Source organism: Rapidithrix thailandica, assembly GCF_039710355.1.
GTDB classification, from domain to species: domain Bacteria; phylum Bacteroidota; class Bacteroidia; order Cytophagales; family Flammeovirgaceae; genus Rapidithrix; species Rapidithrix thailandica.
Window position 1 is genome coordinate 57,672 of the sequence record NZ_JBDKWZ010000005.1, and the last position, 115,343, is coordinate 173,014.

The following is a 115,343-nucleotide window of genomic DNA, read 5'->3' on the forward strand; positions in this document are numbered from 1 at the left end:
CGTGGGAAGGTCATAAATGCTCATACACATGCGACAGCCAATATCAACACCCACTCCATAGGGAATCACGGCATTTTGTGTGGCCAGTACACCGCCAATTGGCAAGCCATAGCCGGGATGAGCATCGGGCATTAAGGCGCCTTCCTGTGCAATGGGCAAGCACATCGCTGTTTCCATCTGATTGAGAGCAATGGGTTCAATATCTGCTCCTCCGTAGATAGCGAAGGCCGGATTGTTTTTTCGAAGTTCAAAACTTTTAGGGGTGCCTTGGGGAGGTAAGAGGGATTTTGCAATGCTTCCCAAATACTCGTGTTCCGTATATTCCGAAGGGTTTTCCAGGACTGTCTTTAGCAGGATATTGAGTTCTTCTTTTTTGAGTTTTTTATAATGCTGTTGTATAACACTTAAGGCTAACCCTATGACGGGGCCTTCCGGATATCCGAGCCGGATTAATTTTTTTCCTGAGAGAGCCATGATGTATTCAATATACTTTGAGTGAGTAGGGTTGAAGTTAACAACTGACTTCTCCACTTGAGAAGTCAGTTGTGTATTGCTTGCTGAATATTAAATTCCGGAAAGACTTGCCGGATCAAGGATGATTGTAAAGGAAAAATCAGTTTTCATGGCTGGGTGTATCTTTCTGAAAAACAGTGCACTTGTTTAATGCACTGTTCCGGAAAGTCGTTTTCATAGTTTTTAGAAATGGTTTTTATTTTAGGTACGGAATAAAAAAACCGGCCTTGTCAGCGGGCCGGTTTTATGATTTATCTTGAAATCTTTGCTTTTCAAAAGCTCATTCGGCCAGCCCTGTGTAACACAAAACACTTATCCTTCATCCGGTAATTTAGCTGAATGTGAGAAGTAGTCTTGGTATAGGTGGTACACTGTAAGAGCATGAATTTGCTTATTTAATTTATTTATAAAAAAATCCCGGAAGCTGATGATCCGGGATTTGATATTTTTGAAATATATGTATGTTAGTTTATTATCCCGGGTGTATAGGCAATATAGCTCTTTCCAGCCATCTTTATTCGGCTGTGCCTGGATTTACTATGGAAAGAGTATTGCTTCATGAGTATTCTTTTCTTTAGAGAGTACAAAATTATAGGAAAATAAGAGTATTCCAAGCTATTTGATCAAAAAGGCGAAAGGAGGAAAATTCTTTGGTATTAACGGTTTTCTTCTAGGGTGAAAGGTATTTATTAAAGCTTGTACAAACCGGTTTCGATGCAAAAACATATTCCTTTGAGGTGGCCTGATGATTCCTTATTATTTTTGAGTATCTCATTCAACCAACTACATACATGATGAATCGAATCAAATATGGCATGACACTTTTACTTTCCCTACTGTTGATTTTTGAATGCGTAGGGCAAATTCCGAAAGTAAAGCTAGGCATAGAAGTATTGAAAGAACGGAATTTTGATGTGTTAGAAGGTAAGCGGGTGGGCCTGGTAACCAATGCAACAGGAGTAGATAGTCAATTGAAATCTACGGTGGATATTCTTTTTGAAGCGAGCAATGTCAATTTAGTAGCTTTATATGGCCCTGAACATGGTGTGAGAGGAAATTATTCTGCAGGGGAATATGTGGCATTTTATACCGATGCCCAAACCCGGCTTCCCGTATATTCTCTCTATGGAAAAACCCGGAAGCCAACCCCGGAAATGCTACAAGGAATCGATGTATTGGTTTACGATATTCAAGACATTGGTTGTCGTTCGTATACCTATATCAGTACGATGGGCTTGGTGATGGAAGCTGCCGCAGAAAACAATATTGAAGTGGTAATTTTGGATCGGCCGAACCCCTTAGGTGGGAAGCGGATAGAAGGAAGTCTGGTTCAAGAGGGGTTTATCTCTTTTGTCAGTCAATTTAAAATACCTTACCTGTATGGCTTAACCAGTGGAGAGCTCGCATATTTGTTGAACTTGGAAAAATTTTTAGCGCACACTTGCAACTTAAAAGTAGTACAAATGCAGGGTTGGAAAAGAGAAATGTCCTTTGAAAATACAGGCTTGGAATGGGTGCCTACCTCTCCGCATATTCCTCATAAACATTCCGCAGATTATTATCCGGTGTCGGGCATCTTAGGAGAGTTGCAGGTTGTGTCCATCGGAGTGGGGTATACTTTGCCTTTCCAGGTGTTTGCCGCTCCCTGGATCAATGCCGGAGAGATGGCCAAGCAGATGAATGCCTTACAACTTCCGGGAGTAACTTTCCGGCCAATATCTTTTAAGCCCTATTACAATGTATATGCAGGCAAAGAAGTACATGGTGTACAAGTGCATATTACTGATTGGCAAAAGGCAGAACTCTCCAGTATTCAATTTTATTTTTTACAAGTGAACCACCGGTTGTATCCGGATAAAAATGTTTTTCAACTTTGCGATCCTTCCAGGCTGACAATGTTTGATAAAGTTGCAGGCAGTGGCAGAATTCGACAATTATTAGAGGCAAATCAGTTTCGTTATGCTTCTATCAAAGCACTTTGGGAAGCAGAAGCTGAATCCTTTAGGCAACTAGCCCTTAAATACTACTTGTATAATTGATCTCCAAAAACGAAAGTGGGAGCTAAGTGATGAAGCAGGGAAACGGTAGGGTGAGTTATCATCGGTAAATTCTTTAAAAAGTACCGAAATCACACTTGAAGTTAATTGAATAACAATGTTTGGTTTTTGTACGGAAAACCGAGTTTTGGGAATTTGATGGATAACCTTTCCGGTTGAGTGAATGTTTGTATATACATATGTTCTTTTTGCCTTCTCACTTACGATCTTATAAGTCGAGCTGCTCTTGTATAAGGCTCATGGGGCTGATATGGCCCCTTTTACTTTTTAAGTTGCTACAAAAAAATAAAAAAGCGCAGTAAAACCACACTTTTTTACAATTATTATCTTACAACTAACTATTTCCGAAATTAAAACTTGTAGAACCTAAAGGCAGATTGCTGCAAGTCAGAGCTTTACTTTGGCTTTCCCTTCTTGGCTAACTTAACTTTTCAATTTTCAATTGTTCTGTAAAGCTCATTTTAGTAATCAAGGGCTAATTAAAACATGTTTTTTCTTTTTCACAAAAAAATGGTAATTTTTTTGTGCTTTCCCTCGAAAATATCTGCTGTGATAAGCAGATGTGTAAATATATATAAAAATACTATTTTTATGGTATATTTCTGTTTTTTTTAATTCGATTCTTGAAAATAATTCTAAATAGAAAAAAGCAACCATGATTCATGGTTGCTTTTTTCTATTTTTAAGGCTCTTTTTGGGGATTCGACAGTATTTCACCTTATTCTTTGACAAAGCGCTTTGATATGGTACCGTCTGGTGTCACTATTTTATACATATAGACTCCTCGTTTGAGTGTACTGATATCGAAGTTTTCGGTATAAGATCCCGGGGCTTTGGGTTCATTCAGTAATGTTTTCACCAGGTCTCCATTTACCTTGTGCAGGGTGATTTTCACCAAGCCTTCTTTTTTTATGGAAAAATGCAGCCGGTTGGTTTCCGCGGAAGGGTTCGGGAATACGGACAGATCCATTTCCTTATTTATGGATGGAAGAGCATCCTCATTGGGGGCCCAAAGTAAAAAATGCACTTCGCTGTGCAATAGCCCTATTGCTCTATGCCCAGGGCCTTTGTGGTGTCTGGATCGGTGCCTTTTATGATTCTCTTCATCCTTTTGTTCCGGGTGCTTTTTTTTGAACTTACCCATTATGGCTTTGATTTCTTCCCTCCATTGCTGATGTTCCTGCTTTATATCTTCGAATAAATTGAGAATATCCGTTTCATGGTTGCCCGCAATTTCCCAAGCTTGGTTCATTAATTGCCGATGAGCTTTGCGTTGTAGATACCTTTCTTGCTTTTCTTCTTCACTCAACGTCCTGAAATCTGGGCGTTTTTGTCCCTTCTTTCGCAGGGCATTGTGTTCCTCGTGCATAGCTTTCAATGCGGCCCTGATTTCAACGATCTCTTCTTTTTCCTGTGCACTTAGATAAGTATCTAATTTGTTTCTTTGGGTTTGTAATACCGGTTGAATATTCGTTTTGAAATATTCATGCATTTCTTTCCGTGCTTGGGCAAATTGTATTTTTCTGTCCGGTTCGGTTTCCGTTTGTGAATAGGATGTTCCAAAAGGCATTGTGAGCAAACAGAAGACAAAACTTAAGGAAACAAAGTTGATTTTTAAGTTCGATTTCATAAAGCATTAAAATTATTTAGTGAATGGTAAGGTGTTGACTTACAAGGAGAATTGGTTGTTTGTTGATACAATGATACCCTTTGTAGTAAAATGCTTGTGAATAATTTCAACGAAAGCTCCTAAGAATTCAACAAGTGATTGCCAGGGGCCAGATGTTTAAATCAAAGGAAAGAAACCTCAGTCCGAAGGTTATTGATGGGAAAGTCCATGCTCTTTCTTTGAGTATGAGCACCAGTTGAAGGGGCAAACCGGGTCGTTGGTTGAAAAATATTGACGGCCCGTACAAAGATGAGTAATTTTGACAGATGAAGTCGTGGCTCTTGTTCTTAAAGCAAAACCGTCAACTCGTTCTCTACCACATTGCTTTGTGGTTGGGTCTGTTGGCCCTGTTTACTTATTTTTATTATCAACGGCTGCCCATACAGAAGGCGGCTGTTAAGACTGCCGTACAGTTATCCTTTCAAGTAGGTTTGGCCTATTTGAATATAGGTTTGCTTATTCCTCTTCTGTTTACCCGGAAGAAGTATTTCCTGTATTTTCTAACAATTCTGATGTTGTTATTCTCCGTAAGTTATCTGGGCTTAAAAGCTGATCCTTATGGAATCAATACGGGCAATCTTTACCTCTTCAAAGCACAAAAAGAGCGTTTGAAAAAAGAATTGGCTTTACGGGTGCCGCCCCCTCCTTCGGAAGGAAGCGAGAAACGGGCTCCCCGTTTTAATTGGCGCAGGAGCCGCCCTCATTTTTTATTATTTCATCCGGTCTTTCTCTTTAATGTCATGTTGTCATTAGGAGTGTTGTTTGGTAGTACGGCATATGCCACCTCCCGGATCAATTACCGAAAAGAACAAGAAGCGCGTGAGTTGAAAAATAAAAATTTGGAGGCTGAAATGAAGTTCCTCAAATCCCAAATCAATCCGCATTTTTTGTTTAATGCCCTGAACAACGCCTATACATTATCTTATATCAAGTCGGAGCTGGCTCCGGAGGTGATTTTGAAACTTTCGGATATTTTGCGTTACCTGATTTATGAATGCAATGCGGAAAAAGTGCCTTTGGAAAAAGAAATAAAGTATATTCAGAATTATATTGACTTGCAAAAAATCAAAGGGGAGCAAAATTTAAATATCCGGGCAAATTTTGATATCCGGGCCAAAGGCTTGCAGATAGAGCCGATGTTGTTTATCCCGTTTATTGAAAATAGTTTTAAACACAGTTTAATTGAGGATATCGATAAAGGCTGGGTAAAGATTGAGATGGTGGCAGATGCGGATCATCTGCAATTTGATGTAAAAAACAGTGTGCCTACGGAAAAATACATCAAAGACCGGGTAGGAGGAATCGGAATTGAAAATGTCAAGAGGCGTTTGAAATTACTATATCCCCACTCTCATTTGTTGAGTATTCAACAAATAGAAGGGCGCTTCGAAGTGCATCTGGAAATTTGGAAAGGGCAACCAAAAGATAAGGAATAAATTATTTTTTAGGACTGGTAACAAGTAGGAATATGATGAAAGTGAGATGTCTTGCAGTAGATGATGAGGCCTTGGCTTTAACATTGATTGAAAACTATATTCAGAAGATGCCTCAGTTAGAACTGGTAGCCAAATGTCAAAAACCGCTGGAGGTGGTGGAAATTTTGCAAAAAGACTCGGTAGACTTGGTTTTTCTGGATATTCAAATGCCTCAACTCACCGGGGTGGAGTTACTACAATCTCTTTCGCAACCTCCTTTGGTGATTTTTACGACTGCCTATGCCGATTTTGCTTTGGAAGGATATCAATTAGGAGTAATTGATTATTTGGTCAAACCCTTTTCGTTTGAGCGGTTTGCCAAGGCGGTGAATAAAGCCACCGAACAACTTCACTTGCGGCAACTGAGCCAACAAGTAACCGAAAACTCCTTGACAAGCCTGCCTAAATTTCTCACCGTAAAATCCGAACATAAGATTTATAAAATCGACCTCCGGGATATTTTATACATCGAAGGCTTGAAAGAATATGTTTCCATTTATACCCAAGACCAACGCATTATTACCTTGGAGTCTTTAAAAAAACTGGAAGAAATCCTTCCGGCAGATCAATTTATCCGGATTCACAAATCGTATATCATTGCCTTTAAGCAAGTGCGTTCTATCGAAGGCAATATGGTAGAGCTTGCCGGAAAGCAATTGCCCATAGGAAAAACCTACCGCCAGGTAGTGATCAAAAAGTTGTTGGAAGATAGTTAATAGGCTTCTCTTTGAAAATTCTTCCCCCTAATTTCCTTTTTCAGGATTTTATTATTCAATTTGCTGGATGTTTTACATCATGCCTGTATCTGAATGCATTAGGCCGGAAACTCACTTTCCGGGGAGGCAACGGTAAATAAAAGCCCGGAATATTCCCAGGTCTTGTGACAAAGGCTGACGTATTGGCAGGGTTTCGTGTCGGTTTACAACTTTGGTAAGAATCCCGTTTTTTTTGGTAAGATATTGTAAATCAAAAAGAAAAGCTTGTATCTATGCTATAGCTGTGTAATAACTCTGCTACAAAGTGTAAATTTGCATTTTAGTTGCAAAGACTTTTATTCGGTTGTTATAATATTTTTCTTTGCCTAATAGGGTTTTGCCGGCTTCAAAAATGAGGTAAATGATCTGCCCGGGGATTGAATTAAGGGTAGACTAGTTTAAATATATCATACATCCAGATAAGCATTTAAAAGAGAATAAATAATGAATTTCCTCACTAAAATTGTCACCAGGTTTTTTGGGACTAAGTCAGATAAAGACTTAAAAGAACTCTTCCCGTATGTAGGGGAAGTAAATGCCGCTTTCCAGAAATTGCAGTCTTTATCGGATGATGAACTGCGGGATCAAACTCAACAAATCAAGCAAAAGATTGATGAGTACCTGTCTGAAATAGATCAGAAGTTAAAGGATCTGCACCAAAAAGTAGAGGACAATCCTGACTTGGACATTCATCAAAAAGAAGAAATTTTTGATACCATAGATCAATACGAAAAAGACCGGAACGATCAACTGGAAGAAATTCTGATGGAGATGTTACCGGAAGCTTTTGCCGTAGTCAAAGAAACCGCCCGCAGGTTGACGGAAAATAAAAAGCTGGTCGTGAATGCTACTCCACATGACGAACAGTTGGCGGCTACCCGCTCGCATGTCCAAATCGAAAACGGAAAGGCTACCTGGCACAACAAATGGATTGCTGCCGGCAATGAGATGGAGTGGAACATGGTGCATTTTGATGTACAACTCATTGGTGGTTTGGTCTTGCACCAAGGAAAAATTGCCGAAATGGCTACCGGGGAAGGTAAAACGTTGGTGGCTACCTTGCCTGCATACTTAAATGCCTTGGCCAGACGGGGAGTACATATCGTAACGGTGAACGACTACCTGGCCAAACGGGATTCCGAATGGATGGCTCCTTTGTTTGAGTTCCACGGTTTGAAAGTGGATTGTATTGATAAACACGAACCGCACTCTCCCGAACGGATTGCCGCCTATAAAGCCGATATCACTTATGGAACCAATAATGAATTTGGTTTTGACTACCTCCGTGATAACATGGCCAGGAATCCGGAAGAACAAGTGCAACGCAAACATCATTTTGCAATGGTCGATGAGGTGGATTCGGTGTTGGTGGATGATGCCCGGACGCCTTTGATCATCTCCGGGCCTGTACCACAAGGAGATGAGCATGAGTTTTATGAAATGAAGCCGAGGGTGTCGAAAATTGTGATGGCACAAAGAAAATTGGCGGCTGACTTACTGAATCAAGCGAAGAAGTTGATTTCGGAAGGAAATCAGGAAGAAGGAGGATTGGCTTTGATGAGAGCTCACCGGGGCTTTCCCAAGTACAAACCGTTGATTAAATACTTGAGTGGGACAGGGATCAAACAGGTGTTGACAAAGACGGAAAACTACTACATGCAGGAAAATTCCAAGTTGATGCCGGAAGCCGATAAGGTCTTGTATTTTACCATTGATGAGAAAAATAACAGCATCGACCTGACCGAGAAAGGTTTGGAAATGATTACGCAAGAAGGGGAAGACATAGAATTTTTTGTCTTACCGGATATCGGAAGTAAAATTGCCGAAATTGAGAAAGATGAATCCCTTTCACCGGAAGAGCGCCTTTCTAAAAAAGAAGAAACCGTAGTAGAATATACCGCGAAAACCCAACGGATCCACACTGTAAACCAATTGCTTAGAGCTTACTCCATGTTTGAAAAAGATGTGGATTATATTGTGGTGGATTCGAAGGTGAAAATTGTTGATGAACAGACCGGCCGTGTCATGGAAGGCCGTAGGTACTCGGATGGTTTGCACCAGGCATTGGAAGCTAAAGAAAGTGTGAAAATTGAAGATGCCACCCAGACTTATGCCACGATTACCCTGCAAAACTACTTCCGTATGTACCACAAATTGGCTGGTATGACGGGTACGGCAGAAACAGAGGCCGGAGAGTTTTGGGAGATTTATAAATTGGATGTGGTCGTCATTCCTACTAACCGGCCGATTGTCCGGGACGATAGGGAAGACAAAGTATATAAAACAGTCCGGGAAAAATTCAATGCAGTCGTAGAGGAAATTCAGGAACTTGTCAATGAAGGACGCCCGGTATTGGTGGGTACTACTTCGGTTGAAAATTCGGAATTGCTCAGCCGCTTGTTGAAGTTACTTAAAATTGAGCATCAGGTATTGAATGCTAAACAACACGCCCGGGAGGCGGATGTGGTGGCTAAAGCCGGTATTCCGGGCACAGTGACTATTGCCACCAACATGGCGGGTCGCGGTACGGATATTAAGTTGACTCCCGAAGCCAAACAAGCCGGTGGATTGGCCATTATCGGTACGGAAAGACATGAATCAAGACGGGTAGACAGGCAGTTGAGAGGGCGTTCCGGTCGTCAAGGAGACCCGGGAGCATCTCAGTTCTTTGTTAGTTTGGAAGATAACTTGATGCGTTTGTTCGGCTCGGATAGAGTAGCCAAAATTATGGACCGTTTGGGCTTGGAGGAAGGAGAAATGATCCAACACTCTATGATCAGTAAGTCCATTGAAAGAGCGCAGAAAAAAGTAGAGGAAAACAACTTCGCCATTCGTAAGCGCTTGTTGGAGTACGATGATGTGATGAGCTCTCAAAGGGATGTCATTTATAGCCGGAGAAGAAATGCCTTGTACGGTGAACGCCTCCAGCTGGATATTATGACCATGTACTATGAGGTATCTCAAAATATCATTGAAGGATTCCAAGGCGATTATGACGGGTTTAAACTAGAAGGGCTTCGCCTGTTTGGTATAGACTCAGCGATTACAAAAGAAGAGTTTGATCAAGGAAATACGGAAGCTCTTACGGAAAAACTTTATCAGGAGGCTTATCAGCATTATCAGAATAAAAACAAAAACATTGCAGAGAAGACCTATCCGGTAATTGCCAAAATTTATGAGGAGAGAGGAGCTACAGTGAAAGACATCTCCGTGCCTTTTACGGATGGAACGAGATTTATCAATGTAGTGGTAAACCTGGAAAAGGCAAAAGAGACAGAATGCCGTGAATTGGTAAAAACGCTGGAACAGAATATTACGTTGGCCATCATTGACCACGCTTGGAAAGAGCATTTACGCGAGATGGATGAGCTGAAGCAGCAGGTACAAAATGCGGTACATGAGCAAAAAGACCCCTTGTTGATTTATAAATTTGAAGCATTTGAGCTGTTTAAAGAATTTCTGGGAACTATCAACGGAGATACTACTGCTTTCTTATCGAAATGCCAATTGGCCGTTCGGGATTCTGATGAAGTGAGAGAAGCCCGTGAACAACGCGCCCAAAAACAAGCGTATCAAGAACAGAAAGAGGAGTCCAGGTCGTTGATTGGTAATAGGGATTCACAACAAGCGAATGCCCCCCGGCAAGAGGTAGAAGTGACGCAACCCTTAGCTTCTCAGAAAGTACATGGTCGAAACGACCGGGTGACAGTACGTTACAGTGATGGATCTGTCAAGAAGGACGTGAAATTTAAAACGGTGGAACAAGATGTGCTAAATAACAAATGTGTGTTACTTGAAGAGTAACAATTACTTAGTAAAAGCACGATTCTAAATCGCACTAAACTTCTTTTGATGAAAAATAACTGTCTATATATCAGTCTTTTGTTGGGGTTTTTGATGGCTTGTAAAAGTCAACAAGTGCCTACGGCAACGAATTTCCGGGATGACTTGAGTCCTTATCAGGTAAAGTTTGATCCTCCTAAAGAAGCCGAACTGGAAAATGAACTGGAGGAATTGTCTTCGGAGCAGGCTTGGGTGGAGCCAAAACCGGAAATGGATATAACCCAGGAAGTAGATCATAAAATTGAACAGATGGCGATTCGCAACGGGGAAATTACCCGTTTGCCAGGCTACAGGGTGCTGATCTACTCCGGGCGTAACCGGGAACGGGCCAGGGCTTTGGAGGATGAGTTGTTGAGAAGCTTTGCCGTACGGGTAAAAACGGAATACGAACAGCCAAACTATAAGGTGAAAGTAGGCAACTATTTAACAAAAATTCAAGCACATAGTGCCTATATCCGTCTACGAGAAGCCTTTCCGTTGGCTACGGTTATTCAGGATTATATCAAAATGGAAAGCGAACAATTAGTAGAAGAGCCTGTTTCCTCTCAAGGAGAAAATGAAGATTACTAAATAAGTGAGGTTTTTCTTTTGCCAAATACTTAAGGGTGGGCCGTTATAAGCCTGCCCTTTTCTATGTAATAGAACAGAAATAGTTCTGCAATAAAAAAGGAATTCTTGAGAGAGAATTCCTTTTTTATTGAGCTGTAGGGGAAGGATTCGAACCTTCACGGAGCGGTTAGATAATGACAAGCAAATGAAACGACATAGATCAGATCATTTGCTTGCCATCAGTTTATCCCGGACTCTCCACCCCCGAGACCGGAGGGCATGGCTGCCAGTTTCATCACCCTACAGTGAAATAGTAATATTTTAAATAAAGCAAACCGTTTGTTTGCCTTGAAAAAGCTGTAGGGGAAGGATTCGAACCTTCACGGAGCGGTTAGTCAATAGCAGGCAGGTGAATTTTGCCAAATCATCTGCTTGCCATTAATTTATCCCAAATTCTCCACCCCCGAGACCGGAGGGCATGGCTGCCAGTTTCATCACCCTACAATGTTACAGAACTGATTAATTTTATGACAAATTAAAAGGGTTTAATCTTTTATTACAAATTTTTCAATAAAATAAATTAATATTTATAAAATTGATAAATTTTAATGTTATTTGTTGTGTAATTTGTAATTTGTAGCTCTGTAACAACGGAAATAATGAAGATTTTTTAAAGTCAAAAAAAACACCACCAATGGGATATATTGGTATTTAAAAGAAAGGACCGGGTACAGAGGTAAGGGTTTCCATAGATCATACAGGGAAATCTTAAAAAACTTCCAAATAAGAAGATAAGAGCGTTTCTTTTTGATAAAGGGCAGCTCCCTGTAAGTAGCAAAAGTTTAATTTGCCAGGCAAATTCTTACTTCTGATGGCCCAGGTTGGGTTAACTATACAGACGCTATGGAGTTTTTGCATAAAACTTTAGTGATATGCAAGAAGCGTTTTTACAATTCGTTTGGCAATTCCAATATTTTACACATCAAGACTTATACACTTTCTGCGGACAACCATTGACTATTTTGCATCCGGGCATTTTGAATACAAATGCCGGCCCGGACTTTTTACAAGCAAAAATCAAGATTGGCAATATTGAATGGGTAGGAAATGTAGAAATACATTATCAGTCTTCGGAATGGTTTCAACACCGTCATGAAAGCGACCCTGCTTATCAAAACGTAATTTTACATGTAGTTTGGAAGCATGACAAGGAAGTACATCGTACCGACCGAACATTGCTTCCCGTATTGGCTCTTGCAGGCAAAGTATCCGAAGGCTTGATTGAAAAGTACCGGGAATTAGCACAAACACTGCAAGTTCCGGCTTGTAAATCACAATTTACCCAAGTACCATCCCTTGCCATCACCAATATGTTGGATAAGTCCTTAATGGAGCGTTTGTACAGGAAAGCCGGGCAAGTCCTTGAGTTATTACAACGATGTAAGCAAGATTGGGAAGCCACTGCGTATTGCTTATTGGCGCAAAACTTTGGATTTAAGTTAAACAGGGAGCCGTTTGAGAAATTGGCTTTTTCACTTCCTTTGAAAATCTTGTTGAGACATTCTCCTTCACAAACCCAGATAGATGCGTTGGTATTTGGGCAAGCCAATATGTTAGGTGGCGATTTGCATACTGCTTATGCTAAAATGCTAAAGCGGGAATACCGGTTTTTAGCCCATAAGTATCAATTGTATACTCGAGTGGAACTGCACGAATGGAAGTTTTTAAGACTCCGGCCAGCTAATTTTCCCAGTGTGCGTCTGGCCCAGTTTGCCCGTTTGATTGCTTTTCAGAAGGGGTTGTTTTCAAAATTGCTTTTTACAAAAGAACTCTCCGAACTCCGGCGGTTGTTTGCCATAGAACCTGCAGCCTATTGGCAGAAGCACTATATGTTGGATAAACCCTCTAAAAAAGCCCTCCGGGGGATGGGCCAAGGAAGTATTGACAACCTGCTTATCAATACCATAGTTCCTCTATTGGCGGCTTATAGCTTGTACAAAGATTATCCCCAGATGATGGAACGGGCTATTGCAATTTTAGAGCAATTGCCTGCGGAAAAAAATAAAATTACCTCTTCTTGGCAAGATAGTGGAATGAACATAAAGACAGCTTTTGATTCGCAGGCTTCTCTGGAATTGTACAATAACTTTTGCCGGAGCAAGAAATGTTTGAACTGTATGATAGGGGTTGCGTTAATCAAATAACAGAGAGTTGCTTTGCGCTCATCATCTTACAACGATCTTATATCGTGGGCTACTTTTTCCCTTGGAGGTATTGAGAAGATCTTCCCAATAGAGATAACTCTTTCAAAATAAGGGGCCTTTCGATGCAATGAACTGACGGTAATCTTTAACCAGTTTAATGATGTAAATTAAGATGAAAATCCCTTTGTTATGTCTGTGGTTATTGTTGTATAGCAGTTCACTACAAGCCTTTCAACGTGACCTGCGCTTACTGGATTACCGCCTTGTCGATGAATATGTCCGTTCACTTCCTTCCGCAGATATACATACCCCGGAACAACTCAATGAATTGATCAGCCACCGTTTTTCCCGAGAATATGAACAAGTAAGAGCTTTTTTTATTTGGATCACGGAAAACGTGGGCTATGATACTCAAACCTTCTTTTCCAGTGGTTACGAAAAGAAATCTGCAGCCGAAGTGATGCGTCAGAAAAAAGCCGTATGCCAAGGGTATTCGGCCTTGTTTGAAGAATTGTGCCGGTTGGCAGGGATCGAAGCCGTAACGGTATATGGCTTTGCCCGGAAACATATCAGCCAGATAGGGGCGCTTTATCAAACCAATCATGCCTGGAGTGCTGTGAAAATCGAGGGCGATTGGTACTTATTGGACGTGACCTGGGCTAGCGGAACCGTAGAATATCATACACAGACCTTCAAAAAGGAACTGAATGATTATTACTATTTATGCCCTCCGGAATATTTTATTTTTGACCATATACCGGAAGAAAATCAATGGCAATTATTGAATCCTCAAAAGAAGAAAGAAGAACTTTGTAATCTTCCCCGGATAGCCAAAGGGTATTTTTATAATCAATTGACCCGGCTTTTTTCTAAACAGGGAATTATACAAACAACCAAAAGTGTCTCAATTTCTTTTGAGGCAAAAGCTCCGGTGGAGAAGGCGTTTATTTTTAAAAGTCCGGAAAACTTTTACGGAGTCGTCAAATCCGAGCGGGTCCCTTTAGGGAAAGAAGGGCGAGTTTATACCTTGCATTATGTGTTTGAAGAAGAGGGCGTTTATTGGTTTGAGATCTATTTGAATGGCATTGAAACGCTACAGTACAAGGTTATTGTAGGAAAAGAGCCGGAGTATGAATTGACACATATAGATCAATCGGATCGGAAAAATACCGTAAAGGCTATCCTTACGGCAATCAAGAACAATGACACACAGCTTTTTAATCGCTATATTCCCTCTAGTGAAGAGATGAATTCATTAAAAGCACTCATCGATTCCAAACCTCTGGAAGAGATTCGCCAATGGAAGGGGCGCTTGGGGATCGGCCGCTTGAACTATCTGAATGGCATATTTCATAGCTATTCCATGCCTTTCTCCCATGAACATGAGTTGCATATACGTTCTATTGGAAATAAGTGGTATTTTGACAGTGTGCAAAAGCGTGTATACTAAAGGGTTGGTAGGAAACTCCGGATACAATTACGCGGTACCGCTACTAAGTCTCATAGATGTTTTGAACACTTTTCACGATTTTCTCGTTTTATTTTTCTGGGACTTTTGAGTCCTGTTTTTAGGGTTTTGGTGGAAATAGTTTAAATTTTTACTTAAAAACCCGTATTGATTTATTATTTTTAATTACTCACGAAGTATCGAAAAATACTAGCCGTATTGAATGATTTTTCCCGTTTGAACCTGTAAAAATTCAATTTTTTCACTAACTCGTATTGCCTTATGAAAACTAATAATCATAATACTGCTACTCTTGACGAACAGGAAAGTAAAATCCTGAAAGCTTTTAAAACCAAAAATTGGAATGAAATCAAGAGTGAAGATTCTTGGGTCATTTTTAAAGTAATGGCCGAATTTGTCGAGGGCTTTGAAAAACTGGCCAAAATAGGGCCCTGTGTCTCGGTGTTTGGTTCTGCCCGAACCCCCCAAACCCACAAGTATTATAAACAAGCCGAAGAGATTGCCTCCATGTTAGTGAAGCATGGCTACGGGGTGATTACAGGAGGCGGCCCGGGAATTATGGAAGCGGGGAACAAAGGAGCCCGTGAACAGAATGGTAAATCGGTGGGTTTAAATATTGTTCTTCCTTTTGAGCAGGGAAGCAATGTGTATATCGATCCGGATAAATTGATTACCTTTGACTATTTCTTTGTCAGAAAAGTCATGTTTGTGAAGTATTCTCAAGGATTCATTGTGATGCCTGGCGGACTGGGTACCTTGGATGAATTATTTGAGGCGTATACGCTGATACAAACAAAGAAAATTGGACGTTTCCCAATTGTATTGGTCGGAAGAGACTACTGGCAAGGCCTGTTTGATTGGATCAAAGGGGTTGTCCTGGAAAAAGAACGGAACTTAAGCCCGGGCGACTTGGATCTCATTAACATTGTGGACTCTTCAGAAGAAGCTGTAAAAGTGATTGATGAGTTCTATTCTAAATATTTATTGTCACCAAATTTCTAATACACTTGAAAAACATTCAAAGTACGGCTATATTGATCATTTTGCTGGGATTGATTGGGTATCATTTTTATGAAAAATTTGAAAAAAAAGAACCGCCCATCAATGCAGAACTCCGCTATTCCATGGAGGCATTCAACATTGATTTGCCTGAATATGTGGAGTTCTGCGGAGAACCAGCCCCTTTAAAAGAACACGAAGTGCGGGAACGGTTTGACAGGGAAATGCATGCAAATGTGTTTTGGCACTCAAATACGTACTTGATGTTAAAGCGTGCCAACCGTTGGTTTCCCCGCATTGAAAAAATATTGGAAGCAAACGGTATTCCTGCCGATTTTAAATATTTGGCAGTCATCGAAAGTGCGTTGACCAATGTGATTTCTCCAGTGGGAGCGACCGGCTTTTGGCAATTTATGAAAGGAACCGGAAAGGAATTCGATTTGGAAATCAACAGTGAAGTAGATGAACGGTACGATCCTATTAAATCAACGGAAGCTGCTGCGAAGTACCTTAAACGAGCATATAAAAAATTCGGGAGTTGGACATTGGTTGCGGCCTCATACAATATGGGGATTACCGGTGTGGAACGGTCTTTAAATAGGCAAAAAGCCGATTCGTATTATGACTTGGCTTTGAATAACGAAACTGCCCGCTACGTTTTCAGAATATTGGCGATTAAGGAGATCTTTGAAAATACAGATAAATATCACTTCAAGTTGAAAAAACAAAATTTGTATTATCCTGAAGACTTGCGTTATGTGGAAGTGCAAGAATCCATTCCTGACTTGGTGGATTTTGCATTAAAAGAAGGGGTGAGTTATAAAACCTTGAAATTCTACAACCCTTGGTTGCGCGATAAGTCTCTTCATATTAAAAACAAGAAAAAAAGCTATCAAATAGCCATTCCGGTCAACTTGCCTGATGCCAGTGTTCCGGAAGAAACGCTGTTAACCACTAATAAGATAGATTCCCTCTCGCCTATGAAGAATATGACGGATACATTAGTGAATGCAAGGACGGAAGCTGTGGAAGAAGAAAAGAGCGAAGCGGCTTTGTAGAATTCTTTTCTTGTTATGAAGATTAAGAAACCAGACCTTTAAGATGTTCCTCCGGAAGGAATCTTAAAGGTCTGGTTGCATTGTAGACTCTCTTTTTCTCAGAATATGATTAATACTTTTGATCACCTCATCCAGCTCTTGTGCGGTAATTTGGATCTTTTCTAAAATGCCATCATTGTGTAGGTCTGCTATTCCGTAATTTAATAAATTGATAAGTCCGAGTAAGCGAGCCAAAGGTCCCCGTACATTATGGGCATTGAAGTAAGCATACTCTTCCAATTGTTTGTTTTTTACCCGCAAATCCAAGGTATGTTCCATGACTTTTTTTTCCAAATCGATATTCATTTGTGAAATATACTCATTCTGATTGGAGAGTTCTTCGGTCATTGCGGCCAATTGCTCTTTTTGTTCCAGGTACTTTATATTCAAAGCAACCAGCTCCCGGTTGAGTATCTTTTTTCTATGATAAAACCGGTAAATCAGTATAGCCAGTAGCACAGAGAAGAGTAAGACAATCCCAATGGCTGTTAAAATCAATAATTGTTGCTCGACCTGAGCTTTGAGGAGAGCGTTTTCTTTATTTTTTTGCTCTATGTTAAACTCTAATTGAAGAGCTTTAACATATTGATTGTTTTGATGGATGGCGAGAGAATCGGCCCATTTCTGGTTTTGAGTGAGCGCCTGATAGGCCGCTTGATAATCTCCTTTTTGGTGATATAATAGGCTTAAATTCTGGTAAGTTTGTACTAACTCTGCCAAAAATTCTCCTTGAGAAGTGAGGCCCAATGCTTTTAAGAAAATTTCTTCGGATTTATTGACCTTTCCCATTGCCAGGTACGTTTTGCCCAATACCTCCAAAGCTTCGTATTGTAATTTTACATTGTTATACTCTTCGGTAAAATAATGCAAACCCTTTTCTGCATGTGCGATGGCCAGAATGTAGTTTTTTTGAAGTAAGAAAAGTTTGGCAAAATGAATATCGCTGATAAAGTAATTCCGGTAAGTTTTGCTTTCTTCAAAGTATTGTTGCGCTTTTTGAAAATACCAATGAGCCGAATCCAATTGTCCGATTTTATAATAAGTCCGGCCTATGTTGTTATAGACAATCCCTGCACTACGGACATGTTTCAGTTGTTCAAAGGTTACAACCGATTGTCGCAAAAACGAAAGAGCATCCGGATAATTCTGCAAGTGTAAGCTGATCACTCCCAGGGCATTCTTATTGCCCGCGACCCCTTCCTTATAGTGAATCTCTTCCGCAAGTTTCAAAGCTTTTAAGTAATTTTTATAGGCCAAACTATACTGGGAAAATGCAGAAAAAACATTGCCAATTCCATAATAGGCATCTATGATTCCTCGAGTGTACTGGTGCTTTTGACTGTTTGCAAGACATTCGGAGTAGAGATAGAGGGAAGCTTCGTATTTCGATTGTTTATAAAGTAGATAAGCTCTGGAAATTTTGGAGCGGATTATTCCCTGATAGTAATCATGCTGCACGGATTGTTGATAGGCCGAATCGATCAAATCGTCCGCCCGGTCAATATCCAGGTACGTATAGGCCTTTGCAGAATCCAAAAGTTGTAGGATCTGCATGGCATCCAAAGTATCATCGAAAGCTTTCGAAGTGCTACTTAGAGGAAATAGTACGATCAATATCCACAAATACAACAAGGGGTTCATGTGGCGTATTCGTTGTAAGTTTATAAGTTTTACTTGTGCTTAAAGCAAGTGTTTAAACACAATATTGATGTTAGTATGATAGGATTTGTTTGTTTTCTGGTAAAAACAAATACGTTTAGCCAGGTTGGTTTAAATTCTTGTTAGCAAGTCTCTTGCAGAAGTTTCCAAAAAGGGTTGTAAGATAAAAAATTATGGTTTGACCCTGCAAAAAATAAAAAGTGTACTAAAATATAGTGAATTTACAGACAAAGTAAAACCCGCTGAATTGTGATAAATATTTACAAGTATACATTTTCCGGTGAATTTGAAAAAGTATAAACCTCAGAAAAATCAATTTATAAGGCATCAAAATAGCCTTTTAATAACTTTTTTATTTAAAAAAACGGTGATGCACTTTGATGAAAAGCCCTGTTGCGGCTTTTCTTATTGTTTGTTTTTTGAAGATTTTAATTTTGAAGTGGTTTAAACTTATGGTTTTTGAAACATTTTTTAGGAAAAAGAAAAAGTTTAATTCACTTCTTTATCAAAGAAAGAGGTACCGGTTAATCACCACTACCTCTTTCTTACTTTGCACAAGTGCCATATCTAATTTTTACCGTGTATTTCGTTTCCCCTTTTCCAAACTTTGACGGGTTTCATTTTGCCTTGATGATAACAAATCTCCCGGACATCCCCGCAAGGGAAAGCTACCATATCGGCCAGTTTATTAGCTTGTAGAATTCCTCTGTCTTGGAGTCCCAGGGCTTGTGCCGGACGGGCCGTAATGCCAGCCAAGGTTTCGGCCATACTGAGTTTTTCATATACTCCTAAGAGAGAGGCTTGTACCAATAAGTCACCCATAGGACCCGAGCCGGGGTTCCAGTCGGTAGAGATGGCCAACGGACCTCCCCAATCGAGAATTTTCCGGGCGGGGGCAAAGTGCATGCCCAAGCCTAAAGAAGCCCCGGGCAAGACCACAGGCATTACTCCGCTTTTTGCCAATATTTTTACTTCTTCTTCTCCACTGGCTTCCAGATGGTCGGCACTCAAGGCGCCTAACTCCGCGGCCAGACGGCTCCCACCGGTACTGAATTGGTCGGCATGGAGGGTAAGTTGAAATCCCATGGCTTTGGCTTGTCGCAAATATTCCCGGGAAATCTCGACATTAAAAGCTTCTTCTTCTACAAAAATATCCACCCGGTCTGACAGGCCTTCTTTTTGTATTTTGGGTAACAACTCCTGAACGATATGTTGTAAATAGGCTTGCTTATCGTCAAATTCTTTAGGGCATACATGAGCAGCCAAACAAGTGGATACCATGTCCAAAGTATGTTTTGAGTTTACCTCTTGAATGCTCCGTAGCATTTTTAATTCGGCATCGACACTTAAACCGTAGCCGCTTTTTACTTCACAGGTAGTGATTCCGTCTTGCAAATGACGGTTGGCGCGCTGATGGAGCATCACAGACAAAGCTTCCTGAGAGGCTTCCCTGGTTTTTTGAACGGTATCGTGGATCCCTCCTCCTTGTTGCAGAATTTCCTGGTAGGTGACCCCGGCTACCCGGAGGGAATAGTCCCGGTGGCGGGAGCCGCCAAAGCACATATGAGTATGACAATCAATCAGGCCGGGTAAAAGTACCGTCTCTTCCTCAACTTCTTCGATACTTGCTCCTTGCTGCACCGCATCCAGATAAAGGTCTTTGTAGGTGCCAACTTTCAGGATATGCTCTCCCTGAATAAGTACCCCTCCGTTTTCGATTAATTCTAAGGAATCGTCTTTGATAGGACCGCCTTCCGGTAAGTTGGCCATGGTGAGTATTTGCCGGAAAGGCCCGATGAGTTTTATGTTTTTCAAAATAAGTAGCGGTTTTGATAAAAAAGACCACCCCGGCATGGCAGGGTGGTTGAATTCTATTTTACTGCCTGGCAGTTTTTATTTGAGTTTTAAATCAAATTTTTCTGCATAATTCTGAGCAATGCCATAACCGGCATCGGCATGACGAAACACGCCCATGGCCGGGTCGTTGTGCAGTACACGTTGCAGGCAACGTTCGGCCCGGTCGGTACCATCAGCCAATACCACCATTCCGGCATGTTGAGAATATCCCATGCCTACCCCGCCTCCATGATGGAAGGATACCCAGGTAGCACCACCACTGGTATTGGACATTAAATTAAGCAAAGGCCAGTCGGACACGGCATCACTACCATCCAACATGCCTTCTGTTTCCCGGTTAGGAGAGGCCACCGAACCACAATCCAGGTGATCGCGGCCAATCACGATTGGGGCCGAAACTTTTCCTGTGCGTACCAATTCATTAAAAATCAACCCGGCTTTTTCCCGTTCGCCCATGCCCAGCCAGCAAATCCGGCAAGGCAAACCTTGGAAGGCAATTTTATCTTTGGCGTTTTCCAGCCAATTGATCAAGTGTTTGTTTTCCGGGAAGGCTTCGATCAAGGCGCGGTCGGTGGTATAAATATCTTCCGGGTCTCCGGAAAGGGCTGCCCAACGGAAAGGGCCTTTTCCTTCGCAGAACAAGGGGCGGATATATTCGGGAACAAATCCTTTGAAGTCAAAGGCATTGGGCTCGCCTCCTTCTTTGGCAAACTCCCGGATGTTGTTGCCATAATCAAAAGTCTTGCTTCCTCTTTTTTGCAGCTCCAACATAAAGCCTACATGGCGGGCCATACTTTTTTTAGAGCGTACTACATAGCCCTCGGGGTCTTTTTTGCGCAGCTCAGCAGCTTCTGCCAAGCTTAAGCCGTGAGGAATATAGCCATGTAACGGATCGTGTGCGGATGTTTGGTCGGTGAGTACTTCGGGTACAATGCCATCTTGAATGAGTTTTTCCAACATATCTCCCGCATCACTTACCAATCCGATGGAAATATTTTCTCCTTTTTCTTTGGCTTCCAAAGCCCATCGTTTGGCCTCTTCGTAGTCATAGGTCATTTTGTCGATGTAGCGGGTTTCCAGGCGTTTTTTAATTCGCTCCGGATCGATATCCGCACCTAAAAAAGTACCACCGGCAATGGTTGCGGCCAAAGGCTGAGCACCTCCCATTCCGCCTAACCCGGCAGAGACTACTAACTTATGCCGGAGACTTCCGCCAAAATGCTGCTTGCCGCATTCGGCAAAGGTTTCGTAAGTTCCTTGTAAAATTCCTTGAGACCCAATGTAAATCCAGCTACCGGCCGTCATCTGCCCGTACATCATCAGGCCGCGGCTCTTCAACGCTTCGAAGTGTTCCCAAGTAGCCCATTTGGGAACCAGGTTACTGTTGGCAATCAATACCCGGGGAGCTTCTGTATGTGTGCGCACGACTCCGACAGGTTTGCCGGACTGCACCAATAAACTTTGGTCTTCCTCCAGCTTGAGTAATGTTTTGATAATTTGCTCCAAGGACTGACGGTTCCGGGCGGCTTGTCCGGTGCCTCCGTACACTACCAGTTCGTCCGGATTTTCGGCCACCTCGGCATCCAGGTTGTTTAGTAGCATACGCAATGCGGCCTCTGTTTGCCAGGATTTGGCGTGTAGTCGGTTGCCGTGAGGCGCTTTATAATGGGGGTGATTAGCGTATTGGTTAATAAAGTCCGAATAATTCATGATGTTCTCCTTTTAAATTTATGTGGTTGTCAATGGCTAGTTGGTGGGCATGTTTGACCAATTGTTTGGAAACAATGATCTCATGTGTTTTTTCAATATCGTTGGCAAAAATGCGGTCTTCTTCGGCATGGTCGATGTGCTGGCGGATCAGCTGGTGACAACCGTCCAAAACCACGCTGGATTTGAGCGGCTTGCGGAAATCGAAGGCTTGTGCGGCACAGAGCAGTTCTACTGCCAAGATATATTCCAAGTTATCGATCACCTGGTTGGTCTTTCTTCCGGAAATGGAACCCATGCTTACATGGTCTTCCTGACCCAATGAAGTAGGGATGCTATCGGCACTGGCCGGGAAGCACAAGCTTTTGTTTTCACTGGCCAAGGCCGCAGACGTGTATTGCGGAATCATAAAACCGGAGTTGATACCTGTGTTTTTCATCAACAAAGTAGGCAAACCGACAATGCTCCCTTCCAATAATAAGTAAACTCTCCGGTCGGAGATATTGCCTAGCTCGGAAGCGCCTAGTGTGGCGTAATCCAGCGGAAGTGCCAGCAACTGTCCGTGGAAGTTTCCTCCACTGATGGTCTTTTCTTCACTGAAAATGATCGGGTTGTCGGTTACGGCATTCAGCTCATTTTCCAGCATTTCTTTTAAATGGAGCCAAGAGTTACGGGAAGCCCCGTGTACCTGAGGCATACAGCGCAAGGAGTAGGGGTCTTGTACACGACCGCAATCTTTGTGAGAGGCGATCATTTCCGAGTCACTGAGCAGGTTGCGCAATCGATGCGCTACATGTTGCGAACCATCGTAAGCCCGAAGTTGATGCAAGTGCTCGTCAAAAGGTTTTACGGAACCGAGCATTCCTTCGAGACTCATAGCTCCAATAATGTCAGCTGCATCCAGGCAATTGAGCAATCTTTCGGTAGCTTTGATGGCATAGGCAGTAATAAACTGTGTGCCGTTAATTAAGGCCAAACCTTCTTTTGCTCCCAGTTCGATAGGTTGTATGTTTTCAGCCTGCATCATTTCAACCGTTTCCACATACTGGCCCTTGTACCAAACTTTTCCAAGACCAATCAATGGTAAAAAGAGGTGGGCCAGGGGAGCTAAATCTCCAGAAGCGCCTACGGAACCTTGAATAGGCACCAGTGGGGTAATGTTGTGGTCAATATGCCAGATGATCCTTTCGAGAGTCGATAATGCCACGCCCGAATAGCCTTGGCAAAGTGAGTGAAGCTTTTGGATCATCATCAGCCGGGCGACTGACAGGGGCACCGGTTCGCCTACACCCACACTATGGCTGCGAAGGATGTTGTACTGTAATTTTTGAGTGTCTTCTTTGGAAATGATTGTGGTACAGAGCGAGCCAAAGCCCGTATTGATTCCATACACCACTTTTTCACTGTTGACAATATTTTGCACCGCTTCGTAGCTGCGGAGCACTTTTTCACGGGCAGCCGGGCCGATGATACCCTGCCGCTGACCTTGTTCGATTTCTAAAGCCAGACCTACAGTGAGTCGGGCTTCACCATAATGAAACTTCTCCAATGTCTTTTATTTTACGTTTGTTGGGTTAAGGATACTTTTTTGATCGTATCATGGACAAAGTTAACAGAAGAAGGGAGAAGGGAAAATAAAAAAAGGAGAGTTATACGAGAACCACTCAAGACCTTTGATGGGCGGTGATGATTGAAGTGAATAGCTGATATATATAAATGTGTTGCAAGGCTTAATGTAGCTTCGAATGGCTAGACGTAGCAGGAGTTTGTGTATTGGGTGCCTCGTCATTAGGTATGGTAAAATAAAACTGGCTGCCATGGCCCGGTTTGCTTTCTGCCCAAATCATCCCATGGTTTTTCTCAACAAAATCAATGCATAACAATATGCCTAATCCGGTGCCTTTTTCATTGCTGGTACCTCGTTGGGTAAAGGTTTCTATGCCAAATACCTTGCTTAAATCCTCCTTCGTCATACCGATTCCGGTATCGCTGACACATACGGTTGTATATTCCTGTCCGGCTTCCGCTGAAATTTTAATAATTCCGTCTTTTTTAGAGAATTTAATGGCATTGACCAATAAATTACGGACGACCAATTGAATCATGTTTACATCTGCATAAACGTGGAGGTCATCCGGAACGTCCTTTTCCAAACGTATACCCTTTTCAGTAGCATTTTTAGTAAACAGGTTGATTTTGTTGTCAATGATATCTTTGATTTTGAAATGTTCGGGGTTGATGGATTCTCCATGAAGTTGCGTTCTGGACCAGTACAATAAGTTTTCCACCAAGTTGGAGGTGTAGTCTATGTTTTTTGAAAGTTGTGGAAGGTATGTTTTGAATTCTTCTTCGGATAGTAAGCCTTCATCCGTCATACGGAGTACATGCATCAAGCTTAATAAAGGACTGCGCAAGTCATGAGAAATGATGGCAAATAAGCGGTCTTTTAATTGGTTGAGTTCCACCAATTCCTGTGTTTGATCCTGAAGCTTTTCCTCGGATAATTTCCGGGAAGTAATATTTCTGAAAAGTAACACAGAGCCACTGTATTTGCGGTCTTTTTCAAAAATAGGTGTGATAATCACCTCAAAGTAACGTACTAAAGGCCCTTCTTTGAGGGTAATTTCCAGTTTGTCATTGATTCGTTTATTCAGTTTTTGCAACAAGTTGGATTGTTGATCGAATAGTTTTTCGGATTCCATACCAATGATCACCGAAGTGTATGAGGATAGAATGGATTGCATTTCCGGATTCAAATCAATTATCCGTCCTTGGTTGTTGATAACCATAACGCCTTCCTCCATTACTTCAAATACTTTTTCGCGGGCAATGGGTACAATATCAAAAAGTTTGAAATGAAATAAACCGAAACTGATCACCAATGCGGTGAGAATAAAAGCATAAGGAGTAATGTCTATATGTTGTAAGGGACGGAAGTCCATTTGATACACCAAGTTTGCCAACCATGGAATGATGGCCCCGGTGAGTATAATGGCAATTTGTTTTTTGTAAATAGTTCCGGCTTTTTTGAATTGAACAAAGAGCAAACATGTACCCCAAATGAGTGAAAGGTAGAAATAAGCTGTATGGACCCAATACCAAGGCCCCGGTTTAATCACCAATAAAGTAAGTTCGCCCTGAATATCTTTGGCTATTTGCTCATAGTGTAAATGGTGCCAGGGGTTCGTCCATACCATGAGTAAAGTGATCAGAGGGATTGCAAACAGGAGTAACTTATTACGTGGGTTCAGCCATTCCTGTTTGTGAAAAAACTTAAGAATAGCCAACATCCAGATGGCCGGTAAGAACGCGATCCCGATATATTCCAGATTGATCCAAAAAAGCATTTGTGGGAGAGTCTTAGCAGTAAGCTCGAAGCCATATGCCACCGCCCAGTGGGCTATGGCCAACATCAGGCACCCGAACCAACGGACATTTCTTTCCAAACGGAGGAATATCAACAGCGCAATGAAGCCCGTTAAAGAACCGGCTATTAATAGTAGAAATGAATAAAGTGTAAGACCCAAAGTATACCCGGTTACTTTAGTGAAAAAATGGTTTGGTAATGTTATGTACAAGTTAAAATAATATAAACATGCCTACAAGCTATATTGTTTGTGAAAATGGGTTTCTGCCTTTGGGTAATGTAAATGCTCTTAAATTGAAAAGGAACTGGATGGAATAAATTAAGCCCGTAAAAATTTTTATCTCCCGGAATATCTTTTACCTTTACAAACCAATCGGTCTGAAAAATATGAGAAAAGGAGAAGCGACAAGAGAAGTCATTATCCAGAAGTCAGCAGAGTTGTTTAATAAATTCGGTTACGACGGTTGTAGCTTGAAGGATATTATGGATGCGACCAACTTGAAGAAAGGGGGGATTTACAATCACTTCAATAATAAAGATGAAATTGCCCTTGCTGCTTTTGACTACAGTTATAAAAAGGTGTTGAGCCGGTTTCGCCAACGCCTGGATAAAGACCGTACTGCCCGGCAAAAGCTGAATTCTATTATTGAAGTGTTCGAAAGTTTTTGTTACGACCCGGTGATTTCGGGAGGTTGTCCTATTTTCAATTCCGCTATTGATAGCATTGATTCACACCCGGTATTGCGCGCCAAGGCCGTTGAAGCAGTCAATACCTTGCATCAATATATTATTATTAAACTGGAGGAAGGTAAAAAAAGCGGGGAGTTCAAACCGGAAGTCAAAAGCGAAGAGTTGGCGACTTTGTTCATGTCTACTTTGGAAGGGGCATTAATCATGTCTCGCGCATGTCAACAAAATAAGCATATGACCTTTGCCGTGCGCTTTTTGAGAAATTATATGGAAAATGAAATTTTTTCATAGAGATAGATAACAGATAGGAATGAACAGTAGAGCTATTGACCATTCCCTTTTCAACCTTTGAAGGGATTGTCAGGCATCACTTACAACTAATTATCTGTCTTTTTTTAATTAAAAACAGACCATTTGGTCTTAAAAATGAAAAAGAAAAACAAGATTCCTTTTGTATTACGGTGTATACGTTGGGCAATGCCCAAACTGGAAGTTGTATCACCTGCCTTGGCGGGTAACTGGGGGGTGAAATTGTTTATGACTCCCTTCAGAACGTATCCCACAGCCTACGAAAAAGAGGTGCTGGAGCAAGCTTCGGTAACGATGATGGAGCATAAAGGGGAGCAGTTGCATTTATATCATTGGCAAAATGAGGGGCCTAATGTGTTGTTTTTACATGGGTGGGCCGGAAGAGGGTTGCAAGGGGCCTATTTTGCGGAAAGCTTGAGACATAAAGGCTATAATGTGTTTTCTTTGGATTTTCCTGCCCATGGTGCTTCTTCGGGGAAGCAAACCAACGTAGTTGAAATGACGGAAGTAGTACATCAATTAACCCGGAAGTGGGGCGGTTTTCATGCGGTGATTGGACATTCGTTAGGAGGCATTGTTACGTTAAATAGTATGTCTGAAGGTTTAATGGCAGAGCGGGTGGTTCTTATTGGGGTTCCGGCGGATTCGGCTTTTATCGTAGAACAGTTTCTAGAGAAAATCCGGGGTGGAAAAGTTATCGAGAAGGCTTTGTATACTTATATCCAAAAGAAATTTCAACGCGACTTTCATGAGTTTGATGCATTGAATATTGTGAAACGCTTACCTAAAAAATTTCCAACTTTGGTAATCCATGATGATAAAGACCGGGAAGTTCCGGTAGATTTGAGCAAACGGCTGAATTTTGTTTTGCCTGATTCCCGTATGGTGTTGACAAAAGGTTGGGGGCATTCGCGTATCCTGAGTAATCCGGAAGTGGTAATGAAAGTAGAAGAATTTATCTCACAAGGAGAAATTGCTCAAACGATACAAGAAGAAATGAATGAGGAAAAAACCAGTTGAAGGGACTGATGGTATTCGGAACTCTTAAAAGGAGAGGTTATCCATTCGGAACTTCTCCTTTTAAACCAAACAATTTTATTACTGGATGTAGTAACTCAAGTTGAATACCCAGCCTTGATTATAGAGGTCGGAACCGGAAGAACTGCTTTTGTTATCCACCTTCCAGTTTTTGACTAAGGGCATGAAACCGTAATTATATTTGACACTGACGCCATACCGGGTGAGCAAACGGTAACTGATACCGAGGTCTAAGCCCAGGTCTACCGTCTGCCGGAAAAAAGTAGACAGGTCGTTGTGTTGTCCATCGTAGCTCTCCCTGGAAGATAGCAAAAGGTCTAACTCAGGACCTACTAAAAAGGAAAAATTTTGAAAGGGGCTGACGGTGAATAACACAGGTAAGGAAAGGTAATTGAGATGAATATTGCGTTCCTGATTTAAAGACTGTATACCTGAGGCTTTAAATCCCTTTTGACTGAAGCCTGGTTCTATCTGTATGCCGATTTGGGAATTAAAATCATACTTAGCCAACAGGCCGATATCAATACCGAACTTTTTCCGGGTATCGTCATAAATGTCCAATTCGTTGATGTCGATTTTATACAAACCGGCTCCGGCCCTTACCCCCCAATGGAAGTCCTGTGCAAGGAGGAAATGAGTTGTGCTTACTAAGAGGAATGTGATGATAAATTTTTTCATTGGTTCTAAAAAACAGTAGCTAAAAAAGTTGCTAGTAATTAGTAAAGAGAATGTTTTTCTTTTCTGATTGTAGAAAATACCTTCTGAAACAATCATTGAGTCTCCTTTGTGAAAAATGCTTTATCTGTGTGTTTCCACTTGGAGATATTGACCTTTTTCATAAAAGGGAATTTTTTTAAGTCTTAAAAAGTAAAGTTTTTGGAAAATACCAGATCAATGAATGAAGCGGTTTACACATATAGTTTTTGACCGAAGACGGAATCAAAATCGGCTGATCAAGGCATTTTTTGAAAAGAACAGCCAAAGCTATTGTTGCAAAAAGTAACACAGAGGAGAGGCGTTTTTGAAGCATTTTTTTAGGAAAAAAAAAGTTTAATTCACTTCAATATATAAATTTCTCCGGGAAGTTGTTTAAAATTTTGTTCGTAAACAATAAATCAACTCATGTTTTGCATACGAAGCAGCTTTTAACAGATAAACGTACAAAAAAAGCTATATAAAATGCCGTTTCTACGAAAGGACATACTATCGCAAAATGCTTAGCTCTTTCCGGAATTATTTATTTAACCCGTAATGCTTCAACAAAATCTTTTCGAATAACCGGCCACTTACAAGTTTTTTTACCTGAGTCGAGAGCTTTTGTAAGGGTTTGCCTACCATATAGGTTAACTGAGGTTGGCGGCTTTGGATGATTTGATAAGCTTGTTTTGCTACTTGTTGAGGATCTCCGGCATGTTGTACCTCTTTGTGAATCTGTTGATGAATCTTTTCAAATTGTGTTTTGTAAGGAGAGTTTTCCGGGCTTTCGGCCACCACCCGGTTCTGATTGATATTGGTATTGAAATCCCCGGGCTGGATGGAGCAAATTTGAATGCCGAATGGCTTTACTTCCATGCTCAAGGTTTCGGTGAGAGCTTCCACAGCAGCCTTGCTGGCACTGTAAATCCCCCGGAAAGGCAGTCCCATCTGCGCGGCAATGGAGCTTATATTGATGATCAATCCGCTGTGTTGTTGGCGCATATAAGGCAATACGGTTTGGCAAGTGCGCAAAATTCCATAGACATTGGTGTCAAATACCTGCTCTACTTTCTCGATGGGAGTGTCTTCCAAAGCCCCGGCAATGCCTAATCCTGCATTGTTAATCAATACATCCAGACGGCCTTCTTTTTCAATGACTTTTTGAATGGCGGTGTGTACCGATGCCTCATTGTTAACGTCCATTTGTACCAAGGGAAATACTTCCTGTCCGGGCTGAGGTGTTTTACGAGTCGTGCCATAAACTTTCAAACCCTTTTGATGTAGGTACATCGCAATAGAGCGGCCAATACCGGAGGATGCCCCGGTGATAAAAACAACTTTATTATCTGACATGGTTTTTTTGATCTTGAATGCTGGAAAGAATGAAAAAGGTGGTCATGAGTCCCTGTTTCCATTACATTTTTTGCACAAAACTAATTGAATTTTACACATTCTCAGGAGGAATGCTTTGATTTCGAGGAATAATTTTTCAGTACGATGGGAAAATATATTTTTGTGGGAAGGGGGGAATAGGAGACTGGTATAACGTAAAAGTTACACTTAAGAAAATTACCTTTCACAAGATCCGGAAATCATAAGTCATCATAGGTATTGATTTTGCAGGTCTAAGAGTTTTATTGATTACTTTTAAAGTTGAAATCAACTCTTTGTAAAATCAAGAGTCGTGTAACGTTCCATGTCTTCCTCTTCTGATTTTTAAACCAAATTAATCAACAAACCTCAAACCGATATGTTTCAGGTGTTAATCAAAGAAATTAACAGTTTTTTTAATTCGCTGGTAGGCTATATTGTGCTTATAGTTTTCCTCGTAGGCATAGGTTTGTTTACGTGGGTATTTCCACAAACCAGTATTTTGAACTACGGTTTTGCCAACCTTGATCCACTGTTTACCTTGGCACCCTACGTATTTATGTTTCTTATTCCGGCAGTTACCATGCGAACATTTGCAGAGGAAAAGAAAGGAGGTACAATGGAGTTGCTTTTAACCCGTCCGCTTACCGATTGGGAAATCATCTTAGGCAAGTATTTTTCAAGTCTGTTATTAGTGCTATTTGCCCTGATACCTACTGTCATTTATTATTTTTCGGTACATGAGTTGGGTTCGCCTCAGGGCAATATCGATTCAGCCGGGGTGGCCGGTTCGTATATAGGCTTAATTTGTTTGGCCGGAGTGTTTACGGCAATTGGGGTTTTTGCTTCTTCCATCACCGATAACCAAATCGTAGCTTTTATATTTTCCGTATTCCTTTGTTTTTTGCTGTACGAAGGGATTACTTCCATTGCAGCGATTGATGTGTGGGCCAGTTATTCCTATTATCTGGCCAAGGTAGGGATCGACTACCATTATAATTCGGTAAGCCGGGGCTTGGTGGATTCCCGTAACCTGATATATTTTTTTAGCATGGCTACCGGGATGTTGGCTTTGACCAAGTTGGTATTGGGTAGCCGGAAATGGTAGTTAGGTTGGAAATTGATCAAGGGAAGATGTGGTAAGATGAAAAGAGGGGAAAGAAAAAACTGAAAAGGAATTTCTTGCTTCGCATATATTTTTGACTAACACTCCACTCCCTCAAACTTTAAAAAACACAAACCACTCATTACTATAAAAACAGAAATGAAGTTAAACAATCCGAAAAAGTGGGAAGATATACTGCAATATACAGCACTGGTATTGCTGTTGGTGTTGATTAATATTCACTCGGGGCAGTGGTTTTTCCGTTGGGACCTGACCGATGAAAAACGCTATACGATTTCCGGGGCCAGTAAAGAATTACTTTCCGGCTTGAATGATGTTGTCTATGTGGAAGTGTATTTGGATGGAGATTTGAATTCGGAATTCAGGCGATTGCAAAAAGCCATCCGTGAAACCCTGGAAGAGTTTAAAATATTCGGAGGGAAAAATCTGGAATTTAAATTTACGGATCCCAACGAAGCACCGACTGCCCAGGCTCGTAACCGGTTTTATCAACAACTGGTACAAAAAGGCTTGCCTTATACCAATGTGTTTGATGTGGTGGAAGGCGAACGCAAAGAGCAAATCCTTTTTCCCGGAGCTATTATCACATATAAAAACCGGGAAAAGCCCGTGTTGCTTTTAAAAGGAAACAAAGCGGCCAGCGAACAAGAACAACTGAACCAGTCGGTAGAAGGAATCGAATTTGAGTTGGCCTCCGCCATTGGGCAACTGGTGGCTACACAAAAGAAATCCATTGCTTTTATTGAAGGGCATGACGAGTTGAATCAGGTGCAAACGGCAGACATTACCACGTCTCTTTCCGAAGGATATATTGTGGACAGGGTCCGGTTGGAGCAAACCGACCTAAGCCGTTATGATGCTTTGATCATTGCTCAACCCAAAAAGAAATTTTCCGAATTGGACAAATTCAAACTTGACCAATATGTGATGCGTGGTGGGAATGTGCTGTTTTTCATGGACAAGGTACAGATGAACCTGGACAGTATAAGTCAAGGCGGAACCTATGCTTTCGGTTATGATTTGAATATCGAACCCTTACTTTTCCGCTATGGAGTACGGGTAAACATCGACTTATTGAAAGACCAACAAGCCGGAGCCGTAGAAGTGGTAACGGGCACCTTCGGAAACCGCCCGCGTACACAAACTTTGCCTTGGGTATATTATATCTATTTAAACAAATTCAGCGAGCATCCTATCGTCCGGAACATGGATGTGATTTATGGAAAGTTTCTCAGTACCATTGATACGGTAAAGGCTGAAGGGGTTACTAAAACTCCTTTGGTATACACTTCCAAATATACCCAGGTAAAAGGCATTCCGAGTATGATTGACTTGAACGAAATCCGGGAAGATGCCAACCGCGATTTATACAACCGGCAACATTTGCCGGTAGCCTACTTGCTGGAAGGAAAGTTTAAATCTCTGTATGCAAACCGCTTTCCGCCCAAAGGAGCGGAAGGGACTGAGATTGTAAAACAAGGAAACCAGGCGAAAATATTGGTTTTTTCCGATGGAGATATTCTCCGGAATGAAATTAATCCCCGCAACAATAATGTACAGCCCATTGACTTTGACCCATTCCGGCAACAGTCATTGTCTAACAAAGAGTTTATCCTGAATACCTTGTCGTATATGACGGACAAAGGCGGACTCATCGCATCCCGGAACAAGTCCATTACGCTGCGTCCCTTGGATATGCCGCGGGTCCGCGAAGAAAAAATATATTGGCAAATACTGAATGTAGCCCTTCCGGTAGCCTTGATTATTGTTTTTGGGATCGGACGGTATTATTTGCGCAAGCGGAAATACGAACGCAAAGCCTAATGGCAACAAAGAGGTATTTACAAGGATCGTCATTTCTTAAGAAATAATGTCAAACGGCAAAACATCATGACTTCAAAAATTAAGATTCTTATCATCATTAATATTCTTTTATTAGCGGGTGTTTTTCTTTCTCTGATTCAGACCGAAGAACAGTCGAGCGTACAGGTAGAAGGGCAACTGTTTGTGGTAAATGATACGGCTCACATCCAGCGAATAGAGGTGGGAACGCATGAATTAACCAGGCAAGGCGATCAAAACTGGAAACTGAATGGCCGCTATACCGTTGCTCCTCAAGCTATCCAGACGCTGTTAACGGTGATGCAAAATATGGAGGTGAAACGGCCCGTGACGGAAGAGAACATTTCCGGAGTCAACCAAGAGTTTAATAAGAAGGGAATAAATGTGAAGGTATTCGGTGCGGAAGGAGTGATGAAACGCTACAGCTTGTATGGAGACAGTGTGAACACTTACGCCAAAGTACCGGGGGAAGCACCTTACCTGGTGTATGTACCGGGGTATTTTATCAACTTGGATAAATTATACCGGATTAATGAAAGAGAGTGGAGAGACAAGCGAGTGTTGTATACCACCTTCCGTACGATGAAGAATTTGCAGGTAGACTATCCTGTCAGTCCGGATAAAAGCTTTCAAATTGCATTCGATTCTTCTTTTTACAAAGTCAGTGGGGTGCAAAAACTGGACTCGGCTGCCGTATATAATTATATCTCCATGTTTGGCAACTTAGCCGCAAATGATTATTTGGAAAATACGAGTTTGAGAGACAGTCTGGCAAAACAAGTCCCGTTTTGTGTCATTACCATGAAAGACCTTTATGAAAAACGGAACAACACGGTACGTTTTTATCCGGGCCCTCAAGTGGTTTATGGTTTATCGGAAAACACGAAGGAAGTAGTCTTGTTTGACCCCAGGCGCATTCAAACCGCATTTGTAAGCCGGGAGGCTTTTATGCGAAAAGAAAAAAGTAAGTGATATTCTTTTTGAAATATTTTTAGGAAAAAGAAAAAGTTTAATTCACTTCAATATAAAAAAGCCGCCCGGTAGTCAAGGCCTCGGGCGGTTTTGTCTTTTTATTGAGCTTGGTTTCCCAATGCCTGTAGTTCTTTTTCCGTAAAGGGTTTTTTTCTGTCCTTGTAACGGTTGCGAAGTTGGTTTACTCTCCCGGGCTCCACAAAGGAGGAATGGTTGCCCCATGTGTTGCGAATATAGGACAGGACCGCAGCTACTTTTTCATCCGTAAAATCCGTATTGTATTTCAAGCCGGGCATTTGGGGCTGTACCATGGGAGGTTGGTACACTTTACCATTTACCGTGACAGGTCCTTGCAGACCGTGTAATGTAATCAAAATTAATGGATCGTAATCGCCATTCACCCACTCTGAGCCAGCCAGGGGTGGAGCCAAAGGTTCAATTCCCGCTCCGTCTTCTCCATGGCATGTACTGCAATGTTGAGTGAATAGTTTTTTCCCGGTATCGTACTGTTTTAGCTCTGTTTCATCCAAGGCCAGAATCGCTTCGTTTTTTTTGTTTTTTTGAGTCGAAAGATATCCTTGTAGATAGGAGTAAAAGGGATGCTGTGTTTGGTTGTTCTTTTCTAATAAAGCCAATGCTTTAGCTTCTTTTGTTGCCAAACTGCTGGTAATAGCCCCCAACAGTAAAGTATCGGAAGAGTAGCTTGTTCCTAATTGTGTTAGTACCTGTACGGATTGAGGCGAAGCGAATTTACCCAGGGAGAGAATGGCTTGAAGCGTTACGGCTTTATTTTCAGTAGGTTTGGTTGCTTTTTGTAAGAGAGTAAGCAGTGTTGGTTCGGCGATTTGCCCTTTCAAAACTTCACTGACCCGCAAAGCCGTTGCTTTTACCGAAATATCCTCCTCGTTAAAGGCCGATTGAATAGTTTTCAACCGCACTTTTCCAATTCCCTCCAATACCCATAAGGCATGAACTTTACCAATAGGAGAAGTAGCTTGTTGAATAAGCGTTTCCATCTTTTCGGCGGTACCGGGTTGATTTTGTTCGATCAACATTTGTTGGGCTTTGTCCCGTATCCATCCGTTTTTAAATGATAAGTAGTTCACAAGTTGTTGGGTAGTGGCACCGCTCAGGTCGGGGATGAGAGAGGGTGATTTGTCTTGGTGAACCACCCGGTAAATCCTTCCCATGGTAATGGGGGTATCCAGTTTCCGCTCTTTTACCTGTTTGGACAAAAACTCGGTCATATAGGTTTTATGTTGGATAATTCCGCGGTACATGTCCAATACATACAAACAACCATCCGGGGCATTGTAAAGGTTGACCGGGCGAAACCGCTCGTCTGTTGAGGCAAAAAACTCCCGTTGTTGATAGGCTTGTTTTGCAATCAACCTACCCTCTTTTTCACAAACCAGGTTTCGTTTAATGAGATTGGCTGAAGGTTCGGCTACAAAGGCATTTCCATAATACGCTTCCGGAAAATTATCTCCCCGGTAGATGACCGGGCCACAGGCAGCCGTAAAATTGATAAGTTTCCATTCCTCGTCCAGAAAATCTTCCAAATAGCCCCGGTTTACCCCCGGGGTCATACGGACCGGATAAACATGCTGATTCCCTACGATGTCGATGTTTAAGGCTTGGTTTAACAAAGGTTTCCGGTCCCGTTGATCTCCGTCAGGCAAGATATAATCTGCGCGTAACTGGCTGGAATTAGTATTGTAAAACAAGTGACCAAAATCGTCTTGACTGATGCCCCATTGCCCTCTGAAAGTCGTTCTTTCCTTGATCCATTTGCCTTGAATCTTGCGGTATCGGGCATTGGACTTGGCACTGTAAATCCAATTGTCCCTGGCGAGCAACAGACCGTTCGGTTGATGTTCTACGTTGCCGTCTACGGCATAGGCAGAGTCCACCAACACCTTGTGGGCCGGTTGGTCATTTTGGATTTCTACAAACCAAAGGTTTGGCGGTTCGGCATAGAGAAGTCCTCCGTATACCAAACAGAGTGCCCGGGGAAGGACTAAGTTATCCAGGAAAGTTTTGCTATGTTCCCGGTGTCCGTTTTCGTCCTTATCTTCCAAAATCATAATCCGGCCGGTGGGAAGTTCTTCTCCGCTTCCTTCAATATTGGGCATATAGCCATTCATTTCTGCCACCCATATACGCCCTTTGGCATCGAAGGTCATCGCAACCGGGGTGGAAACCTCGGGTTCCGTGGCCACAATCTCAACCCGGAATCCATCTTCCAACCGAAAGGAAGCCAAGGCTTCTTGAGGTGAAAGTACCGGGGCCGGAGGAACCTTTAGGCTATCCGGTAAGTCAGGCATATCTTCCTTTTTTGCAGAGTTTGTTAGAGAATCTGCTTGTTCAATGTCGTCTGAAGTACTTGTGTTTTGCTTTGGTGTGCAGTATAGTAGTGCAGCCATCCACCCCACCATTGCTAGTTGTATCCAATTATTTCTCATATAGCTAGTTAATTTTTGTCTCCTGGGGAGTTATCCAATTTTTTCGTTTTTCTCAAAGGCTTGGGCTGAATATGTTGGGAATTGCCAAATTGCCTGAAATTCAAAAATATATCTTTCATTATAAAATCTAAGGCTAAGGGATGCACAAATTCGGGGTTGGTATGTAAGGCCGTACTTTGTGACCCACAAGTACCCATATTCTTGCAAACCTTTGCACCTTGGGAATTTGATTTCTTGCTTAACTTCATGCAAAAAGTCAACTAAATCGATGTAGTCAAATGAAAATGAAAGCATTATTTACACTTTATTCCCTTTTAATACTATTTTCCCATATGTCTTGGGGCCAGGAAACGAAAATATGGGAAGAAACTCCGGAAGCAAAAAAACAGCGTCTGGCCTGGTGGACGCACGATCGGTTCGGAATGTTTATTCACTGGGGGCTTTATGCTTTGCCTGGGCGGCATGAGTGGGTAAAAAAGAATGAACGCCTGACCAATGAGGCGTATCAAAAGTACTTCGACCTGTTTGACCCGGATTTGTACAATCCTAAAGAATGGGCAAAGAAGGCCAAAAAAGCAGGAATGAAGTATGCCGTTATCACTACTAAACACCACGATGGTTTCTGCTTGTTTGATTCGGAATATACCGATTATGATGCCCCTAATACCCCTTACGGAAAAGATTTGATAAAAGAATGGGTAGAGGCTTTCCGGGCTGAAGGCTTGCGTATTGGCTTCTATTATTCCCTGATTGACTGGCATCACCCCCACTTTACCATTGACGGGGTACACCCTCAAAGTGCATCCTCGGATAAAGAGTACAAAAAACTGAACAAGGGACGGGATATGGCGATTTACCGGGAATATCTAAAAAACCAAGTACGGGAAATTTTAAGCAATTACGGCCAAGTCGATATTCTTTGGCTGGATTTTTCTTACCCCGGAGAACATGGCAAAAGCCGGGATGATTGGGGTTCGGTGGAGTTGATGAAAATGGTGCGGAAGCTACAACCTGGGATTATTGTCAATGACCGGGCAGACTTGAAGGACTTCGAGGGAGGTTGGGATTTTACTACTCCTGAACAGTTTAAGGTGGCTGAATGGCCTACCTACAAGGGTGAGAAAATACCTTGGGAAACCTGTCAGACCTTTTCCGGCTCTTGGGGGTATTACCGTGATGAGCTTACTTGGAAAGACAATCGTCAATTGTTGGGTTTATTGATCGAATCAGTGAGCAAAGGAGGAAACTTGCTTTTAAATGTAGGGCCTACCGGTCGTGGTGCATTTGACTACCGGGCAGATAAAGCCTTGAAGAAAATGGGTAATTGGATGAAGTATCATAGTCGCGCTATCTACGGATGTGTACCTGCTCCGGAATCCTTTGACGTGCCTGAAAACTGCTTGTTAACGTATAACCCTACTACCCATCGTTTATACATACATTTGTTAGAGTATCCATTGCAAAATTTTACCCTGAAAGGGTTAAAAGACAAAATCCGGTATGCACAGTTTTTGCACGATGCTTCGGAAATTAAAATTACCAAACCTTATGGACATTGGGTCGAACAAAAAGTGGGAGAGGGGGATGTGAACCTTCGCCTTCCTGTGGTAAAACCGGAAGTGGAAATCCCTGTGATTGAGGTCTTTTTGAAAGAGGAATAGTATTCTCAGGTCTGTGAAAAACAATTGATATACCTTCCGGGTTTCTAAAACCCGGAAGGTTTTTTTATGCCTATATTTTTCTCTATCTGACACTGTTTGGTTTTTCACCTTTTATCCTCTCCTCTTTCCGGCAATAAAAAAAACACAAAAAGAAAACTGAGGAAACTTTGAAACTTATTGGAGTTTCCATAGTTTTGCTTTTAATAATTACCACTTTATATCCTTTTAGTAAAAACCTCAACATCTAACAAACACTTTAGATCAGTAAACTGACAACATCACCTGAGGGTGTATGGTCAATCGACTAATCAACTCATTTAATACATTAACTACTATCATCATAATTCAATGTTTGAATGGATACACGTGAGAGAATTTTAGAAGCGGCCACGGAGCTGTTTTTTCGCTATGGTATTAAGACGGTGACGATGGATGATATTTCCAGGGAAATTTATGTCTCTAAAAAAACCATCTATCAATACTTTAAAGACAAAAGCGAGATCGTATTAACCTGTACTTCCGGCCGCCTGGAACAGCAAAAGGAGGATTTAAAGAAGATTCATGAGGACGCCAAGGATGTGATAGAAGAGTTGGTGAAGCTAACAGGGTTCTTCCGGAAGCATTTGTTGAATATGAATCCGACTTTGTTGTACGACATGCAGAAGTATTACCCTAAGGCCTGGGAGTGTTTTGTGTCTTTCCGGGAGCATTGCGCACTGGACTTGTTGAGTGAAACTTTGAGGAAAGGCATTGATCAAGGGTATTTCAGATCCGGATTAAACATTGAGATCATTTCCCGCATGCGAATGGAGAATGTGGAAATGGCCTTTAATACCAAGGTTTTTCCACCGAAAGAATTTGAATTGGCTGAGGTACAACTGCAAATGTTTGATCATTTCATTCATGGAATTTGTACCAGAAAAGGCCTGGAATATTTAGAAAATTATCAAAAACAAGCTGAAGTTAAAGACTAAGATTTATGGTCCTTTTTCGCAACACTATACTTGTCCTATTGCTAACTGTTGCTTGGCAGAGTGCCAGTGCGCAGGATGTCCAGCAGATGTCATTGCAAGAGTGCATTGACTATGCTTTGTCGAACCATTCGGATGTACAGAATGCCGTATTGGATACGGAAGTTTCCAAAGCCCAGGTGGGGGAGGTGACTGCCCAAGGGTTGCCGCAAATCAATGCCAGCGCCAGTTTTACTTATAATTATAAGGTGCCTGTGGCCTTTTTACCTGCCTCATTTATGGATAGTACCGCAGCTGAAGGAGAAGTAGCCGGGGTGCCTATGGGTACCAAATACAATGGCGATGCAGGGGTTTCTCTTAATCAATTGATTTTTGACGGGGCTTTTTTCCTTGGCTTAAAAGCGGCAAAAACCGTAAGGGAGTTGAGTCAAAAAAGTTTGATACAGACCAAGATTGAACGGGTTTCCCAAGTGAGTAAAGCTTACTATACGGTGCTGGTAACCAGTGAAAGAATGCAATTGGCCAAGCAAAATTTACAGCGGATTGACTCTTTGCTACATCATACCAAGGCCATGTATGAGAACGGCTTCCGTGAAGCAATTGATGTTTCGAGGGTGAGAGTGTCTTACAACAATGCCAAGTCGGCATTGAATCAAGCCGAAAAGTTTTTAGTGCTTAATAAGCAAATTCTGAATTTTCAAATGGGGCGTGATGTCAATGAAGCACTTGTGCTGACGGATAAAATTGAAGACATCGAATTACCTGAACAGATCTTTCAGGATGAAAATTTCGACTACGCCAACCGTATCGAATACTCCATGTTGCAGACCCAACAAGAGGTAAACCGCTATAGCATGAAGCGCTATCAGGTACAGTATTACCCTTCCCTGTATTTGAGTGCCAGCTACAGCACATTTACCGGTGTCAATGACATGAGTAAATTTACCGATAAGTGGTACGGACAAGGAGCTATCGGGTTGAAGCTGAATATCCCGCTTTTTGACGGGTTGCAAAAGAAGTACTTGATTCAGCAGCAGAAGTTAGCCATGCACAAAACCGAGAATGAGCAACGCCATCTGCAAAATGCTATCCTGATGGAAAAAAGACAAGCGCGGGTTTCTATGGAAAATGCCTTGGAAGAGTTAGATAACCAGCAGCAGAATATGGATTTGGCTCAAGAAGTTTACCAGGTTACCAAAACCAAATACGAAGAAGGTTTGGGGGCTATTCTGGATGTGGTAGATGCTGAAACTGCTTATAAAGAAGCCGAAACAAATTATTACAATGCTTTATATGATGCGCTCATCTCCAAAGTAGATTATGAAAAGGCCATAGGGGCTTTATACGGAGAGTAAAGGAAATGGACCTTCAAGGTACTTTTCGGTGCTACCAAACATCACACAATACCAATGTCAAAATTAAATTTCTATCTCGATACAGATACAATTATGAAAGTCAACGCTATCACTTTTGTCGCGCTTATGGCCTGGATGTCGGCCTGTTCGCCCCAACAGGGAGAAGGCCTGGAAGAGAAAAAGCAACAACTGGCGGAGTACAAGAAAGAGTTCAACCTGTTGAAATCCAAGATTGATAAGTTGGAAGCTGAATTGGTGAGCTTGGAAGATAAAGACCCTACAGCCAACCTGAAACAAGTAGAGGTATTAAAATTGGCACCGGGTACCTTTAACCACTACATCGAGGTACAAGGTAATGTGAAGTCCAGTAAAAACGTATCCGTGAATCCTGAAGTCAGTGGGATCTTGATCAGGCGTCATGTGGAGGAAGGTACCTATGTAAAGAAGGGACAAGTATTGGCTTCAATTGATGCGGAAGTCGTACGCAACAATATAGCCGAAATGGAAACCGAATTGGAGTTGGCTACCAATCTTTACAATCGTCAGAAAAACCTTTGGGACCGGAAGATTGGTTCGGAAGTGCAATACCTGGAAGCCAAGAATAGGAAAGAAAGTTTGGAGAAAAAACTTGCTACCCTGAAAACCCAATTGAGTAAGACGTATGTGAAATCGCCGATTAGCGGCACTGTGGATGAGTTTTTTGTGAATTCCGGGGAGATGGTCAGCCCTAGTGCTCCGGTAGTAAGGGTGGTGAACTTGGCAAATGTAGAAGTGAACGCGGAAGTTTCCGAAGCATATACTACCAGTGTAAGACAAGGAGATTCTGTGGAGGTTTCCTTCCCCGTCTTAGGGCTTGAACGCAAAGAGAAGATCCGTTATATCGGTAAGTTTATCAATCCGCAAAACCGTACGTTCCGTATTGAGTTGATGCTCAATAACAAAGAAGGATTCTTGAAGCCCAACTCCATGGCAGTGGTAAAAATCAACGATTTTCAAAAGGAAGAAGCTATCACCGTTCCTTCACAATTGATTCAGAAATCAGTGAATAATAATCAAAAATTCCTGTATGCTGTACGGGCCGAAGGGGGTAAAAATCTTGTAAAAAAGTTGACTATCGAAACGGGTAAATCTTATAAGGGGATGACCTTGATCCAGTCGGGCTTGTTGTCCGGAGATATGGTGATTACCAAAGGATTTAACGAGGTGATAGACGGAGAAGAAGTGAAGATCGTGAATCAGCAAAAGCAGGATGTAAAGATTACTAAAAACTAAAAGTAAGCCAGAGAGGGGAATTCTATTTTTTCAATCATTTGTTGCATCCCCTCTTCTTTTTACTACCCACCCCGGTTTGACTGATATTATAAGTCCAAATCATCCATTTAAGAAAAGCTATATCAACAATGGCAAACCAAGACGATAAAAAAATAAAACGCGAGTTCGGGCTCAGTACACTTTCGGTCAACAACAGCACCAGTGTGTTTATCCTTACCGGAATCATCGTGTTGTTTGGCTTGTATTCGTACATCACCATGCCCAAGGAACAATTTCCGGAAGTGGTGATGCCCACAGTGTATGTCAATACTATTTACCCCGGTAACTCTCCGGTGGATATCGAAAACCTGATTACCCGGCCTATCGAGAAGGAACTGAAATCCATCAAAGGGGTGAAGAAAATTAATTCTACCTCGGCACAAGATGTATCGGTGATTTTGATTGAGTTCAACGAAGATATTGAAATTGCAAAAGCCATCCAGGACACAAAGGATGCCGTAGATAAATCCAAAAAAGAATTGCCTAACGACCTGGATGAAGATCCGCAAGTATTAGAAGTAGACTTGTCAGAATTGCCAATCATGATGGTGAACCTGTCAGGTGATTTTGAGTTGGATAAGTTGAAAGATTATGCGGAGTACCTGGAAGATGAGATGGAAGCCCTTTCAGAAGTTTCTAAAGTGGATATCATCGGAGCCTTGGATCGTGAAATACAAGTCAATGCCGACTTGTATAAGATGGAAGCGGTGAAAATAACCTTCGGGGATATTGAAAAAGCCATTGCTAATGAAAATATCACGATGTCCGGGGGGGATATTCTTACCAATGGATACAGACGCTCTTTACGGGTATTCGGTGAATTTCAGAATGTAGAAGAAATCAAGAATATTGTGGTCAAGTCGGAAGAGCAAAACACCATTTACCTGAAGGATGTCGCGGAAGTAGTGGACAGTTATGTAGAGCGGGAAAGCTTTGCCCGGATGGCAACCCGTGACTTTGCCACCGAAGGAAATTTTCCGGTAGTGACCTTGTCTGTAGTGAAGCGAAACGGGGAAAACCTGATCAATGCTACGGAAAAAATCGATGAGATTCTGGAAGAAGCCAAGGCGCATCATTTGCCAAGCACCTTGAATATTGAAATTACCAATAGCCAGGCGGACCATATGAAATTGCAACTGAGCAACCTGGAAAACAGTATTATTTCCGGGATGTTGTTGGTGGTTTTGGTACTCCTGTTCTTCTTAGGTTTCCGGAATGCACTATTTGTAGGATTGGCCATTCCCTTGTCCATGTTTATGTCTTTCATGATTTTGAGTGCCTTGGGGGTTTCGGTCAATATGGTAATGTTGTTTGGCTTGATCCTGGCGTTGGGGATGTTGGTGGACAATGCCATTGTGGTGATTGAAAATATCTACCGTTTGCGCGAGCAGGGGATGGGTACCTTACAAGCAGCAAAGGAAGGAGTAGGTGAGGTGGCCTCTGCCATCATCAGTTCTACCGCTACTACCTTGGCTGCTTTCGTACCCTTGGCGTTCTGGCCGGGTATCATGGGTGAGTTTATGAAATACCTGCCCATCACATTGATCATTGTATTGACGTCCTCTCTGTTTGTCGGATTGGTGATCAACCCGGTGGTGGCTGCAGGCTTTATGAAAGTAGACAATGGCAAAGAGCAAAAGAATAAGAAGAACCTGACGGTATTTGGAATCGGCTTGGCCGTCTTATCGGTTATTTGCTTTTTCGTTGCCGAGACCTACACTTGGGGGAACTTGTTTATGCTGTTTGCCTTGATTTCGTTTGCCAATGCATTTGTAGTGAAAAAAGCGGCTTATTGGTTTCAAAACACCCTTCTGGTCAGGTTGGAAAAAATTTACCTGAAAACGCTGCGATATGCACTTACCTCCTGGAGGCCGTATGTCTTTTTGATAGGAACGACTCTCTTTTTGTTCTTTTCTTTAGGCTTGTTTTCTGCAAATCAGCCACAAATCAGTTTGTTCTCAGATACGGATCCGAATTATGTCTACATCTACATGGAAGCAGCGCAAGGGACAGATGTCAAAACTACGAATGAGTTGACCAAACAAGTTGAAAAGAGAGTGTTTGAGGTATTGGAGCCCTATAGCGAAATTGTAGAATCCGTAGTAACCAATGTAGGGCAAAATACCGGGAATCCCATGGAGTCGGTGGGAAGGGATATTACGCCGAATAAAAGTAAAATTGCCATTGCCTTTGAAGACTTTGAGAACCGTAACGGCATCAGTACTTCCGAAATTATGAACAAAGTAGGGGAGGCCGCCAAAGGAGTTCCGGGCTTGAAAGTCACTACGGACAAGGAAAAGATGGGGCCTCCGGTAGGAAAGCCTGTGAACATTGAAGTGACAGGAGAGAATTATATTACCTTGATTGAAGAAGCCGAAAAGATTAAAAATATCATTGAGCACGGAGGGGTGGACGGTCTGGACGGATTGCAAATCGAAGTGGATTTGGGCAAGCCGGAACTATTGGTCAATATTGACCGGGCCAAAGCCGGACGGTACGGACTGTCTACCGGGATGCTGGCGGCTGATTTGCGGACGGCCATCTACGGAAAAGAAGTTTCCAAATTTAAAGACGGGGAAGACGACTATCCGATTCAATTGCGATTGGCTGATAAATACCGCTATGATGTGTCAAGTCTGTATGACAAGCGGTTAACCTTCAGAGATAATAAAGGGAAATTCCACCAAATCCCCGTATCGTCCATTGCGGATTTAGAATACAGTTCTACGTTCGGTTCGGTGAAGCGAAAAGATCTGGATCGGATGATTGAAGTGAGTTCCAATGTGTTGGAAGGATACAATGCGAATGAAATCGTACAGCAAATTCAAGCATTATTAGAAAATCATAAAATGCCGGAAGGATATTCCTTCAAGTTTACCGGTGAGCAAGAAGAGCAACAGAAAAACCAAGAGTTTTTGATGAGTGCATTGATTATTGCGGTGTCTGCAATCTTCTTGATCTTGGTCTCCCAGTTCAACTCAGGGATCAAGCCGTTTATCATCGTAGGATCGGTAATCTTCAGTTTGATTGGGGTGTTTTTAGGAATGGCCCTGTTTGGTGACGACTTTGTCATCATCATGACCGGTGTGGGGATTATCTCTCTTGCCGGGGTAGTGGTGAACAACGCCATTGTATTGATTGACTATGTAGACCTGACCCGGAACCGGAAGAGGCAAGAACTAGGGATGAGCGAGGACGAGCATTTACCATCCAGTCTCTTTATTGAATGTTTGGTAGAAGGGGGGTATACCCGTTTGCGTCCGGTACTGTTAACAGCCATTACCACGGTATTGGGATTGGTGCCATTGGCCACAGGGTTGAACATCGATTTCTTTGGTTTGTTTGCTCATTTTAAACCCAATATTTACATGGGAGGTCCGAATGCCGATACATGGGGACCTATGGCTTGGACGGTGATTTACGGGCTTGTGTTTGCTACGTTTCTTACCTTGGTGATTGTTCCGGTAATGTATTACATCTCGGATCTGATTGTTCAAATGTTTGCGAAAAAGGCCAAGCCTACTGAAGAGCAAGAGGTAACAGAGCCACAGACGCTAAATGATCAAGAAGCGCTTGAAACCAATCATCAATAGAGATCGAATTCAATAGATAAATCCAAATACAAACAAATTAAGTGCATAGTTTGTAATATTTCTGACAAAAAAGCCGGCCGTTTTGGTCGGCTTTTTTATTTCCATAAAATCTTTTGAAACTTAAAGTGTTTTTATCATTTCATATTGAGCAATGGGATTTTGAAAGCCCACCCGCTTTAAAAACTGGTGCAAAGGGCCGTAGGTTTGATCAATATTGATAAAAGAAAGCTTTTGAAGCGGATGCGCTATTTTTTGAGCGGTTTGTAACAATTGCCAACCGATATACATTCTACGGTAATCCGGGAGAACAGCTATTTGTGAGACTCTTCCGGTATCGGATAAAAACGAAAGGTAGCCCACAATTTGCTTGTTTGCTTTGGCGATGAGAATGGTTTCGTCTGCCGAGTTTTGTGAAATGGCTTGCCAGGAGTTCTGCCAGGAAGGGGTAGTGTCCCAAAAACTTTGCAACTCTTCCCAACGTTCCGCTTTTTCCAGGTGGATTTTGATTTTGAGCAAAGGAGCCGGAGCGTTGATTTCCCGGGTGTTAACATAGCATTCATAGGTCCGGTGGATCACAAAGCCTAATTTGTGATAAATGGCAATGGCTCGCTGATTGGTGGTGATGACTTCCAACAAGCATTGTTGGATATTATGTATTGGGAATTTTTCCCAGAGATACGTGTACAGTTGTTCCGTTAAGTGATTGCCCCGGAAACCGGGAAGCACTCCGGTGCCGGCATTGTAGGCGGTAGGCTTTCCCTGGTAAATACCCGTGCCAGTAAGAATAAATCCCACTAATTGTTCTTTATAAAAAGCCCCGGCACTGAGACTCAAGTCCCCTCCAATCCGGACCAGTCGCTGAAACAATTCCTCTTTACTAGGCTTCATTTGTGTTTGATAATCAGCAAAAGCACTAAGGAAAGCCTTATGTAGTTGGGAGAAATTTACCTGTTCCAGTGATCTAATTTGAAATTTTGTTGTTTTCAAAGTAAAAATTGTAAATAGTTGATATCTGTCAATAGGCAAAGACCTGTTTTCATTGAATGAAACAATGCCTTTGAATACGGTAAGTGAGAGGAGTAAGGGGAAAGTATAAAAGAAAGCGAATCTAGCTATTCCTCATTCCTCATAATATTAACAAAACCGCCATAAATTATTCCTAAGGCCTCCCACAGAACGAAACTCTTTTTAAACAATAAAAATCAACCAGTTAGAACAAAAAGAGTCTTGGGATTAAAAAAACGATCAAAGGTAAGTGGGTTTCGCTAGTAATAAGATAATTTTGCCGCAAAATTAAGTTTTGGTGATGGGGGGAAGCCCATAACTTCTTTTTCTCACCTGTCTGAAAAATAGTTTATACAAATATTAGGGACTTCCAATGAGTGAATCTATTAAACACGAATGTGGTATTGCCTTTATCAGGCTGAGAAAGCCATTATCTTACTTCATCGAGAAATATCAAACACCTGCATATGCGCTCAATAAATTGTATTTATTGATGCATAAACAACACAACCGCGGGCAAGATGGAGCGGGAGTGGCATCTATAAAAATGAACCTCAAACCGGGAAAGCCATATTTGGACCGGTTCCGTTCGATAGAACCACAACCTGTGACAGATATTTTTCAGAACATTACTGAGAAGTTAAACAAAGTCAAGTCCAAGCACCCGAAAAAGTTTATGAATGCCGAATGGATGCGGAATAACACAAACTTTATGGGAGACGTATTTATGGGACACCTGCGCTATGGTACACATGGTAAAAATACCATTGGGCATTGTCATCCGGTGGTGCGGCCTAACAACTGGCGAAGTCGCACATTGCTTGTTGCCGGCAATTTTAATATGACCAATGTGGAGGAGCTGTTCCAAAAATTGATTGAGTTGGGACAACACCCCAAAGAAAATGTGGATACGGTAACCGTCATGGAAAAGATCGGGCATTTTCTGGATGAAGAAAATGAATTGCTGTTCAGAAAATACAAAGACGAAGGCTTGGATAATGTCTCCATTACAGAGCGGATAGAACACGAACTGGATTTGTCCCGGGTGTTGCAACGTGCCTGTAAGGATTTTGACGGAGGGTATGCCATGATGGGAATGACCGGGTATGGAGCAACGTTTGTCGCCCGTGATCCGGCAGGTATCCGTCCGGCTTATTATTATGCAAATGATGAAGTGATTGTGGCGGCTTCTGAAAAACCCGCTATCAAAACAGCTTTTAACATTGAATACGATAAAATTCAGGAGATCCAGCCGGGGCATGCCTTAATCGTTAACAAAAAAGGCGATTATGAAGAAACTCAGTTTACTCCCCCTCTTCCGAAAAAGGCTTGTAGCTTCGAAAGAATTTACTTCTCCAGAGGAACTGACCCTGAAATTTATAACGAACGGAAAAAACTTGGAGAATTACTTTGCCCTCAGATTTTAGAGGCCATCGATTACGACCTGGAAAATACGGTTTTTTCCTATATCCCGAATACCGCAGAGACAGCTTATTTAGGTATGATGTCGGGTATTGAAAAGTATTTGATTCAGCAAAGGAAAAAGGCCATTGAAGATGAAAATCTTAAGGGAGAAGAATTGGAGCGTATCTTGTCTTTCCGTGCACGGACAGAAAAGATCGTATTGAAAGATGTAAAGCTGCGGACCTTTATTGCCGATGACGGACAAAGGGATGAGATGGTCGCCCATGTGTATGACACTACCTACGGAGTGATTAATAAAAACCATGATACATTGGTAGTGCTGGACGACTCCATTGTACGGGGAACAACCCTGGAAAAAAGTATCATTACCCTGCTTGACCGGTTGGAGCCTAAGCGGATCATCATCGTCTCTTCCGCTCCGCAAATCCGCTTCCCGGATTGTTATGGCATTGACATGTCGAAGATGCAACTGTTTGTTGCTTTCAGAGCGATGATGAGCCTGTTGGACAAACACAACAAATCTTACCTTAAAGAGGAAGTATACAAGAAAGCCAAAAAGGCGGTGAAGACGGGAGAAAATATTGAGGTGAACTTTGTCAATGAATTGTACGAGCAATTTACGTACGAGGAAATTTCCGATGAAATTGCCGAAATCGTAAAACTTCCACATATCCGGGCAGAAGTGAAGGTGATCTTCCAAACGGTGGAAAACCTGCATGCTGCCTGCCCTAACCATTTGGGCGATTGGTACTTTACCGGAGATTACCCGACTCCTGGAGGAACACGGGTGGCTAACAATTCCTTTGTGAATTTCAGAGACGGTAAAAACAAGAGGGCTTACTAAGCCAACACAATGGCACTGGACATTCATTTGGAAGTTCAGTGAAATGATAAAATTTGATCCCGGGTGAATTCATCATCCGGGATTTTTTTTGGGAAAGCTCGTCCCATACTCATGGGCTATCCGTGAGGGCTCATGAAAGGTAGAATCCTCTACCGGAAAGTTGCAAAGCGGTTATTTTTTTCGCAAGTAGCCTGATTTTGTGGAATTTCAGACAAAAAGAGGCAAAGGGCAATAATTTTTCCCGGAGCCCTTGATAATTTCGGAAAAAATTGATTCTATGTTTGTTAAGTTGGTATTAATTGCTACTTTTGCACTCCTTTTATGGGGATTTGTGTGCATATCTCTATTGTAATTATTGAATAATCAACGGGTTTTTGCCCCGGATAATAAAGCAAACAGATAGTTTATTTAAGGTCTGAAACACATACAGTAATGCCAGGGATAATTGGAAAAAAAGTAGGCATGACCAGTGTCTACGATGAAAACGGGAAAAACGTAGCGTGTACGCTTATTCAAGCCGGTCCTTGTGTAGTAACTCAAGTAAAAACTGAGGACACGGACGGGTACAAGGCAATTCAAGTAGCTTTTGGAGAAAAGAAAGAAAAAAACACTTCAAAAGCGATGTTAGGGCATTTCAAGAAGGCGGATATTGCGCCTAAAAGAAAGCTAGTCGAATTCAGGGATTTCGAAGGCGAATTTGCCTTGGGAGATACCCTGACGATAGAGAAAATCTTTGAAGTAGGGGAGTTTGTGGATGTGGTAGGAACTTCAAAAGGTAAAGGTTTTCAAGGGGTTGTTAAAAGACATGGTTTTGGCGGGGTAGGTCAATCTACTCACGGTCAGCACAACCGTCAAAGACACCCTGGTGCCATTGGGGCGTGTTCTTATCCTTCTCGTGTATTTAAAGGGTTGCGAATGGCCGGGAGAACTGGGAATGAGCGCGTAAAAGTGGATAACTTGAGAGTGCTTAAGATTTATCCAGAGCAGAATTTGATCGTGGTGAGCGGTGCAGTACCCGGTGCAAAAAATTCTTATGTGATCATTGAAAAGTAATTGAGAAGTAGCAATGGAATTAGCAGTTTTAAATACAAGCGGAAGCGATACCGGTAGAAAAGTAACTTTGCCGGCATCAGTGTTTGGAGCAGAGCCGAATGAGCATGCCGTTTATTTGGTTGTAAAGCAGTATTTGGCCAACCAAAGACAAGGAACACACAAATCAAAAGAGCGTGCCGAGATTGCCGGTTCTACCAAGAAATTAAAAAAGCAAAAAGGTACGGGTACCGCCCGGGCGGGTAGTATCAAGTCTCCCGTTTTTCGTGGAGGAGGTAGAATTTTCGGGCCGAAACCAAGAGATTACGGATTTAAGCTGAATAAAAAGGTAAAGCAATTGGCCAAAAGATCTGCCTTGAGTGCAAAAGCAACTGAAGCTAGCATTGCCGTGGTAGAAGACTTTGCGTTTGATGCACCTAAAACCAAAGATTTTGTAAGTATTCTGAACAATCTTTCTTTGGGTGAAAAAAAGACTTTAGTAGTGCTTGCAAATGATGATAAAAATATTTTCTTATCATCTCGCAACTTGTCTAAGTCTAAAGTTGTGACTATTGACTCTCTAAATACCTACGATATCATCCACTATGATCAATTGGTAGTTTGTGAAGGGTCAGTCGAAAAATTTGCTAACTTCTAGAAATCGAATCAAAATGCAAGTATTAAAAAGGCCAATCATTACCGAGAAAGCATCTGAGAAGAACGAGGCAGGCGTTTACGGATTTGTAGTCGACAAAAGGGCCAATAAAATCGAAATTAAGAAGGCTGTTGAAAGTAAATACGGGGTAACCGTAGAGGGCGTCAGAACGGCGATCCTTCCTGGAAAACCGAAATCCAGGTACACCAAAACTAATTTTATTAGTGGGCATTCGGCAAGTTTCAAGAAGGCGTACGTGACGTTGGTAGAAGGGGATGTGATTGATTTGTACGAGAATGCTTAATTCAACAGGCTGTTAGTTTAAATAATTACAAAAGAAATTTGAGTAATGGGAGTAAAAAAACTAAGGCCGGTTACTCCCGGTCAGCGATATAGAGTAGCACCGAGCTTTGAAGAAATAACTACTGATCAACCCGAAAAAAGCTTATTAGCTCCAATGAAAAACTCAGGCGGTAGGAATCACCGCGGACGCATGACCATGCGTTACCTGGGTGGAGGCCATAAGAAGAGATATAGGGTTATCGATTTCAAAAGAAATAAGCACGGTGTTCCTGCCGTAGTGAAATCTATCGAATACGATCCGAATCGTACCGCTTATATTGCCTTGTTGTACTACGTAGATGGTACAAAAACATATATCATCGCTCCTCAAGGACTTTCCGTAGACCAAACGGTCGTTTCAGGTCCTGAAGTGGCTCCGGAAGTAGGAAATGCCATGCCTATTGGCAAAATCCCTGTCGGTACCATCATTCACAATATTGAGTTGAAGCCCGGAAAAGGTGCCAGTATGGTGCGTAGTGCCGGAGCGTATGCTCAATTGTTGGGGCGTTCGGGTAAATACGTTTCTGTGAAATTGCCTTCTGGTGAAACTCGCCAAGTATTGGAAACTTGTTATGCCACAATCGGTACTGTGTCTAACAGTGATCATATGAACGTGACCTTAGGTAAAGCTGGTAGAAACCGTTGGTTAGGTAAACGACCTAGAGTTCGAGGGGTAGCAATGAACCCAGTTGATCACCCAATGGGGGGTGGTGAAGGAAAATCTTCTGGAGGACACCCACGATCAAGAACGGGCTTATACTCGAAAGGGAAGAAAACCCGTGATAAAAATAAATATTCGAATAGGTTTATTATCAGTAGAAGAAAATCTAAGAAGTAATCATGGCAAGATCGCTTAAAAAAGGACCATATATAGATTTCCGATTGGAAAAGAAGATTGAGCAATTGGACGGATCAGGAAAAAAGTCTGTAATTAAGACTTGGTCTCGTAGATCAATGATCTCTCCGGATTTTATCGGGCACACCTTTGCGGTGCATAACGGTAACAAGTTTATCCCTGTATATGTAACAGAAAACATGGTAGGGCATAAATTAGGTGAATTTGCACCTACAAGAAACTTCAGAGGACATATTGCAAAGAAAGATAAAGGTAAAAGATAGATAAAATGGAAGCTGTAGCTAAATTAAGAAATGTGCCTATAGCACCCAGGAAGATGCGTTTGGTAGTGGATTCAGTGCGGGGAGAAAGTGTAATCAACGCCTTGAATATCCTGAAATTTGAAGCCAAAGCTGGGGCACCTCTCATAGAAAAACTACTTCTTTCTGCCGTAGCTAACTGGGAAGCAAAAAACCCTGATAGCTCGATTGAAGATGCGGATTTATTCGTAAAAGAAGTGTTCGTGACTCAAGGAAGAACCTTGAAGCGGTTTCGTCCGGCTCCTCAAGGAAGGGCACACCGTATCCGCAAGCGCTCTAACCATGTGACTTTGGTAGTGGACTCTGCCGAAACCATGTTTGACGCGCAAGCAGTAGTTGAAACTGAATCTGAAAATTCTGATAATTAACCTTTAAATATAAATTAATGGGACAAAAAGTTAATCCAACAGGTCTACGTTTAGGTTTAATTAGAGGATGGGATTCAAACTGGTATGGAGGTAAAGACTTTTCAGATAAATTAATAGAAGACGAAACGATTCGAAAATATCTTGCCGCCAGGATCCCTAATCCTAGAGCGGGCGTATCTAAAGTGATCATTGAGCGAACTTTGAAACGCCTTACTTTAACCGTGAATACTGCTCGACCTGGAGTAGTGATCGGTAAAGCCGGACAAGAAGTAGATCGAATCAAAGAAGAGTTGAAAAAGCTGACTGGTAAGGATGTACAGATCAATATCAATGAGATCAAACGTCCTGAGCTTGATGCCAAATTGGTGGGAGAGTCTATTGCTCAGCAATTACAAAACAGGGTCTCTTACCGTAGAGCGATGAAACAAGCTATTGCTAACGCAATGCGTGTAGGTGCTCAAGGGATCAAAGTGAAAGTTTCTGGCCGTTTGGGCGGTGCGGAAATGGCCCGTAGCGAAACATACAAAGAAGGACGTATTCCTTTGCATACCTTGAGAGCGGATATCGACTATGCGCTTTCTGAAGCCAATACCGTATATGGTAAAATTGGTATCAAAGTATGGATCTTCAAAGGTGAAGTATACGGTAAAGTTGATTTATCACCTTCTACAGAAACTGGTGGTGGAAAGAGCAGCCGAGGTGGCGGAAGAAAAAGAGGTGGTGGAGATAACCGCAGAAGACGCAGCGGTGGCGGCGGTGGAGGTAGAAACTCTAACAACTAGTAGTTATAGATCGTTGAAACCCCGGAATTATCCGGGGTTTTTTTATTTTCAGGTGACTATTTCAACAGTGCAAAAAGTGTTTGTGTACTTTCCTTGACAAACGCTTCTAATTCCTCAAACCTCTCCAAAGGAAGCCTGCAAGCGAGCTTTACAAACGGCTTCTCTTGTATGACCTGCTCCAAGGTCTTTGAATCCATTTCTAAAATCGACTGGTAGTTGTCCTCCTCAAAGTAGTATTCCCATGGAGTGGCATGTATGCAAAGCTGCAAATTGCTATGCTTTTCCGGAGTCTTTATCCTTTCAATGATCTTTTCCTCAAAGCGCTTCTTATACTTGCCCTGTAAATGCAGCGTGCAACTAAATTCATGCCCCCACCAAAATATCGTTCGCAAGCTGAAAATATCCTCCCGCTTAAAGACTGCGGGATAATCCAGGACCAGGTAAGGGAGCTCCCGGTAGTTTTCCCCTTTGGATACTTTTCCTCTTCTCAAAGGCATGCTTTGGATAAAAGGAAAGCGATGTATTTGCCCGGAAATAACATGCTCCAGTTGGCTAAATTGATGAAAAAGCTTTTGGATAATCCTTCTTTTGGTTTGTAAAAAGTCCGTATTGGTTAGATATTCAAATTCTTTTGGGTCAAACATGAGAGCGTTCTATCAGGGTAATATTATGATTTACAGAAAGAATAAACAACAGGAGGTAATCTAATCCACCTGTATAACAACATGGATTTTTTTAAGCCTTCGTCAAAGGCCATATTAAAGCGATTATTAAGCCTGTTTTAGGCCACAACTGCCCCAAAAACAGGTTTTCTAGCTTGGAATTTTGTGATTTGGCCACTCATTCATACGCTATACTGTATAGAAGTCAATACTACTTACAAGCAGAGTTGAACTTTTACTTATTACATAACAATGAGTAGAATGATTTTAAAAAACCGTAAATTCATCACCAAATGCGTGAATCAGCAAAAATAGGATATTTAATTTCTCAAATTTCTTCCAAAATTTTATAAAAGTTGTAGACTTCTTCAAAGGTATTGTACAAAGGAACAGGAGCAACCCGGAGGATATTAGGTTCTCTCCAATCTAAAATGACTCCGGCTTTTGTCAGTTTTTGAAAATATTCTTTGCCCCGGCCTGTAATTTCCAATGATAGTTGGCATCCCCTTTCTTCACTATTAGTGGGTGTAATCACGTTGATTCTCTCTTTTCCTGCTTTTTTGTTTAAGCCTGCGAGTAAAAATTCCAGATAACCGGTCAATTGAATACTCTTTTTTCTCAGGTTTTCGATGCCTGCTTCTTCAAAAATATCCAACGAAGCTTTGAGCGAGGCAAATAACAAAGCCGGACCATTGCTGAGTTGCCATCCATCAGCCCCGGGAATGGGTTGAAAAGTTTCTTCCATCAAAAAGCGCCTTTCTTCGTTATGACCGTACCATCCGGCAAAGCGAGGCAACTGGCTTTGGTGCGCAAATTTTTCATGAATAAAAATGCCGGCAATGCCTCCGGGGCCGGAGTTGAGGTATTTATAAGTACACCAAGTCGCAAAGTCGACCTGCCACTGATGTAGTTGTAGAGGAACATTCCCAATGGCATGAGCCAGGTCTAAACCCATAAGCGCCCCGGCTTGATGAGCAGCTTGGGTGATTTTTTCCAATTCGAATAATTGACCGCTCAAATAGTTTATTCCTCCAAATAAGACCAAAGCCAGTTCCTCTTTATGTTGCTCAATGGCCTGTAATATATCTTCCGTACGAAGACTGTGTTCATGTTCTCTGGGACGAAGCTCGATGAAACAATCTTCTTCAGACAAGCCATGCCAGCGGATATGTGAAGAGAGTGCATAGCGGTCGGAGGGGAAAGGCTTGTGTTCCACTAAAATTTTGTACCGTTGAGGTGTAGGTCTGTAAAAAGAAACCAAGAGCAAATGCAAATTGACGGTAAGTGCATTCATACTGATCACTTCGATAGGAAGGGCTCCTATTAATTTGGCAATGGGTTCCCGCAATTTTTTGTGGAAGGTACTCCAGGGGTTGGCTCCCGAAAAGTGTCCTTCCACGGCCAAGTGTTGCCAAGCTTCCAGCACTTGAGCCAAGTAATGTTGGGTGGATTGAGGTTGTAGACCCAAAGAATTTCCACAGAAATAAATGACAGGTTTTCCGTTTTTTTCCGGAATGTAGAATTTTTTCCGAAAATCTTTCAGGGGATCATCCTCATCCAACTGTTGAGCAAAGGCCAGCGTATTTTTAAAATCCATAAAACGAGAATTTTTTTATCAAAAATTTGAACTTTTTTTACTTTGAAAAAATCACTGATTATCAATCGTTTGACGGTATATAAAGGTAATCTTTGCGGAGAAGCAGAAAAAATAATGGGATTTTTTTCTGAAAAATGTTTGCGGTTTAAAAAAATGCATATACTTTTGCACACCTCAAAACGATAACAGAGGCGCTGAAAAAAGCGAAAAACAACTTACTGGGGAGATACCAAAGCGGCCAACTGGGACGGACTGTAAATCCGTTGTCTTACGACTTCGCAGGTTCGAATCCTGCTCTCCCCACAAATCTTATGGGAACTGCTCTGAAAAGCGAAAAAAAATAGTAACTTTACAGGGTAAATTAAAAAGCTAATAAAAGCGGGAGTAGCTCAGTTGGTAGAGCGGCAGCCTTCCAAGCTGCAGGTCGCGGGTTCGAGCCTCGTCTCCCGCTCTCTTCTATTGTAGCCGATGTAGCTCAGGGGTAGAGTGCTTCCTTGGTAAGGAAGAGGTCACGGGTTCAAATCCCGTCATTGGCTCGAGTTATTTGAGTAAATTATTCACTTATACTTAATCTTTAGTAAAGATGGCAAAAGAAACCTTTGACCGTTCTAAACCTCACTTAAATATAGGTACTATTGGTCACGTTGACCACGGTAAAACCACTTTGACTGCAGCGATTACTAAAGTGCTTGCAGAAGCTGGTTTATCTGAAGTTCGCGATTTCGATACAATTGATAACGCTCCAGAAGAAAAAGAAAGAGGTATTACAATTAATACTTCTCACGTAGAATATCAAACCGCAACAAGACACTACGCTCACGTTGACTGTCCTGGTCACGCTGACTATGTGAAGAACATGGTAACAGGTGCTGCTCAAATGGACGGAGCAATCTTGGTAGTAGCTGCAACTGACGGTCCTATGCCTCAAACTAGAGAGCATATCTTGTTAGCAAGACAAGTAGGTGTTCCTGCTTTGGTTGTGTTCTTGAACAAGGTGGACATGGTTGATGACGAAGAGTTGTTAGAATTAGTAGAAATGGAAGTAAGAGAATTGCTTTCTGACTACGGATTCGACGGTGATAACATTCCTGTGATTCGTGGTTCTGCCCTTGGTGGTTTGAACGGAGACTCTAAATGGGTTGACACAATCATGGAATTGATGAAGGAAGTTGATGAGCATATTCCAATTCCTCCACGTATTACTGACAAGCCTTTCTTGATGCCAGTTGAGGATGTATTCTCAATCACTGGTCGTGGTACGGTAGCTACCGGTAGAATCGAAAGAGGTGTAATCAACTCTGGTGATCCTGTAGATATCATCGGTGTAGGAGCTGAAGGCTTAAAATCAACCATTACTGGGGTTGAGATGTTCAGAAAAATCCTAGACAGAGGTGAAGCTGGTGACAACGTAGGTCTGTTGTTGAGAGGTATCGAAAAAACCGATATCAAAAGAGGTATGGTAATCTGTAAGCCAGGTTCTGTAACTCCTCACACTAAATTCAAAGCAGAGGTTTATGTATTGTCAAAAGAAGAAGGTGGTCGTCACACTCCATTCTTCAAAGGGTATAACCCTCAGTTCTACTTCAGAACTACTGACGTAACGGGTACTATCTCTCTTCCTGACGGAGTAGAAATGGTAATGCCAGGTGACAACATTACTATCACTGTAGAGTTGCAAAAAGAAATTGCCATGGAGCAAGGTCTTCGCTTTGCGATCCGTGAAGGTGGTAGAACTGTTGGAGCAGGTCAAGTTACTGAAATCATTGAGTAATCGAGACTTACGAAGATATATGGGCCCTGTTAGCATTGATCTAGCAGGGCTTTCTTTTAAGTTCTTTTTCTCAGGGTAAATAATTGCGAAAAATCCGGTTTTTTTCTTCAATAGAGTTTGATAAAATCGCGATTGTTTATACTTTTGCACTCCGCTTCTGAGGTAATTCAGGAAGCAAAAACCAAAAATACACACGGGTGTAGCTCAATTGGTAGAGCAGCGGTCTCCAAAACCGCAGGCTGGGAGTTCGAGTCTCTCCGCCCGTGCTAATAAGATAAGTCAGTATTCATCTCGTATTACTGTTGTGGAGCCCATGACAGTAATTACTTTATAGTTAATCACCATGTTTGAGAAAGTTAAAACATTTGTCAAGGATTCCTACCAGGAGATGATGGAGCACGTAACCTGGTTAAGTTTTTCTGAGTTACAAGAAAGTTCGGTTTTGGTCCTTGTCGCTTCCCTCGTGTTTGCTTTATTAGTCGGGGTGATTGACGTTGCATTCAGAAACGCTATGGACCTGTTTTACGGGTCGTTTTAAGCTATTTTAATTTTAGGAGCAATGAGTGATTTGAATTGGTATGTGGTAAGGGCTGTTAGCGGGCAGGAAAAGAAGGTAAAAACCTATCTGGAAAAAGAGCTCGTGAATTTGGGCTTCCAGGAACACATCACGGAAGTGTTGGTTCCTTCCGAGAAGGTCTATCAGATTCGAAAGATGAAAGACGGCAAAAGTAAAAAAGTTGCGGTCGAGAAGAACTTCTTTCCAGGGTATGTGATTATCCAAGCCAATTTAGATCATGGTGAAGTTTTGCAATTTGTGCGGAATGTTCCTGGTGTAATTGGCTTTTTGAATGTAGATGGCCGGGATTCTACTGCCAAGCCTCGCCCTATGCGGGAAGCGGAAGTGAATAGGATTCTGGGTAAAGTAGAGGATACTGATGAATACGAAGTGAAGCATGATGCCACCTTCATCGTAGGCGAATCGGTGAAAGTAATGGATGGACCATTCAATGGGTTTACAGGCACTGTAGAGGAGGTTTTTGAAGAGAAAAAGAAACTCAGTGTGATGGTGAAGATCTTTGGTAGAAATGCTCCTGTTGAGTTAAATTACGTACAAGTCGAAAAAGTAGAGTAAAATGGCAAAAGAAGTAACTGGTTTTCTGAAGCTGCAAATTAAAGGAGGGGCAGCTAATCCTTCTCCGCCAGTGGGTCCTGCGCTTGGTAGTAAGGGTCTGAACATTATGGACTTCTGCAAGCAGTTCAATGCCAGAACCCAAGACAAAGCGGGAGTACTATTGCCGGTCGTGGTTACCATCTATTCAGATAAGTCGTTTGACTTTGTGATCAAAACCCCTCCGGCTGCAGTCATGTTAAGAGAGGCCGCGAAAGTAAAGAAAGGTTCTTCAGAGCCAAACCGAGATAAAATCGGGTCCGTTACATGGGACCAAGTGAAAGAAATTGCAGAAACAAAAATGCCTGACTTGAATGCATTTGAAATGGAATCTGCAATGAAAATGGTAGCTGGTACCGCCAGAAGTATGGGTATTACTGTTACTGGAGATGCTCCTTGGAGCGAATAAAATCAAGAAACATGGCAAAGTTATCAAAAAAACATAAAGAGGCATTAAGCAAAATCGATGCGGATAAGGCTTACTCTCTCTCTGAGGCTTGTGAATTGGTAAAAGAAATCTCATATACTTCCTTTGATGCTTCTGTAGATGTAGACGTGCGTTTGGGCGTTGATCCTCGGAAAGCAGACCAAATGGTAAGAGGTGTTGTTACCTTGCCCCATGGCGTTGGAAAAGATGTGAGCGTTTTGGTACTCTGCACACCTGACAAGGAGGAAGAAGCCAAAGCCGCTGGTGCTGATCATGTAGGATTAGATGACTACATCAAGAAGATTGAAGGGGGATGGACCGATGTGGATGTAATCATTACCATGCCTACCGTGATGGCCAAAGTAGGTAAACTAGGAAGAATCTTAGGACCTCGAGGCTTGATGCCGAACCCTAAAGCCGGAACTGTAACCATGGATATTGGTAACGCAGTAAAGGAAGTGAAGGCCGGTAAGATCGATTTCAAGGTGGACAAAACCGGAATTATCCACACCAGTATCGGAAAAGTATCTTTCACTCCTGAGAAGCTGAAAGACAATGCTGAGGAGTTGATAAATACCATCTCAAAATTAAAGCCTTCTGCGGCAAAAGGTACTTACTTTAAGAGTATCACTCTCTCAAGTACTATGAGCCCGGGGATTAGTATTGACAAAGCTTCATTATCAGGAATATAATCATGACAAAGGAAGAAAAGAAACAACTGGTCGGCAAGCTGAGTGAGAAGTTATCAAATACGGATTATTTCTATATCACGGATGCTTCCGGCATGACAGTGGCCGAAATCAATGATTTCAGAAGCTTATGTTTCGAGAAGGGTGTGGAATATCGAGTAGTGAAAAACACCTTGATCCAAAAAGCTCTCGAAACATTAGAGACGGATTACACAGATTTTAATAATAACGTCTTGAAAGGTTTTTCAGGAATTATGTTTTCTCCGGAAGTAGGAAACTTACCTGCGAAAATCTTAAAAGAATACCGCAAGAAAAGTGGCAAGAAAGATGATCCCAGACCTTTGTTGAAAGGAGCATCTATCGACTCTGACTTATTCATCGGAGACGAAAACTTAGACACGCTTAGCAATCTTAAATCTAAACAAGAGCTTATTGGAGAAATCATCGGATTGCTTCAATCTCCTGCCAAAAATGTGGTTTCTGCCCTGCAAAGTGGTGGCGACACGTTGGCCGGCTTGGTGAAAACTCTTGCTGAAAGAGAACAATAGTTGTTACGCGCAGGGGTTAGGGATGCCTAGCTTCCTCTTTAAGCTTCCACATATATATTTATCAATTTTCGATTTTAAGCATTTAATTTTAAAATAAGTTTAGAAATGGCAGATTTAAAAGAATTCGCTGAGCAGCTGGTTAACTTAACTGTAAAAGAAGTTAATGATTTAGCTACTATCCTGAAAGATGAGTACGGAATCGAGCCTGCAGCTGCAGCTGCACCTGTAATGGTTGCTGCTAGTGGAGATGCTTCTGGAGAAGCAGCAGAAGAGAAGACTTCTTTTGATGTAGTGTTGAAGTCTCCAGGAAGCGCGAAGTTAGCTGTAGTGAAGTTGTTGAAAAACCTCACTGGTCTTGGCTTGAAAGAAGCGAAAGCAATGGCTGATGAAGCTCCTTCTAATGTAAAAGAAGGTGTATCTAAAGAAGAGGCTGAGGACTTGAAGAAGCAGTTGGAAGAAGCAGGTGCTGAAGTAGAGTTGAAGTAGTAATATACTCGATCAAGTATATCGGAGGCTTGGTGCTAGGCACTAAGCCTCTTTTTTTGTCTTTACCTTAAAAATTACTTTTCTCAAGTTTAGGGTTGCTTAAGTTGGGTAACCTTAGAAAAACGGTAGAAATGATATAAGCATACCTGTTTTTTTGATCCCCTCGATCTTTCTGTATTTTCGCGTATCGGCTTAGTGACGTGTTGGGCATTGCGTGCCCTTCGGCTTATTACTCATTTCTTTTTCATTAGCTTTGTGCAGCTTAATACATTGATCATGCTGAAAAAACATATACGCCAAAAAGGAGTCCATTTACTTCTGTTTCTCATTACCCTTGTGGGAACAACGTATGCCGGAGTAGAGTGGACTTGGGGCAAATACCTGCTGTTAACCGGTGTCACCTGGAACGAGTTTACGCAAGGGCTATATTTTTCCCTGCCCTTCTTAGGGATTCTTACCTGCCATGAGTTCGGGCATTATTTTACGGCAAAGTATTACCGGCTGAAAGTGACACTTCCTTACTATATTCCCTTTTGGTTTTTTGGAGTGATGCCTAGTATAGGTACGATGGGTGCGTATATTCAAATCAAAAGCCCCTTGAAGTCGCGCAAAGAGTTTTTCGATGTGGGGGCTGCCGGGCCTCTTGCCGGCTTTGTGGTGATGTTGGGAGTGTTGTACTATGCATTTACACATTTGCCTGAGGCATCCTATGTCTTTCAAATTCACCCGCATTATGCCAAGTTTGGGATGGAGTATGAAAAGTATGTATACGAAGGAATGAGAGAAGGAGAAAACCTCCGGATGGGCACCAACCTCTTGTTTGAATTATGTAAAATGTATTTGGTAGACGATCCCTCCAAAATTCCCAACGACCATGAAATCTTCCATTACCCTTTTCTCTTGGCCAGCTATTTAGCTTGTTTTTTCACCTCTCTCAATTTACTGCCGATAGGACAGCTGGACGGTGGGCATATTTTGTACGGCCTCATCGGGTACAGAAAACACAAATTTGTGTCAGCGTTCTTATTTATAGGTTTTATCTTCCTGGGCGGTTTGGGAATCTTTTCCATAGAAGATTTTCAACATGACTTTCAAAACAACCTCTGGACAGGGCTTATCTACTTGCTGTTTTTGGTGTTTGTGTTTGATAAAATAACTTCTAACAAACGAAATGTGCTTCTTTTAGCCTTATTGGTCTTTTTAACACAACTTTTAACCAAGGCTATTTTCCCGCAAGTAGAAGGGTTCTACGGATGGCTGGTTTTTGGGTTTTTGTTGGGAAGAGTATTAGGAATTTACCATCCTCCGGCTTTGGAAGACAAACCGCTGGATGTAAAGCGGAAGGTTATCGGATGGATTTCTTTGATAGTCTTTATACTTTGCTTTTCACCAGTGCCTTTTATCGTATAAAATACTAGTAACATATTCGAAAAGTATCACCCCCTTTTAGGTTCCAAAGACCGAAAGGATTGTTACTTTTCGAAAAAGTAGCAAAGGTTTGCAAAAGGTATTTATAAATTTATCGTGGAAAAAAACTATTTTCATAGTTGATCCTTGTCAGGGGACTGTAGGAATAAAACTCTAAATAGGCTTATTCGAACGAACCGCTTGCAAGGATTGATAAGTGTTTCGGTAATCCCCATAGTTTACATTTATGAATACCTAAGTATAATCTCCTATGAAAACCACAACCCTTTACCTATTAATTTTAGCCATATTAACTTTTAGTTGTAAAACAGAACGCAAGGAGGAGGACAAACAGCCCACCTCAAAACAACCCAATATCATTATGTTTTTGGTAGATGATATGGGTTGGCAAGATACTTCCGTACCCTTTTACAAAGAGTCTACACCATTCAATCAGCAGTTTCAAACGCCAAATATGGAGAAGTTGGCTGCTGAAGGGATGAAATTTACCCAAGCCTACGCTTGTGCCGTTTGCTCACCTACCCGGGTAAGTTTGAATACCGGAATGAATGCCGCTCACCATAAAGTGACCAATTGGACCTTGCGAAAGGACAATGCACAAGAGCCACAGTCCAAATTCCTTACGGCTCCCAATTGGAATCATGCAGGTATGGCAGCGGACTCGACCGTAGAAAATGCCGTTTTTGCGACTCCTTTGGCCGAAATTCTAAAACAAGCGGGGTATCGCACCATTCATGTAGGAAAGGCGCATTTGGGCGCAATCAATACACCCGGAGAAAACCCTTTAAACTTGGGCTTTGAGGTGAATATTGCCGGACATGCTGCCGGAGCACCGGCTTCCTATTTGGGTACAAAGAGTTTTTCCAAACCTGGCAAGGACCGCACTTGGAATGTGCCCGGGTTAGAAAAGTATCATGGTAAAGATATTTTCTTAAGTGAAGCATTGACCTTAGAAGCTGTAGAAGCACTTGATGCCGCAGTAGATGCTCAAAAACCTTTTTATCTGTATATGTCTCATTATGCAGTGCATACTCCGATAGAAGCGGATGAACGCTTTGCTCAAAAATACCGCGATGCCGGATTGGAAGAGGTAGAGGCTCGCTATGCTTCTATGGTAGAAGGAATGGACAAAAGTCTTGGAGACTTGATGAGATACCTGGAGAAGAAAGGAATTGCTGAGAATACCATTATTTTGTTTATGTCTGACAATGGAGGATTAAGCGCTGTAGCCAGAGGAGGAGAGCCTCATACGCATAACTTGCCCCTTTCCAGTGGTAAGGGTTCGGCACATGAAGGCGGAATTCGTGAGCCGATGTTGGTAAAGTGGCCGGGTGTAGTCGCACCCGATTCACATTGCGATCAATATTTGATCATAGAGGATTTTTATCCTACCATATTGGAAATGGCCGGAGTGAAAAACTATGAAACGGTTCAGGCAATAGACGGACAAAGTTTTATCCCTTTACTTATTCAAGAAGAAGGGTATACTACAGAAGAGCGGCCACTGTTTTGGCATTATCCGAACCACTGGGGACCGGCAGGACCCGGGCTTGGCGCTTCCAGTACGGCTCGTTTGGGCGATTGGAAATTGATCTATTATCATACTGATCAACGTTTCGAATTGTTTAATCTGCGTGAAGACATTGGAGAAACCGAAAACCTGGTTGATAAACATCCTGAAAAACTGAAAGAGTTAGCCGGTGTTTTAACCGATTATTTAAAAAGTGTTGATGCCCAAATGCCTGTTGATAAGGCTACCGGCAAAACAGTGGTATACCCGGAAGAAGCCTTGGCAAAGAATGACGTTTAAGAGAGTTTAAAAAAACAAGCTAAATATTATAGCCTTTTACATGTACTCTGAAATATAAGTGTATATGGTATTATGAGAGAGGGTAATGGCTTGTTCTATATGTACTTTTTCACTGTTTATATTTTTTTGAGGTTGGTCGTGTTGTTAATTCCAAAAACTTTGCTGACCACTTTTTCACTTCCGGTAACAGTGAGTGTATACAAGCCTTTCATTAGTTTATTCATGGGTATATAAACATGGTGATGTACTTGCAAAATCTCTTGTTTATATATGACTTCTCCCTCTTGGTTGGTCATAAGAATGGAGACAGGGGTACGGGAATTGGTATATGTGATCAATACCTTTTCATTCCTTATTCCGGACGATATAAATACATCATAGGGCCCTAAAGCACTGACCATAGGCTCACCAATATAAAGCACATGATATTTGATATAGGCTCCTTTTTCAACTTTTAAACTGTACAGCCCGGCATCATAAGAAGAGAGGCTGTAATTATGGTTGATATTAGATTCGTTTTTAAACTTTTTCGTGAAAACGATATTTCGCTGTTGATCAAATAAAGTAACCGTTACAGTACCTGGGCGGTTGTTATTTAAAGCAAGGTGTAAACGGTGGTTGTTTTGAGTAATGTGAAAATCATATGCCAGACCAACGGAAGCAGCCGTGGCTTTTTCCTTAATGCTAAAGTTTCCTAGCACTTTACTATTCAGATGAAGACTAAGTAGTAAACTTAAAAGGACTATAATTGACTGTTTCATACTTGGATTGCTTAGGCTGAGTAATATAAAAAGATAACCCATTTTGGGTAATAGGTATTACTCGTTGATATACAGTGTTATAATGTAGTTATAGTTGTAAGTTAGTCCTCTTATTCTATTGTTCTGATATTTTTAATATAAAAAATATCCCCCTGATAGGGTGGCAAATTTACTCTTCAGATTCAAGAAACTGAAATAAGAAACAGATTAAATTTTACAAAGAAATGATAAGTAATAAAGTAGGGAAATAACGCCTGCTTAGAAGGCACAACCCCGAGAGCATCCGATCCGCTTCAGTGTATTAGAGATCATTATGATATCCTTTTCGTGAAAACAAACGGGTAACCGGATCTTTTTATAATGACAAAGTCAAGAGTCCTCTCTATTGTGTTAGTTTATTAAATAGCTTATCCGGGGCAGGTTTCGGTTTAAATTCGGTAAATACCTAAAAAGCAAACGTTTTCTATGATTTTACACATTGTTTTCCTTAACAGTGTGTAAGGCAAAACGCCCTTGCTTTCTTATATTTGTTGAAACCTAACACAATAACTAAATATGCGATTTTTATACTTTTTATTCACTGGTTTGTGGCTTGGCCTCAGTCATTGGGCATTGGCTCAGCCGGATACTTATCTGGCATTAGACTTTGATGGGAATTTGCATAATAAAGGGCAGAAGGACCCGGCAGTTTACATGATGAATTTCCAACCCTCTTTTGTACAAGGGCTTTCCGGAAAATGTCTGGACCTTTCTGCAAACTCCCCATCAAGAGGAAAGGTGGTGGTCCGAGGCCAAATCAACCTGGACACAGAACAGGATTTTGCCTTGATGCTTTGGGTGAAAACTCCCCAAGGAGCGATGAATAACCATAGTATGATAGGTACGAAAGACATTGGAGATCCCAAAACCAAAGGTTGGTACCTGGCTGCTCAAGCCAATGGCTCTTGGGCGTGGAACATTGCCGATGGGAAAAACTTTTACCAATATCAACCTACAGAGGAAAGGCAGACGATCAATGACGGAAAGTGGCATTTGTTGGCATTTTCACTCAACCGGAAAAAACAGGAAGCCAGGCTCTATTATGATGGGAAAAATGTTGCAATCTATAATATTAAAGGCGTAGGCGATTTGAGTAATGATGCCGACTTGTGTTTGGGGGCAGGAAGTACGGTGAAACTGGAGGAGATGTATACCTTTAACGGCTATTTGGATCAAGTAAAGGTTTGGAATTCTACCCTTTCAGCAGAGGCGGTTCGTCAGGAGTACCAACGGTTTTTTCAACTAGAGGCAGAACTACAAAAGGCGAAAGTAGAAGAACTAAAAATCCTGTCTTTTAACATTTGGCATGGAGGCCGGGAAACCGGGGAGTTTGTCGGGGTACAACGCGTCATTGATGTCATTAAACATAGCGGAGCCGATATCATTTCTATGCAAGAAACCTATGGGTCCGGTGAAGAGATTGCAGATGCATTAGGCTATTATTTTTACTTGCGGAGCTCTAATTTGTCAATTATGAGTCGCTATCCCATTGGAGAAACCCAAGACCTATTCCGGCCTTTTAACAGTGGAGGCGCTAAAGTACATGTAAGCAAAGGGCAATCATTAAATTTTTATACGGTCTGGCTACATTATTTACCCGACTATTGGACTCAGGTGAAAAACAAAGAAAACGTTCCGGCTGATACATTGATAGCGGCTGAAGAAGCTACCCGGTTAGCCGAAATCCAAACCATCCTAAAGGAAATACAGCCACAACTGGAAAAAGCCGATCAAACACCGGTCATTATGGCGGGGGACTTTAACAGCGGTTCGCATTTGGACTGGGTGAAGAAGGCTGCCCACCTTCACAACGGCTTTGTGGTAGACTGGCCGGTAAGTAAGGCGATACTGAATGCAGGATTTGCGGATTCTTACCGTAAAGCTCATCCGGACCCGGTGAAATATTTTGGCCGTACCTGGTCGCCACGCTTTACTGAGGAAACCCAAGACCGGATTGATTATATTTATTTCAAAGGAAAAAAGCTCAAAGTAATCGACTCTCAAATGTTGGATAAGCATCCTGTCAAATGGCCATCGGACCATGCGGCAGTCTTAACTACATTCAAGTTGAAATAAAGGACTAAAGCCCTTCGGGTACATGATCAGAAAAGAATTCAATTTCTAACCTATAACTATAAAAATGAGAAGAATAGCGATTGCCCTTTTAGGTATTACAACTTTACTATTTCATTTTACTGCCAGTGCGCAGGAAATTCAGGAAGAAACAGCCGAGCAAAAAGCCAAACGTATGGCGTGGTTTAAAGATGCCAAGTTGGGGATCTTTATTCACTGGGGAATTTATGCTGTAAATGGCATTGACGAATCTTGGTCTTTTTTCAATGGGTATATTTCTCATGAAGACTATATGAAGCAGCTGGACAGTTTTACGGCAGCAAACTATGACCCGGAAGCTTGGGCAAAACTGATCAAAGAAAGTGGCGCTCAGTATGCGGTGATTACCACCCGCCATCACGATGGGGTGGCACTGTGGGATACCCAATACGGAGACTTGAGCATACCGAAGAAGTCTGCCGCCAAGCGCGATGTGTTGGCTCCATTCACCAAAGCACTGCAAAAGAACAACCTGAAAGTAGGGCTTTATTATTCTCTTTCGGACTGGTCGCATCCGGATTATCCCTTGCACCTCCGGGATACGTACCGGTACAAGAATGACCCCAAACGCTGGGAGAAGTATTTGACCTATATGTTTGGGCAGATGGAAGAACTGTCAACACAGTACCAACCGGACTTATATTGGTTTGACGGTGATTGGGAACACAGTGCAGAAGAGTGGAAATCCAAAGAGCTTCGTCAGAAATTGTTGACTTGGCGGCCGAACGTAATTCTTAATTCTCGTTTGCAAGGTTATGGTGATTATGCTACTCCGGAACAAGGTGTACCGGTGACTGCTCCTAAGAACCCTTATTGGGAATTGTGTATGACAATGAACAACTCTTGGGGACATCAGGACAATGATTTGAATTACAAAACCCCTAGTCAAGTGATTCGTATTTTTATAGATTGTATCACTATGGGAGGAAACTTGTTGTTAGACATTGGTCCTAAAGCTGATGGCACGATTCCTGAACAACAAGTTCATATTCTGAAAGAGCTTGGCCGCTGGACTAATAAGCACAAAGAAGCAATTTACGAAACGATCGGTGGGATTCCCCACGGACATTTCTACGGACCTACCAATTTGTCAAAAGACAAAAAGACATTATTCCTTTATCTGTTACACAAACCCAATGGTCCGATTGTGATCAAAGGTCTGAAGAATAAAGTGAACCGGATTCGTATTGTTGGCAATGGCACCAAACTAGGACATAAAGTGATTGGGAAACAGTACTGGAGTGAGGTGCCCGGTTTATTGTACATAGATGTGCCTGAGGAAGATCTGGATCCTACTGTTACCGTCATTGCGCTTCAACTGAAAGGAGAAGTTGATTTATACCGTGAAGATGGAAAAGTGATTGAGAGTAACTAAGAATAGTGCTACTTTTACGAAGGTAAAATTTACCTGTAAGGTATTGATAGATTTTTAATAGTAATAAGGCCTGGCTTCTCAGTCAGGCCTTTTGTATGTGTTAACATTTATTAATCTTAAACTGATAAAATGACACAAGAAAATACAATTCCATAGGTTTAAAAGATAAATTTACTCGATTACCAACAAAATCGTATTAGGTGCTTTTTACTATTGTTTTTTGTGAAAATACCTGATATCATCAATCCCTAGTCCTTGATAGTCATGAAGAATCGATTATTTTGGTTAATGCTTTTATCTCTGGTGAGTACGCTAGGCTTTGGACAAAGCCCGGGAGGAGCAGGTACTAGCAACCTGCAGTTATGGCTTAAAGCCGGTAGTGGCATTACTTTATCAGGGACTGCTGTGAGTCAATGGGCGGATCAAAGTGGCAATGGGAACGATGTAGCACAAGGGACTGCCAGTTTACAACCGGTTTACCAATCAAGCTCCTTGAACGGAAATCCTTTGGTGTATTTTGACGGAAGTGACGATCAATTAATCGATACGGATGGCATCTTTGGACTCAATTCCTATGGAAACCTGAATGTATTTGTGGTGGCAAAAGTAGATAACCTGCTGAACTCAAACCTGCTCTTGGAAGAGAGTTTAGGAATCAACGGAGAGGTGAAAATGTATGCGAGTTGGCTCAATATGGGCAACCTGGAATCCTATGCCAAAGTAAAAGCACAAGAATCCGATATTTCCTACGTAGGATTGGATGAAAATACATTTATTCATGAGTTTAGTTGGAAAAGCACCGTACTGGAGTTTCCAAACTTCAGTTTGTACAGAAGCCCGGCTCATGTGAGTTCCAAATTGGGGACCTTAATCTCTGATATTGATGGCCAAAACAGTACATTGGATATAGGCGGAAACGGGACACATTTTTTGGATGGAGGAATTGCCGAGCTCATTGTATACACAAAGGATATTGATAGCAATCAACAAAAAGATATCCGGACGTATCTGGCAATTAAATACGGAGTAGAGATTGATCCGGCAAATCATCAATATTTCGACCATAGTAGTTATGCTAACGATGTTGCCGGAATTGGCAGGGATGTGTCCGGGCAAGCCTTAAATCAGGCTGAATCCCGGAGTATCAATGAGGGCAGTGTCGTAACCATTGGGAACCCTTCGGCTATGTTGACGGATGGTGAGTACCTTGTTTGGGGAAATAATGGAGAAAGTCTGGATGAAAATGCCAATTATTCCGATGTGCCTCTGGCGCAAGGAGTACAGGCCCGTTTAAACAAAATGTGGAGGGTACAAGAAACCGGAGATGTGGGTACGGTGTCCGTATCTTTTGACTTAACTAATTTAAGTAGTTCGGGTAACTCTTCTGATTTAGTGTTATTGATTAACTCTTCCGAATCGTTTGGGACTTCCGTGGATCAGGTCGTTTCCAGTGGGGTTTGGGATGCGGGTTCCTCTACCATTACCTTTAATACGGTGGATTTCAATACGGGTGATTACTTTACCTTAGGCTCAGTCAATAAGTACCAAACGCCTTTGCCGGTTCACCTGAGAGAATTTATGGCCTTTCAAGAAGGTGAAGCGATTACCATTGAGTGGACTACCGAATCGGAAACAAACACGGAAAGTTTTACAGTCGAAAAATCCTTGGACGGAATTCGTTGGCGGGAACTGGCTACGGTAGAGGCACAAGGGTACAGTAGGGAATCTCATCAGTATGAAGTAAAGGATACGGCTCCGGAGAAAAACTGGAATTATTACCGTTTGAGAGAAACCGACATGGATGGTGTCCCGATATATACAGCATCGATTTTTGTGTTCTTCCAACCGGAAGCTTTACAAGACTGGAAGGTATTCCCCAACCCGGCAAAATCGGCTTTTTCCATCTATTTCCCTCCAGGGAGTCAAGCTTGTTCTATTCAAGTAAGAGATTTGGCCGGGCAGCTATACCATACTCAACAGGTACAAAGAGCTGACTGGGAACAACTATTTACGATAGATGTAAACCAGTGGAAAAAAGGTTTTTATATTGTAGAATTGAATATTTCCCATCAAAAGATTTGTAAGAAATTAATTTTAGAATGAAAATGAAAGCAGGTGGGTGATTCCATGGATAAAAAAACACCGGAGAAAAGGGACATTTTCTCCGGTGTTTTTTTATCTTTCGCCTCTGTTACGTTGCTGTCTGGGCAAAGTAATGTTCATATGTAAAATACAAAATGGAAAAGCCGGGTGGAGTACAAAGCAATTTTTACAATAACTCTTACGAAAAGCTTTTCTCTATTATTTCTTATAAAGTATTCACCAAAAATTAACTGAAAATGGCCACTAAGGACGAGAAAGAAATGGGATTGGTCGAAAAAATCCAATCTTCTTTGGAAAACCTGATTACCCTGGAAATCGTTACCGCAGTAGGAAAAACCAAATTTAAATCAACTCCTCCTAAAGCCGGAGAAGCCCACCTGCCGGACTTAGATCATGACCGGGACCCCAAAGTGATCATGACTAAAATTGATTTGCTTCAAGGAGATATCAAAACGGTATATGACGAAGAGTTTGTTACGGGAGATTATCAGGAACTGAAAGATTTTCATCAAAGTCGAGAGCGGGAAGGGTATGAAATCATCAGTAAAAATATTTCTACCATCAAAGAGTTACTTCGCTTGATCCGCAACGAAGCGAAACAAGAATAAACCATGGGGCAGAGTAGTATCGGAAACCAGATCAACAGTATTTATAAGGACCTGACCAATCTGGAAGTCAATACCATAGTAAAGAAAAATATTACCGGCCGGAAAATGCCTGAGGCCCGGATTGCTTTGATGGACATTGCCAATAAGTATATCTCAAAGTTTCTTGAATTGGATATTGAGCTTGATTTAAACGGAAGCAAACCGGGTTCTTTTAAGTCTTTTGAAGTGATCCGTCAGAAGGCCCGGCATATCAATTTGCACCCGGGAGAATATGAAAAAGACCCCGAGGTGGATGAAGGAGAATTGATCATATTCCAACGGGTACAATTGATTTCGGACCAAATCCTGGGAGCAATGGATGCCGCCAAAAGTCGTGGCATCGAAGGTTGGGACAATGATTTTGAAAGGAGTGATTTGGTGGGGGGCTATGTCCCATTTGATCTGGAAGCACAGGAATTAGTCCTTATCCGGAAAGCTTGGGAATTGGGAGTGGAGGAAATTGTGATGCAAACACTCATCCAACTGGATGGGGATGTGATTACCCGGATTAAACCGGAAATTGCCCAAAGTGGAAAAAGTGCCTTGCACAAGGTGCATAATGAAAGTATTACTGTGTCAGTAAATTTCTGGAAAGAGCTGGTGGGAATCGTGCGGAATTTTGTCACGGGATTTGTGAAAAAATAAGGTTGGAACATTTGGTGAAAATCGCCTGGGAAGCAACCGCCAGATCACCAGGTATTTTTCGTTGATATTCTCTTCTATGGATAAACTGAACAAATGGGCGCTGTTGAAAGCTTTGCTTTGGGAAGGGGAAGCCGTGATTGCTACGGCCAGTCCCCAAGAAAATCCCAGCGAAGAGCAGGAGTTACTCTTGAAAACACATATTCAACTAGATGCAGACGTGATGACTTTTGTGGCCCGGAAGATAAGCCATGTACAAGATGAAGGACTCATAGAATTGCATTTTGGAAAAATCAGTGCTTTTGTAGCTTTTTTAACCCGTCTCAAATTATCCTTTGGCAGTTTGGTAGGCCTTTTTACCGGGCTCATTACCATCTTGCCCATCGTACATTGGCTGTATGAGGGGTATACAATGGGCTTCCAATGGGCCAATTACGAAAACAGCTTACCTGTAGTATCGCTCATTTTACTGTACTTTTCACCTCGCCTTTTCCGCTGGTTTATGAGGCAGACCGTTCAACTGCTTTGGAGGCTATTATCCCGGTAGTCGTTTTCTTTAGTCGGGAATCTACTGTATTTTTACCTGTACAAAAGAGCGGCATAAATACCTTGATGATTCTGTTTGGGAGTTTTGTTACTGAGCATTAGTTACTTACTTCTTTAGAAAAGGAAAAATGAGTGGCAAGGAGTTGATTTGTCTCCATTTTGATTACCAATAGGTGGAGTAGTGCCCCTTTTATTTTGAGTAAAACAACACTTAACCGTTAATTTTATGCTTAAGAAATTTTTTGCTGCCATAGTTGCAGCGTTTATGCTGATGCCTGCACTGTTGTTGGCCAGCACCCCTCCGGATGAAGGCATGTGGTTGCCGATGTTCATTGAGCGTCTGAATTACAAAGACATGAAAAAGCAGGGCCTGAAATTGAGCCCGGAAGAAATCTATAGTGTCAACAATTCCAGCTTGAAGGATGCCATTGTAATGTTGGGAGGGGGATTTTGTACGGCAGAGGTGGTTTCTAACCAAGGTTTGCTTTTAACTAACCATCACTGTGCTTATGATGCAATCCAAGATCATAGCTCCGTAGAGCATGATTATCTGAAAAATGGCTTTTGGGCGATGAACAAAGACCAGGAGTTGCCGAATGAAGGCTTAACAGCCTCCTTTTTGGTGCGGATGGAAGATGTGAGCCAAAAAGTATTGGCTAAGGTTTCTGACGATATGAGTGAAGAAGAGAGAAAAGCCAAAGTTGAAGAAATTTCTAAGCAAATCGAAAAAGAAGCACAAGAAAGTGAGCGCTATGAGGCTTCTGTCAAAGGTTTTTTTGATGGCAATGAGTATTACCTGTTTGTCTATGAAACATTTAACGATGTGCGTTTGGTAGGAGCTCCGCCAGAGTCAATCGGGAAATACGGTGGTGATACGGATAACTGGATGTGGCCTCGCCACACCGGAGATTTTGCCATGTTCCGGATTTATACGGATAAAGATGGAAAGCCTGCCGAATATTCCAAAGACAATGTTCCTTATGCTCCTAAAAAATATTTACCGGTTTCTTTAGAAGGGTATAACCGTGGCGACTATGCTATGGTAATGGGCTTTCCAGGTTCAACAGACCGCTATTTGACCTCTTACGGAGTGGATTTGGCCATCAATGAAACCAACCCTTCCAGAGTAAAGATCAGAGGAGAACGCCTCCGGATCATGAAAGAAAGAATGGATAGCGATCCGGCTGTTCGCATTCAGTATGCTTCCAAATATGCTTCTTTAAGTAACTACTGGAAGTACTTCATCGGACAAACTCGCGGGCTAAAGCGCCTGGACGTATTGGAGAAAAAGAAACAATTGGAAAAAGAGTTTGCTGCTTGGGTAAATGCCGATGCAAAAAGAAAAGAAAAGTATGGTGAGGCACTGGCCAATATCCAAAAAGGATACGAAGAATTAGCTTCTTTGAACAAGTTGAATGTTTATTATAACTCAGCCATCTTTGGCGGTTCTGAAGTATTCAAATTAATGTCTTCCTTTTTAGAGTTGAGTTTTAAAGAAGTGAAAACCGAGGAAGACGAAAAAGAATTGCAGGAATTGGTAGAGAAACTGAAAAAGGATATTGTAAAGCACTTTGAAGAATACGATCCCGAAACCGATAAAAGGGTGCTGGCCGCAATGTTAGAGTTGTTTGCCAACGAAATTGACCCTGCCAAACACCCTCAGGTATATACTCAAATTCAAAATGATTACAAAGGGGACTACAGTGCTTTTGTAGAGGATATTTTTGCTTCGAGTATGTTTGCTTCCGAAGACAAACTGAACGAGTATATGCAAAGCCTGGATCCGGAAATGATTAAGTCGGATATAGGTATGCGTACCTTCTTCTCTTTCTTACAGTCCTACTTTGGTATGGTGCCGGTGTTGAAGCAAGTGGAAGAAAATGTCAACAAAGGCGATCGTTTGTTTGTAGCCGGTTTACGGGAAATGAATCCGGGTAAAAACTACTATCCGAACGCAAACTCTACCTTGCGGGTAACTTACGGACAGGTATTGGATTACTTCCCAGGCGATGCGATGTTCTATGCATACTATACCACTGCAGAGGGAATCTTGGAAAAAGAAGATGCTTCCAACCACGAGTTCATCGTACCTGAAAAATTAAAATCGCTGATTCAAAACAAAGACTACGGGCGTTATGCTCAAGATGGCATTTTGCCTGTAGCGTTTATTACCAACCTGGATATTACAGGGGGGAACTCCGGAAGCCCGGTGATCAATGCCGAAGGGGAGTTGATCGGGATCGCCTTTGATGGTAACTGGGAAGCAATGAGTGGGGATATTGCTTTTGAGCCGGAGTTGCAGCGTTGTATCGCGGTGGACATCCGGTATGTACTATTTGTGATTGATAAATTTGCAGGAGCCAAGCATTTGGTAGACGAAATGACCTTGGTAGATAGCAAACGCAAAAAGCTCAAAGAATACGAAGAGGTAATTTCTGAAAAATACTAATACGTAGAGTTTTCTAAAATCCGGAATGAATTTGACTCTAACGGATTGGACAAGCCTCCTGACCATCAAATGTGGCCAGGAGGCTTGTTTTTTATGGTAATAAAAAACGCCTTCCTTTGAGTGATTTGGGAAGGCGTTACCAATGTCTTTATTATGAATGGCTCTTGTTATCGTTGGTTTTCGTATTTAGCAAGGTAAGAACCTACTAAGAGAGCACCAACTAATAAAGAACCGAAGAAGACTAAAGCAAGGGTTTCCATTCAAAAATTATTTAAAATAAAAGAATTGAACTATCAATTTATTACAAGCGAAATAAATACAGAAATGCCTAATTTCAAAAACTAATTTGTTGGGTAAAGCCGATTTCTGTATTTTCTTTTTCTTATTAAGTATCTTATCAAGAATGCTTCCACAATTTACATCTCCGGGCATTTAATCCTTCTGTTCTCTCATGAATTTTGCCCTTTCCTTGCTATCTTTTCTTAGAAAATTTAAAGATCACTAAAAACACTTTATCAAAATGAAAAAAATCACCTTTTGGCTCATTAGTTTTTTAATGAGTTCAATGCTGTATGCACAACATACAGTAACCCCTAGAAACTTACTGACCCAACAACTTACTGCAACACAAGCCGGGCACCTTGTGGAACAGGCTGGTCAGTGGAAACCTTTTCCGGCTTACCGGAACCGCGATGCATGGGAACGCTTACCGGCTTATGTCAGAGAGCATTATATCCGGGCAGGAGAAAAAGCTTTGGACTATGAATGGCCGAGTCTTCCGGCAAGCTTGTACATACAGTTTGCTCAAAATGGAAACCGGAGCAATTACCAGGCAGTATTCAGCGCCAGAAGAAATAAGCTAAAGGATTTGGTATTGGCAGAAATGATGGAAGGCGAAGGCCGTTTTATGACGCAAATAATGACAGGCGTCTGGTTGGTTTGTGAAGAGACTTCCTGGGTAATACCTGCACACCTCTCTTTGCAAAAAGACGGTGCAACTCCTTTGCCTAACTATGCAGAGCATATCATTGACCTGACCGCAGCAGAAACAGGGAATACCTTGGCCTGGATTCATTATTTGCTTAAAGAGGAACTGGATAAACTCACTCCTTTGATCAGCCAACGGATTGAGGAAGAAGTTCAACAAAGAATTCTTATTCCGGGCTTAGAACGTAAGGATTTTTGGTGGATGGGTTACGGTGGGCGCTTTGTCAATAACTGGAACCCTTGGATTGCATCTAATTGGCTTTCTTGTGTGCTTTTGATGGAAAAAGACCCTCAGCGGAAAGTAGAAGCATTGGAAAAGATTGCTCAGTGTGTAGATCATTTTATCAATTATTATCCGGAAGACGGAGGTTGTGACGAAGGGCCGGCTTATTGGGGGCATGCAGGGGGTTCTTTGTTGGATTGTCTGACTCAGTTCAAGGACATCACTGATGGGAAGGTAAATCTGTTTACGGAACCTTTGGTCCGGAAAATCGGACAGTATATTTACAAAGCATATATCTCTTCGGGAAATTACTTTGTCAATTTTGCAGATGCCCCGGCCAAAGCGAAGCCTTATCCCGATCTGATTTTTCAATATGGAAAATCAATAGAGGATGAAATGATGATGAGTTTTGCCGCTTTTTTGGCGCAATCACAAGCACATAACGGGCAGTATTTACCCCATGGAAATAATATGAGACGCCTGCTAACCGCATTGTTTCAGTTAAACGACCTGCAACAAGTTCCGGCAAAAGAACCTTTGTCAGGCAGTGCATGGTTGCCTGATACGCAGGTGTTCACCGCAAGAGAGCATGCCGGAAGTACAAAAGGGTTTTATGTAGCTGCGAAAGGTGGACATAACAATGAAAGTCACAACCACAACGATGTCGGGAATTTTATTCTCTATTACGATGGGAAACCGGTGGTGATCGATGTAGGGGTGGAAACGTATTCCAAGAAAACCTTTAGTCGCGAGCGTTACTCTATCTGGACCATGCAGTCGGGATATCATTCCTTACCCACCATCAACGGTGTCATGCAAAAGAATGGAAATGCGTATAAAGCCCGGGGGGTACAGTTTTCCGAAAGTAGTAAGCAAATACAGTTTTCATTGGATATTGCCAAAGCCTATCCGGAACAGGCTGCGGTAAGCACCTGGAAGCGGAGTGTACAATTGAAAAAAGGAAAAAATGTAACGGTCACGGAACAATATGCATTGAAAGAAATCAAAGGCGAAACGTTCATTTCCTTGATGACCCCTTGCCAAGTAGTCATAGATTCCAAAGGTAAAATCCTCTTTACAGGAGAAAGTACTTTACGACTAGTTTACGATGCGAAACAAATCATTCCCGAAGTAGAAAAGGTAGCTATTGAGGATAAAAAATTACAAAATAGCTGGGGGAAACAATTGAACCGGCTTGTGTTGAAACTGAAAAATCCTAAGTTGAAACAAAAAGTAGCCTATAGTTTCGAAAAAGTTGATTAACGATCCTCTATTCAAAGTGTTTTCCAAAAGCCCGGAGTGTTTTCCGGGCTTTTCCTTTTGCAGGAAATACGCGCAACATGATGTACATCATTTCCAGAACTGTTTGGCTTCGCTTTCTTTACAACAGTTTATCATTTAAAAGACTAGCGAATGAAACGTATACACTCCTTCCATATTCCGGTTATGGGAACTGGATTTACCATTGACACTCCTATAAAAATAGCGCATTACGGAATCTCCTCGGTGATCTCGATTGTAGATGACCAACTTATTGAACGGATGCGGGAATATTACTGTCAAAAGCTGCAATTGCCTTTTGATCCCATTACGGAAAAGGTGTTGGATTTCAGAGCAAAAAGGATAACTGCCTATCTCAACCTGGTACATCAAATTGTGGGGAATAAGTTTGAAAACCTGCTTCAATCTCTTTTGGAAAAGAAAGGGGAGATCGAAAAATATATGGATATGTTGCCGGCCTTTTCTTCTTTAAAAAAAGAATATATGACCTTGCTGGAAGCGAATACACCACTGCATCAATTAAAAACCTGGCTTCAACGCAATTTGTCTTGCGGATCGATTGATGTGAACATTATGACCAAGCTGGATAAGGAAAATTATTCCAAGGATGAAAAGCTACCGGTAGAGTATAACGATGCCCATGCAGCACTCCGGGGCTTTGCTCAAAGTGAATTGGAAGCCTCTCTTGTGCTTTCGGCAGGTATGAATCCACGCTTATACAATTACCTTGAACAGTTTGAAGATTTTTATCCCCAACCGGGTAAAAGCAATAAAAAGAAAATTGTTCTGAAAGTCAGTGACTATCGCTCAGCATTGATTCAAGGAAAGTACCTGGCCAAAAAGGGGCTTTGGGTGGATGAGTACCGTATCGAATCGGGTTTGAACTGTGGTGGGCATGCCTTTGCTACCGATGGCCATCTGATGGGACCTATTTTGGAAGAGTTTAAACAAAACCGGAAAGCGTTAGGACAATCGGTATTTTCCTTATACGTTGAGGCATTAACCTCCAAAAAACGTTATTGCCCGGAGGAAATTCCGGATGTGGCCATATCTGCTCAGGGGGGATTGGGGACTGCCGAAGAACATCAGTTTTTATTAGAGCATTATCAAATCAATTCCGTAGGTTGGGGCTCTCCTTTTTTATTGGTGCCCGAAGCCACCAATGTGGATCCATCTACCCGGAAACAATTGAGTAAGGCAGAGGAAAAAGACTTGTACTTGAGCAATATTTCACCTTTGGGGGTGCCTTTTAATAATCTGCGGAACAATAGTAAAGATCAGGAAAAGGAGAGGCTTATAGAAAAAGAGAGACCCGGAAGCTCATGCCCTAAAAAGTATCTGGTTTCGAACAAGGACTTTACAGAGGAAGCGCTTTGTACGGCATCCAGGCATTACCAGCATCTCAAATTGAAAAAACTGGAAGCACAGCAATTATCACCGGAGGAATACCGGACGGAATACGATAAGATTGTTGAAAAATCGTGTATTTGTGTAGGACTGGGAACCCCGGCCTTGCTAGTGAATGGTATGGATACACGCAAAGAAGGGGAGGGGGTGTCTGTTTGTCCGGGACCTAATATGGCCTACTTTTCCAAAGTCGTTTCACTGCGGGACATGGTTCGTCATATTTATGGGAAAGCAAATGTCATTCAACGGAAAGACCGTCCGAGTCTTTTTATCAAAGAGTTAGAGATGTATGTCACTTATTTTAAAAATAAATTACAGGAATCCTCCGGAAATAAGACTGCCAAATCAGAGAAATACTTAAAAACGTTTAAAAACAACCTGTTGAAAGGAATTGCATATTATCAGGAGTTATTCACCTGTTTTGGTGCGCAATTAGAATTGTTTAACCCGCAAATGTTAGTGAAGATGAACCGCCTTGAGCTGGAACTACAAGCGGTAGAAATTGCATGATGTACAAGCGGTAAAACAAAGGAAGGGGGAGAACAAAGAATGTTTTCCTCTTTTTTGTTTCTATAGATATGGGGTATGATTTTTTAAAAGATTGAGGGTGATCTGAAGATTATTCGGCCTATCTCCTTGCGTAGCTTTCCGGGAATCACTAAACTCACAGAGAAAATCAGTATTTACCTTAACCTTTCACTAACCATGTGGCAAGAGATTGATAACAAACTCGTCAGAGAATTTAAGTTCAAAGATTTTGTAGAGGCATTTGCCTTCATTTCCAAAGTGGCATTATTGGCCGAAAGACAAAATCATCATCCGGAATTATACAATGTGTACAATCAAGTAAAAATCAGTTTGTGTACTCATGATGCCGGAAATGTAGTGACAGAGCACGATCGCAAGTTGGCCGCAGCTATTGACAAAGTGCTTGGCTAAGTACTTCTTCCAAAGAATTGGCAGCTTATCGGAAGTGCATAAATTTTACAGAGTGCCACCGGATTTCTCCGCCTGGTATACCTAACAGGCGGAGTATACTTTTTATATAAAGAAGTGACTTAACCTTTTTCTTTTTTTGAAATGTTTCAAAAAGTGATACAGAGGAGCCGGTTTTGATTCTATTTTCGGTTAAAAACTATACGTTTAAACCACTTCAAAGTATTCCTTTTCATGTTTTCTCCTTATTTTCTTTGGATAAACTATATTTTCAAATAATTTTCCTCTGATGGGCATACACAAAGCCCGAAGAAGGATGTTTTGTACTACAGTTTGGGAATGAGAGTAATGATTGGCACTTGATTGCATATGAAAGAGAAAAAAATACAACGAAGAGAATTTATTCGAAAAGGGAGTTTTGCTGCCGGAGCGGCCACTTCCGCTTCCCTTTTGGCCGCTTGTGGGCACACAAGTCAGAAAAAAGTGGAGTTGCCTGCTTATATGAGCAAAAAGTTCGAATGGAAGTGTGTGACGGTATGGCCCCCTAACTTTCCGGTGGTAGGAGAGTCTATCAATCAGTTGGCAAAGGAATTGGAAACCATGTCAAGCGGCCGTTTGAAGATCAAAGTATACGGAGCCGGAGAATTAGTGCCGGCTTTTGAAGCCTTTGATGCCGTGACGCTGGGAGCCGTACAAATGGGGCATGGAGTGGCTTATTATTGGGCGGGAAAAATCCCTTCGGCGGTATTTTTTGCCGCTGTACCGTTTGGCATGAATGCCCAACAAATGAATGCCTGGCTGTATTATGGTGGTGGATGGGACTTGTGGCGAGAGCTTTATGCCAAGTTTGGTTTGGAGCCTTTTCCTTGTGGAAATACCGGGGTGCAAATGGGAGGTTGGTTTAACAAAGAGATTAATTCGGTAGAAGATCTTAAAGGATTAAAAATGCGGATTCCCGGCCTCGGAGGGAAAGTAATTTCGAAAGCCGGAGGTTCCAGTATTACAGTGGCCGGAGGGGAAATTTATACCAATCTGGAGCGGGGGGTGATCGATGCCACGGAATGGATCGGGCCTTACCACGATTATTTAATGGGTTTTCACCGGGTGGCGAAGTACTATTATTACCCGGGCTGGCATGAACCCGGGCCCACCTTGGAGCTTTTTTGCAATAAAAAGGCCTATGAAGAACTTCCGGACGACTTGCAGGAAATGGTCAGGATGGCTTCGTATAAGTACAATATGTTGATGCTATCCGAATTCGAATCCAAAAATAATGAGTATTTGAATAAGATTGTAAACGAAAGTGAGGTACAGATAAAGCGTTTTCCGGAAGAAGTGATTCACAATTTAAAATCCATTGCAAAAGAGGTAGTGGAAGAAGTTGCAAATGCCGATCCTTTTGCCCAGAAAGTGTATGAAAGTTATTCAAAGTTCAAAAAAGACATCACTGCCTGGAGCGAAATCTCGGAACAAACCGTCACCCAATATTTATAAAACCCATTGATCCCAATCAGGGATAAGTTGAAAAAGGAATGTATGGAGTTTGAGAAATTTACCTGCCAAAAACCTGTGTTAGTGTTGCTCCCCGGCTTTTGCGAAGCTGGCTTTATTTGGGAGCCGGTGATGGATGCCTTGGAGCATTATTTTCAAGTGATCTCCTTGGATTTACCTGGCTTTGGATCGGAGGCTTGTATTTGGAAAGCATCCGTACAAGCCTATGCCTGTTTTGTGAGAGAGGAATTAGTACAAAGGGATATTCACCAATGTGTGATGGTCGGTCATTCTATGGGAGGATATATTGCGCTGGCATATGCCAAGCTATTCGGGGATACCTTATTGGGCTTGGGACTTTTTCACTCTACAAGCTTTTCCGATTCCGAAAAAAAGCAAAAAGAGCGGGAAAAGATGATTTCTTTTCTACAAAAATTTGGGAACCACCGCTTGGTTCATGCGCAGTTTGCCCATCGTTTTTCCAAACAGTTTCAAACGACTCAGAAGGAATTAATCCAAAAAATAAGCAAAAAAGCTTGGGAAATATCCGGGGAGGAAGCCATGGTGACTGCTCTCCAAGCGATGGCAGAACGGGAAGAGAGCCTTACGTTTTTAAAGAGTTGGTCACGACCGGTGATGTATCTTTCAGGGAAAGAAGATAGGGCAGTACCTTGGCAACGTAACCAAGAAGAAATCTTACAATTGACTACTGCTCATATGGTGATATTGGAACAAAGCGGTCATTTTGGAATGTGGGAAGCTCCTGAAAAGTCCGTTCGGGCGATAGTAGGGTTTGTAAAGTGCTGTTATAGAAAAGAACAACAGCGTCAAAGAGTAACTTGACACTGTTGTTCTATGGACTGATTTAGACGCAATTTGCTTATTTCAATGCATCGATAGCATTACTAAGACTTTGGAAAATCTCTTCGATTTCCCCGATTCCCTGTACGGACGTAAACTTGCTTTGGCCTTTGTAGTGCTTGGCCACCGGAGCGGTTTTTTCTTCGTACTCCTGTACTCTTTTGCGGATCAAGGCTTCGTCTTGGTCATCTGTACGGCCAGAAGTTTCCCCCCTTTTCAAAATCCGTTGAGTTAATTCTTCTTCATTCACTTCCAAAGCAATCATGCCTGAAATTTGCGTATTATTATTTTGCAATAGCTCATCCAGAGCCTGTGCTTGTTTCACTGTCCGGGGGAACCCGTCAAAGATAAATCCCTCTGCATCTTGATTCTCTTTCAACTTGTGATCGATCATTCCGATGACGACTTCATCCGGCACGAGTTTTCCCGAATCGATAAGAACTTTGGCCTTCAATCCTAATTCTGTTCCCGCAGCAATCTCTGACCTGAGTAGATCTCCGGTAGAGAGGTGTACCAGGTTGTATTTTTCCTTTATCTTCGCACTCTGTGTTCCTTTGCCCGCACCTGGAGGGCCAAATAATACTATATTTAGCATAATTTTTTGTTGAATGTGAATTAATATGTAATGCTATCTCAAATGAGGGTGAAAGTTATTAAATTGTGCCCTAGTAACAAAGGAATGAGAAATAGTTTTATAAGCCCATAGGCTTCCATAGATTGTTAAGCGTGCATAATGATTGAATGTGGTTTTTATAAAATGAGTAGGTATTTCCTTCATGGTTTTGGATGGATGGTTATGTTGCTATTGTTTGGGTGTCAGTCAGATGTGCCGGTGAAGGATCAGTTGGTTGACTTCCGGGAACCCACTAACCGGGACTTTAAAAAACAATTGGAATTTATCCGGCAAGCCTTGGAAAAATATCCGGAAAAGGCAGAGTTGTATTATCAGAAGGCATTGATCAATTTTGAAATTGAAAAATACAATCAAGCATTGCGGGATATAGACGATGCCTTGGAATTAGATACCCGTCCGGAAAAATATACTTTCTTTAAAGGCAAAGTTTTATACCAAAAAGGGGCTTTGCAAGAGGCCTTGAAGGAATTGCATAAAGTAGAAAATACCGAGTTTGACGATTTTGAATTGTATCAATTCATTGGCGTGATCTATCATCAATTGGGGAAAGAGGATCAGGCATTGACGTACTTGCAAAAGGCAAACAACTTTGTACCGGGCTTGCCCAATGTACTATATGCTTTGGGAGCTATCTATTTGAAAAAGAAAGAAAAGGAAAAAGCCCGGAAATTTTTGTTTGAAGCGATTAAAAGTGAGCCAACCTATACTGAGGCTTATATTCAACTCATCCAATATTATCAAGAAGAGTTATTACCTCAGAAAGCGCTGGAAGTGGCCGATACTGCCGTACGTTTGTGTAAGCAAGATGCCTTTTTATACAGTTCTGTTGGAAAGACACTTTCTCTGTTAAACAAGCCGGATAGTGCAAAATACTGGTTTGATAAAGCTGTGAAGCTGGAAGAGGGCCTTTGGGAAGCCAGTGAGAACTTAGCGGAGTATCACCGGAAGCGGAAAAATTATTTGTTGGCGGAGGGGTATTTAAAATCAGCCGTGGAGAAGAACACAGATTTGTCTGCTCCGTGTTTTAAGTTAGGGTTTTTATACGAGTATTATTTAAGAGACTTGAAAAAAGCCCAGGAAATGTATGGGATGGCTCTAAAGCGTGACTTGGAAAATGAAGAGTATCAAACGGCCATCAATCGGATAGAACGAAAAATTCGCTTTTCAGCTTCCGAAGCTCGAAACAGAGCACGACAATCTGCCTTTCGTTCGGCCATCCGGGATACGGTTCAGTTATTACCGACTCCTCTGCGTACGATTGAGATTGATGAAGAATAAAAAATCCTCCTGGTATCAGGAGGACAAGTGTGCGGGAAAAGCGTGGGTTTTATTTCTTTACTACTTTTTCACTCCATTGTTTATCAGGAGACTTCACCAAGACGAAGTACATTCCTGAGGGTAATCTTTCAAGATGTTGAATCATAAACTCATTAATACCCTTTGTCAGATTCACCATGGAATGGTACAGGCGGTTTCCTGTGATATCAATTAATTGTATGCTTCCTGTTTTCTGAGTATTGGTTTCTATCACAATTTTTAGGTCTGAGTGAAAAGGGTTAGGCGATACCAATGTGATTAAGATTGACTCTCGGTTTGGGAGTTTTACGGATATGACTTTCGAAAAGCTTTCCTTTTTATCCGTATCCACTTGTTTTAAGCGGTAATAAACATTGTTTTGGCCTAAGTTATACACTTCATGGTCCATAAATTGATATGTGCTATTGGAGCGTCCAATGGCATCTTTATAACCAATAGCTTGAAAAGTATCTCCTCCCAAAGAGCGCTGTATTTCAAAGTAACTATTATTGGTTTCAGAAAGTGTTTCCCATTGTAACAGGGCCCCGTTTTCTTCCAGGGTTACAAAAAAATCGGAAAGCACAACAGGCAATGGGTTATTGCCACTGGTAGAAATAAATGTAAAAGGGCTAAAGCTGGAAAAGGAAGAAGTGGCGCTTCCCGGAGAATTTATATCTGTAAAATCAAGGCTAGCACTTGGGTTATTTATCTCCCAATGATTTGAGCCTTCATCGTAATGGGCTACTTGGAGGTCATCAGTTCCTAAAAGCGCTTGTGTAATATCACTTCTACGAGCATCCTCCCAAGCCAAAGACACTTCTGTGAGTCCTGGGGCGGTACCACCGCTGTGTTCTACGTCCCAATATTCAATTGTACTGACAATGGTACTGGGGGCTGTAACTAATAACAGTGGATCAATGGTATCATCACTGTAGGATGCATAATGGTATTCGGCGGTAAATTCAGTGGTAGCATCGGCCGTTAGCATGTTTGTGATGCTGGCTCGAGCCCAAACGCCATTATCCCCTATGGGAAAATAGAAGTCTTCACTACCTGTTTTTTTGACCGGACCATCCACATAACTAGTACTTGCTCCTCCATTGCTTGTCGAGCCACTTTCAAATTGGAATACCGTGCTTGAAGTCGTTTGCACGATTCCTTGTGTAAAAGTCGCTTTCCCTCCGGACTTAATCTGGGTAATAGCATTGGGAATCACATCACCTGAGGCTTTGTTGATTGTGAAGTTATAAAAGATTTCTTCCGTATCGGAAAGGGTGATGTTTTGATCGGTAGTGCCGTCAAATGTCACCGTATTTGTACCTTCATCAAAATTACTTTCAAGTAGATTGTTTTGCCAGTCACCGGCTATACTAATGTTGTGATCGGCATCTAAAGTAGCATTGCCCGTAATGATCAGGTTGCCGTCTACATCCAGGTCATTCCGGGTTACTTTTGTGCCGCTTTCCGCGAATTGTACATGGTAGTAGTTCAGACCAAATACAGTTTGACCACCAGCAGCATTATAATTAAATGTATTGCTATTAGTAGCACAATCCAGTATGCTTTCTACATCAGCATCACTGGTACCGGTTCCTGCAAAGTTCCAGGTGGCACCGTTTAAGTTACTGAATTCACTTCCGGAGTCTATACTTCCATCAGTAAAGTCTCCTGATTGGTAGATGGTAGCATTGTTATTCAACTCCAGGTCTCCGTCATTTAAGGTAATATCTTGGAATATTAATACTGAATTATTTTCCAGTGTTGCACCACTGATACTACTCCCATCCATATAGATAGCACTGTTGATAGAAGTTGTTTGGTTATTGACAAACCCGGTGTTGTTTTCATCGAAATACAAACGGTTAATAAATAAGGTATCTGACAAATTATTTGTTATGGTTGAATTTGCACTCCCGGAAGAAAATAGTAAATCTTCTGAAAGGGTAATGGAGCTATTGCCATCCACCTCCAAAAATGAGCTTCCTTCATTGAGGCTAATATTGGAGATCTCTAAGGTACCTTCATTATTTAACAAGATACTGTACGCAGATTGGTAATTAATATCTGCCGTATTGCTGTTGGCATCCATCGTTCCACCGGATTCAATATTTACAAAGCCTTTTTCAATGTCCAGATAATAGGCCGCTCCCCATTGCAAGGTTCCGGTATTTTGCACATCCACAGCTCCCACAGCCCCACTTACATCTAAGGTAATTACATCATTATTTCCAATAACTGCCACATTTGTACCATTGGGTGTGCACCCACAGGCCACCCTTCCACCTACTGAAAAGTCATCTGTCGACCAATTGTTTCCATCACTCCAATTCCCGGTATTGAATGAGTAAATGGGGACAACCGAGGAAACTGTTACATTGTCAAATGTAGCTTCTTGCCCGTTAATTTTTATAGTAATCTGTACGTTGTTACCAGTGAGAATCCTGGAAGTAACTACACTACTACCCGTAGATACTGCAGTACTGATGTATTCAAAAATAGTGGATTCTTTCCCTCCGTCTTCTTGAATAATGACTTGTATGTAATCTCCGGCACCGAAATCCCAAAAGACATCCAGGGAGATTTGAACATAAGCCTCTCCGGAAATGTCAATATTTTCAGAAGCCCAGATTTGTTCACTTCCGGTATTTGAAGCATAGAATTTATCATTTCCGATAAGGGTTACTCCCCATACATCAGGGGAACCGTTGGGTAAGGCACTCCAATCTGAGCCTAGAGGGAGGTTATCATCATTCCCTGTGGTAGCTCCTGTAGAATAGCCGGAAAAGTCTTCAATCCACACTTGAGCTAAGGCATTATTAAATAGAAATAAGATAAGGAAAAGTAGCAAAAAATAGTGTTTTTTCATGGTTTCACTCAAATTGATAAAAGAGGTAGGAACTAGTGATTGAAGCCGTGGTTAGTATTGCTTATTTTATAACTCCTTTATTTACTACTTACGATATGAATGTGTTATTAATTATCTGTTTTACAGTATATTGTAATATATTTCTTTATTTGGATAATAAAATGAAAGAAAATATAATTATACCTATTTATAGTTGTTGAATAAGATTTGTAAAGTGAAACAAAAGACGGATTTTCAATAAAAAATCATCTACTGCAAAAATGTAAGGAATCTATATTTTTTAATATTTTTGAAACATTTACCAAAGAATTTATCTTTATATATCTACCTATTATACTTAGATAAATTATGATACTTTCTGGTAAACAAATTCAAGAGAAACTAGGGAAAGATATTTTCATTGAACCCTTTCAACCGCAGCAACTGAATCCTAACAGTTATAATCTCCGGCTTCATAACGAACTATTAGTTTATAAGGAAAGAATATTGGATATGAAAAAAGCCAATGCTTATGAACTGATCAAAATCCCGGAAGAAGGCTTGGTATTGGAGCCTGGCAGGCTTTATTTGGGGAGAACCTTGGAAAGAACCCGTGCCGAGGTGCATGTGCCCAAGTTAGAAGGGCGCTCCTCGGTAGGGCGTTTGGGAATTTTCATTCATATTACTGCTGGCTTAGGGCATGTAGGTTCGGATGGCTATTGGACCTTGGAAATCAGCTGCGTTCAACCGGTAAGAATTTACCCTCATGTGGAAATTTGTCAAATATACTTTTTTGAAATCAAAGGTGATCACGACCCTTACACAAGTAAGTATCAACACAATGATGGGGTACAGCCTAGTTTTATGTACAAAGAATTCATAGAGAAATAGTACAATATTCTACAATGCCTTCGGGCACACCACTTTATTTGACAAGTGGTGTGCAGGGAGGTATTATTTGTAAAGAATGGGTTTGCCGTTTATACTAATGCTGTTCTTTGCCCGGCGGTAATTGTTCAATCCTTCCTCCCCCTTTCTTTCGGACCAATCCAATAAAGTACTACGTTCCCCTTGGTATTGGTAAAATGGGATGGAAAAACCACAACTACTTTGCACCGAGTCGATATGCAGGACAAAAATTTGTCGGGTTCCCAATAAAGGTTCGAAATGAGTCATATATTCATTCCATCGTTCATCCGAGGACTGAATGACTTCCTCCTTACCGAATAAGCGTAAAATCAAAGGATTCTTTTCAAAGCTGCAAAACATCACTGTCATACGCCCATTTTCTAAGACATGAGCGGCTGTTTGATTTCCACTTCCGGTTAGGTCCTGATAAGCCACTTGATTGGGACCCAGCGCCCGGAAGGTATCCATGCCCTTCGGTGACAAATTAATTCTCCCTTCTTCCGGAGCCGTTGCCACAAAGAATATTTTCTGCTTTTGGATGAAGTCAATCAGTGTTTGATCCAATGCTTCAATTAATTTGCCCATACGATTCGGAGGTTTAAGGTTTGTCTCTCTAAAAATACAATTTTTCGTAAATGTTTGCTTCTTTCTCAGGACTTTCTGCAAGTTTTTACTTGTGGGTATTAAGTTTTAGTTATTTAAGATTATTAACCAAATCAAATAAATTTAGTACCACTTAAAAGGTATTAAATTGTTATTTTTACATTCATGATAATTCAGCATGCAGCCCCACAAACTCTCCCCCTAATCATCACTTTTTTTTCTAAACCAATTCAACCCCATGAACAAATTAGCTGCTTATTTTTTGCGTTGTGTTGTCTTTGTATTTTTTTTCAATTTTTTCCATCCAGTGACCGCCCAATATTGGGAGGAAGTGGCCAAAGTGCTTCCTCGTCCCTATGCACATCCGAATTTTCTGCAAGAGTTTGGCTATGCTGTTGCCATACACGGAAATACTGCTATTGTAGGAGCTCCCAAAGATGAAATTTCCGGCTGGGAGAATGGTTCAGCCTATATTTTTGAATTCAGGGACAGTTCCTGGCAGAAAGTAGCCCGTTTGATGCCTGATGCTCCCAACAAGCCTTATCATGACCCTGGAAATTTCCGGCATTTTGGCCAAGAGGTTGCTATTTCTGAAAGTTTAATTTTGGTATCTTCGGCCTATGAAATACATGCGTTTTTTAAACCTGATTCGGGCTGGGTAGATATGCTGCCCAATTTACAAATTTTATTTACTCCTGATGAAGGTAGACGTAACCTGGCCCTTTCAGAAGATATGATTGTAATAGGAGATTTTGTGTATACAAAATCTAAATACTCGAATGATTGGGCTGGTAGTCTAGGTGATCCTGGAACTTATTTATCCACTTCAACAGGAGTAGAGCTTACAACAACGGTTGCGATCCACAGTGATCAAACCATTGCGATCAGAGGTGTGGACAATTTGATTTATGTATTTGAAAAGCCTGAAGACGGTTGGGCATATATGATGACTGAAACGGCTGTTCTAACCCCTTCTGATCCTGTGGAGAATATGCCATTCGGAACCTCTATTGCCATGGATGAAGAAACCATTGTTGTAGGTGCCCCTCAGGATTCTGTAGCGGGTAATGCGGAACAGGGTGCCCTTTATGTCTTTTCAAAATCGGATACCACTTGGGTGAATATGACCGAAACCGCCCGGCTTACTTGTTCTGATGGTGCTTCTTATGGACATTTTGGTAGTTGGGTATCCCTGGATAAAGATAGAATATTGAGTAAACAAAACAATGCATTCTATACATTTACCAAACCTACAGGAGGATGGATTTCTTCCACAGAAACGAAAAGGTTAGCTGTTCCCGATAGTCTTTTTAATGAGAATATTTCTGAAATCTGTGCTTATGGAGAAACTATTTTGATGGGAGTGCCGACAAAAACGGTGAACGGGCATGAGAATTTGGGCCTGGTTCATGTCCTTGGCTTTCAGGAGAATGGTATGGACACCTCTGTGACGGTTACACAAGTTTACCCGGAAGAAACCATCTGGGGGAATCTCAAAGAGTATTTTGGAAGTGCTATTGACATTGATCAAAATACAGCAGTGTTGGCGCAACATGGTATGAACAAGGGTGCTGACCTGGGACAAGTCTTTATTTACGAGTTTGAGAATGCAGCGTGGACCCAAGTGGCTACTCTCACTGCTTCCGTAACGGATTCGTTGGATATTTTTGGAGTGGAAGTGGCCGTTAAGGGGGATGTGGTTTTAGTTTCGGGTACCTATGAAAAGAAACAAGTGGTATACCTTTTTGAAAAACCGGACAGCGGTTGGGTAGACATGCATGAAACGGCTTTGCTTTCATCTTCTTTACCACCGGGAGAGGAAGATCGGTTTGGAAGTGAGTTAGCGATGTCAGACGATTTAATAGTGGTGGGTGATTGGGGGAAATACCTCGATTTTCCTGAGCAAGGAATTGTCTACCTGTATGAGAAGCCTGCCGGGGGATGGGTTAGCGCTCAAGAAACGGCTGTGCTGAAAGCCAGTAACGGGCATCAATGGGAAAGTTTTGGCAATTCCGTTGCTGTTGAGGAGGAGAGTGTTTTTGTAGGGGCATTAGGTCATTCTTACTCGGATACTTATTATACCAATGTAGGTTGTGTATATGTATTCCAAAAACCGGAAGGTGGTTGGACAAATATTACCGAAACCGCCATTCTTTCACCTTCATATCGTGATGTAGGTTCTTATTTTGGGGCTGATATTGCTGTTTCAGGGGGGATTCTTGTAGCAGGAGCCCCTGGAGTGGATACTTGGGATGACGATTCCTATCCTTTTGGTGGGCCTAATGGTGGCGCTTTGTACTTGTATGAAAAGCCCGTTTCCGGATGGGTGAATATGACTGAGACAGCCTTTTTGAAAGCAGTTGGTCCTTATGAAGATGATTATCTGGGAGGGTATGTAGCAATTGAAGGAGATTTCGTTTTTGGAATGGCTTCCACTAGTTTTCACCGGTATGGAAACGGTCGAGGAGAACTTCAGTACTTTATAAAACCTCAAGGGGGATGGTCCGGTACCGTAGAATCTGTGAGTACAATCATTGCATCAGATGCAAAAATTGAAAACTACTTCGGTACTTCAGTGGCCCTTTCAGGGGATAAAATGGTGGCAGGTGCCCCGGGTAATTTTGGAAATTCTTCGAAAAGTGGGGCTGTCTATTTTTTCCAGGCGAAGCCGGCAGAAATATGGGATATAAGGCCTTATTTTGCTAATCAAAGCAATAAAGCCGGAGATGTCATTTCTATTCAACTGCAGTTTTCTCAACCTGTAGAAGTTCAAAACCCGCAAGTTCCTCCCAAACTACTACTGGAAACCGGCGAAACCGACCGCTTTGCCATATACAAAGAGAACAACGGTACCGACAGATTTGTTTTTGAATACACGGTACAAGCGGGGGATTATGCCAAATGGCTGGATTACAAATCGGAAGAGGCCTTGGTGATCAGTGATAATGCCGGCATTATTTCCGCAAACGGATTGCCGGCCCGGCTTACCTTGCCTGCTCCGGGAACTGAGAATTCTTTAAGTAATAGACAAATTCTGGTAGATGCCATTCCTCCACAGTTTGCTTCGGTGAGTGAAGAGGATGACGGGTATTACAAACCCGGTGATTTCCTGACAATAAAAGTCGATATGAATGAAGCGGAATTGCTTCTTACTACAGACCTTTCTTCTGTCGATCATGACTTGAACACGGCGGCTGAATTTGCCGACTTGGGAAATGGATGGTATGAGTTGACCGTGGGCCCGCTAGATGCCGGCGGTAATATGCAGGAAGGTACTTTTCAAATTTCTGTCAAGGCGATGGATATTGTCGGTAATATCAGTCATGACAGCTCTTTGATGGTGATCACTGACAAAACCTCACCCTCCGTGCAGCTATATCCTCCCAAATACGAGCCTGTCACCAATGTTCCCTTTTTGGTTATGGCCTATTTTTCCGAACCTGTGTATGGTTTGGAACCTTCCGACTTTACCGTGCAAAACGGACAGGTCAACCAGTTGAAAGGTAGTGACCAGAAGTATAAGGTTTATGTCACACCCCAAGCCAATGGCCAGGTGCAAGTGCAATTACCACACAATGTGGTACAGGACCGGGCCGGAATGGCTAATCGGGAATCCAATTTGATCGAGGTCATATACCAAGGGCAAGGCAGTGTATTGGGCACTACAAAATTTGTTGATACTCCAAAGGTATTTCCCAACCCGGCTATACAAAGTCTGCACATTGGTATTTCGGAAGCACAAGCCTTGCCTGCATCCTTAAAAGTATATCACGCCAATGGAAAATTGGTTTGGGAAGAAACGCTTACCAAAAAGCACAGTACCATTCCCGTACATCAGTTGACCAAAGGTGTGTATATTCTTCAGATTGCTAATGCACAGGACAGGGTGGTCCGGCGCTTTGTCAAACAGTAACAGCCTTGTATGAGAAAACCGCTTCTTTAGAGGAAGCGGTTTTTTTTCAGAAAAATCTTCTTTGAAAATGTAAGATCAGCTTCTGGAAGTTACAATACTCCTCTTTCCTGTTTGTAGTAAGGTGTTAAGTTTTATTAAGAATATATTAGAAATTGACTTGTACACTTTGTTAGTGAATTTATTACCTTAGAATCCTGATTTTTTGATACAGTACAATTCCCTTTAATGAATCGCAATCTTCTATTAATTTATCACCTGATATCAAAATTTTACTTTTAGTAAATTACTCAATGACAAGCTGTTGTGAGTTGATTGGTGTTTTTTTGCTTCTTGCAAATCCATGATTCTTACTTCCTAATTACTATCGTTTTTTAAACTTATCACTCAAATTCATGTATACGCTCAAACCAAATCATTGGACCCTTATTCTTTGGATTAGTTTTTCACCAATGATCCTTTCTCATCGTACACAGGCACAGACTTTCGAACAAGTAGCAACATTGCTCCCTGCTCCCCATGAAAATTATAGTTTAAACCCTCAAATAGGCTCTTCCATTGCAATAGAGGGTGATCTGGCTATTGTAGGAGCGATTGGAGATGATCAGACAGGACCAAACAACGGAGCTGCTTATATCTTGCAGTTCGATGGTGAAACCTGGCAAAAAATGGCGAAGCTCACCGCTTCGGATGTAGGTTATGCAGAGAACTTCGGCAAAGCGGTAGCCCTTTGGGGAGACGTGGCTGTGGTAACCTCGGATAACAAAGCATACGCCTTTGAAAAGCCCTCAGAAGGTTGGACTGATATGATCGAGACCGCCAAACTCTCTAACCCTGGCGGAACATATGAAAATTTCGGTCAGTCAGTTAGCATTTTTGATGAAACGGTGGTGGTGGGGGTACCACAAAACCTACAAGCTTATGTAGGGGCTGGCAAATGTTATGTGTATTCCAAACCTTCCGGGGGTTGGCAAGACACTACTCCGGTTGCTACTCTGACCGCTTCCAACGGTTTTACCGGTGACCATTTCGGTTGGTCAGTAACCATGGATGACGAAGGCATTTTAGTCGGTGCCCCGGAAAAAGAAATAAACGGTTACTCTCAAAGTGGAGCGGTGTACGTTTTTGAAAATCAGTCCTCTTGGACTGATCAAACGGAGTTGTCTCAACTGGTTCCCTCGGAAAGTGGGGCCAAGGCCTTTGGGTACGCCTTGGCATTGTCCAATGGAACGAGCATCATTGGAGCCCCTCTCAAGCAAGTAAACGGCAGTCCGTCTCAGGGAGCCGTGTATGTATATACCCGGCCGGATTCAGGATGGGCAAAGGCCTCCGAAACAGCCCGGTTAACCGCCTCTGACGGAGAAAGCGGAGATCATTTTGGTCAGGCTGTAAGCCTGAATGATGGCTTAGCCTTAATAGGTGCACCGTTTAAAGAAATGGATTCGGGTGCAGCGTATATATTTGAAAAGCCGGAAAATGGCTGGACTACTTCAACAGAAACAGAGAAACTATGGGCATCTGATGGCAATACAAAGGATGTTTTTGGGACTGCAATCGCCATACACCCGCAGACAGCATTGGTCTGCGCCCCGCACAAAACCGTAGATACCAATGAAAAACAGGGGAGTGTGTACGTTTTTTCCCCCAATCAAACTGATTGGACCAGTGTTTCTGAAACAGAGCAATTGTCTTCTTTATTTACCCCTTTTGTCAACAACCTGGATGACCAATTTGGCATCTCCGTTGCCATTGATGGTACTACTGCCGTAGTCGGTATGGGAATGATGGATTTTCCCATAGATCTGGACAAAGGGCAAGTATTGGTATATGAATATGCGGAGGAGGCGTGGGAACTCAGTGCGGTACTTACTGCAACAGATGGAAGGTTGGGTGATAACTTTGGCTATTCAGTAGCCATTTCAAATCAAACAATTGTAGTAGGTGCTCCCAATAAAGAGGATGAAAAAGGAGCCGCCTATGTATTTGTACAACCTTCGGAAGGTTGGGGAAATATGCAGGAAACAGCCAAACTAACTCCTCAGCAAGGAAGTGCAAACGACCATTTCGGACATGCAGTGGCAATAGAGGAGAAGGTGATTGTAGTGGGAGCCCCGGACAAAGACGGGAATGGAAGTGATCAAGGCTTAGTGTATTTATTTGAAAAACCTTCCGGAGGTTGGGTCAATATGAATGAGACAGGACAGTTGGCCGCTTCCAATGCGGCCGATTTTGACCGCTTTGGCATGTCGGTAAGTATTGATGATGTAACAGTGACTGTAGGCGCTCCCTATAAAAATATCATGAGCCCTTATGATGCCACAGGAGGAGCTTATGTATTTGAAAAACCCGGAACTGGTTGGGGGGCGAGTCAAAACGAAACTGCTTTTTTAACTCCTACCATTCAGGAGTTCGGATCTTATCGCTTTGGTAATTCGGTAGCAGTGGATGGAACGACCGTAGTGGTAGGAGCTCCGGGGAAAGACTCAAGAGATGGTTATGAAATTAATGCGGGAGCTGCTTATGTTTACGAAAAACCTGATATGGGCTGGGAGAATATGACTGAAACGGCTATGTTAACCGCTGCCGGAGCTACGGAAGATGATGTCTTTGGTACTTCCGTGGCGATAGACCATGACCGTATTCTGATAGGAGCATTGAATTTAAACCCTTGGTATGGAATGGGACAAGGATCGTTTTACCTGTTTAACAAACCCAATTCGGGGTGGGCATCTACCCAAGGTGGTATGGTATATTTTGCTTCAAACCCCGCTCAAAATGACTTGTTTGGTTATGCCTTGGCCATTGACCAAGATAAAATTATAGTGGGAACACCTCAGAAGTATGCCCCGGACTGGGAAAGTGGTATTGCGTATTGTTTTCAGGCACAAACGGCCAGTGTGCAATATGTGGCTGCTACCAATAGCAATGGTGCCTACAAAGCAGGGGATACATTAACACTTCAGGTAGTATTCGATCAGTCTGTACAGATCGAAAACCCGGAGAGCCCTCCATCACTACTTTTGGAAACCGGAGAAACTGACCGTTACGCCGTGTATACGGAAGGAAGTGGTACCTCAAGGTTAACATTTGAATATGAAGTAATGCCAGGGGATGTTAATCAAGACTTGGATTATCAGTCTACCGATGCTTTGCAAGTGACGGGGAACACCCGGGTCGTAGCAGGAGGATTTGACGCGAATCTTGTATTGCCTGCTCCCGGCACTTCCGGGTCATTGGGAAGTGAAAAAGATTTGTGGGTAGATGCACAAGCACCTGTGTTTGTGAAAGTAGAAGATGAAGGAGATGGCAATTACCGGGCAGGGGAAAGGCTTACCTTGATGGCATCTCTCGGAGAAGCCGGTTTGAACTTGGAATCAGATCTGTCTTCTTTTGATACCGATTTTGGGACTTCGGTAGTATGGGATGATTTAGGTGATGGGTCCTATAGCATAAGTACTTCTGCACTGAATCAAGGCGGAAATATGCAGGAAGGAGATGTTCGTCTTACACTAAAGGCTACCGATGTGGCAGGTAATCAAACGGTTGATAGTTCTTTTGTCATCGCGCTAGACAAAACACTTCCTGTAGTGGTGTTACGTTCTGCGGTGTCCAGCCCAACGGTGGATTCACCCATTCGCTTTTCCGCTACATTTTCGGAAGAGGTGGAAGGTTTGGAAATGGAAGATTTTGAAGTAAGTAACGGTACGGTGACCCAGCTAAGAGGCGAAAGAGCAAAATATACCTTGGAAGTGACTCCGGACAAAGCCGGGGTAGTGAGTGTGTCCTTGATGGAAGCAAGTGTGACTGACTGGGTAGGAAATACCAATCAAAGCTCCAACAAGTTGGATATAGTGTATCAAGGGATGGTTGCCGGAAAAAAAGACAAACAGTTGGCTTCCGTCACTAAAGTATACCCGGTTCCGGCGGCAGATTGGTTGCAGGTGGAAGTTCCTTGGAGCAATGGGCAGGATTCAAAACTAATGGTGTATGATGTACACGGTACCGTATTTATCCGGGAGAATGTGGCCGATAAGGTGATTTCACTTCCGGTAAGTAACTTAAAGAAAGGCGTCTATGTATTACGTGTTTCCAATGATTATGGAACAGCTGTAAAACGCTTTGTCAAACGCTAAAAAGAGAAAGCTCCCCTCAAGATGCGTCTTGAGGGGAGCTTTTCAATACTGAAACTCAATTAACAACAACCTCCTCCATCATAAAAATAAGTGGAAGGAGTAATGAGAATATCTTTTCTTCCTAAAGCACCAAGTGCATTGGCTGTTTTATCACATACTGCCAATGGTTGGTTTTGGGCTAGTACATGTCCTTTCTGATCATCAAAATACGCTGCGCTTCCAAAGTAAATAGCCGTTTTTCCGGTGAAAACACAAGGACCGTCTTCAGGCATGGGATCTTTGATTGCACAAATCTCCACACTTTCGGTCAAGATCAATTGATCTATTGTATAATGCTCGGGAGACAGAACCCGGTAAGGACGCTTTGCACGCACTTCCACCGTTCCGAAACCAATACCGGTAATCAAATCAACATAGCTTTGTAGAGGAATGGCTCCGCTAAGGCACAGAGCCCGGAGTGTTTCATCGTTTTGGAGAGTGTCCGGAATAGGATCTTCAGAGATGGGATCGGAAAGTACCAACCGGCCGTATGGTTTTAACACCCGGTACATTTCTGCGAGTGCTTTGCGCAAATCTTCTTGTTTGAAAATATTGAACAGACAGTTCTGAGCGGCTACATCTATGCTCTTGTCTTCGATGGGTAAATGAAGGGCATCCCCCTTTCGCAAATCCACAAATTCTCTGGAAAACCAAGGGTTGAGAGTTTCTGCTTCTGTCATATTTTCAGAGCAAGCCGCGAGCATTTCATCCACTACATCTACTCCGATAACGCCTTGAGGTTTCCGGCTGAAATAGGAAAACTGTAAAAGCTCCATACCTCCACCCACTCCCACATACAAAATATTGGGGTCACGGACCAAATCACGGGGATGTACCGTACTTCCACAGCCATAGTTCATTTCCAGCATTCTTTGAGGAATGCTTAATCCCGGAAGTTGCCATACGGGAGTAGTAGTACAGCATAAGCCTACTTGAGGGCTTTCGGCAGCTTGTTTATATACTTCTTGGGTGGTTGCTAAATAAGACATTCTCGTATGGGTTAAATATTAGGTGAGTAATTTCAAACCCCTGAATACCTTTTCCGGAATTGATACCATTGGGGAAACATGGGGTATTTAAATGATTAACTGAATAATTGCCCTTCTTTTAAAAAAGAAAGTGATTGGCAAAGATCCGTAATTTTCAAAAAAATACCTGTCTGCCATTTGACATATACCCTTCCTTCCGGTGGAAAAAGAAGGTTACCCGACAAGTTCTTCACTGGTTAATAGTATTCCTCCGGCCTCTTGTACATTTTTGAACGCTTTTTCTACATCGCCCTCATTCAGGTCGACCCCTTTGGTCGCATCTTTCACCAAATACGTTTTAAAATTTACTTTCAAAGCATCTAACGCAGTATATTTTACACAATAGTCTGCGGCCAGTCCGGCAATATACACATCCTTGACCCCCTTGTCTTTTAAATATTCCTCCAGGCCGGTAGCTTTCCGATGGCCATTGTCGTAAAACCCACTGTAACTGTCGATATCGGTATCCGTCCCTTTGGAAAATACTCTACGGATACCTTTGGTATTCAGGCCTTCCACAAACTCCGCCCCTTGGGTATGTTGTACACAGTGCGTGGGCCACAGGATTTGATCCAAGCCATGTAAGTCGATGACATCTCCCACCTTTTTGCCGGGGTAGTTGTCCACAAAACTACCGTGATTTTTCGGATGCCAATCTTTGGTCGCCACCACCAGGTCAAAGGTGTCGATCAATTGGTTGACGGTGGGTATAATGCTTTCTCCTTGTGGCACTGCTAAGGCACCTCCTGTGACAAAATCATTTTGGATATCAACAACAATTAAAGCATTCATGGTTTTGATAGATTTATCAGTGAATATTCAAGTACAAGGTGAATATAAAAGAATAATCATTTATATGTAAAATCTAGCTTAAAGGAAGCAAGTTTCTTTTCTGAACAACAAAAAAGGACTGATTTTCATCAGTCCTTCGAGTATATTTTGGGGTGGGATTAATTGCCTCCTTGTTGCTTGATAAGGTTAAGCGCAGAACCTGCTTTGAACCACTCAATTTGAGCTTGGTTATATGTATGAGCTACTTCAAACTCATCTTTAGAACCGTCTTTGTGATTCAATACCACAGTCAGGTTGTTGTCAGGAGTAAATTTGTCCAAGTTGATGATATCGATGCTATCATCTTCCTGTACCTTGTCATAATCCTCCTTGTTCACAAAGGTAAGTGCTAACATTCCTTGCTTTTTCAAGTTGGTTTCGTGAATCCTTGCAAAAGATTTTACAATGATGGCTCTTACTCCCAAATGACGAGGCTCCATTGCCGCATGCTCTCTGGAAGAACCTTCCCCGTAGTTTTCATCTCCGAATACTACAGAACCTAATCCGGCGGCTTTGTAAGCTCTACCCGTTGCAGGCACTTCACCATACTCTCCGGTCAATTGGTTTTTCACCTCATTGGCCTTTTGGTTGTAAGCATTGATGGCTCCGATAAAGCAGTTATTAGAAATATTATCCAAATGGCCGCGGAAGCGCAACCAAGGACCTGCCATGGAGATGTGGTCGGTGGTACATTTGCCATGAGCTTTTAACAGTAATTTCAACCCTTTCAAGTCTTGGCCGTTCCAAGCGGCAAAACCTTCCAGTAACTGCAATCTTTCAGAATCCTCCTTTACGATTACCTCTACACCACTACCGTCTTCAGCAGGGGCTTGGTATCCGTTATCTTCTACGGCATATCCTTTTGCAGGTGCTTCCAAACCTTTCGGCTCGTCCAACATTACTTCTTCACCCTTTTCATTAAGCAATTTATCCTTCAACGGGTTGAACGTCAGGTCACCGGCAATCGCCAAGGCGGTCACCAGTTCCGGAGACGCCACAAAGGCGCGGGTAGCGGGGTTCCCGTCATTTCTTTTGGCAAAGTTACGGTTGAATGAAGTGATGATAGAGTTTGCTTTTTCAGGGTCGTCCGTATGTCTTGCCCATTGCCCGATACAAGGTCCGCAAGCATTCGCCATTACGACTCCGCCTATTTGCTCGAAGGTATCCAAAATACCATCTCTTTCTGCCGTGTAACGTACAGTTTCCGAACCGGGAGTGATGGTAAATTCTGATTTTACTTTTAATTGTTTGTCGATGGCTTGTTGTGCCAATGAAGCCGCACGGGTCAAATCTTCATAAGAAGAGTTGGTACAAGAACCGATCAATCCCACTTCTAACTTTTGAGGATAACCGTTTTCTTTTACCGCTTCGGCAAATTTAGAAAGCGGCCAAGCCAAGTCCGGAGTATAAGGGCCATTGATATGCGGCTCTAACTCGGAAAGGTTGATCTCAATTACCTGATCGTAGTATTTTTCAGGGTTGGCCATGACTTCATCGTCCGCTCTTAGGTTCTCACTGTTAGCATCTGCCAATTCAGCCACATCGCTTCTTCCGGTAGCTGCGAGGTATTCTTTCATTTTGCTGCTGTAAGCAAACAAAGAGGTAGTGGCTCCGATTTCAGCGCCCATATTGCAAATGGTTCCTTTTCCGGTGGCTGAAAGTGAATCGGCTCCTTCTCCAAAATATTCTACAATGCATCCGGTTCCTCCTTTTACGGTCAAGATCCCGGCCACTTTCAGGATAACATCTTTCGCAGAAACCCATCCGCTTAACTGACCGGTCAGTTTGATACCGATCAATTTCGGAAATTTCAGTTCCCAAGGCATTCCGGCCATGACATCTACCGCATCCGCACCTCCTACACCAATGGCGATCATTCCCAATCCCCCTGCATTAGGCGTGTGAGAGTCTGTGCCGATCATCATGGCACCCGGGAAGGCATAGTTTTCCAATACTACTTGGTGAATAATACCGGCACCTGGTTTCCAGAAGCCGATTCCGTATTTATTAGAAACCGACCCTAAGAAATCGTATACTTCTTTATTCGTATCGTTTGCTATTTTCAAATCTTCCGTAGCGCCCACTTTTGCTTGGATTAAGTGGTCGCAGTGAACAGTAGAAGGTACTGCTACTTTTTCCTTGCCCGCTTGCATAAATTGCAATAAAGCCATTTGTGCGGTTGCATCTTGCATGGCAACCCGGTCGGGAGCAAAGTCTACATAGGATTTACCTCTTTCATAGGCTTCCGTAGCATTTCCTTGATAAAGGTGGGCGTAAAGAATTTTTTCTGCAAGGGTAAGCGGGGTGCCAACCACTCGTCTAGCGTTTTCTATGCGTTCTCCCATTCTCGCATAGACAGATTTGATCATCTCAATATCGAATGCCATATACCAACTGTGGTTTAAGTTTGAAAATTGTTTCCCAAATTGTGTTATACAAAGCTACAAATTAATGCCTTATATTATATGAATACCGGTTTTCAAATTGAAACTCACTTACAATTTATACTCATTTGAAATAAATTCTCAACTTTTGAATATTGTTTGGGTTTTGTTTTTAGTGCTTTGCCCGAAAAAGCTTTTTGTGATATGCCACGCCTCCTCTCCGAAGTTCAATGCTATTTGTTTTTTGAGCGAGATGGCTTCTTAAAGTATGGTTAAAATTCGTCCTTCGCCTAAAGGATAAAGTTTAGGTATTACTCTACTTTAAAAATTCACTCCAAGGAAGATTTGTTTCTTTTAGGGAAAGTAAATAAATATTTTTTCTGAAAATTAGGAAGTCTGAAAAAAATATGGCAGGACCATCAACATACGGAAATGCAAAATGGCTGTATCGCTGGTGGGAGAAGGTAAAAACCAAAGGTGGACGCTACTACTATTTGTGAAGTCCACCTTTGGTTTTGGGAAATTAAAAAATAAATCCGAACCGGTAAACCAGCGGACTATTATAAATAGGGTTGTTAGAACTGGTTTTCATGGTGTTATACAGAAGCTTGAAATGAAACCAAACATTGGATGTGGTTTGGGTATATCCCAAACCTACAAAAGCAGAATCATGCCATCTGCGGTTCAAGTCAGAGCTGTATTGAGTGGAGGAAGATTTATAGCTAAGTTGTTCATATTCCGCATAAGGAAACAGAATAAAGTTCCCGATCTGGATGTCATAACGGGTATAGAGGCGAAAGCCATAAGCATTTGTCGTTAAACTGCTGTTACCGAAATAATACTTTTCGTAATGATACCGGTAAACAGGACTGATTCCCACCGAACCTAATGGAATTGGCCGGTAACCAATAATAGGGGCAAGTTCTATATCCGTAAAGTTGCTGGAAAGCAGAAAGCTGAAATCCAAGCCTAAATCAACCGATTCATTAAAGGTACGAGGTACTTTTTCCTCTGCCTCTTTTTCCTGTTGTACTTGGACGTTTGGTTCCGGTTCTTCCGTTTCTGGCTCTTCTGGTTTTACATAGTCATATGTTTGTGCAAGACTGGCAGTAGAGACAAAGCCCAACAAAAGACATATCCATAGAATTTTCATCCGATTGATCATATTGTTTGAGTTGTTATTTACCAATGATATTATTGTCTACATGTATTTGCCCAAAAGCAATTTTCCTTTTGACGCATTATAATCAGAGACACGCAAAGTTACGATTAGGACCAATTTTACAATTAATAAATAGGAAAAAATGCCTGCGGATTTGAGAAGCGGTATTTAATTAGTAAAATTGAAGGTAATTTGAATGAATAATCCTCTCCTTTAAACAACCATAGATATAACCACAGTGATTTTGAGGTAAATACAAAATCCTGTGATGATACTAGCCAAGGTGGGAGGTGAAATGCAATACAAAAAACTCACTGAAATGCTTCCTGTTACCTGCTAGGTAGAGTGGCTGATAACGTATAGGGTGTATTTACAAACCCTGTGCTATATTACCACTTCCGCTTTGTTTGTGTAATACGCGTCCCTCTTTTATTCTAGGATGCCATTGTCTTCACTATCAATTGGTTAAGTTACTGTTTTGCTACGTTGGCTTTGAGCAATCATTAAAACTCATCTCATGAATCAAGTCGGGGAAATACCACCATGGTCTGTCGGATACAGACAACTTGTACATTGCGGATCGAGGCGTATATTTGCGTAGCCGTGAGGTAAGCGACACGGTGAAATTGAAATATAGATTTGGGAATGAATACTAAACATTAAACGAAAAAAAATTATGGCAGGTGGAGTTGCACCAACGAGTTCACAGAGTAGTATGGCACAGCAAGAAAACAAAAGTTATACTGTGCCATTGATTGTTCTTACAACACTATTTTTTATGTGGGGATTTATCACGTGTATGAATGATATCCTCATTCCTTTTGTCAAGAAAATGTTTGAATTGTCCCGGGTCCAATCCCTTTTGGTGCAATTTGCTTTTTTTGGAGCTTATTTTATGGGTTCATTGATTTACTTCCTTATTTCCTCTAAAAAAGGAGACCCTATTTCAAAGATCGGTTATAAAAACGGCCTGTTGATCGGCCTGATCGTTTCGGCTTTGGGTTGTGCCTTATTGTATCCGGCTGCTGAAATTAAAATCTATGGGTTCTTTCTCGGTGCATTGTTTGTATTGGGTTTGGGGTTTACCATGTTGCAAATTTCTGCCAATCCATATGTAGCGATTTTAGGAAAACCGGAAACGGCCTCCAGCCGCTTGAATCTGTCTCAAGCCTTTAACTCTTTTGGGACTACTATTGCTCCGGTAATCGGGGGATATTTGGTCTTCCACTTTTTTGCTACTTGGGGTGAGCCGTTACTGAATAAAATCGGTGATCCGATTACCACGGATGACGGAGGACCTATGTCCGCGTTGGGTGTACAATTGCCGTATCTGATTTTTGCGGGTATTTTCCTTTTGTTAGCGCTTTTGATCAAGGTAACGAATTTGCCCCGCTTTACAGGAGAAGAGCAAGTGGTAAGCGGTTTGGGAGCCTTGAAACATTCGCATTTGGTCTTGGGGATGGTTGCCATCTTTATGTATGTAGGAGGAGAAGTGAGTATCGGTAGCGTGTTGATTAATTATATGAAAGAGCAAGTCGGGTTCACGGAGCGTGTTGCCTCATCTTATTTGGCTTTCTACTGGGGTGGTGCTATGATCGGCCGCTTTTTAGGAGCTATTTCGCTGAGCGATATGGCAAGCGAAGGCAAGAGAAATTTGTATATGATCGGTGCCGCGGTAGCTTCCTTTTTGGTGATTTACGGGGTTGTATATATTGAGAGTGGTTTTGAGTTCGAGCTCAGTCAGGTGTATCCTTATATGTTGATCATGGTGGTGAACTTTATCGGCTTTAAAATTGGTAAAGGAGCACCTTCCCGTACGTTATTGGTATTCTCCTTAGCCGCTATTGTATTATTGTGTACAACTTTGGCAACGACAGGTATGCTGGCCATTTGGACGGTGATTGGGATTGGTTTGTTTAACTCCATCATGTGGTCCAATATCTTTACTTTGGCAATCAAAGACTTAGGAAAATATACTTCACAAGGTTCGTCTCTTTTAATCATGATGATTTTGGGAGGAGCCTTAATGCCCTTGGTCCAAGGCTCAGTGGCCGATATGTTAGGGGGCTACCATTATTCATTCTTTATTCCGATCATCTCATATGTCTATTTGGCATTTTATGGATGGAAAGGTCATATCGTAAAAAAATCATAAGCGAAAAATCATGAGTAAGAAAGAGGTTACATTGGGAATTGACATTGGAGGTACCAATACAAAATTGGGATTGGTGGACAGGCAAGGGGCTTCCATTATTACAGACAGTATCAAAACCTATGCTCAAGAACCTGCAGATCATTTTGTCCCTCGGCTTGCTGAGGCTTGTTTTGCCTTGATCAATAAGGTAAGCGATCAGGTAGAAGTATTGGCCGTAGGAGTAGGGGTCCCCAATGGAAATTATTATCATGGAACGGTAGAAGATGCCCCGAATTTGCGCTGGGGAAAATACGTGCCCTTGGCCCAAATGATTCAGGATGCCATCAACCTGCCCGTAGCATTGACCAACGATGCCAATGCGGCAGCCATTGGAGAAAAGAAATTTGGGGTAGCCAAAGACTTTGATGACTTCGTAGTCATTACCTTAGGTACTGGATTGGGGAGTGGTATATATGTGAACGGAAGTTTGGTCTACGGGCACGATGGTTTTGCCGGAGAGCTGGGGCACACTACGGTTTTCCTGGATGGGCGAGATTGTCCGACAGCCAGAAAAGGCTCCTTGGAAACCTACGTTTCGGCCACCGGAATTAAACGTACGGTTTTTGAATTGCTCGCCAAACGCATTGAGCCAAGTGTATTGCGCGATTATAGCTACAATATGCTGGAAGCCAAACATATTACGGAGGCCGCTTTGGATGGTGATCCTATCGCGATAGAGGCTTTTGACTATACCGGAAGAATCCTCGGGTTAAAATTATCGGATGCCATTGCACATACCAGTCCGGAAGCCTTTATTCTTTTTGGAGGATTGGCCAATGCGGGAGATTTGATTTTGAACCCGACCAAAAAATATATGGAAGAATATAACCTGGGTATCTATAAAAATAAGGTGAAAGTACTGTTATCAGACCTGAAAGGAGACAACACAGCGGTGTTGGGGGCTAGTGCACTTGCCTGGGACGAATACGAAAAAAAACTAAAAAAATAGGGTTAGTAATCGAGAAGGAAGTGTAAAGGACTAAATGTCTTTACAAATCCTGGTTTTGAAAAACTCATAGAGAAGCCGGTGGATATGCCGGCTTTTTTTACGAATAAGGAATTGCAAGATAGGTGGTTGCCCTGGGCTTGAATGCTTAAAACCTTCAATTCTAAACAATAATTTGTAAATTACGCCTTGGTTAGGATGCCTGTCCTTAGAGGGCAGGTTTTTTAGCATGTATGGTTTTAAGTATTCAAGCATACAGGAGGTAAATATCAGCAGTAGCTGAAGGGTATTTTTTAGAAAAGTATAACTCAGAATTTGTCATCAGAGTAGGCGGCTCAATTACCAGAAACGCCTCCATAGTATATCTGCTTAATTTTTTTATGGGGAAGAAGAAAGGAATTGCCATTTTAGGCTCAACAGGCTCTATAGGCACTCAGGCACTAGAAGTTATCGAAAGTAAGCCGGAGCATTTTGGAGTGGAAGTATTGACTGCCCAAAACAATGTGGCATTATTGATCGAGCAATGCCGTAAATTTCAACCCAAGGCAGCCGTCATTGGTAATGAAGCGCATTATCCTGTGTTAAAAGAGGCCTTGGCAGGTACGGCCATCGAAGTGATGGCAGGTAGCCATGCGTTGTGTGAAGTGGTGCAAAGAGATTCGGTGGATATGGTATTGACGGCCTTGGTGGGATATTCAGGGCTAAAACCAACCATTTCAGCCATCGAAAGCCAAAAAGATATTGCCTTAGCCAATAAAGAAACCTTGGTGGTGGCAGGACAATTGATTACTTCTTTGGCCGTACAACATAAGGTGAATATATTGCCTGTGGATTCAGAGCATTCGGCTATTTTCCAATGTTTGGTAGGGGAGGAGCAAAATCCGATTGAAAAAATTATATTGACGGCTTCGGGAGGACCCTTCCGGGGGAAGAGCCGCGAAGAGTTAGCTGTAGTTACCAGAAAACAGGCCCTTAAACATCCTAATTGGGAGATGGGGGCGAAAATTACTATTGATTCGGCCAGTTTGATGAACAAGGGGCTGGAAGTGATCGAAGCAAAGTGGCTGTTTGATTTGGAACTTTCACAAATTGAAGTCATTATTCATCCTCAATCCATTGTACATTCACTTGTACAGTTTGAAGACGGAAGTATCAAAGCTCAATTAGGCTTGCCGGATATGAAACTGCCCATTCAATATGCCATGGCTTATCCGGAAAGGTTGCCTACTACCTTTGAGCGTTTTAACTTTGTCAATTATCCGTCACTAACATTTGAACAGCCAGACCGGGAGACATTCCGGAATTTACAACTGGCTTTTGATGCCTTGGAAGCCGGGGGAAATATACCTTGTATCTTAAATGCTGCTAATGAGATTGCTGTTGCGCGGTTTTTGAAAGAAGAGGTAGGCTTTTTGCAGATAGCCGAATTGAATGAAGCCTGTATGCAGCAAATTCAATACATAGGAGCACCCTCTTATCAGGATTTTGTTGAAACGGATAAATTGACCCGGCAATTGGCCCGCGACTTATTTTAATCTTACGGTAAGTGAAATTCAGAGTTATCTTGAACGGGTATGATTGCAAATTGTTGATAACAAATAAGTTGATTCTTTAATAAATTAAGTACAGGTACTTAGATTATCTAAATTTTTTAAATGTAAAGCATGGAAGGATTAATCATGACAGCTCAGCTTTTGTTGGGATTGTGCATTTTGGTGGGATTGCACGAGCTGGGGCACATGTTAGCCGCGAAAGCTTTTGGGATGAAAGTGGAAAAGTTCTCAATAGGATTTCCGCCCAAAATCTTTGGCTTTAAAATAGGAGAAACCGAGTATTCTTTGGGCGCTTTGCCGTTGGGAGGCTTTGTGAAAATTTCAGGAATGATTGATGAATCTCTGGATACCAATTATCTCAAATCAGAACCGGAACCTTGGGAATATCGCGCTAAACCAGCCTGGCAACGGTTAATTGTGATGATGGGAGGGATTATCATGAATATTATTACCGGAATTGTGGTGTTTATCTGCGTTGTCTATTTTTACGGAGATACGTATTACTCCGTGGATGAAGTGAACAAACACGGAATTTATGTCAATGAGATCGGACGCGAAATGGGCTTGGAACGGGGAGACAAAGTCATCAAACTGAATGGGAAGAGCTTTGATAATTTCGATGAAGTGCGAAACCCTAATTTTTTGCTGGCGGAGGGAAGTTACTATACCATATTGCGCAAGGGACGGGAAATTGATATTCATATCCCTTCTGATTTAATTGAGAAATTAAGTGAAAAAGACGTAGACCGGAATTTTATCGATGCATTAAAGCCTTTTTTGGTCAATAAGGTAGAAGACGGAACCCCTGCGGCAAGAGCCGGATTACAAAAAGGGGATAAGATAATTGCAGTGGATGGTGAGCCGGTCCCCTATTTTCAGGATTTGCAAAAAATACTTTACCGTAATTCCGGAAAAAATATTGACCTGAAAGTAGCGAGAAGTCAAAAGGATGCAATCGATACCTTACAACTTTCTTCGGAAGTAACCGAAAAGGGTACCTTAGGCTTTTATCCGGCCTGGGATTTAGAAGTATCCCGTACCCATTATACTTTTGTAGAGTCCATTCCCAAAGGAACGAAAGAAGCTTTCGGAGTGATCATCATTCAGCTGAAAGCTTTCAAGAAAATTCTCAAAGGAGAAGTTTCCGCTTCGAAGTCACTAAGTGGGCCTATAGGGATCGCCCAGTTTTTCGGAGGAGTCTGGAATTGGACACACTTCTGGATGATCACAGGGATGCTTTCAATGGTATTGGCGTTTATGAACTTCCTGCCGATCCCAGCGTTGGATGGTGGTCATGTAGTATTCTTATCCTATGAAATTATTTCGGGAAGGCCTCCCTCCGATAAATTCCTGGAAGGGGCTCAAAAAGTTGGAATGTTCTTGTTGTTGGGCATTATGGTTTTCGCCTTTGGCAACGATATTTATAAATGGCTTTTCTAAATAAGGGTAAAAGGAACGGCTATTTTCACAAAGGCCTCGCTTGATTTCAAGCGAGGCCTTTGTGATTGAGAACTAAAGATTCGAAAACGTCTTTGTTTAATCTTGGTTTTCTAGCTCGGCTGTAACGGCTACTTGTAAATGAGGGATTTTTGAAATTGATGTATGGCTTGTTTTTGGTATATATTTTCGGTTTAGACATTGGTAGATAGCCTGAAAATATTTGTTGATAACGATTTGTTGATCAAACTGACTGACGGCTAAAGTGCGGCTGTTTTTACGGAACTCTTCCAAGGTAGACTGAGGTGTTTGCCACATTTTTTCCAGTGCATTTGCCAGGCCTTCAGCATCTTTGGCCGGGCACAAGTAACCGTTTACACTTTCATATACTACCTCTTTGCATCCGGGTACATCGGTAGCCACCAATGGTTTGCCCATACTGGCCGCTTCTAATAAAGACCTTGGCGTGCCCTCTCTGTAAGAAGGAAGCACCACACAGTCGGCTTTGGCAATGTAGGGGCGTACATCTGCCACCCTACCTAAGTATTCTAGAAGACCCTCCTGTTGCCAGGTTTTCACTTGGGTCAACGGAATACCTAAGCCGGCTGCATTTTCTATATCTCCCAACAGTTGGAATTTTGCTTTTACACGACCTTCTTTTCGCAATTTGCGAATGGCATCCACATATTCAAGAATCCCTTTATCATACAGCAAACGAGCAACCAACAGAAAGGTAAAGGACGACTGGTTGGCTTCATTATCACTTTGTTCTACAGGACTGAAATGGTGGATGTCTACCCCTGAACCCGGCAATAAGTCTGTGATCTTTTCTGATACCAGAGCTTGTTGTAGAAAAATTTTCCGGTCGTCCTGGTTTTGGAAAAAGACTACTTTGGGTAGGCGAAATGAATAGCGGTATAAGGTCTTGGCAATGTAAGATTTGTAATTTTCTCTTAGAAAAACCGTACCCAAACCTGTCACGTTATTGATGACCGGAATACCTGCGAGTGCAGCTGCTACGCTTCCGTAAATATTGGGCTTGATGGTAAAATGAAGTACAATATCCAGAGACGATTTGGTATAAACTTTATATAAATCGTAAACAAGCCGCAAATCTGAAATGGGATTGGAACTCTTACGGTATACCCTGATAGCTTGATATTCACATCCCATTTGTTCTAATAAAGGAGAAAAATCATCTCTAGGCGCGATAGCAACTACTTCATGTCCTTCTTCCAGTAAACGCTTGATGAGGCCTTTGCGGAAGTTATAGATATTCCATGAAGTGTTAATAACTATTCCGATTCGCATAATTAAAAAAATACAGAGGTTTAAGTTAGTGTAATTAGTTTTATGCCGGATTATGCGCTACACATATTCCTCCACCTTTACTTATTTTAAGAATTGGTTCTCTTCTTTCAAAAAAGAAAACAGGGATTAAAAATCAGTTTGGCGAAAGGACCTAAGTGGCAGTTATAGCCCTTTGTTAATCGAAAGTTGCTTGTCTTTAACTGTCTTGCTCACCATTCGGGCAAAAGCCAATGATGAAAGGAAGACTTGAATAGTTGTTTTTTGGAAGATCCGATAGTAATCTTAGAGTGTGCTCTCCTATGATCTTTTCAAAAATACTCACTTAAGAATGTGCTCTATCTACAAAAATTATTCCTTTTGAAAAAAATAAGTAAGCATGTATACAAATAAAAAAAAAAAACTTAGTAATGTCTATTAAGTATTCAAAATATGAAAAACCTTAGCAGAAAATTAATGTAATGTTGTAAGGGAATTTCCTTGTTTCGTAGAGAGAATTCCTTTTAATTTGTTGCCAATGAGAGACTTTCAGAAGGTGATGTATATTTATTGAAATAGAAGTGAATGCAATTCCTTTTGTGAACTTTCTGATTAAGTACTATTCATTTTTTATCTTTGCTGCTTGAATGTAAGGTGATGAGATTTTTTTTAGGGATTTTAGTAGCATGTTGTTTCTCATCTTGTTATGAGATCCGGGAGTTAGTTCATATTAATATAGATGGCTCCGGGCGCTATGAGTTACAGTTAGATTTTACTCATAGTAAATTGGAGCTGTCCAGGCTAACAGCTTTGACAAAGGAGGAGGCGGCTTTATTGGGAGTGTCTCGTAATCCGTTTTCTGTGTTGGATTCCGTGTTTAAAGAAGGAGCGGCAACCTTAAATTCCCTTCCGGGCATTGTAGGGGCTGTAAGCACAAATGATCCCCTCAATTTTAAATATGGTATTACTTTCGAATTTTATGATGTGGACATATTAAATTCCGCACTGACGCATTTAGACAGCCGGGAATTTGAAAGTCCGCCTGTATATTATGAATATAACCTGAAAGGGAAGTTTTCCAAATCCAGGCAACAGGTGTTTGCCCATTTGATGGAAGTGTTTCCCTCTCAGCAAGAAGATTTACCTGATGAAGTCAGGCAATATTTTGAGCAGCTGTATAACTCTATGACCTATAAGCTGATTTTATCCACGGAAGGGAAAATCAAACGCTCTGTCAATGACAATGCCATCGTATCCGTGGACCGAAAACAATTATTGTTTACAGCATTTGTCAGAGAGTTACAAGAAGAAGAGGTCGATTGGGAAAATACAGTTAAATTTAAAACAAAACGCTAGTTTCTTAATTTCAAGATTTATGTCATATTTATTCACTTCAGAGTCAGTATCAGAAGGACATCCTGATAAGATAGCAGACCAAATCTCGGATGCTATCCTGGATTCCATGTTAAGTCAGGATCCGGATTCAAGAGTAGCCTGTGAAACGATGGTTACTACCGGTTTGGTCGTAGTTGCAGGGGAGGTCACCACAAATGCCTATGTGGAAATTCCCGATATCGTAAGAGAAACCATTAAAAAAATTGGATATACCAAAAACGATTACAGCTTTGATTCCGAGTCATGTGGTGTGATGGGAGCGCTGCACAGCCAGTCACCGGATATTGCGCAGGGAGTGAATGAAGGACAGGGAATCGATAAAGATCAGGGAGCTGGTGATCAAGGGATGATGTTTGGGTATGCGACCAACGAAACCCCCGAATACATGCCTATGGCTTTGGCGTATTCGCATCGTTTGGTAAAAGAATTGGCCAAAATCCGGAAGGAAGAGCCGGAGTTGATGTCCTATTTGCGTCCGGATGCCAAAGCCCAAGTTACTATTGAATACGGAGGGGATCACAATCCTTTAAGAGTACATACCATTGTAGTATCTACCCAACACGATGACTTTGCCAATGAGCCGCAAATGTTAGCAAAAATTCAGGAGGATATCCGTTCGATTGTAATTCCCAGGGTAATTCCTGACAAATTCCTGGATGAAAAAACGATCTTCCATATCAATCCTACAGGTAAGTTTGTGATTGGCGGGCCTCACGGTGATGCCGGATTAACCGGGCGTAAGATCATTGTAGATACGTATGGTGGAAAAGGAGCTCACGGGGGCGGTGCTTTTTCCGGAAAAGATGCTTCTAAGGTTGATCGTAGTGCGGCTTATGCTGCCCGGCACATCGCAAAAAACCTGGTGGCTGCCGGTATCGCTGACGAGGCCTTGGTACAAGTTGCGTATGCCATTGGTGTCTCCAATCCCGTATCCTTGAATATCAATACCTATAATAGCTCGAAGGTAGACTTGACGGATGCTGAAATCGCGGAAAAAGTAGCACATATCTTTGATATGCGCCCGAAAGCTATTGTGGATCGTTTAGGGCTGAAATATCCGATTTTCTCCGAAACAGCGGCTTATGGCCACATGGGGAGAGAGCCGTATAAGAAAGAGATCGATTTGTTCTATGTAGAACTGGAAGAAAAAAACGGACAGAGAAGGGAAGTAAGAACGAAAACTGTCAAAGAAGTGGAGTTCTTTACATGGGAAAAATTAGATTATGTAGACAAATTGAAAGAAGTATTTGATCTGTAGTGATTCGAGTACATTATCATCATAAAACAAGAGCCTGGTATTTTTCAAATATCAGGCTTTTTTTGAACGTAATTAAAACCTACTATCGTTTTTTAATACATAAAATGAATGGTATCATCTTCCTCATCAGATTTATACCCAAAGCGCTCTTTCAATTTTTTATCCACGACATGTTTATTCAGAAAAAGATTGACTTCTTCTATAGACTTACTCCATTTCACTTCTCCCAATTCATTAATATAAATATCAAACCCTTTTAATTCGGGATGCACTTTTGGCTTATCAGTTTTCCCGTTTGGCTTTTTCATTTGTCGGTGCATTTTAATAAAGTAAACCGGATTGTATCGAGACTATCTTAGCTCTATATCCCTTTATAAATTTAAGGAATAAATTTTTGAAATTCTATTTTACTCTTGTCTTGAAAAGGTACGAATTGAATGGAGAATAATGGAAATGATTTGCTTTTCTTCTTTCCAGGGAATAAAGTGATTGGCATTGGGCAAAGAGATGATTTTTAAAGGTACATGTCCCAGCATTTTTCGAGAAAACTCCACATTGAGGTAGGGAACAATTTGATCTTTGTTTCCGTGTACATGCCAAACCGGAATGCATATTTTTTCCCAGTAAGGAAGCATTTCTCGCAATTCCTCCTCATGTGTGAATTTTTCATCTGCGGCTACTTTAAACGAACGGGGAGAGAGCCAGTGAAAAGGAAATGTACGGGGAAGGTTTGAAAACCAAAAGATTTTTTCCAGGTCCGGGTCTATGGCAGGAGACAACATAATGAGGTGGTTTGCTAATTCGGGAAAATCCATGGCAAGCCGGGCGGCGATAGTTCCTCCATACGAATGCCCCACAAGTACTACCGGATGGGAAGCCGAATGAAACTTTTGAAGTATGGGTTGGAGCAAGCGGGCTTGCTCTTGTATTGACGTAATGGATTTCCCAAAATCAGAGTATCCATAGCCTGGCCGGTCTACCGAAACAAGCCGGGCATGAGCCAATAGTTTAGGGTGCTGAAGGTAAGTATAAAAGGCATCCGAAGAACCTGGGGCTCCATGGATAAACAGAAGGGTTATTTTCGGTTTTTGTGCTTTTAACTGAGTGCTTACATAGCGGATTTGATGCCCCTGATAGGTATATTTTTCTATAGTGTATGCAAAGGATTTACTCGAAAAGCTCTTTGTGATTTGTTTATCACTGGTGCGAAATTGCATACAGCCTGAAGTTAGCAAAAGGAGAAACAACAGATAATAATGAACTCTCATAAATTATCTCAAAAAAATAAGTACTAAAACCGGGAGAGGATATGCAATATACCTTACAAGGATAAAAACAGAAGAATTGGTTCCTTTGATGCCAAGGTTTGACTATGCACCTAGCCTGGGCAGGTAGGAGTATTTGAGAAAATCACACTGGATTTAACAAAATTAAATAACTACCTTGTAAGTAGTATTTTACATAGAATTAATTTTAAGTTTTAATTCTTAATTTAAGGTATAATAAATTTAACGGAATAGCCTTTAATATAGCTTATTGGTATAAATAGGGTAATTTAATGCCTTGAAAATTGTTCAAGATTTATTCATAAACCTCTCCATGACTTTTTAGATAAAAAAGATACTTTTGCAAAGAATTCATATAACTATTTAAACTTTCTAACTCATGAAAAAAAGTTTACTGTTAGTACTGTTTTTCAGTTGGTGTACTATAGCCTTAGCCCAACAAACAACCATTCAGGGGAGAATCCTGGAAGACACAGAACCAATTATCGGAGCGAACATTGTCCTTAAAGGAACTACCCAAGGTACAATTACCGATATTGATGGAAATTTTAAAATGCAAACGGATCTCAGTGGTGAACAAACACTAGTGATTTCTTTTATTGGATTTAAATCCTTGGAACAAAAGGTGAGCCTTACCGGAGGAGCGGTTAATTTGGGTGATATTCAATTGGAGGGCGAGTCGATTGGCTTACAAGAAGTAGAAGTCATTGCTTCGGTAGCGGTAGACCGTAAAACACCGGTTGCCGTTGCCAACATTGATGCTGAGATTATAGATGAACAATTGGGAAATCAGGAGTTTCCCGAAATTCTTCGCTTTACCCCTTCTACCTATGTAACCAAACAAGGAGGAGGCTACGGTGATGCTAGAATTAATTTGAGAGGGTTTGACCAGGTAAATACTGCCGTGATGATCAACGGGGTACCCGTTAATGATATGGAAAATGGTTCGGTATATTGGTCTAACTGGGCCGGTTTACAGGATGTAGCCTCAAAAGTACAAGTACAACGTGGATTGAGTGCTTCTAAGTTGGCTGTAGCATCAGTAGGTGGTACTATCAACATTATCACCAATGCTGCCGAAATGGATAAAGGGGGAGCCGCCAGTGTTACTTATGGGAATGACGGTTATCAAAAATATGCCTTAAACCTTTCTACAGGTTTAGGAAAAAGCGGATTGGCATTGACCATGCAAGGAGCCTACACGAAAGGAGACGGTTATATTGACGGAACCCAATTTGAAGGCTTTTCTTATTTGGCTTCAATGGCTTGGGTCATGAATAAAAAGCATTCCGTACATTTGACGGCTTTAGGGGCTGCTCAATGGCATAACCAACGATCTTTGGGCGTTTACGATGGAGTGACCATCGCTACCTTTAAAAACCATCCCAGAGGAGCAAAATACAACCCTTCTTGGGGAGATTATAACGGAGAGGTGTTTAGTTGGAGAAGAAACTTCTACCATAAACCTAAAATGTTCTTAAACTGGTATTGGAATATCTCTGAGAAAACCGAATTAGCCACCACTGCTTATGCTTCCTTTGGCCGGGGAGGAGGAACAGGCCCCCGGGGAAGAATCAACGGAAGTTATGATACCAGCTCGAAGTTTAGAGATACCCGTTATAAAGCAGATGCGGATGGAAATCCTTATATGGGACAAGTGAGGTTTGATCATATTGCAAGATGGAACCGGGGGCATTCTGATGCGGCTTTTGCAGATTTTGGTGCGCCTAAACCTAATTGGGGAGACATGTCTTCAGGTACCGACAAACTTCCTGACGGGTACGATGTCAACAATGGTTATTTTGCTGATAAATATGTAGCTTATGAGTCAATCTATTACAATGCCGACAAAGGACGTTACGAAACCACCCAAAATGGAGGTTTTGTTCGTAGAGCTTCTATAAACTCACATAACTGGTACGGTGTTCTTGCCAACTTAACGCATAAGTTTGATCAAAAATGGACTTTAATCTCCGGGTTGGACTTAAGAAGTTATAAAGGTATCCACTACCGTAGAATCGATAATTTGTTAGGCAACGATGCATTCTTCTCCAATGAAAACATGAACAATGCAGGGGTCTTTGTTACCCAGGAGAAAAAGTCTAGAGCGTTTGCCGAATTGCAAAATGATCAACAAATTGATTATTACAACGATGGCTTGGTTCGTTGGATAGGAACTTTCGGACAAATTGAATATTCTAAAGATCGCTTCTCTGCTCACCTTTCCGGAGCGCTTTCTCACCAGGGATACAAAAGAGTTGACTACTTTAACTACCGGGATGGAGATGCCGATCAAGAAACTTCTTGGCAAAACCGCTGGGGAGGTAACCTCAAAGCCGGAGCCAACTATAATATTGACCGACACCACAATGTTTTTGCAAATGTGGGATGGTTTTCTCGCCAGCCATTGTTTGATGCCGTTTTCTTGAACTATGTGAATGATATCAATGAAAACTTAACCAATGAAAAAATCATTAGTTATGAATTGGGTTATGGCTTGCGTACGGATTTTGTGCGGTTAAATTTAAACCTTTACCATACTACCTGGTCGGATAGGTTCAGGCAGCAAAGCGTTTCAGTGGCAGGCGGCCAACAAGGTACTGCTAACCTTACAGGTATTGGACAGCAGCACCGGGGGGTGGAGCTGGATGTGACCGTTACTCCGGTTAAAACCTTGGATATCTACGGGATGTTCTCTTTGGGAGATTGGACATACAAGGATAACATTACTGCCGATGTGTTTGATGACGGACAAAATAAAATCGGAACACACTCTCTTTATCTGAAAGATGTGAAAGTAGGTGATGCCGGACAGACTACCGCCAGAATCGGTGCAAGCGTTGAGATAGTAAAAGGCTTGAAATTGAGAGGTAGCTGGTATTATGTGGATAATTTGTATGCGGATTTCAACCCTGTATCGGACGAGATCTTCTTAACCGAAGGTAATCAAGCCTTGAAATTGCCTTCTTACAACTTGGCAGATTTTGGTTTGACTTATAAAATTAAGCTTGGTGGTTCTGAGTTGCGCTTGAATGCCAATATGAACAATGCCTTTGACACCGAGTACATTGCAGAATCCGAAACAAATATCGTAGAAGAAGGGAAGTTTGATGATAATGTTGCTTACTATGGTTTTGGAAGAACCTGGAGTGCCGGACTCAAATGGAGCTTCTAAAAGAAGAAATCGTATAAGATAAGTTATTTAATAAAACCCAAAGTGCTTCCCCCCTTACAGGAAGCACTTTGGGTTTTAAATATAACTTGTCAGAGCGCTCGCCTTTGCCCCTGCGGTAGCTGATCAAATTATTGCGAGAGGAATGAGTGATGAAGTAAACTGGGGATAGATACCTAAAATTATCACGAATCTATAGACACAAATTTTACAACCTGGATAAGCTTAAAAGAATAGCCTTAATTCCGGTTCAACACGGAATACTAAACCGTTTTACACCCTATCTGGTTTTTTAAAACTAATTCCTTTCCTCACTTTTAATCAACCCTTTGCGCCAACTTTCCACGGCATTGTACCAGCTTTTTTTCAGG

Annotated in this window: 84 protein-coding genes and 4 tRNA genes (2 of these 88 cut by a window edge); 63 read left to right on the forward strand and 25 right to left on the reverse strand. The window is 41.8% G+C overall.

Going from position 1 to position 115,343, the window contains the following annotated elements:
* On the reverse strand, positions 1–531 hold the 5' portion of the coding sequence (locus AAG747_RS09830; protein ID WP_346820990.1) for an RtcB family protein. It extends 939 nt beyond the left edge of the window; 531 of the gene's 1,470 nt are visible here — the first part of the coding sequence; its start codon is at positions 529–531; its stop codon lies off the left edge, out of view.
* Positions 532–1,304: 773 nt separating this feature from the next.
* On the opposite strand from AAG747_RS09830, the gene AAG747_RS09835 reads away from it, so the two are divergent.
* Positions 1,305–2,552, forward strand: a complete 1,248-nt coding sequence (locus tag AAG747_RS09835) for an exo-beta-N-acetylmuramidase NamZ family protein (RefSeq protein ID WP_346820991.1) — start codon at positions 1,305–1,307, stop codon at positions 2,550–2,552.
* 736 nt (positions 2,553–3,288) lie between these two features.
* Here the strand turns inward: AAG747_RS09835 and AAG747_RS09840 are convergent.
* On the reverse strand, positions 3,289–4,200 hold the full coding sequence (locus AAG747_RS09840; protein ID WP_346820992.1) for a T9SS type A sorting domain-containing protein: 912 nt from the start codon (positions 4,198–4,200) through the stop codon (positions 3,289–3,291).
* A gap of 305 nt (positions 4,201–4,505) precedes the next feature.
* Here AAG747_RS09840 and AAG747_RS09845 point away from each other — a divergent pair, with 305 nt between their 5' ends.
* From AAG747_RS09845 to AAG747_RS09880, 8 genes are all read left to right on the forward strand, one after another.
* Entirely contained in the window at positions 4,506–5,675 is a 1,170-nt protein-coding gene (locus AAG747_RS09845; protein ID WP_346820993.1) for a sensor histidine kinase, read from the forward strand.
* A 32-nt stretch (positions 5,676–5,707) separates the two neighbouring features.
* Positions 5,708–6,430, forward strand: a complete 723-nt coding sequence (locus AAG747_RS09850) for a LytR/AlgR family response regulator transcription factor (RefSeq protein WP_346820994.1) — start codon at positions 5,708–5,710, stop codon at positions 6,428–6,430.
* A gap of 480 nt (positions 6,431–6,910) precedes the next feature.
* Positions 6,911–10,273 (forward strand): preprotein translocase subunit SecA, encoded by a 3,363-nt coding sequence (gene secA / locus AAG747_RS09855; protein WP_346821304.1) that lies wholly within the window; start codon positions 6,911–6,913, stop codon positions 10,271–10,273.
* Between the two features lie 48 nt (positions 10,274–10,321).
* Positions 10,322–10,882: an SPOR domain-containing protein gene (locus AAG747_RS09860; RefSeq protein ID WP_346820995.1), complete on the forward strand. Its 561-nt coding sequence runs from the start codon at positions 10,322–10,324 to the stop codon at positions 10,880–10,882.
* A 911-nt stretch (positions 10,883–11,793) separates the two neighbouring features.
* Complete coding sequence (locus tag AAG747_RS09865; protein WP_346820996.1) at positions 11,794–13,065, forward strand: DUF2851 family protein; 1,272 nt, start codon at positions 11,794–11,796, stop codon at positions 13,063–13,065.
* Positions 13,066–13,237: 172 nt separating this feature from the next.
* Positions 13,238–14,515 (forward strand): transglutaminase domain-containing protein, encoded by a 1,278-nt coding sequence (locus AAG747_RS09870; RefSeq protein ID WP_346820997.1) that lies wholly within the window; start codon positions 13,238–13,240, stop codon positions 14,513–14,515.
* Between the two features lie 279 nt (positions 14,516–14,794).
* Positions 14,795–15,535 carry an LOG family protein gene (locus tag AAG747_RS09875; protein ID WP_346820998.1) on the forward strand — a complete coding sequence of 247 codons (741 nt, stop codon included), beginning with the start codon at positions 14,795–14,797 and terminating at the stop codon, positions 15,533–15,535.
* A 5-nt stretch (positions 15,536–15,540) separates the two neighbouring features.
* A complete protein-coding gene (locus tag AAG747_RS09880; RefSeq protein WP_346820999.1) occupies positions 15,541–16,590 on the forward strand; it encodes a lytic transglycosylase domain-containing protein in 1,050 nt (349 codons plus the stop codon).
* Positions 16,591–16,653: 63 nt separating this feature from the next.
* On the opposite strand, the gene AAG747_RS09885 is transcribed toward AAG747_RS09880, so the two are convergent.
* The 5 genes from AAG747_RS09885 to AAG747_RS09905 form a co-directional block, all read right to left on the reverse strand.
* Positions 16,654–18,270: a tetratricopeptide repeat protein gene (locus AAG747_RS09885; RefSeq protein ID WP_346821000.1), complete on the reverse strand. Its 1,617-nt coding sequence runs from the start codon at positions 18,268–18,270 to the stop codon at positions 16,654–16,656.
* A gap of 585 nt (positions 18,271–18,855) precedes the next feature.
* The gene (hutI, locus tag AAG747_RS09890) at positions 18,856–20,103 is read right to left on the reverse strand and encodes an imidazolonepropionase (RefSeq protein ID WP_346821001.1); all 1,248 of its coding nucleotides are present in this window, start codon (positions 20,101–20,103) and stop codon (positions 18,856–18,858) included.
* A gap of 78 nt (positions 20,104–20,181) precedes the next feature.
* Positions 20,182–21,855: a urocanate hydratase gene (gene hutU, locus AAG747_RS09895; protein ID WP_346821002.1), complete on the reverse strand. Its 1,674-nt coding sequence runs from the start codon at positions 21,853–21,855 to the stop codon at positions 20,182–20,184.
* Positions 21,833–23,401, reverse strand: a complete 1,569-nt coding sequence (gene hutH / locus AAG747_RS09900) for a histidine ammonia-lyase (RefSeq protein WP_346821003.1) — start codon at positions 23,399–23,401, stop codon at positions 21,833–21,835. Before hutH ends, hutU begins: the two co-directional genes overlap by 23 nt.
* Positions 23,402–23,582: 181 nt before the next feature.
* Positions 23,583–25,379: a sensor histidine kinase gene (locus AAG747_RS09905; RefSeq protein WP_346821004.1), complete on the reverse strand. Its 1,797-nt coding sequence runs from the start codon at positions 25,377–25,379 to the stop codon at positions 23,583–23,585.
* A gap of 227 nt (positions 25,380–25,606) precedes the next feature.
* On the opposite strand from AAG747_RS09905, the gene AAG747_RS09910 reads away from it, so the two are divergent.
* Positions 25,607–26,200: a TetR/AcrR family transcriptional regulator gene (locus tag AAG747_RS09910; protein ID WP_346821005.1), complete on the forward strand. Its 594-nt coding sequence runs from the start codon at positions 25,607–25,609 to the stop codon at positions 26,198–26,200.
* Between the two features lie 135 nt (positions 26,201–26,335).
* Positions 26,336–27,238: an alpha/beta fold hydrolase gene (locus AAG747_RS09915; protein WP_346821006.1), complete on the forward strand. Its 903-nt coding sequence runs from the start codon at positions 26,336–26,338 to the stop codon at positions 27,236–27,238.
* Between the two features lie 78 nt (positions 27,239–27,316).
* Here the strand turns inward: AAG747_RS09915 and AAG747_RS09920 are convergent, their stop codons facing one another.
* On the reverse strand, positions 27,317–27,934 hold the full coding sequence (locus AAG747_RS09920; protein WP_346821007.1) for a porin family protein: 618 nt from the start codon (positions 27,932–27,934) through the stop codon (positions 27,317–27,319).
* Between the two features lie 555 nt (positions 27,935–28,489).
* Positions 28,490–29,305, reverse strand: a complete 816-nt coding sequence (locus AAG747_RS09925; protein ID WP_346821008.1) for an SDR family oxidoreductase — start codon at positions 29,303–29,305, stop codon at positions 28,490–28,492.
* 397 nt (positions 29,306–29,702) lie between these two features.
* Here AAG747_RS09925 and gldF point away from each other — a divergent pair, with 397 nt between their 5' ends.
* The 3 genes from gldF to AAG747_RS09940 all read left to right on the forward strand — a co-directional run bounded on the left by gldF (position 29,703) and on the right by AAG747_RS09940 (position 33,263).
* Positions 29,703–30,431 carry a gliding motility-associated ABC transporter permease subunit GldF gene (gene gldF, locus AAG747_RS09930; protein ID WP_346821009.1) on the forward strand — a complete coding sequence of 243 codons (729 nt, stop codon included), beginning with the start codon at positions 29,703–29,705 and terminating at the stop codon, positions 30,429–30,431.
* Between the two features lie 156 nt (positions 30,432–30,587).
* Complete coding sequence (gene gldG / locus AAG747_RS09935; protein ID WP_346821010.1) at positions 30,588–32,273, forward strand: gliding motility-associated ABC transporter substrate-binding protein GldG; 1,686 nt, start codon at positions 30,588–30,590, stop codon at positions 32,271–32,273.
* 66 nt (positions 32,274–32,339) lie between these two features.
* On the forward strand, positions 32,340–33,263 hold the full coding sequence (locus AAG747_RS09940; protein ID WP_346821011.1) for a hypothetical protein: 924 nt from the start codon (positions 32,340–32,342) through the stop codon (positions 33,261–33,263).
* A 98-nt stretch (positions 33,264–33,361) separates the two neighbouring features.
* Here the strand turns inward: AAG747_RS09940 and AAG747_RS09945 are convergent, their stop codons facing one another.
* The gene (locus tag AAG747_RS09945) at positions 33,362–35,728 is read right to left on the reverse strand and encodes a DUF7133 domain-containing protein (protein ID WP_346821012.1); all 2,367 of its coding nucleotides are present in this window, start codon (positions 35,726–35,728) and stop codon (positions 33,362–33,364) included.
* A gap of 278 nt (positions 35,729–36,006) precedes the next feature.
* Between AAG747_RS09945 and AAG747_RS09950 the strand changes: the two genes are divergently transcribed.
* From AAG747_RS09950 to AAG747_RS09970, 5 genes are all read left to right on the forward strand, one after another.
* The gene (locus tag AAG747_RS09950; RefSeq protein ID WP_346821013.1) at positions 36,007–37,389 is read left to right on the forward strand and encodes an alpha-L-fucosidase; all 1,383 of its coding nucleotides are present in this window, start codon (positions 36,007–36,009) and stop codon (positions 37,387–37,389) included.
* A gap of 356 nt (positions 37,390–37,745) precedes the next feature.
* On the forward strand, positions 37,746–38,363 hold the full coding sequence (locus AAG747_RS09955; RefSeq protein WP_346821014.1) for a TetR/AcrR family transcriptional regulator: 618 nt from the start codon (positions 37,746–37,748) through the stop codon (positions 38,361–38,363).
* Between the two features lie 5 nt (positions 38,364–38,368).
* Complete coding sequence (locus tag AAG747_RS09960; protein ID WP_346821015.1) at positions 38,369–39,715, forward strand: TolC family protein; 1,347 nt, start codon at positions 38,369–38,371, stop codon at positions 39,713–39,715.
* Positions 39,716–39,769: 54 nt separating this feature from the next.
* On the forward strand, positions 39,770–40,987 hold the full coding sequence (locus AAG747_RS09965; protein ID WP_346821016.1) for an efflux RND transporter periplasmic adaptor subunit: 1,218 nt from the start codon (positions 39,770–39,772) through the stop codon (positions 40,985–40,987).
* Positions 40,988–41,115: 128 nt separating this feature from the next.
* A complete protein-coding gene (locus tag AAG747_RS09970) occupies positions 41,116–44,619 on the forward strand; it encodes an efflux RND transporter permease subunit (RefSeq protein ID WP_346821017.1) in 3,504 nt (1,167 codons plus the stop codon).
* Positions 44,620–44,739: 120 nt separating this feature from the next.
* On the opposite strand, the gene AAG747_RS09975 is transcribed toward AAG747_RS09970, so the two are convergent.
* On the reverse strand, positions 44,740–45,507 hold the full coding sequence (locus tag AAG747_RS09975) for a GNAT family N-acetyltransferase (RefSeq protein WP_346821018.1): 768 nt from the start codon (positions 45,505–45,507) through the stop codon (positions 44,740–44,742).
* A gap of 490 nt (positions 45,508–45,997) precedes the next feature.
* On the opposite strand from AAG747_RS09975, the gene AAG747_RS09980 reads away from it, so the two are divergent.
* The 8 genes from AAG747_RS09980 to rpsC all read left to right on the forward strand — a co-directional run bounded on the left by AAG747_RS09980 (position 45,998) and on the right by rpsC (position 52,224).
* Positions 45,998–47,893, forward strand: coding sequence for an amidophosphoribosyltransferase (locus AAG747_RS09980; RefSeq protein WP_346821019.1), 1,896 nt, complete (start codon positions 45,998–46,000; stop codon positions 47,891–47,893).
* A gap of 432 nt (positions 47,894–48,325) precedes the next feature.
* Complete coding sequence (rplC, locus tag AAG747_RS09985) at positions 48,326–48,946, forward strand: 50S ribosomal protein L3 (protein WP_346821020.1); 621 nt, start codon at positions 48,326–48,328, stop codon at positions 48,944–48,946.
* 13 nt (positions 48,947–48,959) lie between these two features.
* Positions 48,960–49,580 carry a 50S ribosomal protein L4 gene (rplD, locus tag AAG747_RS09990; protein ID WP_346821021.1) on the forward strand — a complete coding sequence of 207 codons (621 nt, stop codon included), beginning with the start codon at positions 48,960–48,962 and terminating at the stop codon, positions 49,578–49,580.
* A 13-nt stretch (positions 49,581–49,593) separates the two neighbouring features.
* A complete protein-coding gene (gene rplW, locus AAG747_RS09995) occupies positions 49,594–49,881 on the forward strand; it encodes a 50S ribosomal protein L23 (protein ID WP_346821022.1) in 288 nt (95 codons plus the stop codon).
* 45 nt (positions 49,882–49,926) lie between these two features.
* Positions 49,927–50,757 carry a 50S ribosomal protein L2 gene (gene rplB / locus AAG747_RS10000; RefSeq protein ID WP_346821023.1) on the forward strand — a complete coding sequence of 277 codons (831 nt, stop codon included), beginning with the start codon at positions 49,927–49,929 and terminating at the stop codon, positions 50,755–50,757.
* A 2-nt stretch (positions 50,758–50,759) separates the two neighbouring features.
* Positions 50,760–51,038: a 30S ribosomal protein S19 gene (gene rpsS, locus AAG747_RS10005; RefSeq protein ID WP_346821024.1), complete on the forward strand. Its 279-nt coding sequence runs from the start codon at positions 50,760–50,762 to the stop codon at positions 51,036–51,038.
* Between the two features lie 5 nt (positions 51,039–51,043).
* Positions 51,044–51,442 carry a 50S ribosomal protein L22 gene (gene rplV, locus AAG747_RS10010; RefSeq protein WP_346821025.1) on the forward strand — a complete coding sequence of 133 codons (399 nt, stop codon included), beginning with the start codon at positions 51,044–51,046 and terminating at the stop codon, positions 51,440–51,442.
* A 17-nt stretch (positions 51,443–51,459) separates the two neighbouring features.
* The gene (rpsC, locus tag AAG747_RS10015; protein ID WP_346821026.1) at positions 51,460–52,224 is read left to right on the forward strand and encodes a 30S ribosomal protein S3; all 765 of its coding nucleotides are present in this window, start codon (positions 51,460–51,462) and stop codon (positions 52,222–52,224) included.
* Positions 52,225–52,280: 56 nt separating this feature from the next.
* Here rpsC and AAG747_RS10020 read toward each other — a convergent pair whose 3' ends face one another.
* Together AAG747_RS10020 and kynU are read right to left on the reverse strand one after the other, a co-directional pair.
* Positions 52,281–52,868 (reverse strand): hypothetical protein, encoded by a 588-nt coding sequence (locus tag AAG747_RS10020; protein ID WP_346821027.1) that lies wholly within the window; start codon positions 52,866–52,868, stop codon positions 52,281–52,283.
* A 346-nt stretch (positions 52,869–53,214) separates the two neighbouring features.
* A complete protein-coding gene (kynU, locus tag AAG747_RS10025; protein ID WP_346821028.1) occupies positions 53,215–54,483 on the reverse strand; it encodes a kynureninase in 1,269 nt (422 codons plus the stop codon).
* A gap of 220 nt (positions 54,484–54,703) precedes the next feature.
* Here kynU and AAG747_RS10030 point away from each other — a divergent pair.
* The 13 genes from AAG747_RS10030 (at position 54,704) to AAG747_RS10090 (ending at position 62,810) form a co-directional block, all read left to right on the forward strand.
* A tRNA-Tyr gene (locus AAG747_RS10030) sits at positions 54,704–54,786 on the forward strand.
* A gap of 75 nt (positions 54,787–54,861) precedes the next feature.
* Positions 54,862–54,934: transfer RNA gene (locus AAG747_RS10035), tRNA-Gly, on the forward strand.
* Between the two features lie 13 nt (positions 54,935–54,947).
* Positions 54,948–55,019: transfer RNA gene (locus AAG747_RS10040), tRNA-Thr, on the forward strand.
* Positions 55,020–55,066: 47 nt separating this feature from the next.
* Entirely contained in the window at positions 55,067–56,254 is a 1,188-nt protein-coding gene (gene tuf, locus AAG747_RS10045; protein WP_346821029.1) for an elongation factor Tu, read from the forward strand.
* A 193-nt stretch (positions 56,255–56,447) separates the two neighbouring features.
* A tRNA-Trp gene (locus tag AAG747_RS10050) sits at positions 56,448–56,520 on the forward strand.
* A gap of 77 nt (positions 56,521–56,597) precedes the next feature.
* Complete coding sequence (gene secE, locus AAG747_RS10055) at positions 56,598–56,792, forward strand: preprotein translocase subunit SecE (RefSeq protein ID WP_346821030.1); 195 nt, start codon at positions 56,598–56,600, stop codon at positions 56,790–56,792.
* A gap of 21 nt (positions 56,793–56,813) precedes the next feature.
* Positions 56,814–57,386 (forward strand): transcription termination/antitermination protein NusG, encoded by a 573-nt coding sequence (gene nusG / locus AAG747_RS10060; protein WP_346821031.1) that lies wholly within the window; start codon positions 56,814–56,816, stop codon positions 57,384–57,386.
* Between the two features lies 1 nt (position 57,387).
* The gene (gene rplK / locus AAG747_RS10065) at positions 57,388–57,831 is read left to right on the forward strand and encodes a 50S ribosomal protein L11 (protein ID WP_346821032.1); all 444 of its coding nucleotides are present in this window, start codon (positions 57,388–57,390) and stop codon (positions 57,829–57,831) included.
* Between the two features lie 11 nt (positions 57,832–57,842).
* Positions 57,843–58,541 (forward strand): 50S ribosomal protein L1, encoded by a 699-nt coding sequence (rplA, locus tag AAG747_RS10070; protein WP_346821033.1) that lies wholly within the window; start codon positions 57,843–57,845, stop codon positions 58,539–58,541.
* Positions 58,542–58,543: 2 nt separating this feature from the next.
* Positions 58,544–59,086: a 50S ribosomal protein L10 gene (rplJ, locus tag AAG747_RS10075; protein ID WP_346821034.1), complete on the forward strand. Its 543-nt coding sequence runs from the start codon at positions 58,544–58,546 to the stop codon at positions 59,084–59,086.
* Positions 59,087–59,191: 105 nt separating this feature from the next.
* Positions 59,192–59,572 (forward strand): 50S ribosomal protein L7/L12, encoded by a 381-nt coding sequence (rplL, locus tag AAG747_RS10080; protein WP_346821035.1) that lies wholly within the window; start codon positions 59,192–59,194, stop codon positions 59,570–59,572.
* A 276-nt stretch (positions 59,573–59,848) separates the two neighbouring features.
* Positions 59,849–60,982 (forward strand): site-2 protease family protein, encoded by a 1,134-nt coding sequence (locus AAG747_RS10085; protein ID WP_346821036.1) that lies wholly within the window; start codon positions 59,849–59,851, stop codon positions 60,980–60,982.
* A 268-nt stretch (positions 60,983–61,250) separates the two neighbouring features.
* Positions 61,251–62,810, forward strand: coding sequence for a sulfatase (locus AAG747_RS10090; protein ID WP_346821037.1), 1,560 nt, complete (start codon positions 61,251–61,253; stop codon positions 62,808–62,810).
* Positions 62,811–62,926: 116 nt separating this feature from the next.
* On the opposite strand, the gene AAG747_RS10095 is transcribed toward AAG747_RS10090, so the two are convergent.
* Positions 62,927–63,571 carry a T9SS type A sorting domain-containing protein gene (locus AAG747_RS10095; protein WP_346821038.1) on the reverse strand — a complete coding sequence of 215 codons (645 nt, stop codon included), beginning with the start codon at positions 63,569–63,571 and terminating at the stop codon, positions 62,927–62,929.
* A 555-nt stretch (positions 63,572–64,126) separates the two neighbouring features.
* Here AAG747_RS10095 and AAG747_RS10100 point away from each other — a divergent pair.
* From AAG747_RS10100 to AAG747_RS10155, 12 genes are all read left to right on the forward strand, one after another.
* On the forward strand, positions 64,127–65,686 hold the full coding sequence (locus AAG747_RS10100) for an endonuclease/exonuclease/phosphatase family protein (protein WP_346821039.1): 1,560 nt from the start codon (positions 64,127–64,129) through the stop codon (positions 65,684–65,686).
* A gap of 64 nt (positions 65,687–65,750) precedes the next feature.
* The gene (locus AAG747_RS10105) at positions 65,751–67,097 is read left to right on the forward strand and encodes an alpha-L-fucosidase (protein WP_346821040.1); all 1,347 of its coding nucleotides are present in this window, start codon (positions 65,751–65,753) and stop codon (positions 67,095–67,097) included.
* A 264-nt stretch (positions 67,098–67,361) separates the two neighbouring features.
* On the forward strand, positions 67,362–69,200 hold the full coding sequence (locus AAG747_RS10110; RefSeq protein ID WP_346821041.1) for a DUF8202 domain-containing protein: 1,839 nt from the start codon (positions 67,362–67,364) through the stop codon (positions 69,198–69,200).
* A 236-nt stretch (positions 69,201–69,436) separates the two neighbouring features.
* Positions 69,437–69,808 carry a hypothetical protein gene (locus AAG747_RS10115; RefSeq protein WP_346821042.1) on the forward strand — a complete coding sequence of 124 codons (372 nt, stop codon included), beginning with the start codon at positions 69,437–69,439 and terminating at the stop codon, positions 69,806–69,808.
* 3 nt (positions 69,809–69,811) lie between these two features.
* Entirely contained in the window at positions 69,812–70,492 is a 681-nt protein-coding gene (locus AAG747_RS10120; protein WP_346821043.1) for a hypothetical protein, read from the forward strand.
* A 76-nt stretch (positions 70,493–70,568) separates the two neighbouring features.
* Positions 70,569–71,036: a hypothetical protein gene (locus tag AAG747_RS10125; protein WP_346821044.1), complete on the forward strand. Its 468-nt coding sequence runs from the start codon at positions 70,569–70,571 to the stop codon at positions 71,034–71,036.
* Positions 71,037–71,300: 264 nt separating this feature from the next.
* The gene (locus tag AAG747_RS10130; RefSeq protein ID WP_430300591.1) at positions 71,301–73,484 is read left to right on the forward strand and encodes a S46 family peptidase; all 2,184 of its coding nucleotides are present in this window, start codon (positions 71,301–71,303) and stop codon (positions 73,482–73,484) included.
* Between the two features lie 520 nt (positions 73,485–74,004).
* On the forward strand, positions 74,005–75,957 hold the full coding sequence (locus AAG747_RS10135; RefSeq protein WP_346821046.1) for a heparinase II/III domain-containing protein: 1,953 nt from the start codon (positions 74,005–74,007) through the stop codon (positions 75,955–75,957).
* 150 nt (positions 75,958–76,107) lie between these two features.
* A complete protein-coding gene (locus tag AAG747_RS10140; protein ID WP_346821047.1) occupies positions 76,108–77,892 on the forward strand; it encodes a hypothetical protein in 1,785 nt (594 codons plus the stop codon).
* A gap of 171 nt (positions 77,893–78,063) precedes the next feature.
* On the forward strand, positions 78,064–78,321 hold the full coding sequence (locus AAG747_RS10145; RefSeq protein WP_346821305.1) for a 4a-hydroxytetrahydrobiopterin dehydratase: 258 nt from the start codon (positions 78,064–78,066) through the stop codon (positions 78,319–78,321).
* Between the two features lie 366 nt (positions 78,322–78,687).
* Positions 78,688–79,812 carry a TRAP transporter substrate-binding protein gene (locus tag AAG747_RS10150; protein ID WP_346821048.1) on the forward strand — a complete coding sequence of 375 codons (1,125 nt, stop codon included), beginning with the start codon at positions 78,688–78,690 and terminating at the stop codon, positions 79,810–79,812.
* Between the two features lie 42 nt (positions 79,813–79,854).
* A complete protein-coding gene (locus tag AAG747_RS10155; RefSeq protein ID WP_346821049.1) occupies positions 79,855–80,652 on the forward strand; it encodes an alpha/beta fold hydrolase in 798 nt (265 codons plus the stop codon).
* 37 nt (positions 80,653–80,689) lie between these two features.
* Here AAG747_RS10155 and AAG747_RS10160 read toward each other — a convergent pair whose 3' ends face one another.
* Entirely contained in the window at positions 80,690–81,265 is a 576-nt protein-coding gene (locus AAG747_RS10160) for an adenylate kinase (RefSeq protein WP_346821050.1), read from the reverse strand.
* A gap of 162 nt (positions 81,266–81,427) precedes the next feature.
* On the opposite strand from AAG747_RS10160, the gene AAG747_RS10165 reads away from it, so the two are divergent.
* Entirely contained in the window at positions 81,428–82,582 is a 1,155-nt protein-coding gene (locus AAG747_RS10165) for a tetratricopeptide repeat protein (RefSeq protein ID WP_346821051.1), read from the forward strand.
* Between the two features lie 49 nt (positions 82,583–82,631).
* Here AAG747_RS10165 and AAG747_RS10170 read toward each other — a convergent pair whose 3' ends face one another.
* Positions 82,632–85,466 carry a T9SS type A sorting domain-containing protein gene (locus tag AAG747_RS10170; protein ID WP_346821052.1) on the reverse strand — a complete coding sequence of 945 codons (2,835 nt, stop codon included), beginning with the start codon at positions 85,464–85,466 and terminating at the stop codon, positions 82,632–82,634.
* 348 nt (positions 85,467–85,814) lie between these two features.
* On the opposite strand from AAG747_RS10170, the gene dcd reads away from it, so the two are divergent.
* Positions 85,815–86,336: a dCTP deaminase gene (gene dcd / locus AAG747_RS10175; RefSeq protein ID WP_346821053.1), complete on the forward strand. Its 522-nt coding sequence runs from the start codon at positions 85,815–85,817 to the stop codon at positions 86,334–86,336.
* Between the two features lie 63 nt (positions 86,337–86,399).
* On the opposite strand, the gene AAG747_RS10180 is transcribed toward dcd, so the two are convergent.
* The gene (locus tag AAG747_RS10180; protein ID WP_346821054.1) at positions 86,400–86,939 is read right to left on the reverse strand and encodes a pyridoxamine 5'-phosphate oxidase family protein; all 540 of its coding nucleotides are present in this window, start codon (positions 86,937–86,939) and stop codon (positions 86,400–86,402) included.
* A gap of 256 nt (positions 86,940–87,195) precedes the next feature.
* On the opposite strand from AAG747_RS10180, the gene AAG747_RS10185 reads away from it, so the two are divergent.
* Both AAG747_RS10185 and AAG747_RS10190 read left to right on the forward strand, forming a co-directional pair.
* A complete protein-coding gene (locus AAG747_RS10185) occupies positions 87,196–90,870 on the forward strand; it encodes a T9SS type A sorting domain-containing protein (RefSeq protein WP_346821055.1) in 3,675 nt (1,224 codons plus the stop codon).
* A gap of 449 nt (positions 90,871–91,319) precedes the next feature.
* Entirely contained in the window at positions 91,320–95,000 is a 3,681-nt protein-coding gene (locus tag AAG747_RS10190) for an Ig-like domain-containing protein (protein WP_346821056.1), read from the forward strand.
* Between the two features lie 59 nt (positions 95,001–95,059).
* Here the strand turns inward: AAG747_RS10190 and arsM are convergent, their stop codons facing one another.
* The 4 genes from arsM to AAG747_RS10210 all read right to left on the reverse strand — a co-directional run bounded on the left by arsM (position 95,060) and on the right by AAG747_RS10210 (position 100,447).
* Entirely contained in the window at positions 95,060–96,028 is a 969-nt protein-coding gene (gene arsM / locus AAG747_RS10195; RefSeq protein ID WP_346821057.1) for an arsenosugar biosynthesis arsenite methyltransferase ArsM, read from the reverse strand.
* A gap of 213 nt (positions 96,029–96,241) precedes the next feature.
* The gene (gene pncA / locus AAG747_RS10200) at positions 96,242–96,859 is read right to left on the reverse strand and encodes a bifunctional nicotinamidase/pyrazinamidase (protein WP_346821058.1); all 618 of its coding nucleotides are present in this window, start codon (positions 96,857–96,859) and stop codon (positions 96,242–96,244) included.
* A gap of 158 nt (positions 96,860–97,017) precedes the next feature.
* Complete coding sequence (locus AAG747_RS10205) at positions 97,018–99,285, reverse strand: aconitate hydratase (RefSeq protein ID WP_346821059.1); 2,268 nt, start codon at positions 99,283–99,285, stop codon at positions 97,018–97,020.
* Between the two features lie 520 nt (positions 99,286–99,805).
* Positions 99,806–100,447, reverse strand: coding sequence for a hypothetical protein (locus tag AAG747_RS10210; protein WP_346821060.1), 642 nt, complete (start codon positions 100,445–100,447; stop codon positions 99,806–99,808).
* A 775-nt stretch (positions 100,448–101,222) separates the two neighbouring features.
* Here AAG747_RS10210 and AAG747_RS10215 point away from each other — a divergent pair.
* The 4 genes from AAG747_RS10215 (at position 101,223) to rseP (ending at position 106,577) form a co-directional block, all read left to right on the forward strand.
* A complete protein-coding gene (locus AAG747_RS10215; protein ID WP_346821061.1) occupies positions 101,223–102,599 on the forward strand; it encodes a sugar MFS transporter in 1,377 nt (458 codons plus the stop codon).
* A gap of 10 nt (positions 102,600–102,609) precedes the next feature.
* Positions 102,610–103,587 (forward strand): ROK family protein, encoded by a 978-nt coding sequence (locus AAG747_RS10220; protein WP_346821062.1) that lies wholly within the window; start codon positions 102,610–102,612, stop codon positions 103,585–103,587.
* Between the two features lie 377 nt (positions 103,588–103,964).
* A complete protein-coding gene (locus AAG747_RS10225) occupies positions 103,965–105,119 on the forward strand; it encodes a 1-deoxy-D-xylulose-5-phosphate reductoisomerase (RefSeq protein WP_346821063.1) in 1,155 nt (384 codons plus the stop codon).
* 129 nt (positions 105,120–105,248) lie between these two features.
* Positions 105,249–106,577: an RIP metalloprotease RseP gene (gene rseP, locus AAG747_RS10230; protein ID WP_346821064.1), complete on the forward strand. Its 1,329-nt coding sequence runs from the start codon at positions 105,249–105,251 to the stop codon at positions 106,575–106,577.
* Between the two features lie 96 nt (positions 106,578–106,673).
* Here rseP and AAG747_RS10235 read toward each other — a convergent pair whose 3' ends face one another.
* Positions 106,674–107,885: a glycosyltransferase family 4 protein gene (locus AAG747_RS10235; protein ID WP_346821065.1), complete on the reverse strand. Its 1,212-nt coding sequence runs from the start codon at positions 107,883–107,885 to the stop codon at positions 106,674–106,676.
* A gap of 633 nt (positions 107,886–108,518) precedes the next feature.
* On the opposite strand from AAG747_RS10235, the gene AAG747_RS10240 reads away from it, so the two are divergent.
* Both AAG747_RS10240 and metK read left to right on the forward strand, forming a co-directional pair.
* Positions 108,519–109,217: a hypothetical protein gene (locus AAG747_RS10240; protein WP_346821066.1), complete on the forward strand. Its 699-nt coding sequence runs from the start codon at positions 108,519–108,521 to the stop codon at positions 109,215–109,217.
* 19 nt (positions 109,218–109,236) lie between these two features.
* Entirely contained in the window at positions 109,237–110,514 is a 1,278-nt protein-coding gene (gene metK, locus AAG747_RS10245; protein ID WP_346821067.1) for a methionine adenosyltransferase, read from the forward strand.
* Positions 110,515–110,606: 92 nt separating this feature from the next.
* On the opposite strand, the gene AAG747_RS10250 is transcribed toward metK, so the two are convergent.
* On the reverse strand, positions 110,607–110,822 hold the full coding sequence (locus tag AAG747_RS10250) for a hypothetical protein (protein ID WP_346821068.1): 216 nt from the start codon (positions 110,820–110,822) through the stop codon (positions 110,607–110,609).
* Positions 110,823–110,921: 99 nt separating this feature from the next.
* The gene (locus AAG747_RS10255) at positions 110,922–111,731 is read right to left on the reverse strand and encodes an alpha/beta fold hydrolase (protein WP_346821069.1); all 810 of its coding nucleotides are present in this window, start codon (positions 111,729–111,731) and stop codon (positions 110,922–110,924) included.
* A 448-nt stretch (positions 111,732–112,179) separates the two neighbouring features.
* Between AAG747_RS10255 and AAG747_RS10260 the strand changes: the two genes are divergently transcribed.
* Positions 112,180–114,975, forward strand: coding sequence for a TonB-dependent receptor (locus tag AAG747_RS10260; protein ID WP_346821070.1), 2,796 nt, complete (start codon positions 112,180–112,182; stop codon positions 114,973–114,975).
* A 295-nt stretch (positions 114,976–115,270) separates the two neighbouring features.
* Here AAG747_RS10260 and AAG747_RS10265 read toward each other — a convergent pair whose 3' ends face one another.
* On the reverse strand, positions 115,271–115,343 hold the final stretch of the coding sequence (locus AAG747_RS10265) for a GWxTD domain-containing protein (protein WP_346821071.1). It continues 1,184 nt past the right edge of the window; 73 of the gene's 1,257 nt are visible here — the last part of the coding sequence; its start codon lies off the right edge, out of view; its stop codon occupies positions 115,271–115,273.

Coding starts and splice junctions, on each gene's coding strand:
- AAG747_RS09835 (WP_346820991.1), top strand. CDS start 1,305: ATGATGAATCGAATCAAATATGGCATGACACTTTTACTTTCCCTACTG.
- AAG747_RS09840 (WP_346820992.1), bottom strand. CDS start 4,200: ATGAAATCGAACTTAAAAATCAACTTTGTTTCCTTAAGTTTTGTCTTC.
- AAG747_RS09845 (WP_346820993.1), top strand. CDS start 4,506: ATGAAGTCGTGGCTCTTGTTCTTAAAGCAAAACCGTCAACTCGTTCTC.
- AAG747_RS09850 (WP_346820994.1), top strand. CDS start 5,708: ATGATGAAAGTGAGATGTCTTGCAGTAGATGATGAGGCCTTGGCTTTA.
- AAG747_RS09860 (WP_346820995.1), top strand. CDS start 10,322: ATGAAAAATAACTGTCTATATATCAGTCTTTTGTTGGGGTTTTTGATG.
- AAG747_RS09865 (WP_346820996.1), top strand. CDS start 11,794: ATGCAAGAAGCGTTTTTACAATTCGTTTGGCAATTCCAATATTTTACA.
- AAG747_RS09870 (WP_346820997.1), top strand. CDS start 13,238: ATGAAAATCCCTTTGTTATGTCTGTGGTTATTGTTGTATAGCAGTTCA.
- AAG747_RS09875 (WP_346820998.1), top strand. CDS start 14,795: ATGAAAACTAATAATCATAATACTGCTACTCTTGACGAACAGGAAAGT.
- AAG747_RS09885 (WP_346821000.1), bottom strand. CDS start 18,270: ATGAACCCCTTGTTGTATTTGTGGATATTGATCGTACTATTTCCTCTA.
- hutU (WP_346821002.1), bottom strand. CDS start 21,855: ATGAATTATTCGGACTTTATTAACCAATACGCTAATCACCCCCATTAT.
- AAG747_RS09910 (WP_346821005.1), top strand. CDS start 25,607: ATGAGAAAAGGAGAAGCGACAAGAGAAGTCATTATCCAGAAGTCAGCA.
- AAG747_RS09915 (WP_346821006.1), top strand. CDS start 26,336: ATGAAAAAGAAAAACAAGATTCCTTTTGTATTACGGTGTATACGTTGG.
- AAG747_RS09920 (WP_346821007.1), bottom strand. CDS start 27,934: ATGAAAAAATTTATCATCACATTCCTCTTAGTAAGCACAACTCATTTC.
- AAG747_RS09925 (WP_346821008.1), bottom strand. CDS start 29,305: ATGTCAGATAATAAAGTTGTTTTTATCACCGGGGCATCCTCCGGTATT.
- gldF (WP_346821009.1), top strand. CDS start 29,703: ATGTTTCAGGTGTTAATCAAAGAAATTAACAGTTTTTTTAATTCGCTG.
- gldG (WP_346821010.1), top strand. CDS start 30,588: ATGAAGTTAAACAATCCGAAAAAGTGGGAAGATATACTGCAATATACA.
- AAG747_RS09940 (WP_346821011.1), top strand. CDS start 32,340: ATGACTTCAAAAATTAAGATTCTTATCATCATTAATATTCTTTTATTA.
- AAG747_RS09945 (WP_346821012.1), bottom strand. CDS start 35,728: ATGAGAAATAATTGGATACAACTAGCAATGGTGGGGTGGATGGCTGCA.
- AAG747_RS09950 (WP_346821013.1), top strand. CDS start 36,007: ATGAAAATGAAAGCATTATTTACACTTTATTCCCTTTTAATACTATTT.
- AAG747_RS09955 (WP_346821014.1), top strand. CDS start 37,746: ATGGATACACGTGAGAGAATTTTAGAAGCGGCCACGGAGCTGTTTTTT.
- AAG747_RS09960 (WP_346821015.1), top strand. CDS start 38,369: ATGGTCCTTTTTCGCAACACTATACTTGTCCTATTGCTAACTGTTGCT.
- AAG747_RS09965 (WP_346821016.1), top strand. CDS start 39,770: ATGTCAAAATTAAATTTCTATCTCGATACAGATACAATTATGAAAGTC.
- AAG747_RS09970 (WP_346821017.1), top strand. CDS start 41,116: ATGGCAAACCAAGACGATAAAAAAATAAAACGCGAGTTCGGGCTCAGT.
- AAG747_RS09975 (WP_346821018.1), bottom strand. CDS start 45,507: ATGAAGCCTAGTAAAGAGGAATTGTTTCAGCGACTGGTCCGGATTGGA.
- AAG747_RS09980 (WP_346821019.1), top strand. CDS start 45,998: ATGAGTGAATCTATTAAACACGAATGTGGTATTGCCTTTATCAGGCTG.
- rplC (WP_346821020.1), top strand. CDS start 48,326: ATGCCAGGGATAATTGGAAAAAAAGTAGGCATGACCAGTGTCTACGAT.
- rplD (WP_346821021.1), top strand. CDS start 48,960: ATGGAATTAGCAGTTTTAAATACAAGCGGAAGCGATACCGGTAGAAAA.
- rplW (WP_346821022.1), top strand. CDS start 49,594: ATGCAAGTATTAAAAAGGCCAATCATTACCGAGAAAGCATCTGAGAAG.
- rplB (WP_346821023.1), top strand. CDS start 49,927: ATGGGAGTAAAAAAACTAAGGCCGGTTACTCCCGGTCAGCGATATAGA.
- rpsS (WP_346821024.1), top strand. CDS start 50,760: ATGGCAAGATCGCTTAAAAAAGGACCATATATAGATTTCCGATTGGAA.
- rplV (WP_346821025.1), top strand. CDS start 51,044: ATGGAAGCTGTAGCTAAATTAAGAAATGTGCCTATAGCACCCAGGAAG.
- rpsC (WP_346821026.1), top strand. CDS start 51,460: ATGGGACAAAAAGTTAATCCAACAGGTCTACGTTTAGGTTTAATTAGA.
- AAG747_RS10020 (WP_346821027.1), bottom strand. CDS start 52,868: ATGTTTGACCCAAAAGAATTTGAATATCTAACCAATACGGACTTTTTA.
- kynU (WP_346821028.1), bottom strand. CDS start 54,483: ATGGATTTTAAAAATACGCTGGCCTTTGCTCAACAGTTGGATGAGGAT.
- tuf (WP_346821029.1), top strand. CDS start 55,067: ATGGCAAAAGAAACCTTTGACCGTTCTAAACCTCACTTAAATATAGGT.
- secE (WP_346821030.1), top strand. CDS start 56,598: ATGTTTGAGAAAGTTAAAACATTTGTCAAGGATTCCTACCAGGAGATG.
- nusG (WP_346821031.1), top strand. CDS start 56,814: ATGAGTGATTTGAATTGGTATGTGGTAAGGGCTGTTAGCGGGCAGGAA.
- rplK (WP_346821032.1), top strand. CDS start 57,388: ATGGCAAAAGAAGTAACTGGTTTTCTGAAGCTGCAAATTAAAGGAGGG.
- rplA (WP_346821033.1), top strand. CDS start 57,843: ATGGCAAAGTTATCAAAAAAACATAAAGAGGCATTAAGCAAAATCGAT.
- rplJ (WP_346821034.1), top strand. CDS start 58,544: ATGACAAAGGAAGAAAAGAAACAACTGGTCGGCAAGCTGAGTGAGAAG.
- rplL (WP_346821035.1), top strand. CDS start 59,192: ATGGCAGATTTAAAAGAATTCGCTGAGCAGCTGGTTAACTTAACTGTA.
- AAG747_RS10085 (WP_346821036.1), top strand. CDS start 59,849: ATGCTGAAAAAACATATACGCCAAAAAGGAGTCCATTTACTTCTGTTT.
- AAG747_RS10090 (WP_346821037.1), top strand. CDS start 61,251: ATGAAAACCACAACCCTTTACCTATTAATTTTAGCCATATTAACTTTT.
- AAG747_RS10095 (WP_346821038.1), bottom strand. CDS start 63,571: ATGAAACAGTCAATTATAGTCCTTTTAAGTTTACTACTTAGTCTTCAT.
- AAG747_RS10100 (WP_346821039.1), top strand. CDS start 64,127: ATGCGATTTTTATACTTTTTATTCACTGGTTTGTGGCTTGGCCTCAGT.
- AAG747_RS10105 (WP_346821040.1), top strand. CDS start 65,751: ATGAGAAGAATAGCGATTGCCCTTTTAGGTATTACAACTTTACTATTT.
- AAG747_RS10110 (WP_346821041.1), top strand. CDS start 67,362: ATGAAGAATCGATTATTTTGGTTAATGCTTTTATCTCTGGTGAGTACG.
- AAG747_RS10115 (WP_346821042.1), top strand. CDS start 69,437: ATGGCCACTAAGGACGAGAAAGAAATGGGATTGGTCGAAAAAATCCAA.
- AAG747_RS10120 (WP_346821043.1), top strand. CDS start 69,812: ATGGGGCAGAGTAGTATCGGAAACCAGATCAACAGTATTTATAAGGAC.
- AAG747_RS10125 (WP_346821044.1), top strand. CDS start 70,569: ATGGATAAACTGAACAAATGGGCGCTGTTGAAAGCTTTGCTTTGGGAA.
- AAG747_RS10130 (WP_430300591.1), top strand. CDS start 71,301: ATGCTGATGCCTGCACTGTTGTTGGCCAGCACCCCTCCGGATGAAGGC.
- AAG747_RS10135 (WP_346821046.1), top strand. CDS start 74,005: ATGAAAAAAATCACCTTTTGGCTCATTAGTTTTTTAATGAGTTCAATG.
- AAG747_RS10140 (WP_346821047.1), top strand. CDS start 76,108: ATGAAACGTATACACTCCTTCCATATTCCGGTTATGGGAACTGGATTT.
- AAG747_RS10150 (WP_346821048.1), top strand. CDS start 78,688: ATGAAAGAGAAAAAAATACAACGAAGAGAATTTATTCGAAAAGGGAGT.
- AAG747_RS10155 (WP_346821049.1), top strand. CDS start 79,855: ATGGAGTTTGAGAAATTTACCTGCCAAAAACCTGTGTTAGTGTTGCTC.
- AAG747_RS10160 (WP_346821050.1), bottom strand. CDS start 81,265: ATGCTAAATATAGTATTATTTGGCCCTCCAGGTGCGGGCAAAGGAACA.
- AAG747_RS10165 (WP_346821051.1), top strand. CDS start 81,428: ATGAGTAGGTATTTCCTTCATGGTTTTGGATGGATGGTTATGTTGCTA.
- AAG747_RS10170 (WP_346821052.1), bottom strand. CDS start 85,466: ATGAAAAAACACTATTTTTTGCTACTTTTCCTTATCTTATTTCTATTT.
- dcd (WP_346821053.1), top strand. CDS start 85,815: ATGATACTTTCTGGTAAACAAATTCAAGAGAAACTAGGGAAAGATATT.
- AAG747_RS10180 (WP_346821054.1), bottom strand. CDS start 86,939: ATGGGCAAATTAATTGAAGCATTGGATCAAACACTGATTGACTTCATC.
- AAG747_RS10185 (WP_346821055.1), top strand. CDS start 87,196: ATGAACAAATTAGCTGCTTATTTTTTGCGTTGTGTTGTCTTTGTATTT.
- AAG747_RS10190 (WP_346821056.1), top strand. CDS start 91,320: ATGATCCTTTCTCATCGTACACAGGCACAGACTTTCGAACAAGTAGCA.
- arsM (WP_346821057.1), bottom strand. CDS start 96,028: ATGTCTTATTTAGCAACCACCCAAGAAGTATATAAACAAGCTGCCGAA.
- pncA (WP_346821058.1), bottom strand. CDS start 96,859: ATGAATGCTTTAATTGTTGTTGATATCCAAAATGATTTTGTCACAGGA.
- AAG747_RS10205 (WP_346821059.1), bottom strand. CDS start 99,285: ATGGCATTCGATATTGAGATGATCAAATCTGTCTATGCGAGAATGGGA.
- AAG747_RS10210 (WP_346821060.1), bottom strand. CDS start 100,447: ATGATCAATCGGATGAAAATTCTATGGATATGTCTTTTGTTGGGCTTT.
- AAG747_RS10215 (WP_346821061.1), top strand. CDS start 101,223: ATGTGGGGATTTATCACGTGTATGAATGATATCCTCATTCCTTTTGTC.
- AAG747_RS10220 (WP_346821062.1), top strand. CDS start 102,610: ATGAGTAAGAAAGAGGTTACATTGGGAATTGACATTGGAGGTACCAAT.
- AAG747_RS10225 (WP_346821063.1), top strand. CDS start 103,965: ATGGGGAAGAAGAAAGGAATTGCCATTTTAGGCTCAACAGGCTCTATA.
- rseP (WP_346821064.1), top strand. CDS start 105,249: ATGGAAGGATTAATCATGACAGCTCAGCTTTTGTTGGGATTGTGCATT.
- AAG747_RS10235 (WP_346821065.1), bottom strand. CDS start 107,885: ATGCGAATCGGAATAGTTATTAACACTTCATGGAATATCTATAACTTC.
- AAG747_RS10240 (WP_346821066.1), top strand. CDS start 108,519: ATGAGATTTTTTTTAGGGATTTTAGTAGCATGTTGTTTCTCATCTTGT.
- metK (WP_346821067.1), top strand. CDS start 109,237: ATGTCATATTTATTCACTTCAGAGTCAGTATCAGAAGGACATCCTGAT.
- AAG747_RS10250 (WP_346821068.1), bottom strand. CDS start 110,822: ATGAAAAAGCCAAACGGGAAAACTGATAAGCCAAAAGTGCATCCCGAA.
- AAG747_RS10255 (WP_346821069.1), bottom strand. CDS start 111,731: ATGCAATTTCGCACCAGTGATAAACAAATCACAAAGAGCTTTTCGAGT.
- AAG747_RS10260 (WP_346821070.1), top strand. CDS start 112,180: ATGAAAAAAAGTTTACTGTTAGTACTGTTTTTCAGTTGGTGTACTATA.